Source organism: Lysinibacillus sp. FSL H8-0500, from assembly GCF_038051955.1.
Lineage (GTDB): Bacteria > Bacillota > Bacilli > Bacillales_A > Planococcaceae > Lysinibacillus > Lysinibacillus macroides.
In genome coordinates this window covers 2732031-2847373 of sequence record NZ_CP150292.1, presented here as the reverse complement: position 1 = coordinate 2847373, position 115343 = coordinate 2732031, and the positions used below count along the sequence as shown (strand labels likewise).

At 38.9% G+C, this 115343-nt stretch carries 108 protein-coding genes, 1 pseudogene and 2 riboswitches (2 of these 111 cut by a window edge); of the genes and pseudogenes, 79 read left to right on the top strand and 30 right to left on the bottom strand.

All coding sequences use genetic code 11. From position 1 onward, the window contains the following. From MHB44_RS13635 to MHB44_RS13625, 3 genes are all read left to right on the top strand, one after another. Positions 1-163, top strand: partial view of a SpoIVB peptidase S55 domain-containing protein gene (locus MHB44_RS13635; protein WP_341299598.1) — the 3' portion only. Its footprint begins 785 nt before the window's first position; 163 of the gene's 948 nt are visible here — the last part of the coding sequence; the start codon falls outside the window, past its left edge; its stop codon occupies positions 161-163. 397 nt (positions 164-560) lie between these two features. Beyond that, entirely contained in the window at positions 561-1352 is a 792-nt protein-coding gene (spo0A, locus tag MHB44_RS13630; protein WP_341299597.1) for a sporulation transcription factor Spo0A, read from the top strand. 502 nt (positions 1353-1854) lie between these two features. Then, positions 1855-2166 carry a hypothetical protein gene (locus tag MHB44_RS13625; RefSeq protein WP_341299596.1) on the top strand — a complete coding sequence of 104 codons (312 nt, stop codon included), beginning with the start codon at positions 1855-1857 and terminating at the stop codon, positions 2164-2166. A 396-nt stretch (positions 2167-2562) separates the two neighbouring features. On the opposite strand, the gene MHB44_RS13620 is transcribed toward MHB44_RS13625, so the two are convergent. Beyond that, complete coding sequence (locus tag MHB44_RS13620; RefSeq protein WP_341299595.1) at positions 2563-3450, bottom strand: glycine betaine ABC transporter substrate-binding protein; 888 nt, start codon at positions 3448-3450, stop codon at positions 2563-2565. Positions 3451-3731: 281 nt separating this feature from the next. Here MHB44_RS13620 and MHB44_RS13615 point away from each other — a divergent pair, with 281 nt between their 5' ends. The 3 genes from MHB44_RS13615 to MHB44_RS13605 all read left to right on the top strand — a co-directional run bounded on the left by MHB44_RS13615 (position 3732) and on the right by MHB44_RS13605 (position 6539). After that, positions 3732-3923 (top strand): hypothetical protein, encoded by a 192-nt coding sequence (locus MHB44_RS13615; protein ID WP_341299594.1) that lies wholly within the window; start codon positions 3732-3734, stop codon positions 3921-3923. A 323-nt stretch (positions 3924-4246) separates the two neighbouring features. Next, a complete protein-coding gene (locus MHB44_RS13610; RefSeq protein ID WP_341299593.1) occupies positions 4247-5818 on the top strand; it encodes a FapA family protein in 1572 nt (523 codons plus the stop codon). Then, entirely contained in the window at positions 5811-6539 is a 729-nt protein-coding gene (locus tag MHB44_RS13605; protein ID WP_341299592.1) for a glycerophosphodiester phosphodiesterase, read from the top strand. The genes MHB44_RS13610 and MHB44_RS13605 overlap by 8 nt, the downstream gene beginning before the upstream one ends. A gap of 47 nt (positions 6540-6586) precedes the next feature. On the opposite strand, the gene MHB44_RS13600 is transcribed toward MHB44_RS13605, so the two are convergent. Further along, complete coding sequence (locus MHB44_RS13600) at positions 6587-6823, bottom strand: DUF2627 family protein (protein WP_341299591.1); 237 nt, start codon at positions 6821-6823, stop codon at positions 6587-6589. A 384-nt stretch (positions 6824-7207) separates the two neighbouring features. On the opposite strand from MHB44_RS13600, the gene MHB44_RS13595 reads away from it, so the two are divergent. From MHB44_RS13595 to MHB44_RS13550, 10 genes are all read left to right on the top strand, one after another. Further along, on the top strand, positions 7208-8302 hold the full coding sequence (locus tag MHB44_RS13595) for a Glu/Leu/Phe/Val dehydrogenase (protein WP_341299590.1): 1095 nt from the start codon (positions 7208-7210) through the stop codon (positions 8300-8302). Between the two features lie 196 nt (positions 8303-8498). Then, complete coding sequence (lpdA, locus tag MHB44_RS13590) at positions 8499-9926, top strand: dihydrolipoyl dehydrogenase (RefSeq protein ID WP_341299589.1); 1428 nt, start codon at positions 8499-8501, stop codon at positions 9924-9926. Positions 9927-9973: 47 nt separating this feature from the next. Continuing rightward, on the top strand, positions 9974-10990 hold the full coding sequence (locus MHB44_RS13585) for a thiamine pyrophosphate-dependent dehydrogenase E1 component subunit alpha (RefSeq protein WP_341299588.1): 1017 nt from the start codon (positions 9974-9976) through the stop codon (positions 10988-10990). After that, on the top strand, positions 10990-11973 hold the full coding sequence (locus MHB44_RS13580) for an alpha-ketoacid dehydrogenase subunit beta (RefSeq protein ID WP_341299587.1): 984 nt from the start codon (positions 10990-10992) through the stop codon (positions 11971-11973). Before MHB44_RS13585 ends, MHB44_RS13580 begins: the two co-directional genes overlap by 1 nt. A gap of 104 nt (positions 11974-12077) precedes the next feature. Beyond that, positions 12078-13415, top strand: coding sequence for a dihydrolipoamide acetyltransferase family protein (locus MHB44_RS13575; protein ID WP_341299586.1), 1338 nt, complete (start codon positions 12078-12080; stop codon positions 13413-13415). A 121-nt stretch (positions 13416-13536) separates the two neighbouring features. After that, a complete protein-coding gene (locus MHB44_RS13570) occupies positions 13537-15240 on the top strand; it encodes a methylmalonyl-CoA mutase family protein (protein ID WP_341299585.1) in 1704 nt (567 codons plus the stop codon). Further along, entirely contained in the window at positions 15237-17390 is a 2154-nt protein-coding gene (gene scpA, locus MHB44_RS13565; RefSeq protein WP_341299584.1) for a methylmalonyl-CoA mutase, read from the top strand. The genes MHB44_RS13570 and scpA overlap by 4 nt, the downstream gene beginning before the upstream one ends. Continuing rightward, positions 17390-18487, top strand: coding sequence for a methylmalonyl Co-A mutase-associated GTPase MeaB (gene meaB, locus MHB44_RS13560; RefSeq protein ID WP_053994469.1), 1098 nt, complete (start codon positions 17390-17392; stop codon positions 18485-18487). The genes scpA and meaB overlap by 1 nt, the downstream gene beginning before the upstream one ends. 136 nt (positions 18488-18623) lie before the next feature. Then, positions 18624-19064 (top strand): BrxA/BrxB family bacilliredoxin, encoded by a 441-nt coding sequence (locus tag MHB44_RS13555; RefSeq protein ID WP_004231203.1) that lies wholly within the window; start codon positions 18624-18626, stop codon positions 19062-19064. A 173-nt stretch (positions 19065-19237) separates the two neighbouring features. Continuing rightward, on the top strand, positions 19238-20212 hold the full coding sequence (locus MHB44_RS13550; protein WP_053994470.1) for an aromatic acid exporter family protein: 975 nt from the start codon (positions 19238-19240) through the stop codon (positions 20210-20212). Positions 20213-20236: 24 nt separating this feature from the next. On the opposite strand, the gene prli42 is transcribed toward MHB44_RS13550, so the two are convergent. Then, complete coding sequence (prli42, locus tag MHB44_RS13545; protein ID WP_152927979.1) at positions 20237-20332, bottom strand: stressosome-associated protein Prli42; 96 nt, start codon at positions 20330-20332, stop codon at positions 20237-20239. Positions 20333-20457: 125 nt separating this feature from the next. On the opposite strand from prli42, the gene mce reads away from it, so the two are divergent. From mce to MHB44_RS13520, 5 genes are all read left to right on the top strand, one after another. Beyond that, complete coding sequence (gene mce, locus MHB44_RS13540) at positions 20458-20871, top strand: methylmalonyl-CoA epimerase (protein WP_341299583.1); 414 nt, start codon at positions 20458-20460, stop codon at positions 20869-20871. Positions 20872-20876: 5 nt separating this feature from the next. Then, a complete protein-coding gene (locus tag MHB44_RS13535; protein WP_053994472.1) occupies positions 20877-22424 on the top strand; it encodes an acyl-CoA carboxylase subunit beta in 1548 nt (515 codons plus the stop codon). A 134-nt stretch (positions 22425-22558) separates the two neighbouring features. Further along, positions 22559-23512, top strand: a complete 954-nt coding sequence (locus MHB44_RS13530) for a hypothetical protein (RefSeq protein ID WP_341299582.1) — start codon at positions 22559-22561, stop codon at positions 23510-23512. A 144-nt stretch (positions 23513-23656) separates the two neighbouring features. Further along, positions 23657-24772, top strand: a complete 1116-nt coding sequence (locus MHB44_RS13525; RefSeq protein ID WP_341299581.1) for a M20/M25/M40 family metallo-hydrolase — start codon at positions 23657-23659, stop codon at positions 24770-24772. 25 nt (positions 24773-24797) lie between these two features. Beyond that, the gene (locus tag MHB44_RS13520; RefSeq protein WP_341299580.1) at positions 24798-25280 is read left to right on the top strand and encodes a CheW domain-containing protein; all 483 of its coding nucleotides are present in this window, start codon (positions 24798-24800) and stop codon (positions 25278-25280) included. 55 nt (positions 25281-25335) lie between these two features. Here the strand turns inward: MHB44_RS13520 and catA are convergent. The 4 genes and pseudogenes from catA to MHB44_RS13500 form a co-directional block, all read right to left on the bottom strand. Then, positions 25336-25986: pseudogene (catA, locus tag MHB44_RS13515) on the bottom strand (type A chloramphenicol O-acetyltransferase). A 247-nt stretch (positions 25987-26233) separates the two neighbouring features. Beyond that, positions 26234-27373: a carboxynorspermidine decarboxylase gene (nspC, locus tag MHB44_RS13510; RefSeq protein ID WP_341299579.1), complete on the bottom strand. Its 1140-nt coding sequence runs from the start codon at positions 27371-27373 to the stop codon at positions 26234-26236. Continuing rightward, the gene (locus MHB44_RS13505; protein ID WP_341299578.1) at positions 27370-28599 is read right to left on the bottom strand and encodes a saccharopine dehydrogenase family protein; all 1230 of its coding nucleotides are present in this window, start codon (positions 28597-28599) and stop codon (positions 27370-27372) included. The genes nspC and MHB44_RS13505 overlap by 4 nt, the downstream gene beginning before the upstream one ends. A gap of 155 nt (positions 28600-28754) precedes the next feature. Beyond that, positions 28755-28952 (bottom strand): hypothetical protein, encoded by a 198-nt coding sequence (locus MHB44_RS13500; protein ID WP_053994479.1) that lies wholly within the window; start codon positions 28950-28952, stop codon positions 28755-28757. A 202-nt stretch (positions 28953-29154) separates the two neighbouring features. Here MHB44_RS13500 and MHB44_RS13495 point away from each other — a divergent pair, with 202 nt between their 5' ends. Next, on the top strand, positions 29155-30864 hold the full coding sequence (locus tag MHB44_RS13495; RefSeq protein WP_341299577.1) for a methyl-accepting chemotaxis protein: 1710 nt from the start codon (positions 29155-29157) through the stop codon (positions 30862-30864). Between the two features lie 87 nt (positions 30865-30951). Then, positions 30952-31692, top strand: a complete 741-nt coding sequence (locus MHB44_RS13490) for a hypothetical protein (RefSeq protein WP_235473375.1) — start codon at positions 30952-30954, stop codon at positions 31690-31692. Between the two features lie 93 nt (positions 31693-31785). On the opposite strand, the gene MHB44_RS13485 is transcribed toward MHB44_RS13490, so the two are convergent. From MHB44_RS13485 to MHB44_RS13470, 4 genes are all read right to left on the bottom strand, one after another. Next, positions 31786-32538, bottom strand: a complete 753-nt coding sequence (locus MHB44_RS13485; RefSeq protein WP_341299576.1) for a LytTR family DNA-binding domain-containing protein — start codon at positions 32536-32538, stop codon at positions 31786-31788. 12 nt (positions 32539-32550) lie between these two features. Then, positions 32551-33357 carry a GHKL domain-containing protein gene (locus tag MHB44_RS13480; protein WP_161804061.1) on the bottom strand — a complete coding sequence of 269 codons (807 nt, stop codon included), beginning with the start codon at positions 33355-33357 and terminating at the stop codon, positions 32551-32553. 459 nt (positions 33358-33816) lie between these two features. Then, the gene (locus MHB44_RS13475) at positions 33817-33966 is read right to left on the bottom strand and encodes a cyclic lactone autoinducer peptide (RefSeq protein WP_152927980.1); all 150 of its coding nucleotides are present in this window, start codon (positions 33964-33966) and stop codon (positions 33817-33819) included. 1 nt (position 33967) lies between these two features. Further along, complete coding sequence (locus MHB44_RS13470) at positions 33968-34531, bottom strand: accessory gene regulator B family protein (RefSeq protein ID WP_053994483.1); 564 nt, start codon at positions 34529-34531, stop codon at positions 33968-33970. Positions 34532-34831: 300 nt separating this feature from the next. Between MHB44_RS13470 and MHB44_RS13465 the strand changes: the two genes are divergently transcribed. The 5 genes from MHB44_RS13465 to MHB44_RS13445 all read left to right on the top strand — a co-directional run bounded on the left by MHB44_RS13465 (position 34832) and on the right by MHB44_RS13445 (position 38854). Next, positions 34832-35095: a PqqD family protein gene (locus tag MHB44_RS13465; RefSeq protein WP_341299575.1), complete on the top strand. Its 264-nt coding sequence runs from the start codon at positions 34832-34834 to the stop codon at positions 35093-35095. Next, positions 35088-35516 carry a lasso peptide biosynthesis B2 protein gene (locus MHB44_RS13460; RefSeq protein WP_053994485.1) on the top strand — a complete coding sequence of 143 codons (429 nt, stop codon included), beginning with the start codon at positions 35088-35090 and terminating at the stop codon, positions 35514-35516. Before MHB44_RS13465 ends, MHB44_RS13460 begins: the two co-directional genes overlap by 8 nt. Beyond that, a complete protein-coding gene (locus tag MHB44_RS13455; protein ID WP_341299574.1) occupies positions 35497-36012 on the top strand; it encodes a hypothetical protein in 516 nt (171 codons plus the stop codon). Before MHB44_RS13460 ends, MHB44_RS13455 begins: the two co-directional genes overlap by 20 nt. A gap of 109 nt (positions 36013-36121) precedes the next feature. Then, positions 36122-37450 (top strand): transposase, encoded by a 1329-nt coding sequence (locus MHB44_RS13450; RefSeq protein WP_053993626.1) that lies wholly within the window; start codon positions 36122-36124, stop codon positions 37448-37450. Positions 37451-37645: 195 nt separating this feature from the next. Then, positions 37646-38854: an asparagine synthase C-terminal domain-containing protein gene (locus tag MHB44_RS13445; protein WP_053994488.1), complete on the top strand. Its 1209-nt coding sequence runs from the start codon at positions 37646-37648 to the stop codon at positions 38852-38854. Between the two features lie 163 nt (positions 38855-39017). On the opposite strand, the gene MHB44_RS13440 is transcribed toward MHB44_RS13445, so the two are convergent. Then, positions 39018-40565 carry an ISL3 family transposase gene (locus MHB44_RS13440; RefSeq protein ID WP_053994489.1) on the bottom strand — a complete coding sequence of 516 codons (1548 nt, stop codon included), beginning with the start codon at positions 40563-40565 and terminating at the stop codon, positions 39018-39020. A gap of 516 nt (positions 40566-41081) precedes the next feature. Here MHB44_RS13440 and MHB44_RS13435 point away from each other — a divergent pair. The 8 genes from MHB44_RS13435 (at position 41082) to MHB44_RS13400 (ending at position 50084) form a co-directional block, all read left to right on the top strand. Then, the gene (locus tag MHB44_RS13435; protein ID WP_341299573.1) at positions 41082-42359 is read left to right on the top strand and encodes an IS110 family transposase; all 1278 of its coding nucleotides are present in this window, start codon (positions 41082-41084) and stop codon (positions 42357-42359) included. A 397-nt stretch (positions 42360-42756) separates the two neighbouring features. Next, positions 42757-42981, top strand: coding sequence for a hypothetical protein (locus MHB44_RS13430; protein ID WP_053994490.1), 225 nt, complete (start codon positions 42757-42759; stop codon positions 42979-42981). Between the two features lie 105 nt (positions 42982-43086). Beyond that, positions 43087-43536 carry a hypothetical protein gene (locus MHB44_RS13425; RefSeq protein WP_053994491.1) on the top strand — a complete coding sequence of 150 codons (450 nt, stop codon included), beginning with the start codon at positions 43087-43089 and terminating at the stop codon, positions 43534-43536. A gap of 432 nt (positions 43537-43968) precedes the next feature. Then, entirely contained in the window at positions 43969-44499 is a 531-nt protein-coding gene (locus tag MHB44_RS13420) for a MauE/DoxX family redox-associated membrane protein (RefSeq protein WP_053994493.1), read from the top strand. An 18-nt stretch (positions 44500-44517) separates the two neighbouring features. Beyond that, the gene (locus MHB44_RS13415) at positions 44518-45027 is read left to right on the top strand and encodes a hypothetical protein (RefSeq protein WP_053994494.1); all 510 of its coding nucleotides are present in this window, start codon (positions 44518-44520) and stop codon (positions 45025-45027) included. Beyond that, on the top strand, positions 45024-46865 hold the full coding sequence (locus MHB44_RS13410; protein WP_341299572.1) for an ABC transporter ATP-binding protein: 1842 nt from the start codon (positions 45024-45026) through the stop codon (positions 46863-46865). Before MHB44_RS13415 ends, MHB44_RS13410 begins: the two co-directional genes overlap by 4 nt. Then, the gene (locus MHB44_RS13405; RefSeq protein WP_053994496.1) at positions 46855-47619 is read left to right on the top strand and encodes an ABC transporter ATP-binding protein; all 765 of its coding nucleotides are present in this window, start codon (positions 46855-46857) and stop codon (positions 47617-47619) included. The genes MHB44_RS13410 and MHB44_RS13405 overlap by 11 nt, the downstream gene beginning before the upstream one ends. Then, entirely contained in the window at positions 47616-50084 is a 2469-nt protein-coding gene (locus MHB44_RS13400) for an FtsX-like permease family protein (RefSeq protein WP_053994497.1), read from the top strand. The genes MHB44_RS13405 and MHB44_RS13400 overlap by 4 nt, the downstream gene beginning before the upstream one ends. 285 nt (positions 50085-50369) lie before the next feature. Here MHB44_RS13400 and MHB44_RS13395 read toward each other — a convergent pair whose 3' ends face one another. Continuing rightward, positions 50370-50543: a hypothetical protein gene (locus tag MHB44_RS13395; protein ID WP_161804062.1), complete on the bottom strand. Its 174-nt coding sequence runs from the start codon at positions 50541-50543 to the stop codon at positions 50370-50372. Between the two features lie 943 nt (positions 50544-51486). Between MHB44_RS13395 and MHB44_RS13390 the strand changes: the two genes are divergently transcribed. Continuing rightward, entirely contained in the window at positions 51487-52119 is a 633-nt protein-coding gene (locus tag MHB44_RS13390) for a LysE family transporter (RefSeq protein WP_341299571.1), read from the top strand. Between the two features lie 66 nt (positions 52120-52185). Here the strand turns inward: MHB44_RS13390 and MHB44_RS13385 are convergent, their stop codons facing one another. Then, the gene (locus MHB44_RS13385) at positions 52186-53232 is read right to left on the bottom strand and encodes a Cj0069 family protein (RefSeq protein WP_341299570.1); all 1047 of its coding nucleotides are present in this window, start codon (positions 53230-53232) and stop codon (positions 52186-52188) included. Positions 53233-53367: 135 nt separating this feature from the next. Continuing rightward, on the bottom strand, positions 53368-54291 hold the full coding sequence (locus tag MHB44_RS13380) for a DMT family transporter (RefSeq protein ID WP_341299569.1): 924 nt from the start codon (positions 54289-54291) through the stop codon (positions 53368-53370). Positions 54292-54398: 107 nt separating this feature from the next. Between MHB44_RS13380 and MHB44_RS13375 the strand changes: the two genes are divergently transcribed. From MHB44_RS13375 to MHB44_RS13365, 3 genes are all read left to right on the top strand, one after another. After that, a complete protein-coding gene (locus MHB44_RS13375) occupies positions 54399-55274 on the top strand; it encodes an AraC family ligand binding domain-containing protein (protein WP_341299568.1) in 876 nt (291 codons plus the stop codon). A 162-nt stretch (positions 55275-55436) separates the two neighbouring features. Next, complete coding sequence (locus tag MHB44_RS13370) at positions 55437-57089, top strand: HD domain-containing phosphohydrolase (RefSeq protein WP_341299567.1); 1653 nt, start codon at positions 55437-55439, stop codon at positions 57087-57089. Beyond that, a complete protein-coding gene (locus MHB44_RS13365) occupies positions 57082-62202 on the top strand; it encodes an ATP-binding protein (RefSeq protein WP_341299566.1) in 5121 nt (1706 codons plus the stop codon). Before MHB44_RS13370 ends, MHB44_RS13365 begins: the two co-directional genes overlap by 8 nt. Before the next feature lie 12 nt (positions 62203-62214). On the opposite strand, the gene MHB44_RS13360 is transcribed toward MHB44_RS13365, so the two are convergent. The 3 genes from MHB44_RS13360 to MHB44_RS13350 form a co-directional block, all read right to left on the bottom strand. Further along, complete coding sequence (locus MHB44_RS13360; RefSeq protein ID WP_341299565.1) at positions 62215-62913, bottom strand: response regulator transcription factor; 699 nt, start codon at positions 62911-62913, stop codon at positions 62215-62217. Between the two features lie 60 nt (positions 62914-62973). Next, entirely contained in the window at positions 62974-63495 is a 522-nt protein-coding gene (locus MHB44_RS13355; RefSeq protein ID WP_341299564.1) for a hypothetical protein, read from the bottom strand. Between the two features lie 116 nt (positions 63496-63611). Further along, complete coding sequence (locus MHB44_RS13350) at positions 63612-64076, bottom strand: hypothetical protein (RefSeq protein ID WP_341299563.1); 465 nt, start codon at positions 64074-64076, stop codon at positions 63612-63614. Between the two features lie 285 nt (positions 64077-64361). Here MHB44_RS13350 and bioD point away from each other — a divergent pair, with 285 nt between their 5' ends. The 4 genes from bioD to bioB are packed head-to-tail and all read left to right on the top strand — an operon-like array spanning position 64362 to position 67998. Next, a complete protein-coding gene (bioD, locus tag MHB44_RS13345) occupies positions 64362-65063 on the top strand; it encodes a dethiobiotin synthase (protein WP_341299562.1) in 702 nt (233 codons plus the stop codon). Further along, a complete protein-coding gene (gene bioA / locus MHB44_RS13340; RefSeq protein ID WP_341299561.1) occupies positions 65044-66420 on the top strand; it encodes an adenosylmethionine--8-amino-7-oxononanoate transaminase in 1377 nt (458 codons plus the stop codon). Before bioD ends, bioA begins: the two co-directional genes overlap by 20 nt. After that, positions 66413-67006 (top strand): biotin transporter BioY, encoded by a 594-nt coding sequence (locus MHB44_RS13335; protein WP_341299560.1) that lies wholly within the window; start codon positions 66413-66415, stop codon positions 67004-67006. Before bioA ends, MHB44_RS13335 begins: the two co-directional genes overlap by 8 nt. Further along, positions 67003-67998 carry a biotin synthase BioB gene (gene bioB / locus MHB44_RS13330; protein WP_341299559.1) on the top strand — a complete coding sequence of 332 codons (996 nt, stop codon included), beginning with the start codon at positions 67003-67005 and terminating at the stop codon, positions 67996-67998. The genes MHB44_RS13335 and bioB overlap by 4 nt, the downstream gene beginning before the upstream one ends. Positions 67999-68129: 131 nt before the next feature. On the opposite strand, the gene MHB44_RS13325 is transcribed toward bioB, so the two are convergent. After that, positions 68130-68717, bottom strand: a complete 588-nt coding sequence (locus tag MHB44_RS13325; RefSeq protein ID WP_341299558.1) for a LysE family transporter — start codon at positions 68715-68717, stop codon at positions 68130-68132. A 113-nt stretch (positions 68718-68830) separates the two neighbouring features. Between MHB44_RS13325 and MHB44_RS13320 the strand changes: the two genes are divergently transcribed. Further along, positions 68831-69385 (top strand): helix-turn-helix domain-containing protein, encoded by a 555-nt coding sequence (locus MHB44_RS13320; protein WP_341299557.1) that lies wholly within the window; start codon positions 68831-68833, stop codon positions 69383-69385. Between the two features lie 43 nt (positions 69386-69428). Here MHB44_RS13320 and MHB44_RS13315 read toward each other — a convergent pair whose 3' ends face one another. After that, positions 69429-70592, bottom strand: coding sequence for a PLP-dependent aminotransferase family protein (locus MHB44_RS13315; RefSeq protein ID WP_341299556.1), 1164 nt, complete (start codon positions 70590-70592; stop codon positions 69429-69431). Between the two features lie 124 nt (positions 70593-70716). Here MHB44_RS13315 and MHB44_RS13310 point away from each other — a divergent pair, with 124 nt between their 5' ends. From MHB44_RS13310 to MHB44_RS13300, 3 genes are read left to right on the top strand one after another with little or no spacing between them, the layout of a single operon-like run. Beyond that, positions 70717-72114: a PLP-dependent aminotransferase family protein gene (locus MHB44_RS13310; RefSeq protein WP_341299555.1), complete on the top strand. Its 1398-nt coding sequence runs from the start codon at positions 70717-70719 to the stop codon at positions 72112-72114. A 48-nt stretch (positions 72115-72162) separates the two neighbouring features. After that, positions 72163-73401, top strand: coding sequence for a DNA polymerase IV (locus MHB44_RS13305; protein WP_341299554.1), 1239 nt, complete (start codon positions 72163-72165; stop codon positions 73399-73401). 18 nt (positions 73402-73419) lie between these two features. After that, positions 73420-74169 (top strand): alpha/beta hydrolase, encoded by a 750-nt coding sequence (locus MHB44_RS13300; RefSeq protein WP_341299553.1) that lies wholly within the window; start codon positions 73420-73422, stop codon positions 74167-74169. A gap of 17 nt (positions 74170-74186) precedes the next feature. Here the strand turns inward: MHB44_RS13300 and MHB44_RS13295 are convergent, their stop codons facing one another. The 3 genes from MHB44_RS13295 to MHB44_RS13285 are packed head-to-tail and all read right to left on the bottom strand — an operon-like array spanning position 74187 to position 76718. Next, entirely contained in the window at positions 74187-75056 is an 870-nt protein-coding gene (locus MHB44_RS13295; protein WP_341299552.1) for an SDR family oxidoreductase, read from the bottom strand. Next, positions 75053-76081 carry a polysaccharide biosynthesis protein gene (locus MHB44_RS13290; protein WP_341302974.1) on the bottom strand — a complete coding sequence of 343 codons (1029 nt, stop codon included), beginning with the start codon at positions 76079-76081 and terminating at the stop codon, positions 75053-75055. Before MHB44_RS13290 ends, MHB44_RS13295 begins: the two co-directional genes overlap by 4 nt. A gap of 37 nt (positions 76082-76118) precedes the next feature. After that, entirely contained in the window at positions 76119-76718 is a 600-nt protein-coding gene (locus MHB44_RS13285) for a glycosyltransferase family 2 protein (protein WP_341299551.1), read from the bottom strand. A 239-nt stretch (positions 76719-76957) separates the two neighbouring features. Between MHB44_RS13285 and MHB44_RS13280 the strand changes: the two genes are divergently transcribed. Together MHB44_RS13280 and MHB44_RS13275 are read left to right on the top strand one after the other, a co-directional pair. After that, positions 76958-78043 carry a glycosyltransferase family 4 protein gene (locus MHB44_RS13280; RefSeq protein WP_341299550.1) on the top strand — a complete coding sequence of 362 codons (1086 nt, stop codon included), beginning with the start codon at positions 76958-76960 and terminating at the stop codon, positions 78041-78043. 103 nt (positions 78044-78146) lie between these two features. Then, positions 78147-78587 carry a GNAT family N-acetyltransferase gene (locus tag MHB44_RS13275; RefSeq protein WP_341299549.1) on the top strand — a complete coding sequence of 147 codons (441 nt, stop codon included), beginning with the start codon at positions 78147-78149 and terminating at the stop codon, positions 78585-78587. Between the two features lie 109 nt (positions 78588-78696). On the opposite strand, the gene MHB44_RS13270 is transcribed toward MHB44_RS13275, so the two are convergent. The 5 genes from MHB44_RS13270 to MHB44_RS13250 all read right to left on the bottom strand — a co-directional run bounded on the left by MHB44_RS13270 (position 78697) and on the right by MHB44_RS13250 (position 85138). Further along, positions 78697-82263 carry a S8 family serine peptidase gene (locus tag MHB44_RS13270; RefSeq protein WP_341299548.1) on the bottom strand — a complete coding sequence of 1189 codons (3567 nt, stop codon included), beginning with the start codon at positions 82261-82263 and terminating at the stop codon, positions 78697-78699. A gap of 242 nt (positions 82264-82505) precedes the next feature. Beyond that, the gene (locus tag MHB44_RS13265) at positions 82506-83342 is read right to left on the bottom strand and encodes an ATP-binding cassette domain-containing protein (protein ID WP_341299547.1); all 837 of its coding nucleotides are present in this window, start codon (positions 83340-83342) and stop codon (positions 82506-82508) included. After that, on the bottom strand, positions 83339-84112 hold the full coding sequence (cbiQ, locus tag MHB44_RS13260) for a cobalt ECF transporter T component CbiQ (RefSeq protein ID WP_341299546.1): 774 nt from the start codon (positions 84110-84112) through the stop codon (positions 83339-83341). The genes MHB44_RS13265 and cbiQ overlap by 4 nt, the downstream gene beginning before the upstream one ends. 5 nt (positions 84113-84117) lie before the next feature. Further along, complete coding sequence (locus tag MHB44_RS13255; RefSeq protein ID WP_053994522.1) at positions 84118-84390, bottom strand: energy-coupling factor ABC transporter substrate-binding protein; 273 nt, start codon at positions 84388-84390, stop codon at positions 84118-84120. Between the two features lies 1 nt (position 84391). After that, positions 84392-85138, bottom strand: a complete 747-nt coding sequence (locus tag MHB44_RS13250) for an energy-coupling factor ABC transporter permease (protein WP_341299545.1) — start codon at positions 85136-85138, stop codon at positions 84392-84394. 226 nt (positions 85139-85364) lie between these two features. Next, positions 85365-85550, bottom strand: a riboswitch (cobalamin riboswitch). 204 nt (positions 85551-85754) lie between these two features. After that, positions 85755-85935: riboswitch (cobalamin riboswitch) on the top strand. Between the two features lie 141 nt (positions 85936-86076). Between MHB44_RS13250 and MHB44_RS13245 the strand changes: the two genes are divergently transcribed. The 25 genes from MHB44_RS13245 (at position 86077) to MHB44_RS13125 (ending at position 109018) form a co-directional block, all read left to right on the top strand. Continuing rightward, a complete protein-coding gene (locus MHB44_RS13245) occupies positions 86077-86448 on the top strand; it encodes a (2Fe-2S) ferredoxin domain-containing protein (RefSeq protein ID WP_341299544.1) in 372 nt (123 codons plus the stop codon). A gap of 4 nt (positions 86449-86452) precedes the next feature. Next, on the top strand, positions 86453-88120 hold the full coding sequence (gene cobJ, locus MHB44_RS13240; RefSeq protein WP_341299543.1) for a precorrin-3B C(17)-methyltransferase: 1668 nt from the start codon (positions 86453-86455) through the stop codon (positions 88118-88120). A 15-nt stretch (positions 88121-88135) separates the two neighbouring features. After that, a complete protein-coding gene (locus MHB44_RS13235; protein ID WP_341299542.1) occupies positions 88136-89017 on the top strand; it encodes a sirohydrochlorin chelatase in 882 nt (293 codons plus the stop codon). After that, the gene (gene cobK, locus MHB44_RS13230; protein WP_341299541.1) at positions 89014-89775 is read left to right on the top strand and encodes a precorrin-6A reductase; all 762 of its coding nucleotides are present in this window, start codon (positions 89014-89016) and stop codon (positions 89773-89775) included. Before MHB44_RS13235 ends, cobK begins: the two co-directional genes overlap by 4 nt. 12 nt (positions 89776-89787) lie before the next feature. Continuing rightward, positions 89788-90447, top strand: coding sequence for a precorrin-8X methylmutase (locus MHB44_RS13225; protein ID WP_053994528.1), 660 nt, complete (start codon positions 89788-89790; stop codon positions 90445-90447). Further along, positions 90447-91580 carry a cobalt-precorrin-5B (C(1))-methyltransferase gene (locus MHB44_RS13220; RefSeq protein ID WP_341299540.1) on the top strand — a complete coding sequence of 378 codons (1134 nt, stop codon included), beginning with the start codon at positions 90447-90449 and terminating at the stop codon, positions 91578-91580. The genes MHB44_RS13225 and MHB44_RS13220 overlap by 1 nt, the downstream gene beginning before the upstream one ends. Beyond that, positions 91555-92757: a precorrin-6y C5,15-methyltransferase (decarboxylating) subunit CbiE gene (gene cbiE / locus MHB44_RS13215; protein WP_341302973.1), complete on the top strand. Its 1203-nt coding sequence runs from the start codon at positions 91555-91557 to the stop codon at positions 92755-92757. The genes MHB44_RS13220 and cbiE overlap by 26 nt, the downstream gene beginning before the upstream one ends. Then, positions 92750-93457 carry a precorrin-2 C(20)-methyltransferase gene (cobI, locus tag MHB44_RS13210; RefSeq protein ID WP_341299539.1) on the top strand — a complete coding sequence of 236 codons (708 nt, stop codon included), beginning with the start codon at positions 92750-92752 and terminating at the stop codon, positions 93455-93457. Before cbiE ends, cobI begins: the two co-directional genes overlap by 8 nt. After that, the gene (cobM, locus tag MHB44_RS13205; protein WP_341299538.1) at positions 93457-94242 is read left to right on the top strand and encodes a precorrin-4 C(11)-methyltransferase; all 786 of its coding nucleotides are present in this window, start codon (positions 93457-93459) and stop codon (positions 94240-94242) included. The genes cobI and cobM overlap by 1 nt, the downstream gene beginning before the upstream one ends. After that, a complete protein-coding gene (locus tag MHB44_RS13200; protein ID WP_341299537.1) occupies positions 94235-95356 on the top strand; it encodes a cobalamin biosynthesis protein in 1122 nt (373 codons plus the stop codon). Before cobM ends, MHB44_RS13200 begins: the two co-directional genes overlap by 8 nt. An 11-nt stretch (positions 95357-95367) precedes the next feature. Continuing rightward, the gene (locus tag MHB44_RS13195; protein ID WP_341299536.1) at positions 95368-96735 is read left to right on the top strand and encodes a cobyrinate a,c-diamide synthase; all 1368 of its coding nucleotides are present in this window, start codon (positions 95368-95370) and stop codon (positions 96733-96735) included. Next, positions 96728-97366: an NAD(P)-dependent oxidoreductase gene (locus MHB44_RS13190; protein WP_341299535.1), complete on the top strand. Its 639-nt coding sequence runs from the start codon at positions 96728-96730 to the stop codon at positions 97364-97366. The genes MHB44_RS13195 and MHB44_RS13190 overlap by 8 nt, the downstream gene beginning before the upstream one ends. Next, positions 97363-98130: a uroporphyrinogen-III C-methyltransferase gene (gene cobA, locus MHB44_RS13185; protein ID WP_341299534.1), complete on the top strand. Its 768-nt coding sequence runs from the start codon at positions 97363-97365 to the stop codon at positions 98128-98130. Before MHB44_RS13190 ends, cobA begins: the two co-directional genes overlap by 4 nt. Before the next feature lie 19 nt (positions 98131-98149). Further along, the gene (locus tag MHB44_RS13180; protein WP_341299533.1) at positions 98150-98713 is read left to right on the top strand and encodes a nitroreductase; all 564 of its coding nucleotides are present in this window, start codon (positions 98150-98152) and stop codon (positions 98711-98713) included. A 13-nt stretch (positions 98714-98726) separates the two neighbouring features. Then, the gene (locus tag MHB44_RS13175) at positions 98727-99263 is read left to right on the top strand and encodes a cob(I)yrinic acid a,c-diamide adenosyltransferase (protein WP_341299532.1); all 537 of its coding nucleotides are present in this window, start codon (positions 98727-98729) and stop codon (positions 99261-99263) included. 65 nt (positions 99264-99328) lie between these two features. Further along, positions 99329-100828 carry a cobyric acid synthase gene (locus MHB44_RS13170; protein ID WP_341299531.1) on the top strand — a complete coding sequence of 500 codons (1500 nt, stop codon included), beginning with the start codon at positions 99329-99331 and terminating at the stop codon, positions 100826-100828. Beyond that, positions 100825-101658: a methyltransferase domain-containing protein gene (locus tag MHB44_RS13165; RefSeq protein WP_341299530.1), complete on the top strand. Its 834-nt coding sequence runs from the start codon at positions 100825-100827 to the stop codon at positions 101656-101658. The genes MHB44_RS13170 and MHB44_RS13165 overlap by 4 nt, the downstream gene beginning before the upstream one ends. A gap of 98 nt (positions 101659-101756) precedes the next feature. Beyond that, complete coding sequence (rnz, locus tag MHB44_RS13160; RefSeq protein WP_341299529.1) at positions 101757-102689, top strand: ribonuclease Z; 933 nt, start codon at positions 101757-101759, stop codon at positions 102687-102689. 292 nt (positions 102690-102981) lie between these two features. Next, the gene (locus MHB44_RS13155; RefSeq protein WP_341299528.1) at positions 102982-104976 is read left to right on the top strand and encodes a methyl-accepting chemotaxis protein; all 1995 of its coding nucleotides are present in this window, start codon (positions 102982-102984) and stop codon (positions 104974-104976) included. Between the two features lie 111 nt (positions 104977-105087). Further along, complete coding sequence (locus MHB44_RS13150; RefSeq protein WP_341299527.1) at positions 105088-105318, top strand: acyl-phosphate glycerol 3-phosphate acyltransferase; 231 nt, start codon at positions 105088-105090, stop codon at positions 105316-105318. Positions 105319-105444: 126 nt separating this feature from the next. Further along, on the top strand, positions 105445-106062 hold the full coding sequence (gene cdaS / locus MHB44_RS13145; protein ID WP_341299526.1) for a sporulation-specific diadenylate cyclase CdaS: 618 nt from the start codon (positions 105445-105447) through the stop codon (positions 106060-106062). Positions 106063-106159: 97 nt separating this feature from the next. Then, a complete protein-coding gene (locus MHB44_RS13140) occupies positions 106160-106603 on the top strand; it encodes a MarR family transcriptional regulator (RefSeq protein ID WP_341299525.1) in 444 nt (147 codons plus the stop codon). Positions 106604-106660: 57 nt separating this feature from the next. Next, complete coding sequence (locus tag MHB44_RS13135; RefSeq protein WP_341299524.1) at positions 106661-107602, top strand: ring-cleaving dioxygenase; 942 nt, start codon at positions 106661-106663, stop codon at positions 107600-107602. A gap of 15 nt (positions 107603-107617) precedes the next feature. Then, positions 107618-108673 carry an LLM class flavin-dependent oxidoreductase gene (locus tag MHB44_RS13130; RefSeq protein WP_341299523.1) on the top strand — a complete coding sequence of 352 codons (1056 nt, stop codon included), beginning with the start codon at positions 107618-107620 and terminating at the stop codon, positions 108671-108673. Between the two features lie 66 nt (positions 108674-108739). Continuing rightward, positions 108740-109018, top strand: a complete 279-nt coding sequence (locus MHB44_RS13125) for a DUF1450 domain-containing protein (protein WP_341299522.1) — start codon at positions 108740-108742, stop codon at positions 109016-109018. Between the two features lie 46 nt (positions 109019-109064). Here the strand turns inward: MHB44_RS13125 and namA are convergent, their stop codons facing one another. Further along, positions 109065-110075, bottom strand: coding sequence for an NADPH dehydrogenase NamA (namA, locus tag MHB44_RS13120; protein WP_341299521.1), 1011 nt, complete (start codon positions 110073-110075; stop codon positions 109065-109067). A gap of 49 nt (positions 110076-110124) precedes the next feature. Continuing rightward, positions 110125-110928 (bottom strand): pyrroline-5-carboxylate reductase, encoded by an 804-nt coding sequence (gene proC / locus MHB44_RS13115; RefSeq protein WP_341299520.1) that lies wholly within the window; start codon positions 110926-110928, stop codon positions 110125-110127. A 409-nt stretch (positions 110929-111337) separates the two neighbouring features. Between proC and MHB44_RS13110 the strand changes: the two genes are divergently transcribed. From MHB44_RS13110 to argH, 4 genes are all read left to right on the top strand, one after another. Beyond that, positions 111338-112327, top strand: coding sequence for an MBL fold metallo-hydrolase (locus MHB44_RS13110; RefSeq protein WP_341299519.1), 990 nt, complete (start codon positions 111338-111340; stop codon positions 112325-112327). Positions 112328-112335: 8 nt separating this feature from the next. Next, positions 112336-113085, top strand: a complete 750-nt coding sequence (locus MHB44_RS13105; RefSeq protein ID WP_341299518.1) for an SDR family NAD(P)-dependent oxidoreductase — start codon at positions 112336-112338, stop codon at positions 113083-113085. Between the two features lie 268 nt (positions 113086-113353). Next, positions 113354-114547 carry an argininosuccinate synthase gene (locus MHB44_RS13100; RefSeq protein ID WP_341299517.1) on the top strand — a complete coding sequence of 398 codons (1194 nt, stop codon included), beginning with the start codon at positions 113354-113356 and terminating at the stop codon, positions 114545-114547. A gap of 80 nt (positions 114548-114627) precedes the next feature. After that, positions 114628-115343, top strand: partial view of an argininosuccinate lyase gene (gene argH / locus MHB44_RS13095; RefSeq protein ID WP_341299516.1) — the 5' portion only. Its footprint extends 658 nt past the window's final position; only the first 716 of its 1374 coding nucleotides appear in the window; it begins with the start codon at positions 114628-114630; its stop codon lies beyond the right edge, outside the window.

Sequence of the window (115343 nt, the reverse complement as noted above, 5' to 3'; positions counted from 1 at the left end):
CGATAAGCTTATTGCAAAAACAGGTGGTATTTTGCAGGGAATGAGTGGTAGTCCTATTATACAAGATGGACGTTTTGTGGGTGCTGTGACACATATGTTTGTGGAGGAGCCTAAAAAAGGAGCAGCGCTAACTGTAGCAGAAATGTTACGCAAGTCCTCATAAGAGAGGATGCATGGCAAAAATCCGCTTTATGTTCTGTGGAGAAAATCGCATAATAGGCCCTTGATTTCTATCTTGCTTTTTTCCGCAGAAAACATCGCGGATTTTTGCCTTTATTCATTCTTTTACCAAATATATTCCAAGTTGACAGGATAATTAAAAAACTGTAGTTTTATTTTACTTTTTTATCTAAAATAAGGGATAGGGACATTCGACAAATTGCCATTCTTTAGCGTAACTTGTCGATATAAAAAGAAAGTATCAGACTACATACTCATTTTTGAAAATAGAAAAGGTTTTTAAAGCAAAAATGTCGAAAATTTCACAGTGTGCCAAAAAGGCATTAGGGGATAGTTATCGCTTTGAACGGTTCAAAGCAAGTCCAGAAGGAGGAATTGGGATGACAAAAATAAAAGTAGCGATTGCAGATGATAATCGTGAGTTATTAAAAACAATGGAACAATATTTTCAGGGACATTCAGAAATAGAAATTATAGCAACTGCTTCAAATGGAAAAGTTTGTCTTCAAATGCTGGAGGAATTTACGCCAGATATTTTGCTTCTCGACATTATAATGCCCCATCTCGATGGGTTAGCGGTATTAGAGGCCATGTACCAAAATGAAAAAATGGCAGCCATTCAAGTCATTATGCTAACTGCTTTTGGTCAGGAAGATGTCATGAAGCAGGCAGTCGAATTAGGAGCCTCCTACTTTATGCTAAAGCCATTTGAATTCGATCAATTGGTGCAAAAGATTTTACACTGTGCAGGACAAAAGGCGACACTTCCAAAGAAATCAAGCGTCTTACAGCCAGCAGCGCCTCAAAAATTAAACCAACATCAGTTAGACAGTACAATTACAGCAATTATTAAAGAAATTGGTGTACCTGCACATATTAAAGGGTACTCTTATTTGCGTGAAGCTATTCAAATGGTATTTGAGGATATTGAGCTACTCGGCTCTGTCACAAAAATTTTATATCCAGAAATCGCGAAAAAGTTCAACACCACACCATCACGAGTTGAACGTGCCATTCGTCATGCCATCGAGGTTGCCTGGAATCGAGGAAACTATGAATCGATCTCATCCATGTTTGGCTACACAGTCCACCATCTAAAGTCTAAGCCAACCAATTCCGAGTTCATCGCCATGATTGCTGATAAAATTCGCATTGATATGATGGCTAGTTAAGTGTATAAAGCATTCATATATAAGGGTTTGAAGTCTATTGGTAAGGCTTTTGTATAGAATTATATACCTTTAAATACTTAAAAAGGCTATAAATAACGAATGATATATGCGTAAATTCACACACTTCCCGTTTATCCGTTTATAAAACAGGCTGAATAGGAGGTGTGTTTTTTTACATGAAAAATAGATAATTGCATATTGGATGGGGCTGCCAAATAATTTTTGGAAAAGACATTAAAAAAGCTATGAGTGGATATTTATATAAATGTTGATCACTACGTTTGATAGAAGGGAAAAATTAAAAAAACTTCTTGGATACGACCATAGCCAATTATAAAGTATGCTTTCATTCCTGTGTCACAGCATATAAAATTATTGAGAAGGCTCTAGTTGTTTATTTTTTTATACAACTAGCGTTTAGACCCATAATACACATATAGTCCACTACAGCTTTATATGATATAATTTAACAACATAATTTTATGGTGGAGGAGGGATAAGGGTGGACAAGGGTGAGTTTCATACATTAGTTAACATGTTGAGCGAGATGCAAGAAGGCCTGAAGGAATTAAAGATTACAGTAGATAAGCTCGAGGTGAAAGTTGATAAGCTTGAGGCGAAAGTTGATAGCCAAGGCGAGAAGTTAGATAAGCTCGAGGCGAAGGTTAACAAGCTTGAAACGAAAGTTGATAGTCAAAGTGAGAAGTTAGATAAGCTTGAGGTGAAAGTTGATAGCCAAGGTGTAAAATTAGATAGACTTGAGGCAAAAGTTGATGTTATTATGCAGCAAACAGCAAAAAATACAGAAATGTAACCGCAGCTTATAGAAACAACGAAACTGGCAAAAAAAGTAATGTTTGAAGTTGAGTTATTAAAAAACTATTTGAATAATTAATCGATAATATCAAAAATCCATTAGATGTAGAGAGTGTGTGCTATAGGATAAACTTGGTTGATAATTATCAAGTAGTTCAATATCCTTTTATTAAAGGAAAGTCATCGTCTAAATTCCAGCTAATAAAATCTGACTTTATTGTTAGAAAGGCAAGCTGCGTACATAAATAAGAAATTTTCCTTATTTTGCTAAGTTTAAATGATAATATTGTATTGTTTTCTAAAAATAGGATGTACAATTTACTATTTTTTAAACAAAAATCCATATATGCTGAGTAAGTGTCAGCATATATGGATTTTTCTGTTTTAGCATGGTTTATTTTGCTTCAAGTTCTTCAATAGAATCAATATCTACATATGTTGGTACAGCTAAGCCAGAGCGTGCGCCTTCCATATTTGGTCCTAAGTCGATCACGTTGTCTTTGTGCTGCTCATAGAAGGTTTTATGTGTCATTGGTAGCCAAGGGGCAACCGTAACATCAGCAGAATCCATCGCAACTGCTTGGAACATGATAGCTGGATCGACTTCTGTTAGCTCGACGTTATAGCCTTGTTCGGTTAAGACATATTTGATGACATTGGACGAGGCTTGTTCAGATTCCCACGGGACAGAAACGACGCGAATGGTTTCGCCATCGACTTTTTCTGTGCCTGCTAGCCATTCATTGACCTTCTCCTGATTATTTGTGACCCAATTCTCAGCCGCTTCCTCAAATGAAGATTTTTCTGCCTCTGCCATCACAGCCTGCATGTCTTCTACATCCCACTGAAAAGCATCTAAAATTTTATAGGCATTTGGCATATCCTTATCAAGGCCAAGTCTTGCAAGGGTATGAATGTTTTCCGTTCCACCATAAACATTTTTAGGGTCATCTAAAAATTTTAAATCAAATTCTTCAAACATCCAGTGCGGTGTCCAGCCTGTCACGACAATTGGCTCCTCGTTCTTGATAGCCTCATCCAAAAGAATGAGCATCCCCGCTGTGGAACTTTCTTCAATATCCCAGCCTGCTAAATTCTCATATCCATCTAATACTCTATGTGTAGCATCTGTAATACCTGCACCCGGTTCAATGCCAGTCACTGTATAATTAACAGCCTCTCCTACACTATCAGAAACGACTTTTTCTTCTTTATTGCCACATCCCGTTAATAAAAGGGAAAGTGACAAAGTTGACAAAATACCAATCTTTTTTAAATTCATAACATCCTCCTAAAATAAAAATAGTTTTTATGATAAAAGCTCTCTTTTAAAGCTTGTGCTTCATCAAGAGCTTTACATATCTGGTTATTTATAAAGCGTAACATAGAATAAGTAAAGTGACAACTTGTGAATAAAAACAAGTTGTCACTTTAGGCAGAACTTTCATCTTAAATATAATTTTGTAACATCATTTGGATCTCAGATAATAAAAGGGTAGGATGTTGCTAAAGCTCGTATAATAGAGAGTAGCAAACATACTACTACCAAACAGGTGATAACATATGAAAACAGTAAATTTTCAATTAGATGGCATGAATTCTTTAGAATTAACGTATGTGGACAATGATCTATTTGAAGTACGTTTAGCAATAGATGGTCAAATCACTATTTACTATATGTCATATGAGCAAGTGAAGCAGCTTGGTGCTACATTTTACATAGGGACGGCTTTATCCGCATACTTTGACCAATAACGTAGGGATAATATAGTGTTTACATTAGATATAAAGACCTAATTTATTGTAGGGTGAATAATAAAAGGAGATTTTATAACAGGTCAATGATGAATGAGCTGCTTTCATTACCTGAATAGAATAAGTTTAAATTTAAAGTCTTTTTTATTAAAAAGTACAATTCACCTCTAATTAAATGTACCTAATGATAGTGAAAAAATAAAATATTGATAGAGAATTTAATGATTAACTAGTTCTATTTTCTTTCTTGGTAGTGACAATGGTCTCTAAACAAATGTAAGTAGATTGTATATACTTACATATAGAGGGAAGGAGGAGGTAGCTTGATTCTAGTTCGAAATGAAAACTTCGAAATTTCTGAAGAAAACGGCAAGGTATTTATGCTTACTTTTAAGATAGGTTTCCCATTAAAAGAATTTGACAGCATTCTACGTAGTCATCCGCGGCTAAAGTTATCTAATTTTTCAGTATTAAAGACTGTCCTATCCACAGTAAGCACAAGTGCCGTTGAAATTGGACGCTGGCTTCCAAACATAGAAGCTGAGATTGCACGTGATCAAATGTCAGCCTCTGTTGTTATATATGAAACGTATGAATATATTCAGAATCACAAAGAAAAATTAACACAGCAAATTTTAGAAAATATTGAAGAAAGAGGGATTGTTTATGGGATTTTAGATTTCGATATTTCGAAAGCTGAACCCGGAAAAGCATTTTTAATTGCTCAAGGAACGCCACCTATAGCAGGGATGGATGCGCAAATTACATACTTACCTAAACCCGAGAGAAAGCCAGTGATACGTGAAGATGGAAAAGCAGATTATTATGATATGAATTTTATATCAGAAATTTCAGAAGGCTCATGGCTAGGTGAAAAAATCCCTGCAACATTGGGGATGCCAGGCAAAAATGTGCTAGGCGGAGTGATCGCTGCTGTACCAGGACGAGATTTTCCTATCCGTTATGATACAAAATCGGCCTATGAAGTGGAAGAGGACGGAAAAATCGTGATTCGGTCTAAAATTGCGGGTGTTTTAGACGATGTCAAGGGAATGATTGGTGTAAACAGGCATCTCCCTATCCACGGTGATGTCGGCATTGAAACAGGGAATTTAGAATTCAATGGCTCTCTTAGTATTAAAGGAACGGTTACCACTGGCTACACGGTGATTGCCACTGGTGATATTTCCATTGATGGCGCAGAAGGTGTCAGTGGAGCCAAGCTAATTAAATCCATTGAGGGGGATGTTTACATTCGTGGAGGCATCTTTGGACTTGGCACAACGATTGTTGAGGCGGGTGGTAATATTTTTGTCAAGCATGTGAATGAAGCAAATTTATTTGCGGCTGATAGTATTCATATTGGTTTTTATGCCCTAGGCTCGCAACTTTCTGCACAATCTATTTTTGTGGACGAACGAAAAGGGAAAATTATTGGTGGACGTACAATAGCGAAAAATACGATTGTTACAGCTATATCAGGTAATCGATTAGAGCGACGAACAGATTTGATTATTGAAAGCGTCAATAAGCAGGAAGGTCATTTACTGGTGCAAGAAAAGGCAGCACAGCTTAAACAAGTGCAGGCAGAAATTTTAGTACATGAGGGAAAAATAAAAGGTATACTACCGATTCTCAATCAACTGTCAAAAGAACAGACGGCTACTTTTGAAGTGACCAAGCAGGCTTTGACAGCATTAAAGGCCGAAGCAGTAACATTGGATCGTGAAATTAAATTACAGATGGAGGAATTGCGTCTTGTGGGAAAAGAGGAGATTATTGTGACGAAGGAAGCACATCCTGGCACATATATTCAAATCGGAAGAAAATCATCCCTGTTAAGTAAAATGACCAATGGTAAATTCCTGGTAGAGTTTGGTGAGCTTAATGTCTAGTCTACCGGCTATTCCTGTCTTTGCACATCGTGGTGCCTCTGCCTATGCGCTGGAGAATACGTTGAAAGCTTTTGATAAGGCACTGGCGCTAGGAGCTGATGGGATTGAATTAGATATTCAATTTTCAAAGGATGGACTGCCCGTTGTGTACCATGATCCACAGTTATCGAGATTGGTAGGTACAAATAAGCTGGTCAGTGATTGCACGCTAGAGGAGCTGCTAGACTTTAAGCTAGGGAAGCCTTGGAGACGCCTTTTTTCATCCTATAAAATGCCCTCCTTTGAGACGGTCTTAGCATGGGCAACCTTGCACCAGATGCCTTTGAATATTGAGCTCAAATCCACTGGGCTTGATCAAACAAGTGCCCTGGTGCGTATGCTGGATGGTTTAGTATTACCAAATGGTAGTCATTTTTCATCTTTTCATTATGAATTGTTGGAAATTGTCAAAAAACAACGACCAAAATATGAAACAGCTCTTATTGCAACGAAAAAAATAAAGTGGGATTTATTGGCTGATTATCGTGCTGCTGATACTGTTCATATGCATAAAAGATATTATAAACCACGCTATTTAGAAGCTTGTGTGCTCAATGACAAAGCCTGTCGTTTTTATGCGATTGATGGCACAGAACAGTTCCTAACTAATCCACATCCTGCTGTGATTGGGTGGATTACAGATTATCCTGATAAAGTTTTAGCAGCACAACAGCGTGCATAAAAATAGCTATCCAGTAAGTCAATATGGACTTATTTGGATAGCTATTTTTATTTTTTTTGGAAGCGAGGCGCTACTTTTCCATTCTTTCTGTCCCGATGCAGTAAAAATCCTGCGAAAAAGCCAAAACCAACAACAAAGAAAATGACACCTACAACAAATTGTAGCCATAAAAATGGGAAAGGCGAGATGAGCTTACCAAATAATGTATCACGCATAAATTTAATGCCACCTGCAGCCATAAGACCTGGAATAAGCATTACAATAAATGCAGCTAAACGGGCCATAGATACCCCTCCTTATTCCTATTATTATTGTACCTGTGGATAGGGGAATGTCAAGGAAGGCCGAGAAGCGACTTCCTCCCTCTACATAAAGGAGTTTTTATAACTGAATATTTAGAAAATTGTTACTTAAACAAGATTATGTAATAATAGTTGCGAAATTGTGAATTTGTCAGTATTGTAAAAATAAGTGGAGCAATATTATCCATTACTAAACAATTTTTTCTACCTATATTGGGGTCTAAACACCTACTAAAAAAGAAAAATCAGCCTTATGATTTTTTATATGTAGCGAGCATGATGCCAGGGAGAAAATAAATTGTTCAATAAAACTTGATTAGGATGGGCATTTGGGGATGCACCTTCCAAAGCAAAGGGGCGAGTTTCATGGAAATCTTCAAGTATATGGAAAAGTATGATTATGAACAATTGGTATTTTGCCAAGATGAAGCATCAGGGTTAAAGGCGGTTATTGCTATCCATGATACAACACTTGGACCAGCACTTGGCGGCGCGCGTATGTGGACATATGCATCTGAGGAAAATGCTATTGAAGATGCTTTACGCTTAGCGCGAGGAATGACTTACAAAAATGCTGCAGCTGGTTTAAACCTTGGCGGCGGAAAAACAGTAATTATTGGTGATCCATTTAAAGATAAAAATGAAGAAATGTTTCGTGCATTAGGCCGTTTTATTCAAGGGCTAAATGGTCGTTATATTACAGCGGAAGATGTTGGAACAACGGTAACAGATATGGATTTAATCCATGAGGAAACAAACTATGTAACAGGTATTTCTCCTGCATTTGGTTCATCAGGCAATCCGTCTCCAGTAACAGCTTATGGCGTTTATCGTGGTATGAAAGCAGCCGCTAAGGAAGCATTCGGTTCAGATTCATTGGAAGGACGAAAAGTGTCTGTACAGGGCCTAGGAAATGTAGCCTACAAGCTTTGCGAGTATTTACATAATGAAGGAGCAAAACTTGTTGTCACAGATATTAATCAGGCAGCAATTGATCGAGTTGTCACTGACTTTGGGGCAATTGCAGTAGCACCTGATGAAATCTATGCACAGGAAGTTGATATCTTTTCTCCTTGTGCATTAGGGGCAATTTTAAATGATGAAACAATTCCACAGTTAAAGGCGAAGGTTGTTGCGGGATCAGCGAATAACCAATTAAAAGATTCACGTCATGGGGATGTTCTTCATGATTTAGGCATTGTTTATGCGCCAGACTATGTGATTAACGCTGGTGGGGTTATTAACGTTGCGGATGAACTATATGGCTATAATCGTGAGCGTGCAATGAAGCGTGTGGATGGGATTTATGATAGCATTGAGAAAATCTTTGCGATATCAAAGCGTGATGGTATCCCAACATATGTGGCAGCCAATCGTTTAGCGGAAGAGCGCATTGCTCGTGTAGCAAAATCTCGCAGCCAATTCTTACAAAATGAAAAAAATATTTTACATGGTCGTTAAAAGATGATGAAGTAAAAAGCACTGATCCAGTGTGATATTTGTCAAAAAATAAAGCGGATTTTTACCATTTATAACGAAATTTTTATGAAGAGCTTATATAAAAAAGCTCTTCATTTTTAACAGCACCATAAAGTGAAGCTAAAGCACAGATTAATAGATTGATACTTTAGCACTTTTCTCAAAAGGGGGAATCCATATGGCTCAAAATTATGATGTTGTCATTTTAGGTGGAGGTACAGGCGGTTATGTTGCAGCGATTCGTGCTGCACAGCTAGGGTTGAAAACAGCGATTGTGGAGCGTGAGCGTTTAGGTGGCACATGCTTGCATAAGGGTTGTATTCCAAGTAAAGCCTTACTTCGAAGTGCGGAAGTCTATCGTATGGCAAATAAAACAGCTAGTGAATATGGTGTCGATATTGAAGGTGTAACATTACAATTCGATAAAGTTCAGGCTCGTAAACAAGCCATTGTTGAGCAACTAAGTCAAGGTGTCAATGCACTGATGAAAAAGGGCAAAATAGATGTTTATCATGGCACAGGTCGAATTTTAGGACCATCTATTTTTTCACCGATGCCGGGAACTATATCTGTTGAAATGGCAAATGGCACAGAAAATGAAATGCTTGTGCCCACAAATGTCGTCATTGCAACAGGCTCAAAGCCAAGAGGAATGGCAGGCTTAACAGTTGACGGTCAATATGTATTGAACTCAGACCATGCCTTAGAGCTAGCGCAGCTACCAGCATCCCTATTGATTGTTGGCGGCGGTGTTATCGGCATTGAATGGGCGTCCATGCTTTGTGATTTTGGTGTGAATGTAACAGTTGTGGAATATGGACCAACTATTTTGCCAGCAGAGGATGCAGATATTGTCAAAGAAGTAACAAAGCAGCTGGAAAAACGAGGTGTTCGTATTGTGACCAATGCGAGACTTGATACAAATACGTTCAAAATTGGAAATGATAACGTTTTCATTGCTGCGAATGTGCATGAGCAGGAAGAAGTGTTTGCAGCAGAGAAGCTATTGCTATGCGTAGGACGTGAAGCAAATACACAAGGTATTGGCTTAGAAAATACGGAAATCGAAGTGGAAAATGGCTTTATTAAAGTGAATGATTGTTATCAAACGAAGGAAGCACATATGTATGCCATAGGGGATGTGATTGGCGGCTTACAATTAGCACATGTTGCTTCTCATGAAGGTTTATCAGCTATTGAACATATTGCAACAGGTAAAACAGAAGCAATCGATGCGTTGAAAGTACCAAAATGCGTCTATTCATATCCTGAGGTTGCTAGTATTGGCTTAACAGAAAATGCTGCAAAAGACCAAGGCCTGTCATTAAAAATTGGCAAATTCCCATTTAAGGCAATTGGTAAAGCGTTAGTAAATGGGGAAACAGAGGGCTTTGTTAAAATTATTGCTGATCAAGAAACAGATGATATTTTAGGTATTCATATGGTAGGACCACATGTAACTGATCTAATTGGAGAGGCGTCATTAGCGAAAGTGCTTGATGCAACACCATGGGAAATGAGTCAGGCGATTCATCCACATCCATCATTAAATGAGGTTTTGGCTGAATCTGCCTTAGCGGTGGATGCTCGTGCTATCCATTTTTAGTCAACTGTAGGGATATCGGTTGTTGGTAAAACGAAAGGGGTGCTCGTATGCAAGATGTTCAAATCAAGCATGAAGATTTAGGTTTATCAAATGAAGATGTACTGGCAATGTTCGAAACAATGTTAATGGCGAGAAGATTAGATGAACGTATGTGGTTATTAAACCGTTCTGGTAAAATTCCCTTTGTTATTTCGTGTCAGGGGCAGGAGGCAGCACAGGTTGGCGCAGCCTTTGCGCTTGATAAGCAAAAGGATTATATCGCACCATACTATCGTGATATGGGTGTTGTTTTACATTTTGGTATGACACCAAAGGAGTTAATGTTATCTGCCTTTGCTAAAGCGGAAGATCCAAACTCTGGTGGGCGTCAAATGCCAGGTCATTTTGGTCAAAAGAAAAATCGAATTTTAACAGGTTCATCTCCTGTCACGACACAGGTTCCTCATGCAGTCGGTGTAGCACTCGCAGGGAAAATCCAGCAGCAGGACTTTATTACGTTTGTAACGCTTGGGGAAGGTTCATCCAACCAAGGGGACTTCCATGAGGGTGCAAATTTTGCAGGTGTTCATAAGCTACCCGTTATTATTATGGTAGAAAACAATCAATACGCGATTTCAGTACCAGTGGAACGCCAATTAGGCTGTGCGAAAGTATCTGATCGCGGGATTGGCTACGGTATGCCAGGGGTAACGGTTGATGGTAAAAATCCGCTTGAAGTCTATAAGGTTGTCAAAGAGGCAGCGGATCGTGCAAGACATGGAGAAGGTCCAAGCTTGATTGAAACAGTGACATATCGTTTAACTGCCCATTCTTCAGATGATGATGACCGTCAATATCGTACAGCGGAGGATATTGCGGAAGGTAAGGCAAAAGACCCGATTTTATTATTTGAAAAATATTTAATGGATGCAGATGTGCTATCAGAAGAGGTGCGTGCTGAAATCGAAGAACGTGTGATGGCTGAAGTAAATGAAGCAACCGATTATGCAGAGGCTGCTCCCTATGCACAGCCAGAGCATGCACTAAAATATGTCTATGCACCAGTGGACGGAGGTGACGTGTAATGGCAGTGATGTCTTATATTGATGCGATTACATTAGCAATGAAAGAAGAGATGGAACGCGATGAGCGAGTTTTCATTTTAGGAGAGGACGTTGGTCGTAAGGGTGGCGTATTTAAAGCTACTACAGGTCTATACGATCAATTTGGTGAATATCGCGTGCTAGATACACCGCTGGCAGAAAGTGCGATAGCAGGGGTAGGTATTGGTGCTGCGATGTATGGAATGCGACCAATCGCTGAAATGCAATTTGCTGATTTTATTATGCCTGCGGTGAATCAAATTGTCTCTGAGGCAGCTAAAATTCGTTATCGTTCTAATAATGACTGGACTTGTCCAATGGTTATTCGTGCACCATTTGGCGGAGGCATTCACGGGGCGCTCTATCATTCACAATCCGTTGAAGCACTTTTTGCAGGGACACCAGGTTTAAAAATTGTTATTCCATCAACACCATATGATGCAAAAGGCTTATTGAAAGCAGCGATTCGTGACGAAGATCCGATATTATTTTTCGAGCATAAACGTGCCTATCGCTTAATTAAGGGTGAGGTACCACTAGATGACTACACATTGCCAATTGGTAAAGCAGATGTAAAACGTGAAGGGGATGATATCACAGTCATTACCTATGGTTTAGCTGTCCACTTTGCCCTCCAAGCAGCAGAGCGTCTTGCGGCAGATGGTATTTCTGCTCATATTCTTGACTTGCGTACGGTTTATCCTCTTGATAAGGAAGCCATTATCGAGGCAGCGAGTAAAACAGGAAAAGTGTTGCTGGTGACAGAAGATAATAAAGAAGGCAGTATTATGAGCGAAGTTGCAGCGATTATTGCCGAACATTGTTTATTTGAGCTTGATGCACCAATTCAACGCCTAGCAGGGCCTGATGTGCCAGCAATGCCATATGCACCAACAATGGAGAAATATTTTATGATTAATCCTGAAAAAGTTGAACGTGCAATGCGCAAGCTTGCAGCATTTTAATAATGTCAAATACCAAGCAGATGTTGGCATAAATCAACATCTGCTGAAGACCTATTGCATCAGGCGCAATGACGCTTAGGTTTAATTGATGGGAGGAATAAAGGATGGCAGTTCAAAATATTACAATGCCACAGCTTGGCGAAAGTGTCACAGAAGGTACAATTGAAAAATGGCTTGTTAAACCTGGCGATACGGTGAAAAAATATGATCCACTAGCAGAGGTTGTGACAGATAAAGTAAATGCAGAAATCCCATCATCGTTTGAAGGGGTTATTACAGAGCTTATTGCACAAGAAGGACAAACATTACCTGTTGGAGCAGTTGTATGCTCGATTGAAATCGCAGGAGATAATGACTTGCCTTCACCACCTCCAGAAAAAAAATCAGCCGTTAGTACAGCCATTTTAAATGCAGGTATCCAAAGAAAACAGGAGGTACAGCCGCCAGCATCGCCACCAGCTGCTGCACCAAAGGAAGCGCGTAAGGATAAAATACGCTATTCACCAGCCGTTTTACGACTTGCACAGGAGCATGATATTGCCTTAGAGCATGTCACTGGAACGGGGGAAGGTGGACGTATTACAAGAAAAGACTTATTAAAACTCATTGACAGTGGCAATATCCCAACTGCTCAAGAGGTAGCGTCTACACCAGCTCCTGCTCAACCAACAGCTGAGCCAGCATCACTAGTGCGTGAAACACAGCAACCACCAGCAGCCCCTGCTCAACCTATTCAAGCAGGTGATATTGAAATTCCTGTGACGAAGGTACGTCGTGCAATTGCCAATAATATGGTAAGAAGTGTACATGAGGTCCCGCATGCTTGGATGATGATGGAAGTGGATGTAACGGATTTAGTGGCTTATCGCGATAGCTTAAAGCATGAATTTAAGCATAAGGAAGGCTTTAACCTTACTTATTTCGCGTTCTTTGTAAAAGCGGTGGCGCAAGCCTTAAAGGAGTTCCCAATCATGAATTCCACATGGGCTGATGATAAAATTATTCAAAAGCATGATATTAATATTTCGATTGCTGTGGCAACGGATGATGCTCTATTTGTACCTGTCATTAAACATGCAGATGAAAAATCCATTAAAGGGATTGCCAAGGAAATTCATGAGCTTGCAGTCAAGGTTCGAGCAGGAAAATTAACGATGGATGATATTAAAGGTGGTACATTCACCGTTAACAATACAGGGGCATTTGGCTCTGTGCAATCGATGGGAATTATTAATTACCCGCAAGCAGCTATTCTTCAGGTGGAAAGTATTGTTAAGAAACCTGTTGTTTTACCTGGTGGCATGTTTGCTGCACGTGATATTGTGAATTTATGTTTATCTTTAGATCATCGTGTGCTTGATGGACTTGTATGTGGTAAATTCCTAAATAGAGTGAAAGAAATACTCGAAAATACAAATAAATCTTCAACGTCAGTCTACTGATGACTTGTCGGAAGCCTGTTGTCTAACGGTTTCCGATTTTTTTTATGCTTTTCGAGCGACAATTTGTCATGTAGAATAACAGTTAGAAAACACTAAGGGGGGAAGCTGATTAAGCGTCCGCATGTCAACTAACATGAAAAATATTGAATTTGAAAAGCCAGCCTATTCTGACTGGCAAGATGCAGCAATCAAAGCTTTAAAGGGAAAACCATTTGAATCTCTTTTTACAGCAACAAGTGAAGGTGTTACATTACAGCCTCTTTACACACAGGAAAGTTTACTAACGAAGCTTGGCGATGAGCTTGATCGACAGGTTGCTACTATCCGTTCCCTACAAAATAACGCAGTATTTCAAGTAGCACAGCAAGTTCATGCTGATACAAGTGAAGCCTTCTTCGCCCAGCTAGAGGATAGTCTAGCACGCGGCAATGAAGTCATGACAATTGATAGTCGTGTACAATTTGAATGGACAGAAGAGGTATTGGCAAAATTAGCACCATATTTCTCAGAATATTCATTTAAAATTACTGTTAACAATGCACAGGACCCATTATTAGCTGTATTTGACCACATTGCTATTGATCAACAACAAGCAGTGAAAGGTTTTATTGTTTCACAAGACCCTATCTCTTTAGAGGCATTTCCGAACGTGCGCTCAGTCAATGCAGACACAACGATTTATCATTATCAGGGCGCTAATGCTGTTCAGGAATTAGCCTATGCACTGGCCCTAGCTGCAAAATTTGCAGAGCAAGAAGAAAGCTTTGAAGCATTTTCAAAGAAATTCTTTGTCACATTTGCGATTGATACGCAATTCTTTGCAGAGATTGCCAAGCTTCGTGCCTTTAAAGTTCTATGGAAAGCGTTCTCATCTGCCTATGGTGTAACAGAAACCATCAAAATTCCAACTGTTGCTGAAACATCATTAAGAAGTTTTGCGAAATTAGATATCTATGTAAATTTACTACGCTCTTCAAATGAAGCGCTTTCTGCCTTAATTGGTGGAGCGGATGTCTTTACAGTGCATCCTCATGACGTATTAACAAAGCCTACAGAGCAGTCTGTTCGTATTGCTCGCAATGTATCATTAATTTTAAAAGAAGAAACAAATGTATTGAAGGTGACAGATCCAGCAGGGGGCTCTTACTTTATTGAGTCGTTAACAGCAGATTTTGTCAAGGAAGCATGGGCTTTATTTTTAACGATTGAGGCAGCAGGTGGTATTGATGCCTATACAGCATCTGGCAAGCTTGCAGAGGAAATTGAAACATCCTATTTATCTCGCATTAAAGCAGCCCAAACACGTAAACAATCATTAATCGGTACGAATATTTATGCAAATCCAGCAGATGTGCTTGAACATGATACAAATCCATTGTTTGCGCATATTAAACGTATTGCAGCGCCATTTGAGGAACTTCGTGCAGAGGTGACAGCAGCCGATGTGAAAACAGCTATTTTAGCACTAGGTACATTGAAAAGCTCTAAGCCACGCGCAGATTTTGTCGCTGGTTTCTTAAATACAGTTGGTCTTGTTCCAGAAAAAAGTGAACCAGTTGCGACTGCTGAAGAAGCAGTGGCTTGGTTGAAGGCAACAGATGCTACATATGTAGTGATTGCAGGTAGTGATGACGATACAAAAGCACTTGTAGCTGCTATTTTAGCTGAAAAACCAGCGCATGTTATTGTCGATGTAGCAGGTAAATTTAAAGATGAAGAACAGGCTTGGTTAGCAAATGGCTTAAACGGCTTTATTTTTGCAGGACAGAACATTATTGAAAAATTACAGTCCGTGTTCACAAGCATGAAGGAGGTCCAACGATGAGTAAGCCAAATTTTAGTGCAATCGAAATCGAAAAAGTGTTAACAGCCGAAGCTCCTCAAGCATCAGAGGAGACGTTTCTGACAAATGAAGGCATTGAAATTAAAGATATTTATACACAAGAAGATATTAAAGATGTGAAGCATTTAAACGATGTAGCAGGTATTGCGCCCAATACGCGTGGTCCATACCCTACAATGTATGTAGCTCGTCCTTGGACAGTTCGTCAATACGCAGGTTTCTCCACAGCGGAAGAATCCAATGCCTTTTATAAGCGAAACCTTGCAATGGGGCAAAAGGGTCTTTCGGTTGCGTTTGACTTAGCTACGCACCGTGGCTATGACTCAGACCATCCGCGTGTAACAGGGGATGTAGGGAAAGCAGGAGTTGCTATTGACTCTGTAGAGGATATGAAAATTCTGTTTGATCAAATTCCATTAGATCAAATGTCTGTTTCCATGACAATGAATGGTGCTGTTTTGCCAGTGCTGGCTTTCTATATTGTGGCAGCGGAGGAGCAAGGGGTAACGCCAGATAAATTAGCAGGGACAATTCAAAATGATATTTTGAAAGAATATATGGTGCGTAATACATATATTTACCCACCTGCAATGTCGATGAAAATTATTGCGGATATTTTTGAATATACAGCAAAATATATGCCGAAATTTAACTCGATTTCGATTTCGGGTTATCATATTCAGGAGGCGGGCGCTACAAATGATATTGAGCTTGCCTACACATTAGCAGATGGCTTGGAGTATGTACGCACAGGGCTAAAAGCGGGCATTGATATTGATGCATTTGCACCGCGTCTGTCATTCTTCTGGGCAATTGGTATGAACTACTATATGGAAGTTGCAAAAATGCGCGCAGCACGTCGTATTTGGGCACAAATGATGTCAACGTTTAATCCGAAAAATCCAAAAACATTAGCGTTGCGTACGCATTCACAAACATCTGGCTGGTCTCTAACAGAGCAAGATCCATTTAATAATGTGGCACGTACATTAATTGAAGCAAATGCGTCAGCAATGGGGCATACACAATCGCTTCATACAAATGCGTTGGATGAAGCGATTGCCTTACCAACAGATTTCTCGGCACGTATTGCACGAAATACACAGCTATTTTTACAGGAAGAAACAGCCATGACTAAAGTAATTGATCCATGGGGTGGTTCATACTATGTGGAGAAATTAACAGAAGAAATTACGAAATCTGCTTGGGCATTGATTGAAGAAATTGAAGAGCTAGGTGGAATGGCGAAAGCAATCGAAACAGGATTACCAAAAATGAAGGTCGAGGAAGCTGCGGCAAAACGTCAGGCGAAAATTGATTCGAAAACAGAAACAATTGTTGGTGTGAATAAATATCGCTTAACAAAAGAAGAGCCAATTGATATTTTAGATATTGATAATACAATTGTTCGACAAAAGCAAATTGAACGTTTAGAGGCGATGAAGGCTGCTCGTGATGAGGCAGAAGTTCAAAAGCATTTAGCTCGTTTAACAAGAGCGGCACAAGATGGCGAAGAAAACTTACTAGCAGTAGCGGTTGATGCAGCGCGCGCTCGTGCATCATTAGGTGAAATTTCAGATGCGATTGAGTCTGTGTCTGGTCGTCATAAGGCTGTGATCCGTTCCATCTCTGGCGTTTATTCTGCTAACTTCTCTGATGAGGAGCAAATTAGCGAAGTGAAACAAATGACAGAGGAATTCCTAGAAAATGAAGGACGTCGTCCACGTATTTTAGTGGCTAAAATGGGTCAAGATGGACATGATCGTGGCGCGAAAGTTGTCGCAACAGGCTATGCTGATTTAGGCTTCGATGTGGATATTTCTCCATTATTTATGACACCTGCTGAGGCAGCACAAATGGCTGTAGAAAACGATGTACATGTGATCGGTGTTTCTTCCCTAGCAGCGGGTCATAAAACATTAGTGCCTGAGTTAGTGGCGGAGCTAGAAAAGCTAGGACGTGAAGATATTATTATTATTGTGGGTGGTGTTATACCAGCACAAGATTATGAATTCCTTTATAATGCTGGCGCAGTAGCTATTTTTGGACCAGGTACAGTGATTCCTGTATCGGCACAAAAAATTATTGAAGAAATCTACAAACGTTTAGGCTATGAGGAAGTGTCTGAATAATGGACAAAAATAAAGAGGTAGAGGACAGTGCACTATTTGTGATGGATGGAATTGAGGCAACTCACGATGGGATGCAATACGGTACACCGAAAAAATTCCGCAAGAAAAAGACGGAGCATTTGAACATTCAAGCGCTTGCACAAGAGGTGCGTGCAGGATCTCGCACACATTTATCAAAGGCCATTACCTTAATTGAAAGTTCAAATAGCACACATAAAGTCCAAGCACAGGAGCTTCTACAGGAGCTACTGCCACACACAGGAAATAGTGTTCGCATTGGCATTACAGGTGTGCCTGGTGCAGGGAAAAGTTCGTTTATCGAGGCTTTTGGCACGATGCTGTGCGCTATGGGAAAACGGGTAGCCGTTCTAGCGATTGATCCAAGCTCATCTTTATCAGGTGGAAGTATTTTAGGTGATAAAACGCGCATGGAGGAGCTTGTCAAAAAGCCCAATGCATTTGTGCGACCTTCCCCATCAGCAGGTACCCTAGGGGGTGTTCATAAAAAGACACGTGAAACTATGCTTATTTGTGAGGCAGCTGGCTATGATGTGATTTTAATCGAAACCGTTGGTGTTGGCCAAAGTGAAACCTATGTCCGTGGTATGGTCGATTTCTTCCTACTGCTTGTTTTAACAGGAGCAGGTGATGAGCTACAAGGCATGAAAAAGGGCATTATGGAGCTAGCCGATGCCATTGTGGTGCATAAAGCAGATGGCGATAATAAGCGACTGGCGAAAAAAACAGTTTCAGAATATAAACAAATTTTGCATTTCCTACAGCCTGCCACACCTGGCTGGATGTCCACGGCTATGCCTGTTAGCTCCTTAGAAAAGCAAGGGCTTGATAAAGTTTGGCAGACCATTGAAGAATTTAAACAAGTTGTGGAGAGCAATAATTATTGGGCTACACGACGTCAAAATCAAACAAAAGAATGGTTCCAATCCATGATTACGGATCATTTAATTGATAGGTTTTATGGCAACCCGCAGCGTAAAGCACAGGTACAATTACTAGAACGTCAAATTTTAAATGGACAATTAACTGTTACACAGGGTGTCGATCATTTATTTAGCAATGAACAAGTAAAAAAGTAAATACCGATAGCCATGATTTGAGCAAGTAGGTGCACAAATTTGTTGCAAACTGCTATGATAAGAGATGTATAGGCGTCATATCTCTACTACAATAAATAGACGAAACTGACGCGAACTTGAAAGGAGCTATCGCTATATGAATATGGATTACGATTTATTTATGCAAGAAATTTTAAAAACGGCACGCGCTGAAATTGAGGCAGCTGGTTACGAACAGTTAACAACACCAGAGGCTGTGGAAGAGGCGTTTGCGCGTCCAGGCACAACATTAGTTATGGTGAACTCAGTATGTGGCTGTGCAGGTGGTATTGCTCGTCCAGCGGCAGCACAATGTGTGCATTATGATAAACGTCCAGACCATTTAGTAACAGTGTTTGCAGGACAAGATAAAGAAGCTACTGCAGCGGCACGTTATCATTTTGGTGAAGACCATTTACCTTCTTCTCCATCATTTGTGCTTCTAAAAGATGGACAAGTAGTGGCAGAGGTTGGACGCTATGAAATTGAAGGGCATGATCCAATGTCTGTTGTCACAAATCTACAAGCAAACTTTGAAGAATACTGTGATGAACTATAGTATAGTGCTTGCATAAAAAATTAAATAAGTAAAAGCCTCGTAGATAGCTACTATCTATAGAGGCTTACTACTTATGCCCATAGATAGCTCGCTGATTTTTCTATGTATATAAAATTTTCGTAATATTGGCTAAATAATAAGAAGAGCGTATTATAGGATAGGAGGCAGTCGGCTTGAAAAAATTTTCAATCGGCTATCGTACATTAAAAACAGCTATTGGAGCGGCAATCTCGATTGCCATTGCTCAATATTTTGATTTAGCCTCATATGCATCTGCTGGTATTTTGACAATATTATGTGTACAGCCAACGAAAAAGAGATCCATACAAGCGGCCTATACACGATTGGTTGCAAGTACAATTGGGATGGTTTTTGCATTTCTTAGCTTTGAGCTCTTTTCTTATCATCCACTAACATTAGCAGGTATGCTACTTGTGTTTATTCCAACAATTGTATCATTAAAGGTTACAGATGGATTTATTTCTAGTACCGTCATTATCATGCATATTTATGCGGCTGGAAACTTTTCGTCAGCACTTGTTTATAATGAATTAGCTTTAATGGCTATTGGTTATGGAACAGGTATAGCCATTAATATGTATATGCCAGATATTCAAAAGGAATTAAATTACTACCGGGTTAAAATTGAGGAACTATATAGCAAGATTTTTTTAGAAATTGCTAGCTATTTACGTCAAGGCGATACGCTATGGGATGGGCGAGAAATTATTGAGGCCGTTCGTATGTTAGAGAATGCAAAGTCATTGGCATTTAAAGATGTTGAAAATCATTTTATGAGACGCAAAAATGACTACTATGTCTATTTTGATATGCGCGAGCAGCAGCTAGAAATTATTGAAAGAGTGTTACCAAAAGTGACGACCTTACCTGTTATAGTACAAGAGGCAGAAATTGTGGCAGATTTTTTACAAGATCTTAGCGAACACGTACATTCAGGAAATACGGCAAGACATTACCGAGAGAAGCTAGATCAGGTGAAGCATGAATTTTCTCAGCTACCGCTGCCGCAAAATCATGAGCAATTTATCGCGCAGGCAGCCCTCTATCAATTTATGGAGGAAATGGACAGGTATTTAGAAATAAAGCAGTCGTTTAAGGGTTTAAAGGTCAAAAAAGAGCGCCCATAAAATTATGGACGCCTCTGTTTTGTCTTACACAAACATGGATAAGCCGAATGCTAAAGATGAAATTAGCATAATGATGACCATTGTATAGACGACAACTTTTTGAAACTTTTTATTACTCATATGCTCGTTCGCTCCTTCTTTTCTTATAAATAGTTTAGCAAATCTGAAAAATTTCTCAAGTAGTAGAGTTTTGACAAAAAAGTCTGTAAAATAGAATATGTACCATAACAGAAGGAGATGTGCCCATGGAGAAAGTAGACCATATTGGGATTGCGGTGCGCGATCTAGATGAACGCATTACATATTATACTGAAACTTTAGGTTTAAAGCTGATGAAAGTAGAAGAAGTAGAGTCACAGCAAGTTCGTGTCGCATTTATCGACGCAGGAAATGTAAAAATTGAGCTATTGGAGCCAATGAGTGAGAAAAGTGCGATTTATGGGTTTATTGAAAAACGTGGAGAAGGCATTCACCATGTTGCTTTCGGTGTAACAGGTATTCGCGAGCGCATGGCAGAGCTGCGTGAAAAAGGTGTACGTCTTCTATCTGAGGAACCAGGACCAGGAGCTGGCGGTGCGGAGGTTGCATTTATGCATCCTAAATCCTCATATGGGGTGTTATATGAATTATGTGATAAAAGTGGAAAAGGGGATAAGTGATCAGTATGGATATGTTCGATAAAATTAATGACTTGTATGACCGTAAGATAGTAATTGAGCTTGGTGGTGGCTATGAGCGCATCGATAAGCAGCATGAAAAGGGGAAATTAACAGCTCGTGAACGTATTGAATTATTGCTGGACGAAGGTACATTTTTCGAAATCAATCCATTTATTACACACCGTACAGTAGACTTTGGTATGGACAAGCTGGAAGGACCAGGGGACGGCGTTGTGACTGGTTTCGGTAAAATTAATGGACGTCCAGTCTACTTATTCTCTCAAGATTTCACAGTATTTGGTGGAGCGCTTGGTGAAATGCACGCGAAAAAAATGGCGACAGTTATGGATCTAGCAGCGAAAAATGGTACACCATTTATCGGTATCAATGATTCAGGTGGAGCGCGTATTCAAGAGGGTGTGCTATCACTTGATGGCTATGGTCATATTTTCTACCGTAACGCTATTTATTCAGGCGTTATTCCACAAATTTCGGTAATTATGGGACCATGTGCTGGTGGGGCAGTTTATTCGCCAGCGATTACAGACTTTATTTTAATGGTTGATAAAACATCTCAAATGTTTATTACAGGGCCAAAAGTTATTGAAACAGTAACAGGTGAAAAAATTTCTGCGGAGGATTTAGGTGGCTCGAAAGTAAATAATGCGGTAAGTGGGAATGCTCATTTCCGTGCACCATCTGAAGAAGCAGCGATTGATGAAATTAAGAAACTATTAAGCTATTTACCACAAAATAATAAAGAAAAGGCACCTCGTCAAGCTAGACCTGAAGGGGATGACTACCGTCCAGAAATCGTGGATACAGTGCCGATTGAAACAACACGTCCATACGATGTACGTAAAGTAGTGGAGCAGGTTGTAGATGAAGGTTCATTTATGGAAGTACATGCTGAGTTTGCGAAAAACGTAGTTGTGGGCTTTGCACGTATTGCTGGTGAATCAGTTGGACTTGTGTGTAACCAACCAAAAGTATTAGCAGGCGGCTTAGATATTGATTCTTCTGATAAGGCAGCTCGTTTTATCCGTACATGTGATGCTTATAATATCCCAATTATCACATTTGAAGACGTTTCTGGCTTCTTCCCAGGTGTTAAGCAAGAGCATGGTGGTATTATTCGTCATGGTGCGAAAATTCTTTATGCTTATTCAGAAGCGACTGTACCAAAAATTACAGTGATTCTTCGTAAAGCTTATGGAGGCGCTTACGTTGCCTTAAACTCTAAATCAATCGGTGCTGACCTTGTCTTTGCATGGCCAAATGCTGAGATTGCTGTTATGGGTGCTGCAGGAGCAGCAAACATCATTTTTGCTCGTGATATTGCGAAATCAGATGACCCAGAAGCAACACGTGCAGCAAAAATTGAAGAATATAAAGAAAAATTTGCAAACCCATATGTGGCAGCCTCTCGCGGTATGGTAGACGATGTTATCGATCCACGCGATACACGTATTAAGCTGATTCAAGGGCTTGATATGCTATCAAATAAACATGAAACACGTCCAGAGAAAAAACACGGAAATATTCCACTATAATATAAGGCCAAGCCTAGCAACTACCCTGTTGCTAGGTTTTTGATTTTTAGTAAAAATAAATGAAAGTTATTAACAAATAATTGAAACATTTTTCCTTTTGATTCGTACTGATATAGTAAGAGGAGTTGAGTTGAATGGAATGGAAGCAATTACAAAAAGAGCAGGAACAGATTTTTACACAGTTAAGAACTAGAACGAGGTTAAATGAACAAAGTTTGTTAATTGATAAGCAGATTGAACATGCACAGGAGGAAATAACGAAACATTCTACAGCACTTCAGCAACTTCGTACAAAGCTTGATAAATTAGATGGCTTCTCATTTATGAATATGATTCGTACATGGACAGGACAGCAGGATGAATTACGTGCAGAAAAAATTGATAAAGCAGCAGTGCTTGAATTAAAAATCAATGAAGCCAAGAAAATGCAAGCAGACTTAACAGCCGATCGGACACAAGTAACCCGTAAATTAGCACAAATAGACACACAGGCATTACAGCAAACACTACAGCATATTCATGCTAAAAAGAAAGGCTACTTACAAATTCATAATCCAGCACAGGCACAGAGGCTTGAACATCTAGCAGAGGAAGAGATGTACACGAAACAACTAATGCTTGAAATTCGAGAGGCTGAGGAAGCAGGAGAAGTAGCGCTTACAAAACTGGGTCAAGCAGCGGCCTCCCTGCATTCGGCGAGTGGTTATTCTACTTGGGATACGTTCTTTGGGGGTGGGCTTATTGCTACACATTTAAAGCATGATGCGCTGGATCAATCTGAGAATTATTTACATAATGCTCAAATTGCGTTACAACGTTTTCACAATGAATTATTAGATATTCATGAAATGTCCACAAAATCTCTACATGTGGAAACAGATGGCTTTGTGAAATTTGCTGATTACTTTTTTGATGATATTTTTTCAGCATGGTCTGTCCATTCGAAAATTTCAACAGCACGGGAACAGGTTTCACGTATTCAAGATGATGTACATAATACAATTTTACGCTTACAGGACAAACATACAAAAGCTATTGACTACTTACAAACACTAGAACAAGAAAAAGAGACTATTTTAAATGGATAAAGAAAGTCTGGGAAAAGAATGATCCTCTTTTCTCAGGCTTTTTCTAAAGGCTAGGTTGAATGATGTCAACTCCATGAACGTTGTGCTAAAATAATGAGTATACTATTACGTGGAAAACCACGCAAACTAAGGGAGTTTTGTAGCATGACAAGTCGTTTAGTAGAAGAGTTTTTTGAGCTTGTTCAAATTGATTCAGAAACAAAACATGAACAGGTAATTGCACCAATCCTTGTAGAGAAATTAACTGCACTTGGGTTGACAGTCATCCAAGATGATGCACATACGCGTAACGGACATGGAGCGGGCAATATTATTGCTACATTAAAAGGTACATTGAATGTAGAGCCAATCTACTTTACTGCTCATATGGATACAGTTGTACCAGGAAAAGGCATTAAACCATCCTTACGTGAAGACGGTTATATTGTATCCGATGGCACAACAATTTTAGGTGCAGATGATAAAGCCGGAGTTGCAGCACTATTGGAGATGGTAAAGCGCTTAAAAGAGCAGCAAATTGAGCACGGTGATATTGAATTAATTATTACAGCAGGTGAAGAAAGCGGTCTTGCTGGGGCGAAAGAGTTGGACCCAGCAAACATTACAGCAAAATACGGCTTTGCTGTGGATAGCGATGGCAAAGTAGGCGGTATTGTCACAGCAGCCCCATTCCAAGCGAAAATTTTTGCCAAAATTATTGGGAAAACTGCACATGCAGGCGTTGCACCTGAAAAAGGCGTTTCAGCCATTACAGTTGCCTCTAAATGCATCGCACAAATGAAGTTAGGTCGAATTGATGAAGAAACAACAGCGAATATTGGGCGCTTTGAAGGTGGGCAAGCGACAAATATCGTTTGTGATGAAGTAACTATTTTAGCGGAAGCCCGCTCAATCGACCAAGTAAAGCTAGATGCACAAACAAAGCATATGCAGGAAACATTTGAACAAATTTCGGCTTCCTTAGGAGCACGTGCTGAAGTAGAGGTAAAGCTAATGTATCCAGGTTTCCGTGTAACAGAATCAGATAAAGTGGTTCAAGTGGCAATGGCAGCAGCACGCAATATTGACCGTACGCCTGTCTTAGGTATTTCAGGTGGGGGCTCAGATGCGAATGTGATTGCAGGCTTCGGTATTCCAACGGTAAATCTATCTGTTGGCTATGAAGATATTCATACAACAAATGAAAAAATCCCTGTAGAAGAATTAGAAAAATTAGCAGATTTACTTGTTGAAATTGTGAAGGAATCCGCTAAGAAATAATAGCTGAATAGAAGGAAGTGAACGTATGGAGAGTGTAAAAGCAGTCGTTTTTGCGTGTGGTACAGAGGAATATGCAGTACCTGTGGAGCAAACCATTTCTATTGAAAAATTAGAGCGGGTAACACCTATTCCTCATTTACCGAACTATCTTCTAGGCTTTACAAGAATTCGAGGCGAGCTTGTGCCTGTGCTTGATTTTGAACGAATTTTGTACAATCGTTCATCCAACCCAGAAACGGCTCGTGTGATCGTTTTAAATACAGATGTTGTTAATTACGGCTTACTTGTCACAGAGGCGCGTGAGATTCTTGATTTCGATGATTCTATATTGCAGCAATTAGGTCTTGTTAATTATGCAAAAACGCGCTATTTTACAGCTGTAGCTAATCTTGAAAACCGTATGATTACGTATGTTGACCCGAAAATACTAGTCAATTCATTAGAGGGCATTCGTGAAATTATTGCTTATTTACATAAAATGCTTGAAAATGAAAAGGAAGAAGCATAAAGTGAAAACCCAAACCGTGCCAGAAATTTCTTGGTAGATGGTTTGGGTTTTTCTTTTATTTAAGCAATTCTTGTGGATGATTTGCGAGGGTCTGGAATTTATTCATAAACAGAGCTGCATGGTAGCCATCACAGACAGCATGGTGCACCTGTAAAGACAAAGGTAAATAAATTGTCTTATTGTTCTTAATAAATTCCCCCGCAGTAACAATTGGCAGAAGATAGTTGAGGCTGTTATTCACATTTAAGGTAAAACCAGTAAAGGAAGTCCAAGGAATCATAGAGATATTAATGATATTTTTAGGAAGGGTTATTTGCGGAAACATTTTCCCTGTGTTACTGTATTTTTCCGTATCAGCAATATAGTTAGCATAAAAGTTTTGAAAGCCTGTATCTGTATTTGTAGAAAGTGCAGAAAATAGGGTTGATGGCTTATCAAAGATTGTATACATAGGAACTACCTTCTCCCAGTAACCAAGCGCTCCTTCCCAATTGAAGCTCCTTCAAAAATGCTCATTTGAATTAGCTATATGAGTAATGAGAAAGATAAAGGCAGGATAGAATTTATAGCCCTTTTCTTTTGAGATATTATAGAGTTCAGTAATATCAATGTTCTTGGTGATGCTGAAGCTGGTTTGTTGGTTTAAGAAATGATGAAAAACTTCTTTACGCTCCCAGTGATTTATATCAATTTTATTGAATTTCATTTTTAAGTGCCTCCTAAAATTTGAATGTTCTATAATTTTAGAAGGCTAATTCATCCGCTTTTTTTCATGTGTATCATTTTCTTTACTTTACTTCGTATAAGATAATCATAACATATAGTGACGGATAGCATTGCAAAAACAGCGGATAGCAGGTACAAAAAGGCGGGATAGCAGTGCAAAAAGCAGGAGGGTCAAAGAAGATAAACTAAAGCCCCTCCGCACTAGATGGAGGGACTTTAGGAGCGGCTTAGGATAGTCGACCGCTATAGTCTTCAAATGTAAATTCGCGAATAACTTTTAAGCCTTCTTCATCATTATAAGAAATGATAGAAGGAAGGTTGACGCCGTTAAACATATGTGTTTTCACCATTGAGTAGTGTGCCATATCTGTAAAGATTAGACGGTCACCTGGCTTTAATGGTGTTTCAAATGAATAATCGCCAATCACATCGCCAGCAAGACATGTTAGCCCACCTAAACGATATGTATGTGCGAATTCATTAGCTTGTCCAGAGCCTATAATCATTGGACGATAGGGCATTTCAAGCACATCCGGCATATGACATGTTGCAGATGTGTCTAAAATAGCAAGATCCATACCATTTTTTTGGATATCCAGCACTGTTGCGACTAGATAGCCCGTATTAAGTGCTACGGCTTCACCTGGCTCGAGATAAACAAGCAGGTTATACTTTTCTTGTATATGGTTAATGATATTGACAAGCTTTTCTACATCATAGTCTTCACGCGTAATATGGTGACCGCCACCGAAGTTTAACCATTTCATTTGGTGCAAAGCGTCGCCAAACTTTTCTTCGACTACTTCAATAATGTGCTCCAATGTATCTGAGTTTTGCTCACACATTGCATGGAAGTGTAGGCCATCAAGACCATCGAGCTGTGACGCATCAAAATTCTCTAACGTAACACCGAAGCGAGAGTTTGGTGCGCAAGGGTCGTAAAGGGCTGTTTCAATCTCTGAGTATTCAGGATTAATGCGAAGACCACATTCAATCGCTTTCCCAGTCGATTTGACTTTATCCCTATACTTCGCCCATTGACCAAAGGAATTAAATACAATGTGATCGACATAGCTTAGCAGCTCGTCCATTTCATGCTCAACATAAGCAGGAGCATAGACATGGACTTCCTTACCCATTTTTTCATAGCCAAGGCGTGCCTCGAATAGCGAGCTTGCCGTAATGCCTGCTAAATGCTGCCCGACAAGCGGGAATGTAGCATGCATGGAGAAGCCTTTCAAAGCAAGTAAAATGCGACAGCCTGTACGATCTTGTATGGATTTTAACAGTTCTAAATTTTTCGTTAATAATCGCTCATCCACTACAAAGGAAGGGGATGGGACTTGTGAAAAATCAATTGGTTTCATCGGCTTAATTCCTTCTCGTCTAAATCCAGGTCAAGTAATTCTGGGTTATGGCTTTCTTGCCATGGTAGACCCCATTTATTTAGCGCATCCATAAATGGATCTGGATTGAAATCTTCTACATTCCATACACCTGGTTTACGCCATTCACCGTTCATGACAAGCATGGCACCGATCATAGCTGGCACGCCAGTTGTATAAGAGATAGCTTGTGAGCCGACCTCGTTATAGCATTCTTCATGATCGCATACATTGTATACATAATATGTTTTTTCCTTACCATCTTTTAGACCGCGAATGATACAACCGATGTTTGTTTTACCTTTTGTACGTGGTCCAAGTGAAGCTGGATCCGGTAATACCGCTTTAAGGAAGTGGATTGGTTGAATCATTTGCCCTTCAAATTCGATTGGTTCAATTGATGTCATACCTACGTTTTCTAATACTTTTAAATGTGTTAAGTATTTTTCAGAGAACGTCATCCAGAAGCGGATTTGTTTTAAGCCTTTGATATTTTTTGCAAGTGATTCCAGTTCTTCATGGTATAGAAGATAAATATCCTTTGGTCCGATTTCAGGCAGATTATACACTTCTTTTTTCTCAAGTGGTGCTGTTTCAATCCACTCACCTTCTTTCCAGTAACGACCATTCGCTGTAATTTCACGAATGTTGATTTCTGGGTTGAAGTTTGTTGCGAAATGATAACCATGATCTCCTGCATTGGCATCCACGATATCGATATAGTGGATTTCATCAAATTCATGTTTTTGTGCATGAGCTGTGAAAACGCCTGTTACACCTGGGTCAAAACCGCTACCAAGTAATGCAGTTAAGCCAGCTTTTTCAAACTTCTCTTTATAGGCCCATTGCCATTTATATTCAAATTTTGCCGTTTCAGGTGGCTCGTAGTTTGCAGTATCCACATAGTGTACACCTGTCGCTAAGCAAGCATCCATAATCGTTAAGTCCTGATAAGGTAGGGCAACGTTAATGACAACATCTGGTCCGAAAGATTTAATAAGCTCAATAACCTCTTCAGTATTATCTGCGTCTACCTGTGCAGTTTGAATCTTTGTTTTTCCGCCATCAAGTTTTTCTTTTAGAGCGTCACATTTTGAAACAGTTCTACTTGCGATACAAATTTCCTCAAATACGTCCGAATTTTGAACACACTTGTGTACCACAACACTGGCAACACCGCCAGCTCCGATAATCAATGCTTTACCCAATTGTCTACCCCCAAGTTCATAAAAAGTATTGTCAAACAAGCCGATTATACAGAAAATTGCTATACTACTCAATCATTGTTTTAAAATTTCTATAAAAAAATTTATTTTTCTACAATTGTACGATAGATTCACAGGAGAATATCATGAAAAGACCCTTACTTAATGGGATATTGCTGGTTTTCATCTCCCCATATATAAAAGAAGATAAGCAGTAAGGCACTTAAACAACCGATCACCAGAGCATATGTGCTGAGGGCTATTTGCACTTGACTTTGTAGGGCATAAATAAAAATAGCTCCAATTATGCATAAATTCCCTATAATAAGTGCTATCAAATGAAAACGTCTAGTCATAAACAAGCCCTCCTATAGATGTAATTGTCAGTCTGTTTAAAAGATATACTTTATCAATTATCTCATAATTCAGAATTTTTATCCAATACTTTCGCTTGCTAGAATTTTTAAAGATGCTTTTTTAGTACATCTTTTTGTAGTATGATGGGAACTAACAGAGAGTACTTATATGAGTATGACAGGAAAGGGGAGAGGATGAATCGTGAACTTACGCAATTCATTAACTTTTCAGCTTGGAACGATTATCGCTGGTATTTTAGTGGTGATGCTAGGGATTACATCGTTTGCTACATACATAACTGCTTACAATAAACTGTATGATGCTGCCGGTGTAGAGGCCTACGGATGTGCCAATATTACAACAGGGTTGATTAAACCAGAAGAACTAAGCAAGGCAATTCGTGGCGATAAAGAGGCACAGGCACGTATTGGTAATGATTTAAATTGGACAACGGACCATAAAGATATTTTTCAAACACAATATATTTTAGCGCTTGATGGCACAATATTGGCGCTTGATAATAATTTAGCAGAGAAGGGTTACGCACCTGGTGATTCATTCTATCTCGATAAAGAAGCTATGGATATGCTGCTGACACATGGACATCCAGCCTATTCACAGCCTTATGATTTTGCTGATATGGAGCGTTTATCTGGTTATGCACCAATTTATCAGGATCATGATCCAAGCAAAGAAATTATTGCTATCAGTGTCATTGATTTTGATGCCAATATTGTAAAAGAACGCACTTGGGATGTAGTGAGAAGTGGCATCTTAATTAGTATTTTCCCAATGCTTCTTGCATCTATTATTACGGGCTTTTTAATTCGTCGTAAAGTCAGACCTATTAGTGTTTTAATTCAGCAGGCAAAAGAGATTGCGAGCGGCAATTTAGCAGTGGCAGAAACAAAGGTAAACAGTAAGGACGAGGTGGGAGATTTAGCCAATACCCTGAATCAGATGACAGCTAGTTTACAAAATATGATTATGATGATGCGTTCAACCTCTGTAACATTAGTAACGAATGCAGATGAAACGGCTGCTACCTTGAACGATATGACAAATACAATTCAAGGTGTAGCCAATAATATTGAAGAAGCATCCAGCGCGGTAACAGCAGGAATGCATCATGCTGAAAATGCCACGGATGTTCTTACTTCATTAGCGAAGGACCTACAAGGAATTCAAAGTAATGCTACTAATAGTGCCCACAATGCGCAAGCAACAATGCAACTTGCAACAGAGGGTGAGCGACTGGCAAAGGATATTAGCCATGATATGACATTAATCCATAAAGGCTCAGATGAAGTAAAACAAACGGTCGAAAACCTAGTGACATCTGCAACAAAAATTCAAGCGATTACCACATCTATCGCAAGCATTGCCTCCCAAACGAATCTATTAGCGCTAAACGCTTCCATCGAGGCAGCTAGAGCAGGCGAGCATGGCAAGGGCTTTGCGGTTGTTGCGGAGGAGGTACGCAAGCTTGCGGAGCAGTCAAATCAAGAGGTTTTACAGGTTGAACAGCTTATTCAGGATATTATGAAGCATGTACAGCAAGTAATGGCATCAACAAATGATAATACGCAATATATTGAAAAAGGGACAGAAACCGTCCTTTTAACAGCGCAATCTTTGGGAGATATCTCTACTGCCGTTGCTACAACCGTAGAAGAAATGATTGCGATTTCCAATGCGTTGACGAAGGAAAATGAAAAATCAGATCGAATTGTGCAAATGATTCAACAACTCACTGAATCGATACGGGATATAGAAGAAACGATGAATATGATTACTGTAGCTGCGCAGCAAACAACAGCAAGCATTGATGAGGTAGCAAAAGGCTCTAATGAAACCACTCAGATGGCTCATACACTAGAGCAGCATGTAAAGGCCTTTCAATTAAAATAATTGTAGAAAGGCTACCTTTTGCTTCCCCTCTAAAGATGGTACACTGGCAATAAGATTTTTTGTTTGGCGAAGGTGAGGATTTTAAGCGTGGTAAAACAGATGGATGAGCAAGTTCAACAAGTCAATGATTTATTTGTGAGTGGGCAAGTAAAGGACAGCTATCAATTAGCAAAAGCCATACTAAGCCAAGATCCAGCGATAGCGGATGAGAGTCGTCAGCTCCTCCAACAGCATATTGCATTACTTGAGGCGAATGGTTATGCCAATATGCCTATTCCAACGAATGACAAGGTAAAGCAAAGTGTGGAACGAACAGATGGCTCGTACCCTGAACGAGATGTCCTCGCTGCCTATATAGGTAGTAAGGATCATGAACAGTTTGGCAACGTAGTCGATGAATTATTGGCAGGAGAGGTGGCAGCACAGGCAACCGCCTATTACACGATGGCAGAATACTATGTTCTGACAAAAGAGCATGATAAAGCGATGCTGCAATTTGCAGAGGCGATTAAGCTACAACCAAATAAGGCACTATACTGGGGCGCATTTGCTCAATTTTTAAACCGTACAGAGGGCAATCCGTACTTGGCATTACGCCTGATTGAAGAAGCGATTCATTTAGACGGGATGAACCCCCGCTGGCACTATATTCAGGGCAATATTTTTTTCCAACTAGTGGCGGCTACGAAAAATTTAAGCTATTTACCTGCTTTAGAGGAAGCGTGGACTAAGGCGAAAAAACGATGTTCAGCTAAACAGGTCACATTGAAAATGGATATTGCTAAGTTTGAGGATCTGTTAGTGCAGTGGAAAAAGCAAATGCTATAATAAGATTAGGCATTAAGTACAATATAAAAAGGATTTGGGAGCCATGTTCCAAATCCTTTTTTCATCCTCTTTGAGAATAATATCGTACTAGTACTATTCAAAGATAATAGTTGAGGTAGAAGAGAGTGCTTTCCTGAGTGCTTTTTTATAGCGCAGTGAATAGTAGCAAATAGAACTATTTTTCAATGTAATTGTGCGCATTGTTATGTCAATCTTTTGAATCTGCTGCAAATTGACAATATACCCTCGATGACAGCGGAAAAAGCGTTCATCCAGTTGCTGTTCAATATCCGTTAAATTATTGAAAAACTCATATACACCGCTTTTTTCCTGCATCTTAATTTTATGAGAGTTGGCCGATGTAGCAAAACAATAAATATCCTCAAAGGGAATGAGCTTCACATACTCACCTATCTTCATTTGAAAATGCTTGCCTATATTTTGGGTGTGTATGCTTTGATGTTTTTGATAGGCAATCTGTAAAGTTTTGATTAAGTTTTCGGCTAAATTAGGCTCATTTTTCACGATGAAATCCAATGCTGCAATTTTATAAGTAAAGGTTAACCTTAATTTATCAGCATAGGTTGTAATAAAGATAATAGTGGCTAAGGGGTCTTTTTCACGTATAACATTCGCTAGCTCTAAGCCGTTTATCTCATGCTGAAGCTCAATATCTAGTAAAAAACAATCCGCTCGATTGTCCTGTAAGTAGGTAAAGACCTCCGATGGATTGGAGGCAACTAATGCAATTTCAACATCCTCATATTGAAATAAAGAAGAGTGGATAATCGTTGATTGTAAAAATTTTCGTTGTCGTACATCATCCTCACAAATAACAATTTTCACAATAGATTCCCCCTAAAAAATTTGTAGTTCCTGAATAAAGTATTGTTTGTCAATACGCGTATTTAATGTAACATTCGGATAATTTTTTAAGATTTCTTCGACATTGACTAAACCAATACCGCGCCCTTCTCCTTTAGAGGAGGCGTGATAATCAAAGATAGTAGAAATATTTAAATTAGCATCTTGTAAGGGATTATCAATGATAATAACCACAGCTTGTTCGTGAGAGTGTAGAATAGCAACGTGTACGACAGAATTAGCGATCTCTACACTTGCTTCAATCGCGTTATCAATTAAAATGCCAAGTACCCTTGTTAAGTCAATAAGGTTCATCCTAACAGAGGATATCGTCTGCGGAATTTCTATGACAAGTTTTTGTTGTAAACGATTTGCAAATAATAGCTTTGAGGATAGCAAGCCTTTTAGCTCAACAACTTCTAAATTTTCCAATGTACCAATCATCTTACTTTGAAATAAAGTCTGCTGCTCCATTTGCATAATATCCGTATAAAAATAGTGCTGTAACCCCTGTAAATCCTTATTTTCTATATAATCTTGTAACGACATTAAAATATTTATATAATCATGGCGAAACTTTTGCATATCTGTATTCACTTGCTCCAACGCCTGCATATAATCAAAAAACTGCTGCTGTGCTATTTCCTTTTGTCGGATCATTTGCATTTGCTGAAGACCTTTAATAAATAAAGAAACAGCTAGTACAACTAATACAATATAGATAATTTGAATAAAGAAATTCGCTGTCGTTAATGCTTTATTATCCTGTACACCTAAAAAGAAGACATTTAGGTAGAACATAATAAGTGTTAGGCTCCCAATAAAAATTAGTAATAGTTGTATTTTGAAAGGAAGAAGCAGCAAATATAACCTCTTTTTTATAAAGATTTTATATAGGATGCTGAGTGATATAAAGCATAGTATAAACCAAAGTGTTTCAAATAAGACTGAATGAGTATTAAGTTGATTATTGATAAGCTGTGCTAAATTATCTGAAAAAACCATAAGCATTAGAACAACGATTACATCAAAAATGGTTATAACATTTTTTTTGAATGAGTAAAATAACCAACTAGCTGCAATGAATAAATAGCCGATAGCAATAAGTTGTGGAACATATATTAATAGTAAGCAAGATGGTATTACTACAAAGCTAACAGATTGCACAAGCATTGTTTTAGTTGGTCGGATAGTGAGCAGGTAGAACAATGCTCCAAACGCAAGTGTGAAATCTCTTACTATGAATAAAAGCATAATGAATTAACCTTGATGGAAGGGATGTTCTTTTTTTAAAGTATCAGGTAATTCTTCTTCATAAGCAAAGGCTCTACAAACATAAACCATATCCTTTTGAGTGATAGACATAATAAGATTTGACATTTTTTTAATAATTGTTTCAAGATAATTCATATTAAACAGTCTCCTTCTTCTGATTATAGATTTCTAATAAAAGCATGAAAAGCTCTAAAAAAATACCTAATGTAATGAATTTTAGTAAATTATTAGGAAATAGTAAATAGATACCGTATAAAATGATAGCACGTTGATAGATTTTCTTTTTCAAATAGTCTCTATGTGCAGCATTAAGAATAGAGTGTTTTTTAGTACCTCGGGGTGCTAAAACTACTATTAATAATAAGCTTAGGAATGTCACTATATACAAAAATAGTATATCTACCTCTATATATGTAGTCAGCTTACATAGGATAGGAAATAATAAAATACTTCCTATTAGACATTGTTTACTTGTTGGAAAATGATAGCCAAAGCATACTTGTCTTAATATATAAAAGGTTAGATGAGTAATAAGGACTTCTACTAAACACCCTATTAAAATGGTAATCATATAGACAACAAACAGTCTACTTGCCTCTGACACAATTACTTTAACACCATATTCAATTTTTAGCCTCTCCGTTTGGGTATGGGATTCAAACGTGAATAGATTGACTAAATGATTTTCTATATATTTCATAAATGCCCCCTTTACCTTCCTATTCTACATAAATTTTATAAAAAATGGGATAAAAATTCCTGAAATGCTGTTTTTTCTTCCTAATAATTCAGAATGTCGAAAAGTCTAGTGTTTAGGAAGAATAAGTTATTTTTAAGGGAAAAATAAGCTGTGTAATAAATTTTTTGTGTATTCTACATGTAAGATATGATTTAGCTAGCAAATTACATATCTAAGTTCAACGTTCTCAATAGTACTACTACAAAAATAATAAAATTTGAGCTATAACCAAAAAAAAAAATTAAATTAAGAGGTAGTTTTATGGAGATAAAAACCAATAAGAATATCATTACATATGAAGAAGAGGAAGAAATTATAATAATTAATATTGTAGAAAACAGCTTTTATGCACTAGATTATATTGGCTCTATTATATGGAGAGAAATATCTAAGCACCAAGAGTTAGAAGCCATTTTTAAAAGTTTAGTCAGGGTTTTTAATGTGGATAAAGACGAAATATATATAGATGTAACTGAATTTATCAATGAATTAGAGAAAGCAGGAGTGATAGAAATAAATGATTAGGAAAATACACCTTTTTCTATCCATACTCATACATTTGATTGTTTTTGATATTGAATTATCCTATAAAGGTTTCAATAAAACTTTTAAAAATTATTCTCAAAAATTTAATAATGTAAAAGAAATAATGGTTGTAAATAATGAAAGTGATAAGAATGCCATCGAGGAATATTTAGAAATGATGGATATTGTGTGTACTTGGTATCCGAGAAAAGCAGATTGTATCCAGAAGTCATTTTTAGGTTACAGATTACTCAGAAAAAAATATGCTATTCCAGTCGAAATAGCAATTGGAATAAGAAAATATCCATTCGCAGCACATGCTTGGCTTGTTTATAATGATATGAACTTTTTATATGATGAGGAAGATACAGCTCATTTCAAGATTATTATGAATACAAAATATGAAAGGGACGGTGGTTAAAATTAAATGGTTTTTAGCAACGGTAGGAGTACCGATTGAGAGGAAGACATATGAAGATATACTATCAACAGAATACAATGTGAGTGCTGCGAGTATATATGAAAAGATTGATGAGTTTTACTTTTGTTATACAGACCTTAATAAGGTAGCAAAAACTAAGATCAATTTTAAAAATATTCTTATTCTTGGAGATATATCGATACATAATAAAAGTGAGTTATTTGAAAAATATAGGATACATAAGAATATCGAAGACCAAGAAATTATATCTCATATGTATAACAAAAATGGGATAGATTGTGTAAAAGATTTAGTAGGGGAATTTTCATTTGTTTTGATCGATATAGTGAAATTCAAATTTTACATTGTTAGAGATCAAATTGGAGTAAAAACAATTTTTTGGTTAAGAAAAGATTATGGATATGTTATCGCTAGTGATATCTTCCTTCTACAACCTTATTTTAATTTTAATGATATAAGTGAGTTAATTTCATAATTCTAACCCCTTGTCTCCCAAGGGTTTCAAGACAATAAAAAACGGGCACCTCCCCATTTTGGTATAATTTAAGTGACCAAACCAAAATCAACCAAGAGGTGAATGCCCTATGACGATTGTAAAACAAATGAGCCTTTTTGACATCCATGAATTATTGAAAATGGAAAGTTCTCGTCGTTTTGATGCGATTTTAGCCACTTTCGATGTGCAGCCGATCTTTCAGCTATTTCGAAAGAAGACGATGCGTGGTGCTCCACGTGAATGTAATTACGGGGCGATGATTCAATCATTGATTATTCGCATTGTCGAGCGTATCCCAACCGTTAAAGATTTGGTCAATCGTTTAACGGTTGATTTTGTCTTTCGTTTAGATTGTGGCTTTTTAGTTTCGGACACCGTGCCATCTGAAGCCTCGTATTCACGTATGGTCGACGCGATTAGTCAATCAGATGTGTTAGATCGCATGCACGATGAACTGATTCAGACTGCTTTTACAGAAGGTTTTCTTGAAGAAGAACATCTTGGTTTTGACGCGACACATTTTGAAGCGAGAGATGCCGCAAAACCTTCTGAGAAAAAAGAAATCGCTCCGAAAAAACGGGGGCGTAAATCAAAGGAAGAACGTGCTGCCTGGCTCGCTGAACAAGCCGAAATCGAAGCGAATCAAACGACTTATGAAAAGAAGTTGGAAGTACAAATAACCATTCCATTGATGACTCTTTGGCAAGAAATTCCCATTGAACCAAAGTGGGGCATTAAGAAAAATAGCGATGGTAAAAACACATTCTGGTACGGCTTTAAAGGGCATTTAGCTGTTTCGACAAAAAGCCAGTATATCGTGGCGCGTCTGATGTCTTCCGGAAATCTGAGTGATAGTAAAGCGGCGATTCCGTTACTAAAAAAGGTGAATCACATCATGCCTAACCATTTCACAACGGCCATTTTCGATGCGGGCTATGATTATGAAGCGATTTATCGCCAAATATGGATACATGAGATGAAACCTGTGATTCCTTATGTGAAAAGACGCGAAGGCGAAATGGTTGGTTTTGATGAGCATTTCCGTCCAACCTGTGTGCGTGAACATAGCTACTGTTACGACAGCTTTGATGAAAAATATCAGACGCTTAAGTTCACGCGTCCAAAAGAATGCGCAACCTGTCCATTACGTGAGGATTCGCTCTGTCAAAAGGTATTTAAAATTAAATGTGAAACAGATCTCCGCAAATACACGTATCCAGCACGTGGCTCCGTAGTATGGAAAGCAATTTATAAGGAACGCACAGCTGTCGAACGAGTAAATGCCTATTTAAAGCAATTCTTTCAGTTAAACAACGTCCGCCACAGAACCGGTAGAAAAGCCAAACTGCACTTCAATCTCGTGACGTTTATTTATAATGCCTGCAAATTAGCAGTCGATCGTATGAATGTATTTTGACAGCTTCAAAACAACGCAACGTAATTTTAAAAAATTAAAAATCAGGCACAGGAGCAGTCTAAGCTCTTAAAAAAATCGAATTATGAAATTGATTCAAGTACAGAATATTTTAAAGAATACTTTTTAAGAAATGGCGTAATTGACACAGTTCTAACTCCATATAAAGAAGTAAATAGAATTCCAAGTGGCCATTATTTGAGTCTAAATTCAAATCATCAGAATTTGATTAAGTATTGGGATCTTACATCTATAAAAACGACATTACAGTATATCAGTGAGGAAGAGTATATTGAAGAGTTTTCTTCAATTTTAAGTCAGGCTGTAGAATCTAGAATAGCTAAAGGTCAAAAGAATTCTATTCTGCTGAGTGGAGGACTAGATTCTACTTCTATATATGCATTAGCAAAGAACATAGAAAAAAAAGAAACCGAAATTAAAGGTTTCAGTGCAGTTTTTGATGAATTAGAGGAGTGTGATGAGAGATATTATATCAATATATTGATGGATTTATATGACGACAAAACTAATAGTTTGAATTTTGACAATATTCTAATGTTTGATGATTTCCCGTATTCTGTACCTTTTACTTTTGAACCACATGTAAATACCATTACATTTAACTTCACATTTAATATTGTTTTAGAGGCGGCCAAAAAAGGTTTTAATAATATTCTTAGTGGTTATGCTGGTGATCATCTTTTAACTGGTTCATTATATGTAGCAAACGATCTTTTGAAAAGAGGAAGAATAAAGGAAGTTTTTTCATACGTAACAAACTATTCAATTGGTTCTAATACTTCTGCCTTAAATAATTTTTTAAAATTTGCCTTATTACCAAATGTTTTGAATGATAGTATCCAAATTAAAAATAGCAATTATTATTTTGAGATTAAGAGAAAAATGAAAGAAATTAAGCATTATCATCAAAAACAAATGTATTTCCAAATTTCGAATGCAAAGACACATTTATATACGGATAGGGTCATTGGTTCATTAACTAAATCAAGTCTTCATCATCCTTTCTTAGATAGAAGATTAATTGAATTCGTATATAAAATTCCTGGAAATTTAAAACTTAAGGATGGGCAAACGACTAAATACATTCTTCGTAAATCAATGGAACCTTATCTGCCTAAAGAAATTATTCATCGAAGAAACAAAACAACCCATTTAGTTTATACATACAAAGGAATTAGGAAAAATTGGGATTTGATTTACCGATCTATAGGGGACCCTTATATTGTAAATGAATTAAACTTGGTATCGAGGGAAGTTTGGAATGAAGAGTTAATAAAGTGGAGAAATGGTGTAGAAACACGCGAGGATTTTTGGACACTTTTTGCGATGGAAGTGTGGTTTATTCAGTATAAGAATAAAAGTAAGAATGCTCTTTCTATAACATAAAGAGTTTTCTTTAAAAAATATAGTTGACCAATTGAAATTAATCAAAAAATTATTGATTGGTCACTTCCTGTATAAATGTCCGTACGAGAAGGTTTTTACGCAAAGTTGGTGAAAACATTCAGACTTATGTATAACTACAATTCAAAGTTATTTCAGAATACAATCAAAACCGATATTGCATCCGTTTTTCCAGTAAATCTGGTTTTGCGCGACCATACATCATGCGTTTAATCCATTTTAATCGATTTACTTGTCCCTCCAATAAACCATTTGAATAGGGGGATGCAAAAGCATTTTTTACAGCCGCTAAATCTAAACGAAGTCCGGTACTATAACTATGAAAAGGTGAATTTTTATTCGCCAGTTGTGTGTGCATCCAATCGATTAAAGGCTCGATCGCTCTGTTCTCGAATATAGTTCGATATTCTTGTACTATTTTTTCGAGTGGTTCAAGAAATGAATATAGATGCTGGCACTTCTCCAACACTTGCTTCTGCTCATCATTCAATTGCTGAAAACCTCGCCAAATCCATTGTGAAATTTTTGCTCTTGAAATTTGTTGAATCAACGCTTGAGTAATTCCTTTCTTTTTGTTTGCACGATAAGGCTCTATAAAATGGCGAAGAGCAGAAAGACTGCCGTTGTAGCCTGCTAAACGGATTTTCTTGAGAATTTGATCGGTTGTAAGATGCTCGGTATCATACGCTACAATCAACTCATAATAGGGCTGTAGCTTTGCTTGTGCTGGCTTTGTTTTACGCTTTGTTTTCCGTGGAGGCGTGACTTGTTTTAAATATTTGTAAATGGTGCCACGACTTAATTCATATTTTTTAGCTAGGTACGAAATCCGTACACCTTCTTTGTAATCGTCTTGTACTTGCTGAATCAACTGCCAGCGTAGTTCATCTATAGGCTTTTCTTTAGGTAATTCAATTATTTGATTTGGTTCAATCGACCATTCAATTTGTGCAGGCAGTTTTTGATCAAGCCATTTAATTAACGCTTCTTTTGCATTTTTAATCAAATGCCAGCGATCACTTATTTGTTGGATTGCAACGTTTGCATTGGTGATGGCTTCTCGATACGTTTTAGAGCCGTCCCTACTAACGGTTTGAATATGTGGTCGCGCTACAAGCCAAGATTCAATGAGTTTGCTCGTTCTGCTAGGTAAAATGGCAAGGGGTTGATGTGTTTTTAAATCACAAATAAGCGTCCCATAATTATGACCTTTTCGAAAAGCGAAATCATCGATACCAATTGCGGTTGTCTGTGGTATTGCAATCATTGTTGAACGAATCAGCCTTAGAAAAGTATCGTGGCTGATTCTTCTTAAGTAGGATTGGGCTACTCGCTCGGCTTGTCGGCAGCTCATTGAAAAGGCTAATTTTCTTAAGAACTGTTGAAGTCGTTCCGTTCTCCTTGCGTACGGTAGAAGCCATGAAAAGCGTTCTGTAAAAATACGCTGTTGACAATAAATTTCTGTACAAAACCATTTTCTCGATTGTAAACGGATAAGAACATGTTGACTACCAACGGAGAGATCTTGTAGTTCACGTGTATAAAAACTGTGTTGGTGCTTACTTTGCGAGCCACACGATGGACAAAATGCATATGTTTTTGTCAGTTGTAAATAAAGGATAACAGCTGTTTCTGTTGTTTGAAGTGAATAAAGCGAAAGCTGTTTTTCAGGTGCCTGCCAAGGTATCAACATGAAAATCAGTCCTTTTTAATACTATACCCGAAAAACAAGTAGTCGTTGCTTTCACCAAAAGAGCGTAAGAACCACGAGAATGTACATTTTTGCTTGACTAAGCATGTACACTTTCGCTCAAAGTGTGTTTCTCTATACATGTGTATGAATAATTACAACTTGACCTGGAGACCTCTACTCGTATGATTCATTAACCAAAAGCCAGTTATTCCAAGAGCTGGCTGACCAAACAAGGCTATCATGCTCGCCTCTCCAAGTAAAATTGTAATAGACACTGGGAATCAAAAATGTACACGGTTAAACGAATGTTTTGTACATACTTAAAATGGTGTTTATACTTCCTGCAACAAAAATTAATATAAGAGAATTCTATTATTTGTACAAGGGAAAAACAAGGAGCATTCCTGTTAGAAGGATTTTCGGGGACTTGAATAAAAAGAGCCCTCTTGGTATGATGCGGGGTGTCAAATCATCGACGAATTGACCCCTAATTTGTTCACCAAGGAGGACTCCACTATGCATTCTAATACGAACCAAAAAATTAATCAAGTTTCTGAACAGACGTTAGTCATTGGCATCGACATCGCCAAACATAAACATTTCGCTTGTGCCATCGATGACCGAGGGCGTGTGCTCCAACAATCATTTCCAATTGCCCAATCACGCATTGGATTTGAAGGCTTTTATGAACGCTTGCTTGCCTTAAAAGCAGCGCATGGCAAACAAGAAATCCTCGTTGGTTTCGAACCAACAGGTCACTACTGGATGAACCTAGCAGCGTTTTTAACAAACTACGGGATTCCCTTTGTGATGGTGAATCCGATGCACGTCAATCGTTCGAAAGAATTAGATGACAACCTGCAAACGAAAAATGACCAAAAGGACGCGCTTGTCATCGCTCGTTTAATGCGAGATGGCCGCTTTAGTTATCCACGGATGTTAGTGGGGGTAGAAGCAGAACTCCGCAATGGGGCGACGTTACGTGCCAAGATACAAGCCGATTTAAATGCCCTTCAAAATCGCATCATTCGTTGGTTAGACCGCTTTTTCCCAGAGTTTACCCAAGTGTTTAAAAGCTTCGGAAAAATGGCGTATGCGGTGCTTGAAAAAACACCATTCCCAATGGATATTCAAGGGAAAACACTGGAAGAACTCCTCTTCCTGTATCGCCAAGTAGAAGGGATGAAAAGTCCCCAGCTACCAAAGGCTAAACAATTAGTCGCGCTAGCCCCTCATTCGATTGGACTAACGGAAGGACTTGTGATGGCCCGTGTTGAAATCGCCACACTTCTTGCGCAGTACCAGCTGATGCAGGCACAGCTTGACGAATTAACCGCTCAACTAGTCGAGTTAGCGAAACAAATGACGGATTATGAATACCTCGCATCGGTTCCTGGGATGGGCGATGTGACCATTGTCAATTTCCTGTCCGAAGTCGGTTCTTTGACCCAATACAATCACCCACGCCAATTAATCAAACTAGCGGGGTTAACTTTACGGGAGAACTCTTCCGGGCAACAGAAAGGACAAAAACGAATCTCGAAGCGAGGGAGACGTCAATTACGTGCGCTTCTGTTCCGCGTCATGATGCCCTTAATTTTGCATAATCCAGCGTTTAAAGCACTACACGAACATTACACCACACGCGCCATGAATCCGCTACGTAAAAAGCAGTCGATTGTCGTGCTGTGTGGCAAGTTACTGAAGATTTTACATGCCTTGTGCAAAAAGAAAACGGTGTTTAACGCCCAGCGAATGATGAACGATTTCACCCAGCTTCAAAGCGTAGCGTAAGCGGTACGAACAACAGTCAAAATCAAGAGGATGACACGGAGAAGCCGGCATTATTTATCCCATTCGACGATGCAAATAGCTAAGAGTCCCTAAAGGAGCATCGCCAGCCTCTGCCTTATGAAGAGACCGAACGAAGGAATGTACGCGCTAACCAAGACGCCTAGAGACATGGGAGGGTACGTCCTCATAAGCAACGCAGAGATCCAATGTGCATCATATAACGGAACGGAAAGTTAATGATTACCAATTAACGTTAGCGTAGCGTACCCACCAACTGTTAAACAATTGCATTAGTAGAAAATAACGAGAAAGAAGGACAAGAAAAAAATATTTTTTCAGTGATCAAATCGGGTCAAACCGTTGATATACCAATATTTATAGAGGGAGGTTATCAATAATGATGACGCAATATGTAAAGCCAACAATGATTAAACTAGGAAAAAGTGAAAAATTAATTCAAGGTGAATGTGGTTTCGGTGCAGAAAATTTGACATTAGATAAAACAGGTACTTACTGGACGACTAGAAAAAAGGAAGTTCACGTCGGATGGTTGCCTGGATTGGTTGCTGTCTATCAATGTAAGTGGACAAAAGCTTGTAGCAGTGAATCAAATAATTGTTAATTAATTTTGTTTAAGTACTAATATAAATAACAAACCCTTGTACAAATATCACAGTTCTTTAATAAATCTGAAAATCAATACTACTTAAATAAAGGTGAAAACAAAATGGAAATGAGTTTTGTAGACTTCATTCTTATATTTGTGTTTATTTTTAGCTATTTTTATACGTATTATTCGCTTGCTAATAATCATAAATTTCTAAAAAATATAGTAAAAAGTGATAAATACAATTTAGATCTTGAAGGATACGAGGGCTATATTATTGTAGGATCAAAAGAAACATACATAAATGATATAAGCCTTTTTAAAATAATCAACCAAAAATTAAGTTCAGAAAGAAGTTGTTTACTTCTTGATATCTCGCTTGCTGATAGAGATACAATGTTTGATTTGAATATTTTAGAAAAATTAAGTTTGAATACTATTCCCAGTATTCTCTATTTTCAAGATGGAAAAGTTACAGAAATTATTAATTTCGCTGAATTTGATGATGCTACATCACTTATAAAAAAAATCATAAATTTCCATGATAGAAAGGAAATAATGAATGGATAGTGCCGCAATATTAACCAAAGTAGTTAGTATTCCCCTAGGGTTACTTTTCTTGAAAAGTAGTATTTCTAAATTGAGGAAACCTTATCAACTTTATTTAGCTTTTGAAAGTTACAATTTTTTTAAAGAACAGAAGATATTAAGAATAGTAGTATCATTTTTTTTGAGCTTAGAAGTTATTCTTTCGTTAGGTCTATTATATCCAGTTAATTTAAAGATAATTTTATCTCTAGGTATATTTTTACAATCTATTTATTTGTTAATAATGATTATGAATATTAATAAAAGTTTTTCGAATAACTGTGGCTGCTTTCCTTTAAATGTTCCAAAGGAAGTATCGTTAAAAAATTTACTTACTAATTTATTTATTTTATTTATTTTTATTCTAATATTTGGATTAGAGAACAGAGGATAAAAAGGAGTCTTTTGATTATTATGATCTTTAGCATGTCTGTTGGTTTTCTATTATTACTTTCGGGAGTTATGAAAATGTTAACCCCTAACTCTGCAGCAAACTTATTTGTTGAATTAGGGCTCAATTCTTTCCAGCTATCAAAACTTTTAGGTATCTTATTCTCTATTGTAGAAATTTTTTTAGCCATTTCTCTTTTTTTAGTAAGTGAAAGTTTACTAGTTAATATTATTTCAGTAATAATTTTTTCAATATTTTTACTAGTGAATATTAAATCTTTAACGAATAAAGAGAAGAAAAGTTGTTCTTGTTTCGGGAAGTTGTTAAAAACAGAGTTAGGTTATGGAGGTATAGTTCAGTCTCTTATTATGTTGATTATTGTATTTTTAAATATAGGAACTGAAAAGCCAGGATTTCTTATGCTTGTTAATAACAAAATAATTTTGCATGAGCTAATACTAGTTGTAATAGTTTCAGTTCTCGGAACAATCACATTAATTTTCATCAGATCAACAATCGACACAATAAATAATAATTTACTGGGTAAACTATAGGCTGGAGGAACTTAACAAATGTCTATTGTAACAACAGCTACATATTGTTTAATAATGATAACTATAGTTTTAATGGGACTTTTATATCTTGTTCTAAAAAAAATAAGCATTAGCGATAAAGTAGGTTTAGAAAAAAATTTATCTATCCCCTCAAGCTTATTAATCGAAGATTTGGAAGGGAATAATGTAAGTCTATTTGAGAATAAAAAAAAGATCATTTATTTACTATTAGATATAGATTGTGGGGAATGTAAGAAAATTTTAAAAAAATTAGATTTGTTAAATGATAGATACTTTGAAAATATACGATTACTTATAGTAAAAAATAATAATAACACTAAAGAAATTAAAAAATCTTCTCATAAAAATAGAACCTTTTTGATTGATGAGAGATTATTAGAACAATTTGAGATAAAAGGTTTTCCTTTATATATAAAAGTTGATCCTAGCAAAAAGCTTATATCAAAAGGATTAATAAATGTAAGCAATATACTTAATCTTGTAGAATTAGAGGATTCTATTTTATGATTTTAAAAGCAAATAAAAATAAATTTTTAGTATTTTATGAAAGTCAAAAGTATTTTTTTAAGCATATTTATAAAGAACATCCAATAAGCTTTATTTCCTTCTTTGTATTATCTATGTTAAGTGCGGGTATTCCAGCAATATTAATTTTACTAAATAAAAATACGATTGACACTATTACCAAACTCGGAACAGATTCAAGTTATTACAAATATGCTCTTTCCCTTCTATTATTAAACTTTGTTCTACAGTATTGTGAAGCCTTTATTAGAACTATAGAAAAATATCTTCTAAGTAGGATGGCACAAACAGTAAATTTTGTTTTAAAAAAGATGATGCTATCTAAACTAATATATATGCCATTAGAGGAGTATGAAAATAACAGATTTTTTGACCGTATAAATTTAGCTAATTCAGCTATAAGTGGAAATGGTATTAAAGTAATAGGATCTATAATTGGGGTATTAAGAAATTTAATATCTTTAATTAGTGTTTTTGTTATTTTGTTAACTATTCATTGGACCATGCCTATAGCTTTATTTCTATCCACTCTTCCAGGGATCATATTAATCTTTATAGTTAAATTGAAGAATTATAAAATGGCAGTTTCTACATCAGCCGTATCAAGAGAATTAGAATTTACGGATAGCCTATTTATCAACAAGAGTTCAATTAAAGAATTGAAATTATTTGGTTTAGGACCCTATTTAATTGGAAGGTGGTCTATTTTATATAAACAAATTCAAAAGAAAAATTTAGATGTTGAATTTTGGGAAGCTAAAACACAGGTACTAGCTGTGCTTTTTTTACAGCTAGCTAGTTTGGGCGTATCAGTTTTGCTGGTGATACAAATTACACAGAATAACTTAACAATTGGTGATTATGTCGCTCTTTTAGGATCAGTTGTTACTGTACAGGCAATTTTTTCTTCAATTGGTGGTAACCTGGGTTCTATATTTGAAACTGCTATTTTCAATGAAGCTTTAATAGAGATATTAAATTATCAAGAAAAGGGTCATGCTGATAAAAAGGCTTTAACCTATGAAATTGAAAAAATTCAAAAAATTGAACTAAAAAACATATCTTTTTCCTATCCCTCAAATAAACAGAAAGTTCTTGATGACTTATCACTTACATTTAATAAAGGTGAAAAAGTTTCAATAGTAGGGTATAACGGATCTGGGAAAACCACACTAATTAAATGTTTGTCAGGTTTATATGAAGTAACTGATGGTTCTATATACGTTAATGGGATAGATACACGTTCAATTAAAAAGGAGAATTATTTTTCTTTTATCTCCGCCATATTCCAGGATTTTTTCAAATATAAATTTAGTATTAGGGATAACATTGGATTTGGAGATCTTAAGAAACGAGAAGATGATAGTCATATATACAGATTACTTAAACATGTAAATTTATATGATAAAGTTAATTCTTTGGACCATTTATTAGAAACTTATTTGACCCGTGAGATGCCAGACGGTGAAGATCTGTCAGGGGGAGAGTGGCAGAAGATAGCTATTGCAAGAGGCTTTATGAAAGATGCGGATTTAATTATTTTAGATGAACCTACCGCTGCTATGGACCCAGTATCCGAATTAGAGATATTTAGAATATTCAACGAGTTATCTAAAGATAAGACAAGTATTACTATCTCACATAGATTAGGTCCTACCAAATACGCAGATAGAATTGTTGTGATGGATAAAGGGAAAATTGTAGAAGAAGGTAATTATGAAGAGTTAATGTTACGTAAGGGTTTATATTATGAGATGTATATTTCTCAATTAAGTTGGTATCAAGATACGAATATTGATGAGGTGACATATGGTAAATAGTCAGATAGTGTTGTCTGTTGAAAAAATATCAAAGATATATGAAAGTGCAGAATCAAATGTACATGCACTCAAAAATATATGTTTTCAGCTGCGTAAGGGTGAAATGCTTGCAATTATGGGTACAAGTGGATCTGGGAAAAGTACATTACTGAATATTCTCGGAGCACTTGATCAACCCAGTTCGGGAAAAATAAAACTAAATGGTATAGACTCCAATGATATTTTTGATGAACCTAGAGCTACGGATTATCGCCGTGAGAATATAGGGTTTATTTTCCAAAATTTCAATTTATTAAAGGATTTATCTGTTGCTGAAAATATTACTCTTCCACTTATCTTACAAAAATACAATAGCAAAGAGATTGAACAAAAAGTGAATGAAATGATAGAGTTGATGGGGTTAACAAAATGGAAGAATCACCGCCCTGTAGAGCTATCAGGAGGTCAACAACAGCGTGTAGCTATTGGAAGAGCAATCATTACAACACCACCTATCATTCTAGCAGATGAACTAACAGGTAATTTGGATTTTAATACATCTACTGAGGTGCTGAAAGTGCTTGTCGATATGAAAAAACAATTTACGCAAAGCATTTTATTAGTCACACATGACCCTCTAGTTGCTACCTATGCAGATCGTGTACTATTTTTTCATGATGGTCAAATTATTGATGAATATCATTGTAGTGGAACAGGAGATATTGAGGAGATTATGGGTAAGTTTCAGAATATATTAGGGAAGAAAAGTGTATGAAAACAATATATGGGGTAGCTTTACGTTTATTTAAAACAAATAAATTTATCGTGTTTTCCTCAGTTTTTGGTATTGCAGTTGCTGTTTGTCTTTTCATTACAATTGTTTTGTATGCAGAAAGTGCGAAAAAGACTGTTAGCCAAGAGATTAAAGACCTTTATGGTGAAATGGATTTATATGTGGAATATACGCAAGAAACAGAATCAACTTTTTATCGTTTTCTCGAAAAGACCCCGGAAATAGAAGAAATATCTAAGGTGATTGTTACACAGGCTCAGGTAGATTCCTTACAAGCGGATATTTACACAGTAGGCGTTGAAAATGATTCACTAGCTAAAAGTCGTTATAAGTTTAACCGAGACTTGAATAATAAATCTGTTGTCATGAATGAAAGCTTAGCAGAAGCACTTAATCTAAAAGTGGGAGAACAAGTCAAGATTGAGCAGAAAACATTCATTTTGACAGATATTATCAGTGATTTAAAAGAAACTGGAATAGCACCAGATCGAATGATTTTTTCAAGAGAAAGTGTACTTTCATTTATCCACGAACAGAAGGAATATGATACGCCTCCTACTTACATTGTGATGATAAAAACATTACAAAACATAGATTTTATGGCGTTGTCTAATAAAATCATTGAAAATAATTCTGATGTGAAAGTTACGATTGTAGAAGAAGATGAATTTCTTAAATCTAATATCAACTCTTTGACGATTTTTGTAAAGATATTATCCATTATTGTTTTATGTGTCACTTCGCTTTTAATTGTATCTAATTTTGATTTACTTCTTTATAAAAATAAGAACCAGTTAGCTATTTTACGGTCAATAGGAGCTACAGCAAAACAACTAGTCGTTATTATTTTTGTCCAAAGCAGTTTAATAAATCTGACTGGGGTTTTATTTGGCTTTTTATTGTCATGGGGGAGTCAGCAATTTATGCATGGCTGGCTAGAAAAACTATTTTCTTTTACGACTTCTTCGGTTATGTTTGACATAAAGGCAGCCCTTTTTATAGTTGCTGCTAGTGCGATTATTATTCAATTGTTTTTAATGATTCCGTTATTTAAGGTGGTAAAAATTTTACCTCTTAAAGTTATTCAGGAGAATGAAAGTTTGGATTTTAGTTATAAAAAAAATCGGAAAAAAATGGGGAAATTGATAGGCATCATCAGTATTTTACTACTGATAGCTGGAGCAGTTGTTCCAGATGACGGAAAGAGTGTTGGTGTTATACTCGGGGCTTCACTACTTTTGCTAATCAGTATTTTTACTTTATTTCCCATTTATCTTCCGGAAATCCTAAAAAGAGTTCTGCCTTTTTTACAAAGGATACTTGGAAAAGAATCATATATTGCTATTAAAAACTTATTGCCTCAAGTACGAAAAAACACATTTATCATTTTAACAATTAGTATGCTGATAATGATTGCTGTTTTTGGTTCGGTTATACTTAAAACGATTCAGCAAAATGAACTGAATCAGCTAAAAAGGGACTACCCCACTTCTATTGTAGTGAGTAGTCGTCTGATGTATGAATCATCTATTAATCCTGAGGAATTGTTACAAAAGATAACCGAGCTTCCAAACATTTCAGCAGCCAGTACAGTAAGTACCATGTTTGAAGCTGAGTTTTTAAATGAAGAAAAACCGTTACCATTTAGTTATGCATTAGCAGATTTAGAAGGGTTAGAAAAACAGGGGATTATTTCTTCTATTGAGAGAAATAATAGGGATATTATTGTTATATCTAATGATTTAGCAGAACGTTTTGAATTAAAAATTGGAGATCATATGAATCTTGGACTTTACTCAGAGGAGCAACAAAGAATCTTACCTATAAACGATTTTGTCGTTGGCGGAATAAGTCAGATTCATAGAGGGGATGCTTATTTAGACTGGTCGAATCAAGCATTTAGGAACGAATTCACTACATTCCATAAACTATTTGTTACACCGACTCACTCTGCAAGTACTTTAGCTGCCCTGAATGATTTAAAGAAGCAGTATCCTGAACTGCAGGTAAACAGCTATAGAGAAACAGTAGAACAAGCTACTGAAATGTTTTATCAGAGGTGGTCAATTTTTATAGTTATTCTCGCATCAATATTTATTTTAGTTTTAGCAGGTACTTTTAGCACTCTGATCAATAACATCTATTCTAAAAGAAAAGAATTTGCCGTATTAAGGGTGATGGGTGTGCATCCTATAGGAATCATGAAAGTAATTATGACACAAATTATAACATATGTATTAATTGGTCTATGCCTGGGAACTTTAGCCGGTTTAATTTTGACTTTTTCAGTCTTAGTTATTGACCAAACTCCACTTGCGATTAACTATACTCTCATTTTTCTAGTTGGAGGAGGTATGCTTCTGATGAGTGTTATCTTGTCAATTCCAGTTTCTATAAAGTTAAGCAGGCAATCAGTATCAGAAGAACTAACAAAAGACAATAAATAATAAAGCTCCAATAGACGTATTCAGCTAAAGTGAATATGTCTATTTTCTATAACAAAATTAAAGTTTGGTAGTTCAGAGAAGGGAGTTTAATTGATGGATGTGGAGGAAATGTATCAAGTATATTTTCATGATGTGTATTTATAATATGAAATCATTGATGACAGATAAGCATATCGCAGAGGAAATCACACAGGAAACTTTTTAAGTCACTGAAATCCATTCATCAGTTTGATGGAAAAAAGGATGTGCATGCATGTCTGTTTACGATTGCAAAAAATCCATACTTTACACATTATAAAAAGCAACAACGTTATACACAACAGATAGAGAACCCCGTATTATAAATTCGATTGGTGGAGCATTTAATGGATGAAGAAGCGGCTTTTGCTGTGCATCATTACCTGCATACAATGGATGATCAGTATAAAGTGAACCTTCAATCAGTGGGGTTTTCCTCATCCTCCACTGATTGAACGTTTCACCAAATGGGTTTTTACAGCCTGTTTGAACCCTCACTTAATTATTTTGTTTTCATTAACTATTTTAAAGTAGGGGTCTTACAGCCTGTTAATACGGGTTAAAGAGGTCTCTACTTTATGTGTTTTTGGCGAGCGGCCCTTTGACAAAATCGGTTTACTTTTTGGGAAAAATGATAGCTGGCAAGGTGACATTTTATCGGGTAAAAAGAAAATTATGGCGTATATGAAGGGAAGCAACATGAACAAGATTAAATGTACAATCATTCAAGATATTTTGCCATTGTATGTAGATGATGTGGTGAGTGAGGAGTCAGCATCTAGCCAAATGTCCAACTTGTCAAAAGGAATATGAACGGCTCATACAAACATTAACGATGCCTGTAAAAAATAAAGTGAGATTGCTAGAAAAGGTGAAAAAAGATGATTGTGTAAAAGGTTAGGCTTGTTAATGTTGCTGTTTTCATAACAGCTTTTCTATTATTAGTAGCTTTTCATATTATTTATCACTATGAAACAGTGACTCCATACTCATAGGATTTAATATCGATTGATGAGCAGAGCGATGGAGCGTTGGTTGTCCATTATGATGGCAAAAGTTATCAGGGTGTTTCTATGACACATCCGATGTCCATTAAAATAGATGGTGTACAGAAAAATGTGAGTATGATTTGTTTTATAAAGACAATGGTGAATTCACCTAAAAAGTAATCTACTAAAGCCTGAGAAGCAAGATGAATCCTACTAACTAATGGATGCAGTCTATTATGGGAATTTGAGATGAATATAGAAAAGGGAAACGTGGAGAAGAAAACTGGCTCCAATAAGAATTGTTAATAATTATTTCAATTTCGGTATATTTATGCTATATTAAGCAAATAAACGGACGTATGAAGCTTATCGATAAGATGAAAGAAGTTGTTTGTTTGAGTTTATATGTAGCATATGTATTAGTAGGACTTGCGATTGCGATGCCTGTAGGGGCTATTACAGTGGAAATGACCAAGCAAGGGCTCAAAAATGGTTTTATGCATGGCTGGGCTGTAGGGCTTGGGGGTATGACCATTGATGTTGTGTTGGTGTTTGCCCTGTATATGGGACTAGCCTCCATTTTAGCGATGCCTATGATTCAGTTGCCAATGTGGCTGATCGGTGCAGGCTTTTTATTCTTATTGGGCTATGATTCCATTAAGAATGCAGATCAGGATATTACATTGGCAGGAGAAAAAGTCACAAAATCTATTTTTGCCTCTTATTTTAATGGTCTATTGGTCGCTATCTCGCCTGGTAATCTTGTGTTTTGGGTCAATGTATTTGGCGTAGTGCTGGCAAAATCTTATAGTCAAGGACAGCCAACAAACTTTTTAATTATTGCTGCGGGTGTGTTAAGTGGGATCTTACTTCATGATATTGGTTTACTAGCGATTGTCTCAATGACACGTAAAGCTATGAACCGTAAGATGATTAAAACACTGACGATGCTAGCAGGCTTTTTATTGATTGGCTTTGCAGGATATTTTATTTACGAATTTATACAAGCAATAAAGGTCTATAGATGAATATAACAAATAAAAATCCACGTGTATGTGGATTTTTATTATGTTAACGTGATGGAGGTTTGTAGGTTATGAAATCACTTTGGTACTTTCATGGATATAAGCTAAAATTTCCTCTGCCACTTGATGGGCAAGTGATAATTCTGAAGTAAAGCCGACACAGGAGCAATTCATTTCGCCTAAAATATAGCAGTCTTCACCAGCTTCATTCGTATCTAGCATAAAATCTGCTGTCCAAATAAGCGGTAAGTCATAATTGCCTAATAAGCTGGTTACTTGAGGCAGCTGTGCTAAAAAGTTTTGCACCAGCTCTGCCCAATCCTCAGGCGTGTCATAGCGATATTGTGCCCCTGAGAACAGTGTCGCACTAAAAGCATCTTCCGTGTCTGCGGGCTTTTTATGTACCACATGGACAGGATGATGGCGCAGCATTAATAAGCGGATTTCACCCTCTGTAATACGTGGCAGGAAGCGCATGTCAATTAGCATACCGTTTGTCCCTGTAATATACTGCTCACAGAAAGTCATAAAATCGCCAAGCTGCCAATACTCTACATGGTTGTCCTTCGCTTCTGTGCATTTAATTTTTGCATCAAGTGGGACTTCCATAGCGCCCTCCGCTAGCGGTTCAGCTAATTTTACACGCCAAATACCTTCTCCTGTTGAACCACGATTTTGCTTGAGTACCCGTTCTGTTAAAGCTAAGGAAGCAGGGAATTGTGCTTTAAACGCTTCAATTGTGTAGTAGGCAAATGTATCATCAGGCACTAAATTTGTAGTAGTAAGCTTCGATAAGACATCCTTCGAGCCATAGCTAATCATCGCATCTGGATGTGGCATTCCAATAATTCCTGTTTGGCATAGCTCTCGTAACATGGCGAAATATTCTTCTTCATGCTGTAAGTTGCCAGGATTAATACGTGATACATAGGCAATAGCATGTTCCTTCACATAATCAAAAATTTGCTGCTTTTTCGTCACATCAAAGAAAATCACCTCTGCTTCTTGCCCACGCTGCTTTAATGCATCCACCATTGGCATTGTATCAGGACGATAGCCATCAGGCCCTTTATCTGTGCCACCCTCAACCTCAAAGAAAATCACCTTTTTATCCATAAAAATACCTCCCTTTATCCATTATTACATTTAGTATAATCGTGGAATAAGGAAAAAAGATATATGAAATATGTAAATTTTATGTATAATTTTATAGTTTCCTACATCTTTTTAGGAGGTATTCACTATGGATAACTATCTTTCTCGTTGTTTCTTCTGAAAGACAGTGAGATATAAAATCATGAGTAAAATCAGCAATGTGCCCATAAATTGATAACCACCAAAGGAAATTTTTAGCCACCATACACTTGTAATAACGGCTGTTAATGGTTCGAGGCTACCTAATAAGCTGGCCTCCTTTGGTGATAAATAACGTAAACTCGCAATATAAAACCAAAAGGCAAGCATCGTGCCAAAAATAATAATAAAAAGATAATAAAGCACTGTGGAAAATGTCCAAGTGGAGAGATCAATAACCCATGGCTGATGAAAAAGGCTCATAACCGTTCCACCAATCAGCATGGACCAGCCGACCACAAGCAATGAATGAAATTGCTGTAAAAGTGGAACAGCATAGATTGAATAAAAGGCGAGCGATAGCCCTGATAATATTCCCCAAAACACGGCCATAAAGGGAACAGACAGTGTGGAGAAGGAGCCATTTGTTAACAATAAAAATGTCCCAACAAGTGTTAGTGTTACGGCAATGCCATCCTGCCTTGTCAATGCGCTGTGCCTTGTAAGCAAATAATATGCCATAATAAATAGCGGTGCTAGATATTGTAGCAGTGTTGCTACTGCGGAATTCCCAATCGCAATCGACATCATATATGTATATTGAACAGCTAGCATACCAAGTAAACTAAATAAAATTTGTCGAAAGGCTGTTTGCTTCGTGCGCCATATGACAAATATGGATGCTTGACGGTGGGTTATTTTATAGAGTGCGATCAGTAAGATACCCGCTAACAATAAACGGCTAGATACAAGCCATTCTACAGCGATATTGTCCTGCTGAAACAGCCGTTGTGCTACTGTTCCACCAATTCCCCAAAAGCTCGCTCCTAAAATAACGAATAGCAAGCCAAGTGTACGTTTTTTCTCGATAATTTGCTTCACATGATCACATCTCCTAAACTATCAATATAAGATAATTATAAAAGGTTTCAATCGAAATAAATATCGAATTATAGGGTTAAAAATTTCAATATATTGAGGTGATCTAAATGCCCTTAACCCATATTAAAATCGCCAGAGATTTACAGGAGCTGACATTATATGGTTCAAAGGAATTTCCAGTTGCCTTGTATGAAACCACTCTACGTTTAGCAAGTATGGATGTTCTCCCTCTGCATTGGCATAAGGAAATACAATTTGTCTATATCAAAAGCGGCTGTGTACAGTATCGAATAGAGGCGGATGTAGTGGTGCTTGAAACAGGGGAAGGGTTATTTATTAATACATCAAGGCTCCATGAAGCAAAGCCATATCACGTTGAGCAGGCTGTTACCTATTGTGTGAATATAGACCCTCTGCTTATAGGAGGACGTGAGGACAGCATTATAATGGCAAAGTACATTCAGCCATATATAACAAATAATCGACTATCTTATAGAAAACTAACAGATGAATTATCCCAAAAAGTGAAGCACATGGCTAATTTATTGCAAGAGCAAGCCCCATTTTTCGAGCTGAAGGTTTGGGGAGAGCTGCTAGGGATATGGGAATCTATGCTCGCACAATCCATGCTAACAGAGGATATCATGGCACCCTCTACAATTGTGCAGCACGAACGGCCAAAGGCTATGTTGGATTTTTTACATACGCATTACCACCAAAAAATCACATTGGCAGATTTAGCCGCACATGTTTATGTAAGCCCAGCAGAATGCAGCTGCTTTTTTAAAAAGATCGTTGGGCTGACACCCTTTACCTATCTATCTCCTACACTATCGACTTCGCACAAGCATGGAGCTATTGAAGGATCAAGAGCACGCCATTACCACAATTGCGGCGATGATGGGCTAGGCTACTATATTGAAAAGTTTAAAGAATATACAGGCTACTCCCCACATGTATATCGAAAAAAATTTTTACAATAAGCGCCTTCAACAATTTCTAAGGAATGCTTCCATCATTCGTTGACTGGCGAAGTAGCAAATACTCTCTATTTTATCGTTTCGAAAAAATTTCAATAGTTTAACCCAATTTTAACCTTCGTTTTTTATAGTAGTAGATAGACAGAAGTAGGAGAGGTGTTCAATGTGAGAGTCGTGCCAACAAAAATAGCTGATCTACAAGAAGGCTCTGTACTAGGCAAGGATTTATATGTTGAAAATCGTTTGTTAATGAAAAAGGGAAGTGTATTAACAAAACGTATTATTACCCTTTTAAAAAATCGCTATGTCTATTCTGTAGATATTGAAGCATCTATTGAACAAGCGTCCCCAATCGAGGTGCTGCAAGCCTATTCAGTCGATGATACTCCTAATTTTTTCGAAACATTGGCAGAGCTGAGTACGGAAAGACGCTATGGCCATGCTTTAAAAAATATGAATGATATTTTATTTGTACGGGATTTATTTGAGCAGTATATGCAAAATAGTCATTACCGAAGATTGCTGCAAGTTTTACAACAATATGATACCTATGATTACCAACATGCCGTTGATGTTTTTACACTTTGTACGTTATTTGCAAAAAAAGAAGGCATCCCAAGGATAGAGCAGGATGCACTTGGTTTTTTATTTCATGATATTGGTAAATTAAACATACCACTAACGATGTTAAATAAAAAGGGCAAGCTTTCTTTACATGAATTTACACGTATGAAACAGCATACACAGCTTGGCTATGAAATATTAAAGGAGAGAGGGCTAGACGCCATTGCTTATTTGGCAAAATCACATCATGAGCGAATAGATGGCTCTGGTTATCCAGAGGGGTTAGAGGGTAGGCATATTCCAAAAGAGGTACGGTTCTTACAACTTATCGATATGTATTCAGCCCTTACGATGACTCCCTCCTATCGGCAGAAATTAGAAGCGGCAGAGGCCATCATGATTATGTATAAAGAACGCCATTTACTCGATCACAAGCTTTTAGCTCGATTTGTTGATTTTCTTGGTATTTATCCAGAAAATGCGATTGTCCTATTATCAGATGGTACACATGCTTTTGTGGAGCAGGTAAATCATCAGCATCCCCTTCTTCCAATGGTTCGAAGGTTAGAAACAAACGATACTATTAGTCTACCTATTAATTTTCAATTGAAAATCGAGAAACTTATTACGTATCAAATAGAAACACCTGAGCAATTATTTTATAAATTTTCAGATTATTTGCTGAAAGGCGAAGAGCATTTAATGGAAAAATACTATAATAGGCTGAAGGATCAATATACGTATGCAGAATGCTTTACAAAGATTTATCTGCCGATTTATCAAATTGTCAAGGTAATGGATCAGCAATTGGTTTTAGAAGATAGACGTTTAAAACTAAGAGGATTATTAAATAAGGCTTTGCTGCAATTACGGCAGGAATCAAAAAAGGGAAGTGCTATTATTTTTTGGATCGACCAAGAATTCAGATCTAGTATTCCATTGTTGTTAATAGAAGGAATCTTTTATTCAAAAGGGCTATATCCAATGATTTTGGAGAATACAACACCAAGGGATGAATTAGTTAAAATAGCAGATTATTGTGAGGCAAAAGCTATATTTGTTTTTAGTAAAGACAAGAAGCTAATAGATATGCCTTATCAAAAATGGAAGCTATACCATATGACTGCGGAGAAATTAGAGCAATTTGTTTTTAGTTTTGCTGGTTTATCAGAGCAGAATATAAATATTAGGCAAGCAATAGAAACCTATCAAACAGGGACAACTATCATGGAAGGAGGCCTTGCTGATGAATGATTGTACTCTTTTACAGTCTACACAAGATTGGCATTTGCAGAGAATGTATATGCAAAAATACAATAGCTTGGTCCTTGTCAAAAGCATTTACCACAACTCTGCTGAAAAAAGAGCAAAGCTGCAGTATGAATTTTCTTTATTTGCGCATGAACAAAACCCTTGGCTGTTAAAGCCGATTGCCATCGATTATATTGATAATCAATATGCAATTATTTATGAAAATTTTAATGGCGTGCCCTTAAAGCAATTGACCTATCATCATATTTCTGTACATCAATTTTTACAAATAGCAATTGAATTAGCTAATATTTGTATAAAAATGCAGCAAAGTGAATTGCTTTATTTGCATCTAAATCCACAGCAAATCTTAATCAATCCACATTCATTAAAGATAAGGCTATTAAGCTCAACGTATAGTGCAAAATATGATGCTGAGTCGCCAGTGGTTATAGAAAATCCCTATGAGCAAATTGAGCAATTGCCTTATTATGCGCCAGAGCAAACAGGAAGATTGAATGTAGCTGTAGATTACCGTTCTGATTTATATGCGCTTGGTATTATTTTTTATGAAATAGTAAAGGGGCACTTACCTTTTCAAGCGAAGGATGCTGTTGATCTTATTTATGAAATTATCACAAAAAATCCAGATGCATTGGTAAGTGCTCAAAGTAGCTTTCCACCTATGCTTTGGAAGGTTATCGATAAGCTGCTAGCAAAAAATCCAGATTTACGTTATCAAAGTGCCATTGGGCTAAAGGAGGATTTGCTTTATATTCAGAAAAAGTTGTTGGCAGATGAGCCGCTTGAGAACTTTCCCCTAGGTGAGCAGGATGTGCATTTAAGTATAGGGCTATCAACGAAGCTCTATGGTAGAGAGCAGCAATGTGCAGAGCTTTCTTCAATCTTCCAGCAGGTGGCAAGGGGCGATAAAAAGCTAGTGACGATTTTAGGTGAGGCTGGCTATGGCAAATCGAGGCTTGTGTATGAGCTAAAGGGAGAAATTGCAGCAGCGAAAGGATATTTTATTACAACAAAGTATGAGCAGTTACAGCTAGAAAGTGACTATACAATTGATGCACATCCATTACGGAACTTATTGAAGCAAATTTATATGGAGGGCGAAAAGTCTGTTCAGTTATGGCAAAAGTTATTTCAGGATGTAAAGCTTGTAATAACCGATGAGTTAGTCCATTTGCTGCCTGAGCTCAAATGGTTTATCAATAAAGAAACGGAGATTCAACAGGAGGTTCGTGAAAATACTAAACAGCTTCATTCTTATATGCTGCTGTCGATTCAAAAAATATTATTAACCTTTGCGCTGCAAAAAAAGCCAGTTGTATGGTTTGTGGATGATTTACATTGGGCAACTAGCAGTACGATGGATATTATGTCACAAATTTTTGAGCAGCATCGAGCTGGATATTTTATGATTATTGGCACATTTCGATCGAATGAGATGAACATGTCAAAAGGACTGCCTATTGTTTCTGGGGATCGCATTCATTTACCACCTTTGAAGAAAGAGGCTGTACAGCAATGGTTGGAAGCATCCTTTCATGCGAAGCCAGAGACGATCCAGTTGATTTCGCAGCAATTATTTCATGTAACAAAAGGGAATCCATTATTTATTAAAGAAGCTGTTCGTTCATTGCAGCAAAATAACACCATCTATTTTCATGCTGAGCGAAAGGAGTGGCAGTTTAGTCTTCAAAAATTCAATCAATTATTTTTAAACAAGGAGCTCCTAGCCTTTATTGAAAATAGAATGTCTACATTAACGATAGACGCTCATCATCTATTGCGGATGATCGCCTGTTTTGGTCGCCAGTTTGAGCTAAGTGCTGTTTTAAAGCTTGTGGCTATCTCCGCACAGGAATTACTAAGGTTTATGGATATCCTGATGGAAAACGGCTTCATTATACCATTGGATGCTCATTTTAAATGGGCTAGTAAGTTTGAGCATGAGGGAATCTTGCACACGATTCCGCTGAAGTTTCAATTTGTCCATGATCGAATTCAGCAGGTAGCCTATCATGATTTACCAGTGCAGGAGCGTATGAAGCTACATTATCAAATTGGTAAGCTATTAACAGAGGACGAGACAAATATGGGAGATTATTATCGCTTAAATGACATTGTTAAGCATTATAATTATGCCCAGGAATTATTAAATAGGGAGGAAAAGCAGCGATTAGTGAGCTGGAATTATAAACTAGGGCTTGAGGCGAAGCGAATGGGGCTTTTTGACAATGCACTTTATTATTTTAGAATGAGTAAGGAGCTATTGCCGCCGAATCATTGGACAGCTCTCAGAGAACAGTCTGTTAAACTATATGCCAACTTAGGAGAGTGTGAGTATATAGCAGGGTACTATGACCTCTCAGAAATCCATTTAACAGAAGCTTTACAACATTCCGAAACCGTGCTAGAGAAGCTATTGGTTAATAGTTTAAAAACTGTACTATATATTGAGTCTGATAATCCTACGATTGGTTTGGAGGCGGGGCTAGCAGGTTTACAAGTCGCTCGTATAAACATTACAAAACATCCAAAAAAATCACAGCTTTTAAAGGAATTTTTATTGCTAAAATTGGCTTTACGACAGATGTCTGATCAGGATTTATTGCAGCATCCAGCAACAGATAATAAGGAAATTGATGTATTAATTCATTTAATTATTAATATGACAGCAAGTGCCTTTTTACTAAATCCTAACTTAACAGGCATTCTTTTAATGAAAGGACTACGTCTGCAATTAAAGTATGGTATAACATCGAAAAGTGGCATGGTATTCATTAACTATGCTCTGCTGTTAAATGCAGGCTTTAACAATATCAACGAAGCCACTCGTTTTGGCAAGCTTGCTATCACAGTTGCTGACAGGCAGGAGAGTATATATATTAAAGGCCATACGTATTATGTATATGGTGTATTTATTAGCCACTGGACAGAGCCCTATGAGACCAGTATTCAATACATTAGTACGGCGCAACAAAAAAGCCAGGAAATTGGTTTATCTCATTTAGTGTCCTCTGCCTCTTGTTTTATTGTTGTAATAAGATTAATTCAAGGCACAACCATTCAAGATTTACAGCAGGAAATTAGACATCAGCAACAGGAATTTTCCAGCCAAGCAAGCACATTATCCATAGACTTTTTAGCTGAAATGGGAAGATGGATGAAGATCCTTCGCTATCCCTACCATCCTGTTCATTGGGCCTATCCCTTTAGAATACAGGATCAGCCCGCTATTAAAATTACCCATTATGCAGTACGTTTACAAATGTCTTTTTTATTAGGCGATGAACAGCAGGGAAAGGCCATCTTAAAGGAATTAAAGAAACTAAGTAAGGAAACGTATACATTGCCGACTACTACTATCTATTATTTTTATCGGGCCATGTGGCAATTGTCTTGGCTTTTTCAGCAAAAATGTAGTAAGTGGGAAAGAAGGCTGTATTACGCTGACATTCACCAAAGCATTAAAAAATTTAAAAAATGGTCACGGTATGCTGCTGAGAATTATGAGCACCTTTATGCTTTATTAATGGCTGAATATTATCGTTTGAAAGAGATGGATAAGGATGCTGAGCTTTATTATGACAGGGCTATTCAATTAGCCAATATGCATCATTTTGTCCAGGATGCAGCTCTTGCCTACGAACGTGCAGCCAATTATTATGATGCCAAGCAGCAGTATAAAACAGCAAAGCATTATATCGTTAATGCGATTCAAAGTATGCAAGCATGGGGAGCGGAAGCCATTGCAAGGAGATGGGAGAATGCTTATCAGGTGCAGCATATACCAGAAAGTCAAAGTAACCAAGCTCTTACCGTTGATATGATGACGGTTTTTGAAACGACACAATCCTTTGCTACGGCTATACGAATGGAGGATTTACTGCATAAAAGCTTGTTTTCATTATTAAAGCATATTGGGGCAGATGTTGGCTATTTTATCCATAAACAGCAGCAACAATTTATGGTATTAGCAAAAGCAGAAGCACTAGCCACAACATTTACGATGTATGAGGATAAAAAAATAGAGGATGTTAGTGCTACGATGCAGTCCATATTACGTTATGTGCTGAAAAGTAAAGAGCATATCATTATTCAAAATGGGCAGGCATATCATCAGTTATTGACGTACTCCTCTGCTAAATCCATTCTATGTCTACCGATTGTTCATAAAAATGAAGTTATGGCAATTTTATATTTCGAGAATACATTAATGACCAATGCGTTTCATCCGTCCCATATTCATTTGCTGCAAGTAATTGCTGCACAAATTGCTGTATCCATTGAAAATGCTAAAATATATGGCGAATTAGAACAGCGTGTGCAGCTGCGTACAAAGGAATTAGATGAAACCAATCGGGACTTAAAAACAGTGAATGAGCGCTTAGAAAAAAATGAATTAGAGCGCAAAAAGCTATTGCATAGTATTTCCCACGAATTGCGCTCACCATTAACCTCTACTTTAGGATATATCGAATTAATGCTAGAGGGTGTAATTGAAGACGAGGCAGCAAGAGAGAAGTATTTAATTAGAAGTAAGGAAAGGCTATTATCCCTAAATCGTCTGATTCAAGATTTGTTTGATTTAGCCAATTTAGAGGCAGGAAGAGCAGAATTTACTTTTACAGAAATGACAGCTAAGGAATACTTTCAACGATTTGCCTACCGCTACGAGGATGATGTAAAGCAATTAGGTTTAAGCTACAGTGCGCACTTTGATGGCTATCCAGAGGCACGGTTATTGATGGATGAGATGCGGATCACGCAAGTAATTGAAAATTTAATGAACAATGCGATGAAATATACAACAGACGGCAGTATTCAATTTTCTATCCATGTAGAGGAGATGCATGTACGCTGTTCGATAACGGATAGTGGCATTGGTATAGCTAAGAGTGATTTGCCCTTTATTTTTGATAGCTACTATCGGGCTTCCACGATGAATCAAGCAACTTCACATGGTATTGGCTTGGCTATTTGTAAGCAAATTATTACACAGCATACTGGAGAGATTACTGCTGTAAGTTTGGAAGAGAAAGGAACGATCTTTAGCTTTACATTACCACTGGTCACAGCAATGGTTTATAGAGAGTGATGCGGGCTCTAGTTAGGGCTCATCACTCTCTTTTTGATAGACAAATTGGTAGCCAAACCCTCTCACCGTTTGAATATATTTTGGCTTAGCGGGTGTGTTCTCAATTTTACGACGAAGGGTACTTATATGAACAGAAAGAGTTTTTGAATCGGCTACACCATCGTATCCCCATACATGGTTAATTAATTGCTCGATTGTAACGACTTGATTGACATGCTCAATCAAAAAGAATAACAATAGCTTTTCCTTTGTAAATAAACTTAAAAGTTTACCATCTTTATAAACATTTTTTTCGTCCAGATGAATCGATAAATTATCAATATGTATAATATTGCTTTTTCTTGATAATGATTTTCTTTTTAAATTCGCTTGTACACGTGCCAGTAATTCCTTTGGGATAAATGGCTTTGTAATATAGTCATCTGCACCAACTTCAAAGCCTTCAAGTTTTTGGTCAATGAAATGATTGACCGTGACAAAAATAATAATAGCATCTGATTGATCACGAACTTTTTTTGCCAGCTCAAAGCCTGTGCCATCTGGCAAATTTACATCTAATAAAATTAAATCGGGCTGTTCAGTAATAGCCAGATGCCAGCCTTGCGCAATGGATGTTGCTTTTAGTACAGTATAGTTTGCCTTCCCAACTGTTAGAGAAAGCACCTCCATAATATCAATATCATCTTCTACTATTAAAATTTTCTCGTTCATTCTCGTGATGTAGCTCCTTCCATTGTAACCATACAAATGTCAATGCAGAGTAGAGGGACATTATTTTCGACTTGGGAAAATGACATACGACAAACTAATAATGGCATCAATCACTAAAACAATGCCCCAGACTTTCATTATTTGCAGTAAGGGAGATGTATCGGTAGCTGTACCAGCAAATCGGCTCATTCCATATAAGCAACCAGCACCGATGGCAAATGCACTAATATGACGCACAAGCATTTTCATATCATATAGGCCTTTTGCCTTGCCAGTGAGCGGTATTTTTTTCGGCTTTTTGAAAAACCATTGCTGGAATTTTTCATCAGCCCAGGCAATCATGGTTTTCCCATATGCGATGGACACACCGATATAAATCGCCGCAATGCCATGAGAAGTGGAAGCAGGTGTCCCTCTTTTTAAATCAATGGTTGTCAGGATAATTAGCAGTAAATCAATAACAGGTGTTAACGCAAAGAAGAAAATGCTTAACTTTGGCATTTTCAATACATAACGACTAATTAGCCCTATGATAATGACAATCCAAAAGGCAATTTCCGCCGCTATAATCCAAGGTATCATAATGGGTTCCTCTCAATTCTAGTAAAGTAATAAATAGATTGATAAAAGTATGGAAAATATTTAGCGCATCCTTAAAATGGTGCCAAGTAGTTTAGGAGCTGTTAGATCTTTGTCAATCAGTCGAGATGGGCAACCGCGTCGAGAAGGTCTTCACGGACAGCCTCCCAAAATTGCTGCTGGACTGTATCACAATAGGTGTACAGCTCTTTCTGCTGAATATGCTCGTATAAGGCAGCAATTGTTTCCTTGTGAAAGTGTAGCCGATGGTTGAGTCCCTCACGTTCCTCCTCTATACAAAACATTTTATAAATATCAGCTAAACGCTCCAGCTTGGCTAATTTTTGTGTGATGCTATTATATTGTACTTGATGAAAGCGACCAACCGCAGAGGTCATTGAAATTTTTGCTCGATGTGCTGCCTGTAATGTTCGCAATTCCTCCTGGCGAATAGCAACACGATACCAAAATTCATAGCGTGAAGGCAATTCTCTTAAATCGTATGTAAGAAAAGATTTTAAGATTGTCTGCATTTGTTCGTATGTATCCATGACCTTCTCTGTTTCCTTAAAAATACCAAACATTCACACCACCCCCATGTCATTGTAATACTACAAAAATGATGAAAAATCCTTTAAATCACCGTTATTTTCATAGAAATAAGCCTTTTGAACAACATTCTACACTAGGATGCCAGTTGATAGGCGTAGTACTAAGAAGCTTTGTTATAAAAATATGGAAAAAAATGTAATAAAATCATACGTTATGGTGAAAAACTAAGAAAATGCAAAATAGCCATTTACAAAATAAAAATAAATGTGTTAACTTATTTGTTGTAATAAGTTAACTTAAATAGGGGGAGGTTAACCATGCATTTTTGGGTTGTAGGGACCGATACGGATGTTGGGAAAACGGTTGTCACAACATTATTAATGCGTCAACTGCAACAAGAGCATTTACAGGTTATACCATATAAGCCTGTGCAAACAGGGGAGATTTACGTAAATGGACATAGCTATTATGAGGATACCGCCATGTATCAAAAGTATTCCTTACAAAAATTAAAGGAAGCGCACTTAAATAGCTATTCCTTGAAGGCGGCGGCATCACCGCATTTTGCTGCACAGCTGGAGAGCCAGCAAATTGAGGTAGATAAGCTGTTACAGCATATCGAAGAACTCCAACAATCCTATGATGTTGTGATATGCGAGGGAGCTGGTGGACTTTTTGTACCCTTAGATAGTGAAAAGCAACTCACACTGCTCGATGTAATTGTACATAGTCAGTTACCCGTTGTCGTTGTAACAAGAACATCTCTTGGTACCATTAACCACACATTATTGACAATGGAGGCATTGCAAGCTCGACAAATTGAGGTGCTTGGTATGGCCTTTAATGGCTATACAGGGAGCAGGCTAGAGCAGGATAATATCAAAACTATTTTGACATATCATTCTATACCCTATGCCATCATTCCACCACTGCAGGAGCATACACAATTAGTAGCACATTCCATTAAAGCAACATCATTATTTGAAAGGCTTTATGTATATGAATCAACCATTCACTGATTTACAGACAAGAGATTTGCAGTATGTTTGGCATCCATGCTCACAGATGAAGGATTATGAAACATTTCCACCGATTGTTATTACAAAAGGGCAAGGTGTATGGCTTTATGATGAGCAAGGACAGCGTTATTTAGATGCTGTATCGTCTTGGTGGGTCAATCTTTTTGGACATGCCAATCCGCGCATTAGTCAGGCATTGAGTGAGCAGGCCTTTACATTGGAGCATACGATTTTTGCTAATTTTACACATGAGCCTGCCATTCGCTTAGCTGAAAAACTAGTAGCTTTAACACCGATAGGGCTACAGAAGGTGTTTTTTGCCGATAATGGCTCATCTGCAATTGAGGTAGCTTTAAAAATGAGCTTTCAATACCATATGCAAACAGGGAAATCAGCAAAGAAACGTTTTCTGGCGTTAACAGATGCCTATCATGGCGAAACAATTGGCGCTTTATCTGTAGGAGGTGTTGGACTTTACAATGATATATATCAGTCATTGCTATTAGATACAGTACGTGCCAAAGGTCCAGATTGCTTCCGTTGTCCATTCCAAAAAGAACCAGCAAGCTGTCATGCCCCGTGCAGTCAGTTTATAGAGGAGCAGCTAAAAGCGCACCATCAGGAAATTACGGCTGTGATTATTGAGCCGCTGATTCAAGCAGCAGCAGGCATGAAAATGTATCCTCCTGTCTACTTAAAACGTTTACGAGCATTATGCACGCAATATGATGTACATCTGATTGCGGATGAAATTGCAGTTGGGTTTGGGCGTACAGGTACATTATTTGCCTGTGAGCAGGCGGATATTACACCTGATTTTATGTGTTTATCAAAGGGCTTAACAGGTGGCTATTTACCATTATCTGTTGTGGTAACAACGAATGAAATTTATAGCGCTTTTTATGATGACTATGGCACAATGAAAGCATTTTTACATTCACATAGCTATTCAGGCAATACATTAGCCTGTCGTGTTGCCCTTGAAGTATTAACGATATTTGAAGAAGAGCCAGTAATTGAGATGATTCAACGCAAAGGGCAATGGATGCAAGCGCTAGCAATGACAGCCTTTAACGAGATGCCCTATGTGGGTGAATATCGACAAATGGGCTTGGTTGGGGCGATTGAGCTTGTGGCGAATCGTGCTACAAAGGAGCCGTTTGCAAGCGAGGCACGAATAGGCTATCAAATTTATCAGCATGCCTTAGCGAAGGGCTTATTATTACGTCCACTTGGCAATGTTTTGTATTTTATGCCACCTTATATTATTTCAGAAGAGGACATGCGTCTGATGATTGTTACTGCAAAAGAAGCCATCGAACAATTTTTCCAGGAGCGAGGGGAGTATATTGATTAAACGACAATCTACATTGGCACTTGTAATGATTGCGATGTTTGCGGCTTTAACAGCTATTGGCGCATTTATTAAAATTCCATTACCGGTCGTACCCTTTACATTACAAATTGTATTTGTATTTTTAGCGGGCTGTTTGCTTGGAAGCCGCAATGCTTTATCTAGTCAGCTTGTTTATATAGGGGTTGGCTTAGTGGGACTGCCTGTATTTACACAAGGGGGCGGCATCACCTATGTGTTACAGCCAACATTCGGCTATTTAATTGGCTTTGCGCTTGCTGCCTATTGTATTGGCTGGCTGATTGAAAGAGTACAGACACCTACGAAAAAGCATTTTATTGGGGCAACCATTGTAGGGCTTATCATTATTTATGCGGTAGCAGTGCCGTATTTATATATGGCCTTGAATTTTTGGTTAGATATGAAAACAAGCTGGTCACATGTGTTCGCTCTCGGCTTTTTAGGCAGTATTGTCGCTGATTTTTGCTTAGCTGTTACATCCGCGTTATTAGCGGAACGATTGTATAAAGTATTTCAATCAGCAAGAACATTGAAAATTTCACAGGTGGAAAGGGAGAAAATGATATGAATTATTTACAGTTAGCACAAGAGGTAATCGCTGGTAAGGTGATTAGCAATGAGGAGGCACTTGCTATTTTAAATAGTGAGGATAATGAGCTACTACAGCTAATGGATGGTGCTTTTGCTATTCGTCGGCATTATTTTGGCAAAAAGGTCAAGCTCAATATGATTATGAATGCGAAAAGCGGCTACTGTCCTGAGGATTGCGGCTATTGCTCCCAATCTTCTCGCTCAACTGCACCGATTGAAAAATATCCCTTTATTACTAAGGAGGAAATTTTAGCAGGTGCAAAGCAGGCATTTGACAATAAAATTGGGACCTATTGCATTGTGGCAAGTGGGCGTGGGCCAACACGTAAGGATGTTCATGTTGTGAGCGAGGCTGTGGCTGAAATTAAGGAGAAGTATGGCTTAAAGGTTTGTGCCTGCCTTGGCTTATTGAAAGAGGAGCAAGCACAGCAATTAAAGGAAGCAGGCGTGGATCGCTACAATCATAACTTAAATACATCGGAGCGCCATCATTCATTTATTACAACCTCCCATACATATGAGGATCGTGTGAATACTGTTGAAATTGTGAAAAAGCATGGCATTTCCCCTTGCTCAGGTGCAATTATTGGGATGAAGGAAACGAAGGAGGATGTTATCCATATTGCACGTGCGCTTTATCAGGTGGATGCAGATTCGATACCAGTGAATTTTTTAAATGCCATTGACGGTACAAAGCTGGAGGGAACAAAGGACTTAAATCCACGCTATTGCTTAAAGGTGCTGGCACTATTCCGTTATATCAATCCTACAAAGGAAATTCGGATTGCTGGTGGCCGTGAAATTAATCTTGGCACACTACAGCCACTCGGTCTTTACGCAGCCAATAGTATTTTTGTAGGAGATTACTTAACAACGACAGGGCAAGAGGAGAATAGTGATTATCGTATGTTAGAGGACTTAGGCTTTGACATTGAATTAACAGAGAAGCAAGAGGAAGTGTTTTGCTAGGAAATTGGACAGTGGGCGGATAGAAAGCTAAATGTGATGGATAGAACTTGAAAACTGATGGATAACGCATCAAAAGCCTAGGCTCACTCAATATAAATTGAAAACCTAGGCTTTGTGTTGTTATGCCATATTTAATGAGCAACAATCGAAAAAGCACTATACATTAAGAGAAGAGCCATAATAATGTTAAATGGTTGCTGATATTGCCGTAGTATTTTTTGAAACACTGAGCCGCATAACGCCCAGCTAAATGTACTTATTCCCCCTACTAGCGCTAACAATAAGGCGAACAGTAAATAACTAAGGTAGGATGAGTAGTACGGAAGGATATAAGTGGCAACAACTGTAATACCAAATAAAATACCTTTTGGATTGATAAATTGTACGACTGCCCCTGCCAAAAATAAATTTCGTTTTTCTTTCTCATCACTGTGAGCCTTTTGTTCCTTGCTTGTTAAAATTTTATACGCTAAGTACAGCATATAGCCTACACCAAAAATGGTTAAGGGGTATTTAATAGCAGGCAGGATGTTTAACATAACCGTGTTAAAAAAGCTACTTAAACCAATAATCATGAAAAAGCCAATCCCTACGCCTAAACAGAATGGCAACGTTTTTGATAAGCCATATTGTTTGGCAAAAACCATAGCCATAAAATTGTTAGGGCCAGGCGTAAAGCTTGTAATAATAATAAATAATAAAAAGGGAAATACAGGCAAACAAAACACCTCTTTCAATTAGTATGCTATAATGTCTGAAATAGACACTATAACGCCTATCGCTTTATTATACAAAATGTGCGTTATATTGTACATAGTAGGAGGGCTTGTGTATGGAAGAAATTCATCTAGTATTTGCTCGGAATTTAAAGGCAATTCGAGAAAGAGAGAAATTAAGCTTAGAGAAGGTTTCACAGCTTAGTGGTGTGAGTAAAACGATGATTGGTCAAATTGAAAGAGGTGAGTCGAGTCCAACATTGACAACGATTTGGAAAATTGCCAATGGATTAAAGGTTTCATTTACAGAGCTTATTCATCAGCCACAACCAGAAACGGAGGTTATGTTAGGTGAGCATATTCAAGCATTGATGGAGGATGATGGCCGCTATATTGTCTACCCCCATTTTCCGTTTCAAAAGGATGGTCGTTTTGAAATTTATACAATAGAAATTAAGCAACATGGAATGCTAAACGCTGAGGCACATAAAGAAGGGACAGAGGAATATATAACCGTTTTTGAGGGTGAGGTAATCATTCGTGTACAAAATAAAGATTATCCATTAACAAAAGGTGATGCCATACGATTTAAGGCTGATCGCCCACACACATATATCAATCCAAGTAGTACAGTAACCCGGCTCAGTATGACCATTTACTATCCCCATTAAAAAGCCGTATAAGCGCTGTAAAAAGCGTTTATACGGCCTTTTTTTATAAAATACTTGCTAAACGTTGAATGCCTTCACGGATAACTTCAGGTGTGGCATTTGTATAGTTAAGACGCATTGTATTGACATTTGTTTTATTGGTATAGAATGGATCACCTGGGACGAAGGCAACCTTTTGCTCCATTGCCTTAGCGAATACATCAAGAGCTGATGTGCCGTCCTTCATCGTTGCCCAAATAAACATACCTCCCTCAGGTCGTGTATATTCTACATGTGCAGGGAAGAACTCCTGCATCGCATCCAGCATGGCATATGCCTGATTTTTGTAAAGGGCAATAATTTTTTGTACATGCGCCATATAATCATTATTCGCTAAGTAATCATAGATAATGTATTGTGAGAAAATATTTGTATGCAGATCAGAGGCTTGCTTCGCTGTTTCAACATGCTGTAACAGCTCTTTATTTTTCGTAATCATAAAGCCAAGTCGCATACCAGGCGTCACTGTTTTAGAGAAAGAGCCTAGTAAAATACTATTTTCTAATTTTCCAGCACCGATATAAGGCAGTGTTTCGCCCTCGAATCGTAGCTCCCCATATGGATCATCCTCGATTAAAGCAACATCGTATTTGGCTACGATTTCACAAATTTGCTGACGTTTTTCCTCTGAGTATGTAAGACCTGTAGGATTTTGGAAATTTGGTACAGTATAAAGGATTTTAACATTTGGCTGTTGCAGCGCTTTTTCTAACTCCTCTAAATTAAGCCCATCATGTTCAAGCGTAACACCGTGGAAAGTTGGCTCACATAATGTAAAAGCTTGAATAGCCCCTAAATAGCCTGGCTCCTCGATGACAATGCCATCCCCCTTATTAATCAGCACCTTGCTAATCAATTCCAATGCCTGCTGCGAGCCTGTTGTGATTAATACATCGTCAGCATGTACGTCCAGACCATGTACACGTTGATATTTGGCAGCAATGTATTCACGCAACGGTGCATAGCCCTGTGTAGAAGAATACTGGAACAAGCGGCTACCGTTTGTTGTAATCGCATGATCTACAGATGCTTTTAGTGCATCCACTGGGAAAGAAATTGGGTTTGGAAGCCCACCTGCAAAGGAAATGACATCCTCTGCCTCTGTTACTTTCAAAATATTTCGAATAAATGAGGATGGTGTTTTTAGGATTCTTTCTGAGTATTGCATAATGATCATTCCCTTTTTCTGATTTTTTAAAATTATATCATTGTCATCGTGTGCATACAATATTATCATTGTATGCAAGACAATTAAAGATTGTATGCACATCAAACAAGAAGGAGCTTACCATATGCCGATTAATTCATTTGCTGAATACCCAATGAGCTGGCAGCCTGATATTCGTGATAGCTCAGCACCATTATATATAGCAATTGCCCAACAGCTTGAGCAGGATATCAAGGATGGCAAGCTGCTACCCGGAACAAAACTACCTCCGCAACGTGAATTGGCTGATTTTTTAGATGTCAATTTAAGTACTATTACACGAGCCTTTAAGCTATGTGGACAAAAGGGATTAATTTATGCCTCAATTGGTAGTGGTACATTTGTGTCAACGGATGCAGCGAGCAATAAAATACTATTACCAGCAAATCATACAACACCTATGATTGAAATGGGCTCTGTGCTGCCTGATAATTTTGCTAATGAGGATATTACACGCTTTATGAAGAAAATGTTAAATGAGCCTAATGTAAGCAAGCTCTTTCAATATGGACGTCCCGAGAGCAATGCTTGGCAGCAGGAGGCGGTGATGAAGCTCTTTGAATGGATTCATTTCCAACCAAATCAGCCAATTTTACTTGGGGCAGGCGGACAAAATGCCATTGTGGGGACACTGGCAGCATTATTTCAGCCAGGCGACCGCATTGGCACAGACCCGATCACCTATGCAGGCATTAAAACGGCTGCCAATATGCTTGGTATTCAGCTTGTTGCTATCCAGCAAAGCCAAGGTGAAATGACAAGGGAGGGGCTATTGTATGCATGTAAAAATGAGCATATCAAGGGCATCTATGTGATTCCTGATTTTCATAATCCAACAACCCATACCATGTCTGTGGCGACAAGACAAATGATTGCAGAGGTAGCAAGGCAGAAGGATTTAATTGTGATTGAGGATGCTATTTATAGCTTTTTAAAGGAGCAGGCACTTGCACCAATTGCCTCCTATGCACCAGAAAGAGTCATTTATATTGCAAGTTTATCAAAAACGATTTCGCCAGGCTTACGCTTGTCCTTTATTGTGACACCACCAGTCTATCGTAAAAAAATTATGGAAACCCTTTATAATATTAATATTTCGGTTTCTCCGCTTATGCTTGAGCTTGCAGCAAGAATGATTCATGAAGGGGTGGCACAAACGATTTTAGAGAAACACCGTACCTATACAAAGCAGCAAAATGCGCTCGTCAATCAATATCTAGGAGAATATCATATTTTAGGTGATGAGGAATGTATTTTTAGATGGTTACTATTGCCTGAGCAATTTACAGGTGTGCAATTTGAATTACTGGCTGCTAAGGCAGGTGTACAGGTATATGCAGCAGAGCGCTTTGCTGTTGGCAATACCAAGCCTGTCAATGCCGTTCGCTTAGCGATTACCGCGCCCGAGCATCAGCTTGAGCAAGCATTGATAATCTTAAAGGATATACTTGAAAGCAATGGGGATTATGTGTTTGTTGATTAATAGCAGACCAGCGTATAATAAAAATATAGAAGAAAAGAGGTGAAGCAAATGGCTCATAAAGGGCGCGTTATTTTTCATGTGGATATGAATAGTTTTTATGCCTCTGTGGAGCAGGCACATAATCCTAGTTTAAAGGGTAAGCCACTTGCAATAGCAGGTAATCCAAAGGAGCGGCGTGGCATTTTAGTTACCTGCTCATATGAAGCAAGAGCGCTTGGGATTTATACCACAATGACCGTTCATGAGGCACTGCGTAAATGCCCTGAGCTGTTGCTATTGCCACCTGATTTTCCAAAGTATCGTGCTGCCTCGAAAGAAATATTCACCATTCTTCGGAGCTATACAGATTTAGTAGAGCCTGTGTCAATTGATGAGGGCTATATGGATGTGACGGCATTAAGCAAGGAAAGACATGCACTCAATATTGCCCAGGAAATACAGCAGCGTATTTTAACAGAGCTTGATTTACCTTGCTCCATAGGAATTGCTCCCAATAAATTTTTAGCGAAAACAGCTTCTGATCGCAAGAAGCCGATGGGCATTACCATTTTGCGTATACGTGATATGGAACAGCTGCTGTGGCCAGATGAAGTGGTGAAAATGCATGGTATTGGTGCAAGCACAGCGAAAAAATTAAATGCACATGGTATATTTACAATTGGTGATTTAGCGAAAACAGATGAGTATACTATCAAGCAAATACTGGGAAAAAATGGTGTGCGCCTTCGTGCAAGAGCGAATGGTATGGATGACCGTGCAGTAGACCCAGAGGCGATTTTTGATACAAAAAGTGTTGGCAATTCAACAACATTACCTGAAGATCTCATCGATATTCGGACATTGCATAAAACGATTGAAGGGCTATGTAAAAAAGTGGCAGAACGACTGGATGCGAAGCGTTTAGCAGGCTCTACTGTGAGTATTCAAATACGGGATACGAATTGGCATAATCATACACGCTCAAAAACAGTGTCTAATGTGCTTTATCGCTTTGAGGATATTTTTCCTATTGCTTGTGCATTATTTGATAAGCATTGGGATGAAACGCCTGTTAGATTACTTGGTGTTACCGTTTCCAATGTTGTTGATCGCAAAGATTATTCACAGCAATTATCCATTTTTAATTTTCAAGAGCATGTCAAGGATGAGCCAATTTTAAAAATTGTGGATGAAATAGAGGAGCGCTTTGGTAAGGGTATGATTCAGCGAGGCGTCGATCTTGGAAAACGTTCATCCTATCAATCTCAAACAAGCTTTAGTAAAGATTTTTTAGATGATCATCACTAAAAGGGAGATGAGGAGTTTATGCAATATAGGGAATATGGCAATAGCAGCAAGCCATTGATGATGTTTATTCATGGAGGTGGAGTGGGAGGATGGATGTGGGACGAGCAAGTGCAGCATTTTTCCAACTATCACTGTATTGTACCAGAGCTTTTATCAGTATCTCCATTTTCCATTGAGCATTGTGCCAACAAGATTTTACAGTTAATTGAAGAAAAGGCAAATGGCAAAACGGTTATTGTAATTGGCTTTTCATTAGGTGCGCAAATTGCTATTCAAATGCTTAGTATAAAGCCGGATGTCAGTGATTTTACGATAATTAATAGTGCTCTTGTGATTCCTTCACCTACTATGACAGGGCTTATGCAACCATTGATTCGACTAACATTTCCACTTGTTAAAAAGAAAACATTTGCTAAGCTGCAAGCGAAAACCTTATATATTGATGACCATTATTTTGAACGCTATTATCATGAGAGCTCTACAATGCATATAGAGGTATTGCTGCAAATCCTCCAAGAGAATATGTCGTTTTCTATTCCGCCCAATTTTCATAAAGCACAGGGGAAAATTTTAATTACGGTTGGCGAGAAAGAAAAAAGCGTTATGAAAAAATCTGCCAAAGCACTGCTTCAACATCATCCCAATTGTTATGGTGTGCTATTGGGGAATATTGGTCATGGTGTGTCGCTAGCGAAGCCTGCCTTTTTCAATGATTTTGTTGAACATTGGATTAAGGATGGGCAATTACCTAAGGAGACGGTGATTTAATCGGTAAAACGCCACGATTAGTACATATCATGGCGTTCAGGATAATGAGGATATAAATTTTTATGCTGTAGCATCCAATCTTTCATTTCCACAATCATAGCTTTATAGCTAGGCACAACAAAGGAGAAATCATGTCTTGTATTGATTAATGTTTTATCGACATGGACAAGCGGATCAGGAAGAATGTTGATGGTATTGTTTCTAAAATATTGATTTAATAACTGCAAAAGGTCATATTTTGAGATAGTCGTCGTATTGACTAAGTGATAGAGTCCTGTTAAACCTTCTTGGGCAGCCTGTTCAATCGCTTTAGCTAGGGTTAGCGTGGTGACACCCGTCCAGCGCACACCTGTATAGCCATAAATGGACCCATGTTGCTGCATAAACCAATTGAACAGTCCAATGCCATCCTTTTGTAGGTCAGGGCCAATAATAGAGTTGCGGAATGTTAAATGCTTGTTGTCATCAATTTCCCCTAAGCCCTTTGTACGATCATAAAAGGTTTCACCGTCCCGTCTACTTTTTTCATGATAGGGGGCAGCTTTCCCTGAAAAGACGCAATCGGTACTAAGATGAATCAGCCTTGTTTGACGATCTTTTAGATGAGCAGCAATGGCATGGGGTAAATAGCTATTTAAAAAAATACTTTTATCAGGATATTGATCGCAGGCATTGTTTAACATACCAATACAATTAATGACAATATCAACATCCGTAGTTGTTAAAAGTGTTTGTAAAAATTGGGGATTTGTAATATCACCAACAATATTGTTGCCGTAGGGAAAGGCTGTTCTGGAGTAGGTGGTGACATGATGCCCTTGCTCAGATAAATACATAGCAATCATATGACCAGCCATGCCCGTAGCGCCAAGCACTAAAAATTTCATGGTTTTCTTCCCTTCCAGTGAAGGAGCTCTTGTTGAATAAGTGGCAGCTTTATTAATTTTTCTTTTAGCTCCGCGATGCTTAATAGTTGCGTATTATTAGAATTATATTCATCTGTTAACGATATTTTAGGAGAGCCTTCATCAAGGTATTTGCCATAATGTAAATCTCGATTATCTGCGGGAATTCGATAAAAATTACCTACATCAATCGCTTTTGCGGCTTCCTCCTTTGTACATAATACTTCATACATTTTTTCCCCATGCCGTGTGCCAATAATTTGAATCGCATTAGGCGCCTGAAAAATTTCGAGTAAAGCTTGTGCTAAATCTTGCACGGTAGCGGCAGGAGATTTTTGTACCATAATATCGCCATGTTGGGCATGGGTAAAGGCATATAAAACCAATTCGACTGCTTCCTCGAGACTCATGATAAAGCGTGTCATTTGAGGGTCTGTAATGGTTAAGGGCTGACCAGCTTTGATTTGTTCGATAAACAACGGAATAACAGAGCCACGTGAAGCCATCACATTGCCGTATCTTGTGCCACAAATTAAGGTTTGCTTAGGGTCCACCATTCTTGATTTTGCAATAAATGTTTTTTCCATCATTGCTTTGGAGATCCCCATAGCATTTACAGGATAGGCAGCCTTATCAGTAGAGAGACAAATAATTTTTTGAACGCCAGCCTGAATAGCGGCTGTTAAGACATTTTCTGTTCCTAAAATATTTGTTTTAACGGCTTCCAAAGGGAAGAACTCACAGGAGGGAACTTGCTTTAGGGCTGCCGCATGGAATACAAAATCGACCTGGTACATAGCATGGTGAATGCTTTCTATATCACGCACATCGCCAATATAAAACTTTATCTTAGGATGCTGGTAAAGCTTTCGCATATCATCTTGCTTCTTTTCATCTCTCGAGAAGATTCGAATTTCCTTGATAGCGGTATTTAAAAATCGTTGTAGGACCGCATTACCAAAAGAGCCAGTACCGCCAGTAATCAGTAAAATTTTATCTGTAAACATCGTATGATGGATGACACCTCCCACATGCATGATTCAATTATTTCAACCCTCTTTGATGTAAATCGCATTCTGAGTTTTCTCTTGGATAGTTGTACCAATAAGCAAATTCGTTTGTATATTTACAGGTTGGATTTTTATCCATCAGGGCACGATTAAAATCCCAATCCCCAGCAATATCCTTACGTATTGTAAATGTAGCGTCCCCGATAAAGCTTCTGCGAATAATTTTAAATTGCCCAGGCAATGAGTAGCGATTTGATTCATCTTTAATAAATGCATAGCCGTTTTTAATAATCATATTATAGTAGTAAATATCAAACTCACCATCTACCTGTGCTACTACATTGCGAATAGCAGGTAAATAGTGGTCGTCACTATCAATAATTGCTATATAATCACCTGTCGCCTCTGCAATGCATCGATTATAAGCAACACTCGCGCCTAAATTGGTTGGATGGACAATGATTTTTAAAGCTGTACAATTTTTCTGATAGTCTTGTAAAAGGGCTAATGTATTGTCTGTAGAGCCATCATCCACCACAATAATTTCATAGGCATATTCTTTTGGAATACTATCTAGCATGGTGACAATCCATTGCTCGCTATTAAATGCAGGTGATAAAAAACTAATCTTCATGTGATCCCTCCATTCCTAATAGATTCGTAGCATTTTTCTAGTTCATATTGGCAGAGTAGATTCTTTATTACAGTATGCATGGCTGATGTGCTCTTGTAGGCAATGGCTTGTTTGCGTAAGCTTTTAAGAGAGCTATTTACGAGAAAGTGTGGATGTAGAGGAATAAAAAATGCTAGGTTATACACATTTAACAGCTGTGATCATACACTAGTAGAACGCTTTTTAGAAAGAGGGAGACAATGTCAAAAAGGATTGCCTTTATTTGTAGTGTAGAATCCTATAAGCTTTCCGATGCACATATTTTTAAAGATCTTTGCCTTGTACCGATTTTATTGGGAGAGCATTTAGGGTATGATGTAAGCATTCTCACAGCGGAAATCAATGAAGCCCTTCTTCAACAAACCTTTCCTGCTGTAAAGTTTGAGCGGATACCATTTGAAGGTGACTATATCGCTAATATGAACACTTATTTAGCAGGGCATGCGAAGGATATTGATGTTGTCTTTGCTATAGGTCCCTATCCATCTTATTTACCAATTTTAAAAGCTTATAAGCACCATCATCCTCAAGGGAAAATTTATATGAAGCTAGATGTGAATCGTTATTGGCTTGAACGTTTAAAAACCTATCCTTATTTTTTAGAGCTGTTGCAACTCTGTGATGTTCTTTCTTCTGAATGTGTAGCCATTCAAACGGCTATTCAAGAATTTTCGCAATTAACGATTCAGCATATCCCAAATGGCTTTTATGAGCATTTTCCAACAGCCCCTGTATTGTTTAGCGAGAAAGAAAATCGAATAGTGATGGTAGGTCGTTTAGATGCACCAGAGAAGCAAACATTATTGGCGGTCAAAGCATTTCTAGCAGCACAGCTTACCGATTGGGAGCTGCGTTTAGTTGGACCAATGTCTGAGTCATTTTATCAGGAGCTTATGGCATTACTGGATGGTCATCCATTTGCTGCTCAGGTGATCATCGTAGGGTCAATTCAAGATAAGGTGCAATTGGAGGAAGAATATCGAAAGGCTAAAATTTTTTGCTTAACATCCTTAGTAGAATGCTATGCCCATGTATTTGCAGAGGCTGCTAAAAATGGCTGTTATATTGTAGCAACAGATGTGGATGGGGTTATGGATATTACCCAGCAGCAGCGCTTTGGAACGATTCATCCAAAGCATGATTGGCACAGCATTAGTAAGACATTTCAGCATGTAACACAGCAGGAGGCATTGCTAGCTACTACCTGTGAGCAGCTACAAGCCTTTGCACGTCAAACCTTAAATTGGCGTGATATTGTCACAAAGATTGCTCGTTACTTAGTGTAAATATTTTCTTGTTTTTAGGGGGTTTCCTTTTCTTTATCCACTTATTTTCTATATAATCGATATTAGATCTAACAATCATGGGTAGACATAAGGGGAGAAATGAATGAAGATATTTCAAGCAACAATGAATGAACTAGAGGAATTAACGGTGCTATTTGATGAATATCGCCAGTTTTATGGGATCGAGTCAGATACCAGCAATGCTAAGGCATTTTTACAATTACGCTTGGCTTTAAAAGAGTCAGTGATTTTTATAGCGGTCAAGGATGGCAAGGCGGTTGGCTTTACACAATTATATCCAACGTTTTCCTCGATCGCCTTACAGCGTGCTTATATTTTAAATGATATGTATGTGATAGACGATGTGAGAGGTGAGGGGGTCGGTACGGCATTGATGGAGAAGGTGTTTCAATATTGTGAGCAGCAATATGCCCGCTATGTAACATTGCAAACAGCCGCGGATAATATTAATGCACGAAGACTGTACGAAAAGCTACATATGCAGCAAGATGAATTTTGTAATTATGTGAAATATTTTGACTAACTAGCAGTCGTAAGCATCTTTTCTTAGTGGGAAGATGCTTTTTTATGTTGGGCAGCTATAAGCATAAAAATATCCCTAGGCCTTGTAGTAAGCCTAGGGAATAGATGATTTATTGGATTTCTAGTGTATATGGCTGTGTACTTGCCTTGCCATAAGCTTCGCTAACCTCGATATAGTATGTGCCTGCATCCAGCTCAACGGTACCGATTTCTGCATCTTCAGCCCCATATAAATCTAAGGTTGAGACTGTTTTACCATTTGCATTGATGATACGAATTACACCGTCCAATGCTTTTTCGGTTTGAAGGGAGAAGAACACCTCACGTTTTTGGTCATTTGTAAATTCAAAGTAATCCTTATCCCCAAACGGAATCCCTGTATTGAAATAGTGAGAGGCAACCCATTTACCCTCTTTTTTCGTAAGCGCAAGTGGCTTTGTTGGTATACCATTCACTAAGGTAGAATCTGCATCCTCATCCACTCGACGATGATCAAATAATGTTAATGCATATGGCTGAACCGATACTTGACCAAAGTTTATGCTGCTGACCAGGATAAAATAGCCTCGATCCTTTTTCGCCTGAAACGATGTATTGACGTCTGCTGCTCCCATCACACCAAGCAGCAATTCAAGAATATTTTCACCAATGCCAAATGGCACCTCTGTCGCCAATTCCTTTGGATCGATTTTCATATTGCCATTTGTATCTTCAATAATAGATCCTGCAAATTTTAGATCTTGCTGAAGTTCTTTTGGTAATTGCTTCAATTCTTCATCTGTAAAAGGAATAGTGGAAAGCAGTAGACTCATCACTTCATCATTACCCTGTTGCTTATAGTAGTAATAATCGATGTCATCTTGATAAATTAGATGATCTTTATAGGTTGTACCTAATTGAAGTGGCTGAGCTTTGCCTTCCTTCTGATTATCTGGATTATAAGTTGCTGGAATATCACCGATTTTACGTGTTTTTAATGTATAAGGATCAACGGAGCGTTCCCCCATATTCATAACTGCGACTACATAGGTTTTATCCTTTTTCAGTGGTACGACCTTTGCATCATCTTCATTATTGGTTGCTCCTGACAGTAATGCAAGGATGTTTAGACTATCTGTGAGGGAAGCGACAGGTAATAATTCTTTGGCTTCCTCATCATATTCAAAGATTGTGCCAGATGGCATTTGACCTGTGCCTTTGTTAAATCGGAAGCTATAAAGGGCATCCCCAGGTGATTTCAATAAAAAGTAATCTTCATCATAATCTGATTGGAAGTAGGCTGTTTGATCCTCCCCAATATTAAAGCGAAGTGCTTTTTCCATAATTGGCTCAACATCTTCCAATTTTTCTCCACTAAAGGCATTTGTCAGCATACTTAGCATGGTATCCATGTCATCACGCTTTTTGATGGCACTTGGTGCAATGGATGATGGCTCCTCGATCGCAGGTTCTTCTAATGAGATACCATCTGCTGGTAGATCATCCTCATCCTTTGGCAGCGTCACAGCAGTAGCTTTTAATGTGTAAGGAAGAATGGATTCACTTACCTTTTCTTCTTTTTCAACACCGCCACTAAAGAACATTCCCATCGAAAAATCCATACTATTGTCATTGGATACACGCAAGACATATTCTTGCTCAGGCATAGCATCAACAATGAGGCTGATATTTTCACCTTTCGCTGTGCCGTAGGCCATTTGCATTGGATAAGCTTCCATTTCGTCTTCATCTTCCTGTGCTGGCTCAGACTCTTTAGCTGGTAGCTCCTGTACGCCTGCTGGTTGTGTAAGCTCCTCGGCTTGTGGTGGCATAAAGTCTTCTTTTAAATAAAGCTCCATTGATGTAGTTACGCCAGGAATTCCTGATAAATCAAATTTTAATGTTGTTGGTTTTTTAACAGAAAACGTAAAGTAGTCCCGATCTTTTTGCTGATCTGTCGAAAGCAGGGTATAGTCTTTACCTGCTGTACTAAATGGGAATTTTTTAATTTCTTCCATATTCGTTTGATCTAGGGCATCCACTGGTAGATCTTTGGTAGTTTGAGCGGTAAAGGTATAGGTTGATTTACCCTTTAGACTATAGCTGCCATTATGATCTTTGACACCGATTAATAGCGTACCCTCTTGCTCAGCTTTAAATAGATAGCCTTCCTTTTTGCCTATGCGCACATCATTAACATGGATAGGCTCAACCTCACCAAAATGACTAGTGGGATAGAAGTATAGATCAAAGGCATAATCATATTTATCTGCACCTTTTAATGTGAACTGTGCATATTCCTCAGCCTCTAAATCGACCTTGTACCATTTCTTTTCATCAGGCTGTTCAAACACACCCTGTTCCGTATTCACTGTATTTTTAGTCAATACTTTGGCATTTGTAAGACGTTCTTCCACTGTTTCTGAATAATGCTTAGGCAACTTCTGAAGATCGAATTGTAGGGCTTTAATAGGATCAACAAGCCCATGCCCATACGTAAGATCATAGCCTTTCTCACCTAAATCTTGTGCAGACATTTCAAGAATGGCTTCTATTTCATAGGGCTTTAAATGTGGATATTTTGATTTAAGCAAGGATGCAATTCCTGCCACAACAGGTGATGCCATGGATGTACCACTAAATTTAATAAAGGACGATCCCTTTTTCGTGTCATAAACGGTACTATATACATCTTCACCTGGTGCCACAATATCAACAGATGGCCCATAATTGGAATAGCTGGATAGCTTATTTTTGTTATTTGTTGAGCCAACACTAATGACACCTTCAAAGGAAGCAGGGAAGGAGTATTCATCTGTCGCCTCATTGCCTGCAGCAGCTACAATGGTAATGCCGCTATCAATCGCTTTTTGGACAGCCTCTTGCATAAGTGGAGACTCTCCATAGCCGCCAAGGCTCATATTAATAATATCAGCGCCTTGTTCAATGGCGTATAGAATACCTTGTGCGATTGTGAAATCATCGGCGCCCTCCTTGCCATTAAATACATCAATGGGTAGAAGCTTAGCTTTTGGATGAATGCCATGTCCGCCAATACCATTATCTTTTGCAGCAGCAATAATTCCTGCTACATGTGTACCATGATCGGCTGTATAAGTTGTATTAGCTGGTGCGGCTGCGTTATAGGGCGGTAGTACTTGAGCTTTTAAATCGGGATGCTTAAAGTCCACGCCCGAATCAATCACAGCCACCGTTACTTCATGATCACCTGCTAATTTAAGTGCCCTATCTATTTGTAGCAGGCTTAAATGATACATTTCTTCTTTCTTGGGATCGGTGTCCGTGGCAAATGTATGGTATATATAGCTAGGGGATACGCTTGTAATGCCATCCTGCTGTAAATAGTAAGAGACAGCTTTTTCAAGCGAGACGTCCTTGTTTAACTGAATAACATCATATCCTAATGAAGGAATGGAGCGGAGGACCTTAGCACCAATTTTTTTATGTACATTTTGATCAAGCCCTACATGCTTAATAACAATTGTATTTTTGCTGATCCATTTTTCGCTATTCTGTGAATTTTGTCCTGTTCGTGTTTGATTACTTGCAAGCATAAGTTGTTCAAGCTTGCCATTCTTTGTAGCAGGCTGTGGGGTCTCCGCAAAGGCAGAGACAGCAGGGACCATTAGTGCAGCAGATGCTACCACAGTGACGGATTTCTTCAACCAATTTCTCAATAACTTTCTCTCCTTCATATGTTAAGTTTGGCCTCCCAATAAACATAAATTTTCAAACCCTTACTTCCGTTCTATTCTAAAGATAGAAGAGTTTTTGCTATCTTCTTACTTAGATGGAAATCATAGTTCTTATTTTTGCCTATTGAACGCCTTGACTATATTTATACGATTAACTAATAGAAAAGTTTCGTAAATGAGGAAAAATTTTCACTGCTGCTTAAATTAGCCCCTGGTCAAACTGTTTAAAGCTGTTGAATAAGTCTGTGTAAATCATCCCTAGAACGAGGTATTGGCTCCTTGCTCGTTAAGATCTTTTTTTCTTGTAATAGCATGGCCATCGCAAAGACCCATGGGCGTTCAAGATGGGCACGTTTTAATAGTTCTTCGTTATAGAATAGAGTGATGGGATCACCATTATAAATGATTGACCCTGCCTCCATCACAATAATTTGCTCTGCCCATTCATAGGCGAGTTGAATATCATGTGTTGCTAATAGAATGGTTCTTTCCCCATCCTCTAATTTTGCTAGGTATTGTAAAACTTGTGTAGCATAATAATGATCCAGACCTGCTGTTGGTTCATCTAATAAGAGAACAGATGGCTCCATTGCTAAAACACCAGCCATCGCCACACGTTTTTTTTGTCCAACACTTAAGAAATGAATCGGCTTATCTAGTAAATTCTCTACCTCTGTTTGTGCAACCGCCCAGGCGATCTTTTCCTCAATTTTTTCAGTAGACCAGCCCAAATTAAGCGGTCCATACGCTATATCTTGCTTGACTGTGCCTGAAAAAAGCTGGTGGTCTGCATCTTGAAAGACAATACCAACCTGTTGACGAAGGGTCTTTAAAGCTTTGCTGCTGTACTGAAGCTTGTTACCCTGAAAAGAAATAGTGCCTGTAGTAGGCTTTAATATCCCGTTAAGATGCTGAAATAATGTTGATTTTCCTGCACCGTTATGTCCAAGGATCGCAATTTTTTTCCCCCTTGGAATTTGCAATGAAATATCTGTGAGCGCTGTTGTGCCATCTGCGTAAATATGGGACAGATGATGAAGTTCAAAATAATAGGCTGTCATGCGAAAAAACCTCCATATACGATAAAGAGTAGAAAAATAAGTGCCATGCCTAGCCAATTTTTCTTGTTATAAGAGCTTGCTTTCTGCCAATAGACAGCCTCGCCACCACGTGACTGCATCGCATTGTTAAGCGCTCGACTCCGCTGAAACATCTCCACAAATAATGCTGCTATCAGCATGGATAGTGAACGTAGCCATTGGATAGGTGAATAATAGCCGAGACGTGCTTGCTGGGCGAGGTAAATTTTTTGCATACTAGCTAAAAAAAGAAAAATAAAACGATAGGTTAGCTCTACTAATTCAACTAATAACACTGGAAATCGCCATTGTCGTAAAACATAGCAAATTCCTTGAACTGAGGTTGTTAGGATTAAAAAATATAAGCAACTGATACTACCAAGCACAATAAAAAATAATTGCTGTGCTGCTGTCATACTGGCCTGCCCAATAAAAATCGTCCAATTGCTAAAGGTGAAAGACCAAATGTGAGGAGGTAGCACATGTGTAGATGGTGCAATTGAGATTAAAATGGATACAAGACTAGTGAATAAAAAAAAGGCTGGTAATAGCAATAGTTTTACATAATAGCTTAATGGGATTTTTGCGCCGAAAATGATAAAAGCACTCATTACAAAAAATGTAATGAGTGAAAGCTGTTCATCTCTTAAAATTAGGGATAATAACAATAGTCCTAAGGAAAAGATCATTTTTTCTAGTGGATGAACGTGCGCTAGTTTATTAAGGTAAGCATACTTATCGATTAATAGCATCGTATTTAGCCTTCTTTATGCTTGCCGCGCATATAGCCGATAAAGTAGCCAATAAAGCCTGCGCCAATCGCAGCCTGTAGTACAAATAGTAAGCTTTCAATTTCACCACTAGGCGGCTCCCATAAACTTTCAAACCATGGTTCATAATCCTTATTAATTTCGCCAATGGCTGCTTCGGCCTCACCATCAGCACCACCGAACTCTGCACCCTTTTGAATAAACAGGGGGATAATGGCTAACAGGACAACAATGGCTAATAGTAATAAAGTACGTTTCATCTTAGTGTGCCTCCTTTGCTGAGAAAACACGTAATGCCTTTAATTCGCTAATATTATATTTTTTCAAGAAGTTCATCACAATTACTGTTAAAATCCCCTCACTAATGGCTAATGGAATTTGTGTTAAAGCAAAAATACCTGCGAATTTTGTGAAGGATGCGGCGAAGCCACCCACCTCAGAAGGGAAGGCAAGTGCTAGCTGTACAGAAGTCACAACATATGTGCCTAAGTCGCCAAGCATGGCAGCGAAGAACACAGCTAATGAAAACGACAAACCTATTTTTTGTGCCCCTTTAAAGACAAAATACACGATAAAAGGACCTACGATCGCCATTGAAAAGGCATTTGCTCCTAACGTTGTAAGGCCCCCATGTGCTAAAAGTAAGGATTGGAATAATAAAACAACCGTTCCAATTACACTCATTGCCAATGGACCAAATAACACTGTACCAAGCCCAACACCTGTAGGATGCGAGCAGCTCCCTGTAACAGACGGGATTTTTAAGGCAGATAGGACAAATGCAAAGGCTCCTGAAAGACCTAATATCATTTTTGTTTCAGGGTTTGCTTCGACTGTTTTTCGAATGGAGCGCAATCCTAGTACAATAAAGGGAATAGAGATAACCCACCAAAAAATCGCCCATTCAATTGGTAAAAAACCTTCCATGATATGCATGGCAAAAGCTTGTTTTGGCACCATTAAATATGCCACTAAAAAATAACTAAATTTCCACCAAGAAAGCTTCAATATTTTTCCTCCTCATTCTGAATAAATTGTAAAAATATTACGTGCGGAGAAATTCTTCTTTGCGTATTTAGACTTTCGCATGAGTCCATAAGCATCCTGTTGCTCGCTAAACAGGCTATTTGGCCACGTCCATACAAAAAGCACTTCTCCGCTACAGGAAAAGTGCATACTAAGAGAGCAAAAACATGCGTATCTGCTAAGTTGCACACCTATCCTCGTAGGCTGAAACGGTCACGTATTTTTCGGCAGGTCTCCTGGCTCTAGTTCACTATTTTATAGGCCTTCCCATCCGTTGGACAGTGGCATTTTCTATAAAACTCCCTATTACAGTGGCGGGACCGCGTCGGACTTACACCGACTTCCCTTTTAAGTAAAATAACAAGCATTTTACACCGAAAAAAATATAGAATTGTGAGATTTCACGACAAATTGTAACATGCATTTCCATAAATATGCTATACTTTTTATAAAATTTTTTTGAATTGGGCGTCAATGTCGAAAATTCTGATAACCAAAACTGATAAATTTATCACAAATTGTTAAAGAAATATTGAAATTTTAAAATAATAAGCTATGATAGAGACAGTTTTCTATTCATGGATAACGATAATAATTTCATATAAAAACATCAATAAGTGCTCAAATTTTCGAGATAATAGGGAAATTGGTGAAAATCCAATACAGCCCCCGCTACTGTAATAGCTGATGAAATCACAAAGCCACTTGTGCAAACTGGGAAGGCGTGAAAGTAAGATGAAGCTTAAGTCAGGAAACCTGCTTAATTGATTGTGCATGCAAACTTTTCGGAGGGAGAAGTTGGAGCAAGAGCGGGTACCAGCATTTTATTCGTTTTTATTAAGCTTCTATAAAACCTTTACTCTCAAGCGAAGAGTAAAGGTTTTTTCTTTTCCAAAAAAGCAAATGAAGGGAGCGATTAGATGACAACATGGAATTTAGAGGGGATGCAAACACATCTCTTTATTTGCAACGGCAGTAGCTGTATGAAAAAGGATGCGGAGGATATTACACAAGCCATTCGAGATGAAATACAGCGGCAGGCACTTGATCAAGAAATACATACGACAAGAACACGCTGTAATGGACGGTGTAAGGATGCTTGCGTTGTCATTGCCTATCCGCAGGGCAATTGGTATCGTGTGCCATCAACAGAGCATGCGAGAGCACTTGTACAAGACTTACATCATGAATCTTTACACAAGGAGCATGTCTTTACATTGCGTGAAGGTACATTACAGCGTACAGCACAAACAACGGCTATTAAAGGGATCGAAAAGGTGAAAGAGAGGTAGCAAAATGGCACAAAAAGGGAAAATTTTCGTAGTGGGCTTTGGACCTGGAGATTTTAAGCATATTACGACACGTGCTGTAGAGGCATTGCAACAAAGTGATATGATTATTGGCTACAAAACCTATGTAGAGCTTATTCAAGATTTAGTCAATGCCAAATCAATTGTTAGTACGGGTATGACAGAGGAGGTTTCACGTGCACAGGAAGCCGTGCGTCAAGCAGAGGCTGGCAGTATTGTTTCTGTAATTTCCAGTGGAGATGCGGGCGTCTACGGGATGGCTGGCTTAGTGTATGAAGTGTTAATTGAGCTGGGCTGGACAGAGGCAACGGGCATTGAAGTTGAAATTGTTCCAGGTATTTCAGCGATTAATTCATGTGCTAGTTTACTAGGAGCCCCGATTATGCATGATGCTTGTACTATCAGCTTAAGCGACCATTTAACACCTTGGAACTTAATTGCCAAGCGTGTAGAGGCAGCAGCGATGGCGGATTTTGTCATTGCGCTCTACAATCCTAAAAGTGGTCGTCGTACAAGACAAATTGTGGAGGCACAGCGCATTCTTTTAGAATACCGTTCACCTGATACACCTGTTGGACTTGTGAAAAGTGCCTATCGTGAGCGTCAAGAAGTTACGATGACAACATTAGCCGAAATGCTAGAGCACGATATTGGTATGCTTACAACGGTGATTATTGGGAATTCATCGACATTTTTCTATGATAATAAAATGATTACACCACGTGGCTATCAACGAAAATATACACTTGGTGAAGAGAAGCAGCCATTACGTCCACATCAACGCTTACGCGAGGAAAACGAGCCATGGGCAATGAATCAGGAGACAGGAGAGGCTCGTGGTGACTTTGCGGCAGACCCCAATGCAGGGCGCAATCATAAACCCAGTGTAGCCGCTACGCCAAAGCCGAAAAACACAGCATTGGAAATGGCTACAGCGGCGCTTGCAATGGTTAAAGGAACAAGTGCAGTACAGGTAACACCCAAGCTTGTACAGCAAAAAATTGAATCTATTTTTGAGCTAGCCGTCAGCCCAGGGGTTGCCAATAAATTTTTCACACCACAGCAAATGACGACATTAGCAGAGGTCGTTGGCGAGCATGGTACGATGGAATATACACCTGAGCATCAAATTCATTTGAAAATCCCAACAACTGAGCCAAATCGCATTACTGAAAGGCTACAGGCAGTAGGCTTTTTATTAGCGCCTATCGGTGATGTTGCCACACTAAAGGCTTGCGATTTTTGCTATGGCGAAAAGGCAGATTCGATTCCCTATGCAGAAGAAATTCAGGAAAAGCTAGGAGGCATGTCCTTGCCGAAAACATTAAATATTGGTTTTAATGGCTGTGGTATGGCCTGTTATCGTGCCGTGTTTGATGATATCGGCATTGTGTATCGCAAAAGCAAGTTTGATGTTTTTATAGGGGCAAAGCCAGTGGGTCGTACAGCCCATGCAGCACAGCCTGTTGTAGAAGGATTGGAGCCCGACCAGCTAGTGCCATTGCTTACGGATATTATTGAAGAATACAAAGCGAATGCTCATCCAAATGAGCGCCTATTCAAATATTTTAAACGTGTGAAAAAGATACTGCATTTTACCTATCAAGATATGTCTTCCAAAATAAAAGTAGAGCCCGCTCCATGTGGCGAGTAGTGAGGAGTAATAGAGATGAAAGCAATTTTATTTGTCGGCCATGGTAGCCGTTTAGCAGCAGGAAATGAGGAGGTACGCACATTTATTGAGGAAATGACACCGCGTATTGACCCCCAATTTTTAGTGGAAACCTGTTTTCTTGAATTTGCCTCGCCAAATATTGAAGAGGGCATTACAAACTGTGTGAAGAAGGGAGCAACAGAGGTTCATGTTATCCCAATTATTTTACTCCATGCAGGTCACTCTAAGCTTCATATTCCAGCAGAAATTGAGCATGCACGTGAACATTATCCAAACATCACCTTCACGTATGGACAAACAATCGGTATTCATGAGGAGATATTTGGTATTTTACAGGATCGTCTAGCAGACATTGGGTTTAATACAGAAGAGCAGCAGCAGGATACTGCGATTTTATTAATTGCACGTGGTGGCAGTGATCCAGAGGCAAATGGTGATTTTTATAAAATAACACGTCTCTTATGGGAAAAGCTACCTGTGAAATATGTGGAAAGCGCTTTTATGGGGGTAACAGATCCACTTGTTGAAGAAGGAATGGAGCGCTGTGTCAAATTAGGTGCTAAAAAGATTATTATGCTACCGTACTTTTTATTCACAGGCATTTTAATGGAACGTATGAATGGCATGTGTGAAAAGTTCAATAAGCAATATCCAGATTGTGCTATTCAAATTGCTGATTATTTTGGCTACCATGAACGTCTGCAAAATGTGTTATTAGAGCGTATTGAACAGGCAGTGAATGGTACATCAACAGGCATGCAAGATTTAGAGAATTACCGTGCTTATGCGGCAGTACATGGACATGCACATCACCACCACCATCATGACCATGACCATCATCACGACCATGATCATATAGAGGAGTCTGTAAAATGATTTTTATGTTAGCAGGAACGAGTGATGCCAGAAACCTCGCCCTCAACTTGCAGCAGGCAGGTTATCAGGTCACAGCTACGGTCGTTACCGAATCAGCGGCTGCTAGTCTTGCTGACGCTGGCTTGCCGCATTTAATCGGTCGACTGACAGCTGACGAAATGGCAGCGATTATGACAGAGCAGGGCTATCAATTAGTAGTAGATGCCTCCCATCCCTTTGCGGAGGAGGCCTCTAAAAATGCGATGGCTGCTGCTGAGCAGGCACAAATTCCCTATATTCGCTATGAGCGCGCGCACGAGCATTATGCCCATCCATTGATTACCGTTGTGAAGGATTACGAGGAGGCAGCCCAGCTAGCGGCACAAAAGCGTGGGGTTATTATGCTGACAACAGGCAGTAAAACACTTGCGACCTTTACAAAGGTGTTACAAGGTTTAGAAAATACACGAGTGATTGCACGTATGCTTCCGCGACTGGACAATATGGAAAAATGTGAGGCACTTGGCGTGGCACAGCGAGATATTGTAGCGATACAGGGTCCATTTACAAAGGAGTTAAATGAAGCGCTATTTCGTCAATATGGCGTCACATTAATGATTACCAAGGAAAGCGGTAAAGTTGGCTCAGTGGATGAGAAGCTAGAGGCAGCGCTTGCTTGTGATATTGAAACGATTTTAATTGCAAGACCAAATATTCAATATGGCCAACAATATTCAACCTTTGAAGACGTTTTACAGGCTGTACAAAAAACACTTTAGGAGGCATTTTTCATGGATTTTAAAACAGATTTCAAACCACTAACAGTAGACCCAGATAAAATTTACGATTATAGCTTTTCAATTATTGCAGAGGAAATGGGCGAGCATGACTTTTCGGAAGACGAGTGGAAGGTTGTGCGCCGTATTATCCATGCATCGGCAGATTTTGAGCTAGGTCGTAGCGTCATCATTACACCAGGCGCGATTGAAGCGGGCATTAAATCCATTCTTGCAGGGCGACATGTTATTGCAGATGTGCAAATGATTGAAAGTGGCTCTGGTAAGAAGCGCTTCCAAAAGCATGGAGGAGATTTACATTGTTATATTGCAGATGAAGATGTGTCGATTGAAGCGAAAAAACAAAATACAACGCGTGCCATTATTTCAATGCAAAAGGCAGCGAAGCTCCATGAAGGTGGTATTTATGCAATCGGTAATGCCCCAACAGCATTGCTTGAATTAATTCGTTTAATAAAAGAAGGTCTAGCAAAGCCTGATTTAATTATTGGCATGCCTGTTGGTTTTGTATCAGCGGCTGAATCAAAGGAAGAGCTACTGAAATTAGAAGGGATTCCATATATTACGAATGTTGGTCGTAAAGGCGGCAGTACAGTGACGGTAGCCGCTTTAAACGCTGTTTCACTTTTAGCGGATGAACAGGCCAAAAAATAATGGAGCGCAAGCCTAAAAAGGACCCTAAGGACATGCGTCACGGTTACACAACAGGGGCCTGTGCAACTGCGGTAACAAAGGCTGCATTGCTTGCCTTAATTACCAAGGAAGAGCAAGAAACAAGCACGATCCATTTACCAATTGGGCGAGATGCAACCTTTACCATTGAAAAATGCATATTTGAACAAAATGCAGTTAGCTGTGAAACGATTAAAGATGCAGGCGATGATCCTGATGCCACACATCAGGCACTCATTGTTAGCACGGTGAGCTGGGCAGATACACCTGGTATTCATTTAGACGGAGGGATTGGTGTCGGACGTGTCACAAAGCCTGGCTTACCAGTGCCTGTTGGCGAGGCTGCTATTAATCCTGTCCCACGCAAGATGATTACGAGCACTGTTCAAGGAGTGCTCGATGAATTTCAAATTCAACAGGGCGTAAATGTGGTTATTTCTGTACCTAAGGGTGAGGAAATTGCTAAAAAAACGTTAAATGGGCGGCTTGGTATACTTGGAGGCATCTCGATTTTAGGCACAAGGGGAACCGTCGTGCCTTTTTCAAGTTCTGCTTATATGGCAAGTATTGTGCAGGCGATTAGTGTAGCAAAAGAGGCTGGCTGTGATCATTTAGTTGTCACAACGGGTGGACGCAGTGAAAAATTTGCGATGCAGCAATATCCAAATTTACCCGAGGAAGCCTTTATTGAAATGGGCGATTTTGTTGGCTTTACCTTAAAGCATTGCAAACGACTAGGCATGAAGCAGGTGTCGCTTGTTGGTATGATGGGCAAGTTTTCGAAAGTTGCGCAAGGGGTAATGATGGTGCATTCCAAAAGTGCACCAATTGATTTTCCTTTTTTAGCACAGCTAGCAGCAGATAGTGGCGCAGATGAAGCAACCATCGCTGAAGTACGTGAGGCAAACACTGCGTCACAGGTAGGAGACATTATGATGAACAAGGGCTATCATGCGTTCTTCCATCATTTATGTGAGGCTTGCTGCTATTCCTCCTTACATCATATAAAGGGTGGTCTAACACTTTCCACATCGATCTATTCGATGCAGGGACAATTACTAGGAAGGGCTGATAATATTGCATCGATCGATGAAGTTAATTGGGATCGGGGATAACGGATTAGCAAGCTTACTCCCACAATACCTCCAATGGATTGAGGAGAGTGAGGTGCTTGTTGGTGGTGAACGAGTTCTCGATTTTTTTCCAGCTTATACAGGTGAAAAGATTGTTATTAAAGGCGGTCTTTCGGCGCTTGTTGAACGCTTAGCAATTGAAACAAAAAAAACAGTCATTTTAGCATCAGGTGATCCATTATTTTATGGGCTTGGTGGCTATTTAGCGAAAAAGCTCAAGGTAGAGGTGTATCCGTATATAAGCTCTGTCCAGCTTGCCTTTGCGAAGATGGGTGAAAGCTGGCAGGATGCTTATGTGACAAGCATTCATGGCCGTTCCATGAAGGGCTTGGCACAGCGCATCGATGGTAAAAAGAAAGTAGCACTGTTAACAGATGCCGATAATAGCCCAAATGCGCTTGCTCGTTATTTAAAGCATTTTGGACTAACAGAGTACCGCGCATTTGTAGCAGAAAATTTACAGGGTGAAAACGAAAAAGTTGGCTGGTATTCGCTTGACGAATTGGAAATGGCTGTGTTTTCTCCGTTAAATGTTGTGATTTTACAGCAAACCTTTGAGCCAAAGCGTTATACACTTGGTATTGCTGATGAAGAGTTTTCCCAGCGTAAGCCAGATAAAGGGCTGATTACGAAAAAAGAAATTCGCGTGTTAAGTTTGCAAGCCATGCAGCTTCAACAGGATAGCATTATTTGGGATATTGGTACATGCACAGGCTCGATGGCAATTGAGGCAGGTAAGCTTGCACCTGAAGGACAAGTATTTGCAGTGGAGAAAAATGCACCTGATTTAGAGAACTGTCTCCAGAATCAACAGAAATTCCGAGTTGATATTACAGCGATTCATAGTAAAGCACCAGAAGGACTAGACAACTTCCCAGATCCTGATGCTATTTTCATCGGGGGCACAGGGGGTGAAATGGTTGAGTTGCTACAATTATGCTGCCAACGTTTGAAGTCTACTGGTCGCATTGTCTTAAATGCTGCAACCATTGAAAATTTATATAAGGCTGTGGAGGCATTTAAAGCCTGTGGTTTTGCTGTTGATATTTTACAGGCACAGCTTGCGCGTAGTAAACCAATTTTAGATATGACACGCTTTGTCCCATTAAATCCAATCTATATTATTTCGGCTTATCGAAAGGAAGAAAATCATGACTAATTTAGGTGTTTTATATGGCTTGGGCGTTGGTCCTGGCGATCCAGAATTAATTACAGTAAAGGCATTCCGCGTGATTCAAGAGTCGCCTGTTATTGCCTATCCAAAAAAACTAAAAGGCAGTAAAAGCTACGCCCATCGTATTGTTGATGTCTATATTAATCCAGCGGAAAAGGATATGCTGGGGCTTGTCTTCCCGATGACAAAGGATGAGGCTGTTCTTGAGCGTGAATGGACAAAATCAGTGGAGCTTGTCTATGAAAAATTACAGCAGGGTAAGGATGTTGCCTTTGTGACAGAGGGTGATCCGCTATTATATAGTACGTTTATCCATATGATGAAGCTGATGCAGGAAAAGCATCCAGAGGTAGAAATTCGCACAGTTCCGGGCATTTCTTCATTCAACGGCTCCGCCTCACGCTTAGGCATTGCATTGGCAGATGGTGATGACCGTGTTGCGATTATTCCTGCACATGATAATTATAAGGCAATGCGTGAAGCGATTGAAAGTCATGATGCCGTGGTCTTTATTAAAGTGGCAAAAGTCATTGATTTAATGCTTGAAGTGCTACGTGATTTAGATTTACTGGATAAAGCATCTGTCGTGACAAAGGTAACATCTGATGAAGAAATCATTTGGGATGTACGTGAGCTAGATGGTGTTGATTTAGAATATTTAACATTAATGGTGGTGCGTAAATAGTGAAGAAAATCTATATTGTTGGTGCGGGTCCTGGTGATCCAGATTTAATTACTGTCAAAGGCTTACATATGCTGCAAACAGCGGATGTTGTCATGTATACAGATTCATTAGTAAGTGAAGACCTCATTGCTAAAGCAAGACCAGATGCGGAGGTGATTCGCACGGCTGGTATGCATTTAGAGGAAATGGTTGCTGTAATGGTAGACCGTGTGAATGCAGGAAAAACAGTTGCACGTATGCATACAGGTGACCCTGCGATGTATGGGGCAATTATGGAGCAGGTAGCACTCTTAAAAAAGGAAGGCATTGGCTATGAGGTTATTCCAGGCGTGAGCTCTGTCTTTGCATCAGCAGCGGCAATTGGCGCGGAGCTAACAATTCCAGATTTAACGCAAACCCTTATTTTAACACGTGCCGAAGGGCGTACACCTGTGCCAGAATTTGAAAAGCTACATGATTTAGCGAGCCATCATTGTACAATCGCCTTATTTCTAAGTGCAACGCTTACCAAAAAAATTGTCAAGGAGCTACAAAGTGCTGGCTGGGCAGATGAGACACCTGTAGCGGTTATTCAACGTGCTTCATGGCCAGATCAAAAAATTGTTCGTACCACATTAATCGAGTTAGATGAGGCAATGCGTGTTAATGGGATTCGTAAGCATGCGATGATTTTAGCAGGCTGGGCATTAGACCCAACCATCCATGATAAGGACCAATATCGCTCGAAGTTGTATGATGCAAGCTTTACACACGGCTTTAGAAAAGGTGTGAAAACAAGTGATTGAATTACAAGAGGGCATCTACCCAGAGGTTGAGCAACGCAATCCATATGCGGTTGTTGCCATTACCAAGCACGGTGTGCAAATTGGTCGTCGCCTACAGCAAACCTTTGCAGCAAGCGATTTATATTATATGAGCAAATTTGAGCAGGGCGATGAAGCAGAAAAGCATATTCAACTATTTACAGGCACAGTGCGTCTGCTATTGCCAACGCTTTTTCAACAATATAAAGGGCTAATTTTAATTATTTCACTAGGCGCAGTAGTACGCATGATCGCGCCTATTTTAAAGGATAAAAAAACCGATCCTGGTGTTGTCGTGATAGATGATCGAGGCGAAAATGTTATTAGTGTTTTGTCAGGGCATCTTGGTGGAGCAAATGAGCTGACACATGAGGTAGCAGCGGCACTTGATGCTAACCCGATTATTACAACAGCTTCTGATGTGCAAAAGACCATTCCTGTTGATTTGTTTGGCGCACGCTTTGGCTGGGTCTGGGATAGTGCCGATAAATTAACGCCTGTTAGTGCCTCTGTTGTCAATGAGGAGCACGTTGCTATTGTGCAGGAAGCGGGTGAGCGTGATTGGTGGATGCGTGATACGCCAATGCCAGAGCAAATTAAAATCTATCCATCGACACAGGCAGCGATAGAGGCGAAACCACATGCCACGTTATTCATTACAGATCGGATTATTGAGCCAGCGGAAGAAGTGCTATTGGAAAATGGTGTGATTTATCGACCTAAATCAATTGTTTTAGGGATGGGCTGTAATCGTGGAACCTCTGTAGAGGAAGTTGAGCAAGTCATTGATGAAACATTGGCGGAGCTTAAGCTTTCGAAAAAAAGTGTGAAAGCCTTATGTACAATTGATCTAAAGAAGGATGAGCAATGCTTTTTAGAGATTACCAAGAAATATGATTGGGAATTTATCACATATACACCTGCTGAATTAAATGAAATCGACTTTCCATCTCCTTCTGAAACGGTCTTTAAATATACAGGTGCATATGGTGTAAGCGAACCCGCGGCTATGCGCTATGCTAGGGTCGATTCGCTACTATTAGAAAAGAAAAAATCAGGCAATGCTACGATTTCTGTTGCTAGATTGCAATTTTAAGGAGGACACCCATGCAAACAAATCGTTTTGTGCTAGCTGGTACAGGCAGTGGTGTAGGGAAAACAACCTTTACAATTGGACTGATGAAGGCGCTACAAAATAAAGGTAAAATTGTTCAAGGCTTTAAATGCGGTCCTGATTATATCGACCCTACCTATCATACGGCTGTAACGGGAAGGATATCACGCAATATTGATAGCTGGATGTTTTCACATGAAGCTGTACGCGATATTGTAGCACGCGCCAGTAAGGATGCGGATGTGACAATTATTGAAGGGGTTATGGGCTTTTATGATGGTAAAAGTCCGTTATCAGATGCTGGCTCTGCTGCAGATATTAGTGTTGTCACAGAGAGCCCTGTGATTTTAATTGTCAATTGTGCAAGTATGGCTAGAAGCGTTGCAGCAGTTGTCAAGGGCTTCCAATTACTATCCGATAAGCCCAATATCGTTGGGGTAATTGCTAATCAGGTCGGCAGCGTTGGGCATTATGAGATCGCAAAGGCAGCTATTGAGCAAGAATGTGGCATTCCTGTTATTGGCTATTTAAAGCGTGAGGAGGGCATTGATATCCCGAGCCGTCATTTAGGCTTAGTGCCAGCGATTGAACGCGGAGAGCTAGATTCATTTTTTGATAAACTAGGTGACCTCATGACAGAAACCATTGATTTGGATCAATTGCTTGCGCTAACAAAGGCTCCTCTATTACAGGAATCAGGGCAGCTATTTGCAGCAAAGCCACCTCAAAATATTGTCATTGCTGTGGCAAGAGATGCTGCCTTTAATTTTTATTACGAGGAAAACTTGGCTTTATTACGTGCAAAGGGTGCAACATTGCAATTTTTCTCACCGCTTGCTAATGAGCCTGTGCCAGCGGAGGCAGATGGCTTATATATTGGGGGTGGCTTCCCAGAGGAATTTGCGGCAACACTTGCCAACAACACAGTGGCGAAAGATTCGATACGTCAAGCGCTTGCCAAGGGACTGCCAACATTAGCGGAATGCGGTGGCTTTATGTATTTAACAGAGGCAATTACCAATAGCGAAGGTGAACGTTACGATATGGTAGGCGTGATCCCTGGTGAGGTAGCGATGCAAACGAAACTAGCAGCACTTGGCTATCGTGAAATTTTCGGTACAATAGGTAATTTTTTAATCGGTGCAGAGGAGCAAGCGAAGGGCCATGAATTCCACTATTCTAAATATAGTGGCGCTCATAACACACCGGCATATGAAACAATTGGGCGCTTTGGCAAAAAGCAAGAAGGCTATCAAGCAAAAAGCTTGGTGGCAGGCTATACACATTTTCATTTTGTATCAAACCCAAAGCTCGTTGACAATTGGTTGACAGCTTGTAAGAAGGTGAAGAAGCATGACTAATTATTTTCCAATTCATATCAATCTTGACTATAAAACAGTTGTTATTGTTGGCGGTGGTCACGTCGCAACACAGAAGGTAGCATCCCTATTGCCAACAAAGGCACATATCGTGATTGTTAGCCCAACACTACATGACACTTTACAGCCGCTTGCTGATTCAGGGCAAATTACATGGCAGCAAAAAGAATTTGAAGCAAGTGATTTAGATGATGCCATCCTTATTATTGCGGCAACAAATGTGACGGCTGTAAATGAAGCTGTTCAAGAGGCAGCCCAGCATTGGCAGCTTGTGAATCGAACAGATGCACAAAGTGAAAGCGATTTTATTACGCCAGCTACTGTGCGACGTGGTCCTTTTGTATTAACGGTTTCGACATCAGGCGCAAGCCCAGGGTTAGCCCGCAAAGTAAAAGCAGAGTTAGCCGAGCAATTTGATGAGGCATATGATGACTATGTATGCTTTTTACAACAGGCACGTTTAATGATTGCCGCAAAGTACGATAAAGGTCCACAAAGACGTGCAGCATTACAAGCATTGCTAGAGCCCAGCATTCTTGAATGGACAAGAAATGGTGAAACGCAAAAGCGCGAAGCCTATTTACAACAATTATTGATAGGAGAACAGCAATGAAGGATGGAATCGTCTATATCGTTGGGGCAGGCCCTGGAGACCCAAAGCTTATTACTGTATATGGCCTAGAATGCATTCAAAAGGCTGATGTCATTGCCTATGATCGACTGGTCAATCCTGCATTGCTGGATTATAAGAAAAAGGATGCGGAACTTGTTTATTGTGGTAAATTACCTGGGAAGCATCATCTGATTCAGGATGAAATTCATGCATTACTCGTAGAGAAGGCACAGCAGGGCAAAGTCGTTACACGTCTGAAAGGTGGCGACCCATTTGTGTTTGGACGCGGTGCTGAAGAAGCAGAGATTTTAAAAAATCATGGTATTGCTTATGAAATTATTCCTGGCATTACAGCAGGTATTGCAGCTCCTGCTTATGCAGGTATTCCTGTGACACATCGAGATTTTGCCACAAGCTTTGCGATTGTTACAGGGCATGGGCGTGAGGAAAAAGGACAAGATTTTTTAAATTGGCCAGCGCTGGCAACAGGTATTGACACGGTGGCTTTTTATATGAGTGTTGGCAATATTGCCTATATCACTCGAAAATTAATCGAACATGGACGCAAGGCAACAACGCCTGTCGCAGTTATTGAGTGGGGAACAACTGCACAACAGCGTACGATCACAGGCAGATTAGATGAAATTGCCAGCATTATTGAACGGGAAGGGTATCATAATCCTTCAATGATTGTTGTGGGTGAGGTCGTCAATGTACGTGAAAAAATCCAATGGTTTGAAGAGCAAGGACTTGCTTTTTCGTAAAGCAGAAGGAGGAGGAAGCATGACAACCGTAATTGAAGCGTTACAAAAACGTCGAGCTATTCGCAATTACACAGCACAGCCCGTCGAAAAAGAAAAAATTGAACAAATCTTACAGGCTGCAACCTATGCACCAAATGACCGTATGCGCGAGCCTTGGCATTTTTATGTGATTCAAGGTGAAGCGATGCAGCGTTATGAGGACATGGCGACTAGCTATTTACAGGAGCGTTTCCCAACAAAGCCTCATCTAGTGGAAAGTTCTTTAAAGGTTGTACAAACAACACCTGTTGCGATTGTTGTGACAGCTGCGATGGTAGAAGGTGATGCTGATGCGACACAGGATAATATTTTTGCTGTCTGTAGTGCAATTATGTCCATGTGGCTAGCAGCAGAGGAGCTAGAGCTTGGCTTTGTTTGGCGTACACGTGGTGTTGGGCTTGTGCATGATCCACGTATGCATGCATTTATCGGTGCTAGCGATACGGAAAAAGTAGTTGGAACAATTTTTATTGGCTATCCAGAGGAGCAGGAGCTTGGCGCTAAGAAGCGCACATCCTTTGAAGAAAAAACAACTTGGCTGTAAGGAGGCTAAACACATGGCTAGAAAAGGCTTGTTTTTAGTTTATACAGGCGAAGGAAAAGGTAAAACAACAGCATCTCTTGGCGTGACATTACGGGCGGTTGGCCGTGGTTTACGTGTACGCTATATGCAATTTATCAAATCACCAGAGCGTACGTATGGCGAGCAAATTGCCCTACGTAAGCTTGGCGTGGACATGGAGCAAATGGGCATTGGCTTTACATGGACAAAGACGCCTGAGGAGCATCGTGCTGCATTAGCAAAGGCATGGAAAAAAACAAAGGCTGCCTTGCAGGATGACAGCATTGATTTATTAGTGCTGGATGAGTTAAACAATGCGCTTGCCATTACAAAGTTTCCTATTGATGATGTCCTTCCACTGGCAGAGGTGATCGACGCCATTAAGCAACGTCCAGCAACCATGCATTTAGTGGTGACAGGTAGAAGTGCGAACCCTGCGCTGCTGGCGATGGCTGATTTAGTGTCAACTATTGATGCCACCAAGCATTATTACGATGAAGGTATTCCAGCAGTAAAAGGGCTTGAATTTTAACGTAAGCCGTCTGCTAAGAGAAAAAATACCTGCGTTACATCAATCACGATGGAGGAAAAAGAATAATGCCAGCTAAATCAATTATGATTCAAGGAACAGCCTCTGATGTTGGAAAAAGTATGATTTGTACAGCATTATGTCGTATCTTTTCAGATGATGGCTTTCAGGTAGTGCCGTTTAAATCGCAAAACATGGCACTTAATTCATTTGTTACACAGGATGGCGGAGAAATTGGTCGTGCACAGGGTGTACAGGCAGAGGCAGCCCGTGTTGTCGCAACAACGGATATGAACCCTATTTTGCTGAAGCCAAAGCAAGATATGATGTCTGAGGTCATTGTGCATGGCAAGCATTTTTTAAATATGGATGCCAAAAGCTATCGCAATAACTTTGTGCAGGAGGCGATGCCGATTGTTGAAAAATCAGTGCGTACACTCCAACATACATATGATGTGATGGTCCTAGAGGGTGCAGGAAGCCCAGCGGAAATTAATTTAAAGGACCGTGATATTGCCAATATGCGAATGGCCCATTTAGCAGATGCTGCAGTCGTACTTGTTGCCGATATTGATCGTGGTGGTGTCTTTGCCTCCATTATTGGCACATTGGCTTTGCTGGATGAGGCGGAGCGAGCACGTGTCAAAGGGCTGATTATTAATAAGTTTCGAGGTATGCGAGAATTATTGGACGATGGTCTCGAATGGGTAGAGCGTGAAACTGGCATCCCCGTACTTGGTGTTATTCCCTATTTAGATGTCCAGATCGAAGCGGAGGATTCGCTTGCTTTATCCTCCCTGCGCTTTAAAAAGCCAAAGCCAGGTGAGTTTGCCGTAGACGTGGCCATGATTCGTTTACCACGTATTTCAAATTTTACAGATATTGATCCATTTTTTGATGAGCCAGAGGTTGGTGTACGATTAATTGGCAATGTGCAGGAGCTTGGCACACCAGATTTACTAATATTGCCAGGAACAAAAAGTACCATGGATGATTTAGCATGGCTAAGGGCACAGGGCTTTGATCAGGCGATTACAAATTTACGTCAGCGTGGTACAAAAATTATTGGTATTTGTGGCGGCTTCCAAATGCTTGGCGAAACATTATTGGACCCAGATGCAGTGGAAGGAAATGGCGAATCCGCTGAAGGTCTTGGATTATTGCCAATAGAAACAATTTTTGTTGGGGATAAAAAGACTGTGCAAATGACAGGTACAAGAGGACAGGATATATTGACAGGCTATGAAATCCATCTAGGGCGTACAAAAATTTTACGTGATGAAGTATCGCCATTTCTTTACCTTGAGGATGGACGCATAGATGGTGCGATAAGTCACGATGAGCAAGTGATTGGCACGTATTTCCATGGATTATTCCATAATCGTACCTTTACCCGCCAGCTTGTCAATGAAATCCGATTAAAAAAGGGATTAGTCGCTTTGCCAAGTGATGTAAAAAGCGATGCACAGCGCAGAGAGGATGCCTATAATATGCTAGCTAGCCATGTGCGTGCCAATCTTGATATGAAAAAAATATATGAAATTTTATCGTTAGAGGTATCTGTATGACAAGAAAAGGACCATTAGCCATTAATTATGAGGCGTTATGGCAGGAGGGCATGAAGGATTGGCATGGCCATATGCCTGCGCGTATGGTCGACGATCAGCTTGAAGAGCAATTTTGGACACAATCCGTAGCTCGTAAAAAAATGGGGCAAACTGATCCTTATGCGGCAAAAATTTTTCAGGAGCTTCAAAAATATATCGAGCCTCAGCATTCCGTAATAGAAATTGGTCCTGGATGGGGGAATTACACACTTCCATTAGCGGAGCGAGTAGACAAGCTGACATGCGTAGATAGCTCCGAAAGCATATTGCAATACTTACAGCAATGTATCTCAAGTCAGTATGTCTCGTACGTGCATGCAAAGTGGGAACAGCTAGCCGAGGATGATATCGAGCCACATGATATTGTTTTAGGCATCAATTGCTTTTATCGGATGTATGAAATTAAAAACGCCTTATACCATATGAATCGTCTGGCAAAAAAGCGTGCGATTATTGGTATGACAACGGGGCCGATTCAACCGCATTATGAGCACTTATATGAAAGGTATGGCTATGCTATTAAATTCCCGCGTAGAGATTATATTGAATTTTTGAATTTACTGTATGAAATGGATATTTATGCAGATTGCCAAATCATTCCGTTAGAGCGTGTCTATGAATATAATAGCTATGAGCAACTTGTGACAACGCAAAGCAAAAAAATCCTAAGTACAGACTTCCAGCAAGCACATGTGGAGGAGTCTCTTGTACCTTTTATTGAAGAAAAAAATGGACGTTATTATTATCGTCATGATTTTCATGCGGCACTTGTATCATGGCAACCAAAATAATAGACAAACCTTTGGGGAAAGCTATTTTTCCAAAGGTTTTTCTTATTGGTATAGATAGGGTACAATAAAACGATAGAACAGGAAATGAGGTGGCAGATATGCAGCTACATTTTTTAGGAACAGGCGCAGGGATGCCTTCAAAAGATCGTAATACAAGTGCTTTAATGGTAAAGCTACTTGATGAAATAGGAGAACTATGGCTATTTGACTGTGGAGAGGCGACACAGCACCAAATTTTACATACCTCATTAAAGCCAAGGAAAGTCACTAAAATTTTTATTACCCATTTACATGGTGATCATATTTTTGGCTTACCAGGCTTTTTAAGCTCACGTTCCTTTCAAGGGGGCAATGACCCCTTAACAGTTTTTGGTCCTGCAGGTCTACAGCACTGGGTGGAGCAAACATTGGCATTATCCAATACTCATTTAACATATCCTCTACATTTTGTCGAAGTACAGGAGGGCGTAATGTTGGAGGATGAGCATTTTACAGTTTACGCAAAGGCGCTGCGACATGTGATACCATGCTATGGCTATCGCATTGAGCAAAAGCCTTTACCTGGTGAATTGCTGATTGAAAAGGCACGAGCTCTTGGTGTTCCAAAAGGACCATTGCTGGGACAATTGAAAAAGGGACAGGATATTGTGCTGGACAATGGTGCGCTGATTCAAGCAAAGGATGTCACTGCTCCTCCGAAAAAAGGCTTTACTCTGACGATTTTAGGGGATACGAAATATTGTCAAGAGGCTGTTCAATTAGCAATGAAGGCTGATATTGTTGTGCATGAGGCCACTTTTGATGGCACAACACCAGACCTAGCAGCAAGCTATGGGCATACGACAAATGTGGAGGCAGCAAAAGTTGCACAGCAGGCAGGGGCAAATTATTTATTATTAAATCATTTAAGCGCCCGCTTCCTTTCGCAGGATTTACCGCAATTTTTGGCTGAAGCACAGCATATTTTCCCACAAACATTGCTAGCAGCCGATCAAACCATCTTTACGTGGCACAACCATCAATTATTTTAATATACTTTTTGTGAAAATACCCTATTTGTTGTGAGGACTCTCAATGAATAGGGTATTTTTTAAATAGTGCTAACTATCTACTAAAAAAATAGGCTCTATTTACTTTATCATTGCTCAAATGCATATGCCATTTATCCTAATTCTATTTATTACAGAATTTTTACAATTTAACGACAATTTCATATTCCTCTTTAATTTATTATAGTTTTTTCATAAAAATGAATGAAATATATGGAAGTACTATTGTATGATAAAACGGAAAGGCGGTATATTTTTTAGGGGGATAGGAATAATGAGAAATTCAATGAGATGGAAAATGTTGCTAGAAATTATGATAACTGTTGTGTTAATTATTGGTGCATTTTCTATTTATGTCTACCAGGCTACGTATAAAACTGAAAAAAACAATGGAGAGGCACTCGCTAGTTCCATTGTGATGGGAATGGAAGCAGCTATTCAATCACGAGAAAAAGCAGAAGAGATAATGGAAAAAGAAATGATTGCCGAATCAGTGATGGCTTCTTACATTCTCGATCAAGGGGCAACATATGAAGATTTAAAAGCTATCACTGAACGAGCTGGGATCGATGAAATTTGGAGTACAGATGATAAAGGTGATACAACCGTGACATCTGTCGCACCATCCGTTGATTTTAATTTTGGCGCAGATCCTAATGGGCAGGCGGCAGAATATATGCAGCTCCTGGATGGCGATGTAAAGGAGGTTGTTCAAAAAGCACAAGTTCGTGATATTGACAATGAATTCTTTAAATTTGTAGGGGTAGGTAGCTGGAATCCCGCAACACCTCAAATTGTACAAGTAGCACGGAATGGACAGCAGCTATTAGATTTAGAAGCGAGTATCGGTGGTGAATCCTATATCAATGAGCTTCATCAATACTTATCATCCGCAGTGTTATATGCGGCAATTGTAGACGAAGCAGGTCAAGTTATTTCGGCTACAAGTGATAGAAATTTAGCAGATATAGGCTTTTTACCGGCTCATTTTTCAGCACAACAGGCTACGGAGTTTTCAGGACATTATGATGGAACACGTGTGACACAATATGTAAAGCCCTTATCCAATGGTACATCTTTAGCTATTATTGTTTCCAATAAAATTCTATCACATATCTTAATTGGAACTATTGTAGCGTCATTAATTGTTGTCTGTGTAATTTTCTTTATTACTGGAATATCTGTTTCCAAACAGGTTTCTCGTATCAACAATGTACGGAACTCTTTAGAGGAAATTAGTAAAGGTGAGGCGGATTTAACGAAGCGCATTCCGATCAAGGCGCAGGATGAGATTGGGCGATTAGTTGGTTCCTTTAATGGGATGATGGAAAATTTCCAAATGATTATGCGGGAATTAAAACAAGATGCGAATCAGATTAAAGAAGCCACCTATACCATTCAAGAAAATGCTCATGACACATTTGATTCCGCAGCTATTATTCAGGGGGAATCAAGTCAGGTGGCACAGGCCTCCTTTGCTCAACAGAAAAATACAGAAGATAGTGCCCATTCAATGGAGGAATTAGCACGAGGTATTCAGCATATCTCAGAATCTATTGCCGAAATCTCCACAATTTCTCGTAATACCGAGGAAAATGCTGAGAATGGTTTACAAATTATGCGTACACTTCAGCAGCAATTAGTAACCATTCATGAAAAAACAAATCATGCAGTTATGGGCACACAGGAATTAGAAAAATTATCAGCCATGATTGGGGAATTTACGAGTGTCATTACAGGAATTTCCGATCAAACAAATTTGCTAGCATTAAATGCCTCTATTGAAGCAGCACGAGCTGGAGAAGCGGGGAAAGGCTTTGCAGTGGTGGCAGAGGAAGTTCGTAAATTAGCAGAGGATTCTAAGGGTGCAGCAGATAGAATTACACAGGTCGTAGTAAATGTGCAAAAAGAAACAACCAATATGGTCACAACCATTCAATCCACGGCAGATGTTTTACATGCGGGACGTTCAATTGTACAAGAAGCACAGCACTCCTTTGAGGGCATTCATAATGATGTACAAGTGCTAGCAACACAGGTGGACTTAGTATCCAGCTCAACAGAAGAAATTGCTGCCAGTACGGAGGAAGTAACAGCGACAATGGAGGATGTATCATTACTAGCAAAACAAACATCGCAAAGTGTTGAGGAGGTTGCTCAAAAAGCAAAGCAGCAGGCAGAAAGTATGGAGGGCATGACTAAATTTATCGGCCAATTGAATGCAACAGCAGAAAGCCTCCAACAATCCGCAGGCAAATATAAAGTGTAAAAATAAGCGCAATAAAGGAACCTTCATGACAAGCGATGCTGATAGATTAAAGAAATATAGTGCGATAAATGGTATCGTTCCCGTATAATTGAAAAAGGGGTGTGATTTTAGATGAATCAACAAAAGATACCACCAGCACTATTACGCTTAATCGTTATTTTTCCAAATGTGCTGAGTTACTTTTTATTATTCGGTCTTATTGTCTTTGTGATGACAAACTATGAAACCTTGAAAGCAAACAATAATTTAACCGTTTGGCTTATTTTCATCGTCGTGTTGGCACCGGCTGCTTTCTATACGACCTTTAGTATTGTGAAAAAAATTCGCGCGGGGCATATGTAAGGCGAAATAGAACGGCTTCCTACTTTATTCTAGTAGGGAGCCGTTTTGTTTATGATAAAGGGGCATAAAAAAGAGGTATGGAGAAACACTATTACACATAAGGATCAAACAAAGAGAGGTGTTTGAATGGACATCAACTGTGATTTTGCACCAATGAAGGAAACACTAAAGGAAGAGCTTCTCAACGTCATTCTATCCTTACAACAAAGCGTGAAGGAAATGGATACAGATGCGAACTGTCTTCTTGGTAATTTTGAAAAGATTAAAGAACAATTTATGGCGATTGAGATGAAGGCAGCTACATTTTATTTGAATTGTTATCTTTCCCCCTTTACTGAAAAGTATCCAGAACTATCGTATAGTGTGCAAAATATGTCCACAAGAAAACATGGGGGCTTAATTGTTATTCAACGGGAAGATTCTTTAGAGTGTTTGATTCAGCCAGGTGTTCATATTGGTGCAGAGGTAACTCATTCCTTAGTAGAATCTATTTTCTTCCCTGGTAATCCGCTACATGATGGTGCTGTACTCATAAATCACAATGTTATTGAGTCAGCAGCAAATGTACTACCATTATCAGAGCGTTCTATGGGTGACAAGAAATTAGGTACAAGGCATCGTGCTGCATTAGGATTAAGTGAGGTGAGTGATGCTCTCATTATGATTGTGTCAGAGGAAACAGGTAGAATTTCTTTTGCATTTCGGGGCAATTTATATCCGATTACACCTCATGGTATTATATAGGGGCATCTCCCTATAAATAAATATCTTGAATTCGAGATATTTTTCTTGCCTTCCTATCACTTGCATGGTAAAGTGATAATAGAAAGGGGATAGGGTAATGAAAAATCATACACTAGGAACATTGACGTGGATTCGTATGATGCGCTTTACTGCGCAAAGCAATCAGCTCTCCAACGAATTTTTAAAGCGCTTTGATTTAACGACTGCACAATTCGATGTTCTCATACAAATAAAGACCTATGCACCCATTACACAATCCCAATTAGCTGAGAGGGTAACTGTGACACAGGGGGGCATGTCCCGTATGCTTGCTCGTCTCGAAAAAGAGGGACTTATTGCACGGCAACAAAATTGGAAAACGAAAACCATTTCGCTAACGGCAAAAGGAGAGCACGTACTAGCTACTTCGACACCAAGTCAGCTTCATTTCCAGTCCTCATTTTTTGAAGATGTATTAACAGAAGAGGAAATAAAATCTTTATATACGGCGATGACAAAACTTGAAAAACATAGTCGCGCAAAGAAATTGCCACCAGTGTAAATTTTTTTACACTTTCACTTGCTTAGTCAAGTGAAAATAATGGGAGGATCATCTATTATGAATAAATTAAGTGGACATCATCATATATCGATGCTAACGAAAAATGGACAACAAAATAATAATTTTTATACAAAAATTTTAGGGCTACGCCGTGTGAAAAAAACCGTCAATCAAGATTCGCCATCTATGTATCATTTATTTTATGGCGATTTAACAGGGGCAGCTGGCACAGAGTTGACCTTTTTTGAAATGCCTGTTGCAGGACGAACAGTAAGGGGAACAAATGCCATTACACGTATTGGCTTACTTGTACCAAGCTATGCTAGCCTGTGCTATTGGCAAGAACGCTTTCAACAACACGGGGTTGAACATAGTGCTATCACAACCTATGCAGGAAAAGATGCCTTATTTTTTGAGGATCATGAAGGTTTACGGATGGTGCTATTAAATCATCATGAGCAAGATACGCCTGCACATTGGCAATCATGGGATGGCACTGATATTCCAGCAGCACATCGCATTTTAGGTATGGGGACAGTGGAAATAACGGTTCGCTATTTACAGCGCACAGTGCATGTCCTGCAAGACCTATTCCAATATACTGTTGTCACAGAAGGGGAAAAAGAAACAGTTCTGCAATCATTAGAAGGGGAGGTATTTGGAGAGCTTGTTGTCAAAGAATTAGAAGGACCAAGTGAAAAGCCGGGCAAAGGTAGTATTCACCATTTAGCATTGCGTGTAGAGAGCGTGGAAAAGCTACAAGCGTGGGCTGCGAAAATTAAAGAGCGAGGCTTTGATAGCTCAGGTGTTGTGGATCGTTATTATTTCCAAAGTCTTTACTTTAGAGACCGTAACGGCATTTTATTTGAACTGGCAACAGATGGACCAGGATTTACCGTAGATTCTGCTGTGGAAGACCTTGGCAAAGAGTTAGACCTCCCACCATTTTTAGAAGAAAAACGTGCAGACATTGAAGCCATTTTAGAACCACTCGATTAAGGAGAGAGCATACACATGGAAAAATATCGTATCAACCAATCACAGGGTCTTGAATTTGGGCTATATTCTTTGGGAGATCATATTCCTAACCCACTAACGGGCAAACGCATTTCTGCCCAGCAACGTTTACAAGAGCTAGTAGAGGCGAGCCAATTAGCAGAGCAGGCAGGAATTGATGTATTCGCCATTGGTGAAAGTCATCAAACGTACTTTACAACACAGGCACATACCGTTGTGTTAGGGGCGATTGCACAAGCCACATCAAGCATTAAATTAGCAAGCTCTGCTACGGTGCTAAGTGTGTCAGACCCTGTGCGTGTTTATGAGGATTTTGCTACGATTGATTTATTATCAGATGGACGTGCAGAAATTGTGGCAGGACGTGGTTCGCGCATAGGTGCCTATCAATTACTTGGTGTTGATGTACAAAACTATGAGGAAATTTTTGAGGAGAAATTAGCGCTACTTATGAAAATTAATGAGGAGGAATCTGTGACATGGGAGGGCCAATTCCGTGCACCACTGCACCATGCTCAAATTTTACCGCAGCCTAAAAATGGCTCCTTACCGATTTGGCGAGCGGTTGGTGGACCACCTGCCAGTGCCATCAAAGCAGGCTATATGGGGATTCCGATGATGCTAACAACATTAGGTGGACCTGCTAGTCATTTCAAGCCATCCGTTGATGCATACCGAGAGGCGGCAGAGCGCAGTGGCTTTGAGCCGAATGAGCTACCAATTGCAACGACAAGCTTATTTTATGTGGCAGACACAACGAAAGAGGCGCTTGAAGGAATGTACCCACATTTAAACGGTGGCTTCCAAGCGATTCGTGGCAGCGGCTATCCACAGCAACAATTTGCTGAAGCGCCAGATGTGCATGATGCCTTAATGGTCGGCAGCAAGGAACAAATTATTGAAAAATTATTGTATCAATACGAGCTATTCGGTATGCAGCGTTTTATGGCGCAAATTGATTTTGGTGGCGTACCCTTCCAGAAAATCATGAAAAATATTGAAATCATCGGCAACGATATAATCCCTGCTATGAAAAAATATACAGCGCAATAAAGAAGGTTATCTTTCTTGCAATCTATGTCGCCTTCACAGCATAATCAATAGTAGGGGGCGTTGATAATGGTATTTTCGCTATTTAAAAAGAAAAAAGAACCACAGCTTATGAAAAATAGAGTGGAGTTTTGCATTACGAATCTATCACTAGGTGCAGCAGATGCCTATGATGTATTGATAGAACGTAATGATGTCGAGGTGGAGGAATTGGGTTGTACATCGCATTGTGAAGTTTGTGAGCAAGGTTTGTTTGCTATTGTGAACGGGGAAGTGGTCACAGCAGATGATGCACAAGCCCTAGTACAGGCGATTGAAGAAGAACTAACGCAAAACCCTCTTTTATAAGCAAAAAAACAGCTTGCATCGAGACAAGCTGTTTTTTCATGTTTTATTACCAGCCCCGCACATATTGCACAGGAGGTTGAATATCCTCGCCCAGCGCTTTTGCAGCATGGAGTGGCCAATAAGGCTCTCGTAGTAAAACACGTGCTAGAAAAATTAAATCGGCACGGTTGTTTTGTAAAATTTCCTCTGCTTGAATAGCTGTTGTAATAAGACCAACTGCGCCAGTTGGAATATTAGCCCCATGCTTAATTTCCTCTGCATGTGGTACCTGATAGCCTGGAAACGCATGAATAGCTGCTGGCACAACACCACCTGTTGATACATCGACTAAATCCACACCCTGTGATTTCATCCAGCGACTAAAGACGATAAAGTCCTCCATTGTTGTGCCATTCTCTGCATAGTCCTCCGCAGAAACACGGACAAGCAAAGGACCTTCCCATACACTGCGCACAGCATCAATCACTTGACGCAGTATACGATAGCGATTTTCCTGTGAGCCACCATATTGGTCCTGACGTTTATTCGTTGCAGGCGATAAAAATTCACTGATTAAATAACCGTGCGCCCCATGTATTTCAAGCACATCGAAGCCTGCCTTTACTGCGCGGATAGCAGCTTGCTTAAAGGCTTCAATGACATTAAGAATATCCTCCTCTGTCATTGCCGTTGGCGTTTTATAATCGTCACTAAAGGCAATAGCGGATGGGGCAAAGATTTCGCCATCTACCGTTGCTTTACGCCCTGCATGTGCAAGCTGTATCCCTGCTTTCGCACCATAGGCTTTCATGCCCTCCACCAATTGACATAAACCTTCGATATGGGCATCATCCCAAATGCCTAAATCCTTATTGGAGATACGACCTTCAGGTACAACACCTGTTGCTTCCACAATAATAAGCCCTACTTGACCTGCTGCACGTGTTGCGTAGTGTACGAGATGAAAGGGTGCAACAAGCCCATCCTCCTGTGCTGAATACATACACATTGGCGCCATCACAACACGATTTTTTAAAGTGATGGATTGTAGTTGATAAGGTTCGAATAATTTACTCAAAATAAAGCCTCCCTAATTCCTAGTGATACACTTTATTTTGCACCTGTTGCTAGCCATTTGCAAGTGAACGAGATCGCGCCTCCGCTTCTTTGATACATGCTTCAATGGCTTCATGGAAATGATGTTGCTCTAATGCTTGAATACCAGCCTCTGTTGTGCCTCCTGGGCTTGTGACCTTTTTGCGTAAAACATCAGGCTCATCTGTGGATTGCTTGAGCATTTCAGCACTGCCAGCAAGCGTTTGCGTCATAAGAAGCCGTACTGTATCTTTAGATAGCCCAACCTTTGTACCGACTCGTTCAAATGCCTCCATTAAATAATAAATATAAGCAGGACCGCTACCTGAAAGAGCTGTTACCGCATGTAATTGATCTTCATTAACCTCAATAACGGAGCCAATCGCCTCTAGCAATTCAAGAAACATTGATCGTTGTGTGGCAGACACTTTGTGATTAAAGGCGATACCACTTGCGGACATACCGATTGTCGCAGAGGTATTTGGCATCACACGTGCAATAGGGCGCTCCCCTAAAAATTGTGTAATCGTAGCGATGGAAACACCTGCTAGCACAGATACCACAGCTGATTGAGCTGTAATTTTCGACTTTAATTCACGCATTGCCATAATAGCATCCTTTGGCTTCATTGCTAAAATAATAACATCTGCTTGCTGATAAATAGCAGGGTCCTCCACCTTATTCACCCCGTATGCTTCATGTAAAAATTGTAAACGTTCCTTATCAGAACGATTGGTAATATAAATTTCCTGTGCAGCTAGCACATTTTGCTTGATCCAGCCCTGCATTAACGCCTCAGCCATTGAGCCTGCACCAATAAATACTATTTTTTTCATGACCAACACCTCCAGTTCAAAATCTGTGATAGCCGCTGGGGCTTTATTTTGGTTCAACAGGCGTTTAAATGTCCGTGAAACCAAAATAAAAAGCGCTCTCGTCCTTCTTACAAGGACGAAAACGCTGTCGTTTCCGCGGTACCACCTTTGTTTGCCAATTTGGCACAACTTTTAGCCCTTTTATCGCAAGGGAAACGGTTATGTTTGCATAACTGCTCAGAAGTAGGTTCAGCAATGGGAGCGGGCGATGTTACTTTCAGCAAAGCGTAACACTCTCTAACACCTTCACCAATCACTTACTTGGCTTCATCAACGCATATTAAGTAATTTGATTATTCAAAATTATAGTGATGAATAGGCAACGTGTCAACAGGAGGATGACGAAAAGAGAAAAAAATTGTAAAATAGAATGAATTCGCATTCACTAGTGCGTGAAAAGGGGGAGCCAACTTTGTCTATTTACAAAATAGAAATACCAACACCCTATGCAGTAGGAGATGTTAATGCATTTATTGTCAAAGGGGATGCACTGAGCATTTTTGATGTTGGGCCAAAAACAGTAGAAGCCTATGATGCGCTAAAATGGGGGATTCGAGCAGCCGGCTTTGAGATGCGCGATATTGAGCAAGTTGTCTTAACCCATCATCATCCAGATCATGCTGGATGGGTCGATGCTTTTCCACATGCAGAAATTTTGGGGCATGCCTATAATGATAAATGGCTGCGTCATGATGAAGACTTTTTACGCTATCATGAGCAATTTTACAGTGAGCGTTTATTGGAGCACGGTGTACCACAAGAATATATTTCGACAAGTGTCCATGTTCGTCGTGAATTGGAGCTGGTCGGGGAACGGCCATTAACGCAGATTTTAATGGATGGAGATGAAGTACCTGGTCATCCGGGGTTAAAGGCCATTGAAACGTTAGGTCATGCACAAAGCCATTTTATTTTCTGGGATGAAAAAACATATCATGTTATTGGTGGGGATTTATTGCTGGAAAAAATCACACCCAACCCATTAATCGAGCCACCATTGGATCGTACAGTGGGACGTACAAAATCTTTACTGCAATACAATGCATCACTTGAAATTTTACGCCAATTACCTGTAAAAATGATGCATACAGGACATGGAGCAGAGCTGGAGGATATTCCGTCTTTAATTGATCAACGACTTGAACGCCAGCATCAGCAATCGATGAAGGTGTATGAGTTAATGGGCGATGATGAATTAACGGTGGTACAAGTAACACAGCGTCTATATCCTGCGATTTTCCAGCGTCAACTTGGCTTAACATTATCTAAAACACTTGGGCATTTAGATTATTTAGAGGCTAATCATTTAGTGACATCGACAAAAACAGCAGAGGGCATTTATTTATTTACAAGAAAGTAGGCTGATTGATGAAGAACAAGACCATCTTTGTTACAGGTGCAACAAGCGGGGTAGGCTTGAAAATTACAGAATTATTAGTCGCACAGGGCTATACTGTTTATGCCACGGGTCGCAATGCCGTTGCACTAAAGGTACTAGAACGTTTAGGTGCTCAAGTGATCCAAGCTGATTTAACCAATTTACATACACTTGATGATGTTTGTGCCCAGCTACCACCGATTGATGTAGCAATTCTTTCAGCAGGTGTAGGAAAGTTTGCAGTAGCCCCTGCTTTACAGGATAAGGATATTGCGGAAATGATCGAATTGAATGTTAGTGTACCCATCTATCTTGCTAAACGTTTAGCCTCTCAGATGGTGGAGCGCAAACAGGGCCAGTTGATATTCATTGGTTCACAGGCAGGGAAGGTGGCAACACCAAAAGCAAGTGTCTATGCTGCAACCAAGCATGCAATTGTAGGATTTACGAATGGGCTGCGAATGGAGTTGGCTCCGTACAATGTCAACGTGACAGCCATCCATCCAGGTCCAATTGATACACCATTTTTAGATAAAGCCAATGATGCAGGTGGCTACAGAGAGTCCTTAGGAAAATTTTTATTATCTGCAGAAGAAGTGGCACAAGCAACGGTGAAAACCATTGATCGTCCAGTGCGTGAGGTCAATTTACCAAAAATAATGGGCTTGTCCAGCAAGCTATATGCATTAGCCCCTGCCACCATTGAATTTTTAGGTAAATCATTTTTCCATAAAAAATAAATCAAACTGTAAACGTTCGCTATCAATGAAGAATGTTTACAGTTTTTTTATAAAATATAATGGATAGCTAAAAAACGAAAAATATTCATCGTCTATAATATGTCCTTAAGTATTGATATAGCTTCTTTTTTACGCTAAAGAGGAAAGTCTCTAAATTTATAAAAATACACTTGTTTTTATTTTTATAACATGGTATTATGCATGTATAAACTTTTAAACAAATGTATAAACATACATATTGATATGAGCAATTGGAGGCGCATTTTTCATGGCAAATAAAAAAGTAGTATTAGCATATTCAGGCGGACTGGATACTTCAGTCGCAATTCCGTGGTTAAAGGAGCAAGGCTGGGACGTCATTGCAGTATGTCTTGACGTTGGTGAAGGAAAAGACCTTGAATTTATTAAAAATAAAGCATTGCAAGTTGGTGCAATTGAATCTTATATGGTAGATGCAAAGGATGAATTTGCTGAGGAATATGCTTTGATTTCATTACAGGCACATACATGGTATGAGCAAAAATATCCGTTAGTATCAGCACTTTCTCGTCCACTAATTTCGAAAAAGTTAGTAGAGATTGCGAACCAAGTAGGCGCAGATGCTGTAGCACATGGTTGCACAGGGAAAGGCAATGACCAAGTTCGTTTTGAGGTTTCCATTAAAGCATTAAATCCTGAGCTAGAGGTTTTAGCACCTGTACGTGAATGGGGCTGGAGCCGTGATGAGGAAATCGAATATGCTATCAAGCATAACGTACCAGTTCCTGCAACATTGGATTCACCGTTCTCCATCGACCAAAACCTATGGGGGCGTGCTAATGAAGCAGGGATTATGGAAGATCCTTGGGTGTCTCCACCAGAGGAAGCTTACGGCTTAACGGTTTCTGTTGAAAATGCACCGAATGAAGCTGAATATGTGGAAATCGAGTTTGTAGCTGGTAAACCAGTAGCATTAAACGGAAAAGAAATGAAGCTTGCTGATTTAATTCAAGAATTAAACGCAGTAGCAGGTGCACATGGTGTAGGGCGTATTGACCACGTGGAAAATCGTCTAGTTGGTATTAAATCTCGTGAGGTTTATGAAATTCCAGGTGCAAAAGTGCTGTTAACAGCACATAAAGAGCTTGAGGATTTAACGCTTGTAAAAGAATTAGCACACTTCAAGCCAGTAATTGAGAAAAAACTTTCTGAATTAATTTACGACGGTCTATGGTTCTCACCATTACGTGATGCTCTTGAAGCATTCCTTGCCCAATCACAGCAATATGTGAATGGTACAGTCCGTGTGAAACTATTCAAGGGACATGCGATTGTTGAGGGACGTAAATCACCAAATTCACTATACAATGAAAAACTTGCAACATATTCGAAGGAAGATCAATTCAACCATGCTTCCGCAGTAGGCTTTATTGAACTATGGGGTCTACCGACTGTGGTCAATGCATCTGTCAATAAAAAATAAGCTTGATAAGCAAGGTGTAGGGCAGCATTTGTGCTTAAACTACACCTTTTGATAAGCAATGAAAGAAAAGGTGAGCTGTGATGACAAAACTTTGGGGTGGACGTTTCCAAAAATCAGCAGAGGCATGGGTAGATGAGTTTGGCGCATCCATAGGCTTTGACCAAGAGCTTGTACTAGAAGACCTTGAAGGTAGTGTTGCCCATGTCACAATGCTTGGTGCAACGGGCATTTTACCAGCAGCTGACGTTGAGGCTATCTTAGATGGTCTTGCCCAATTAAAAGATAAGGCAATCGCTGGTGAGCTTGAATTTAGCGTTGCTAATGAAGATATCCACTTAAATTTAGAAAAAATGTTAATTGATTTAATTGGTCCTGTTGGGGGCAAATTGCATACAGGTCGTAGCCGTAATGACCAAGTAGCGACAGATATGCATCTTTTCTTGAAAAAGCGTGTGCAGGAAACGATTGATTTAATCGTAGCATTCCAGAAAACGTTGGTAGAGAAGGCACAGGAGCATATTGAAACGATTGCACCGGGCTATACACATTTACAGCGTGCCCAGCCGATCTCCTTTGCGCATCATTTAATGGCCTATTTTTGGATGCTAGAGCGTGATAAACAGCGCTTTACAGAATCCATTAAACGCATTGATATTTTGCCATTAGGTGCAGGTGCAATGGCAGGAACAACTTTTCCAATCGATCGCTTACAGTCAGCGGAGCTACTTGGCTTTAGTAAGGTTTATGCAAACTCGATGGATGCAGTCAGTGACCGTGATTTTATCGTTGAATTTTT

What these genes read in the sequence shown, in the direction of transcription:
- cobK (WP_341299541.1), top strand. Translation starts at nt 89,014, where the DNA reads ATGATTTTTATGTTAGCAGGAACGAGTGATGCCAGAAACCTCGCCCTC.
- MHB44_RS13450 (WP_053993626.1), top strand. Translation starts at nt 36,122, where the DNA reads ATGACGATTGTAAAACAAATGAGCCTTTTTGACATCCATGAATTATTG.
- MHB44_RS13110 (WP_341299519.1), top strand. Translation starts at nt 111,338, where the DNA reads ATGAATTCGCATTCACTAGTGCGTGAAAAGGGGGAGCCAACTTTGTCT.
- MHB44_RS13235 (WP_341299542.1), top strand. Translation starts at nt 88,136, where the DNA reads ATGAAAGCAATTTTATTTGTCGGCCATGGTAGCCGTTTAGCAGCAGGA.
- scpA (WP_341299584.1), top strand. Translation starts at nt 15,237, where the DNA reads ATGAGTAAGCCAAATTTTAGTGCAATCGAAATCGAAAAAGTGTTAACA.
- MHB44_RS13585 (WP_341299588.1), top strand. Translation starts at nt 9,974, where the DNA reads ATGCAAGATGTTCAAATCAAGCATGAAGATTTAGGTTTATCAAATGAA.
- MHB44_RS13600 (WP_341299591.1), bottom strand. Translation starts at nt 6,823, where the DNA reads ATGGCCCGTTTAGCTGCATTTATTGTAATGCTTATTCCAGGTCTTATG.
- MHB44_RS13535 (WP_053994472.1), top strand. Translation starts at nt 20,877, where the DNA reads ATGGATATGTTCGATAAAATTAATGACTTGTATGACCGTAAGATAGTA.
- MHB44_RS13125 (WP_341299522.1), top strand. Translation starts at nt 108,740, where the DNA reads ATGGTATTTTCGCTATTTAAAAAGAAAAAAGAACCACAGCTTATGAAA.
- MHB44_RS13175 (WP_341299532.1), top strand. Translation starts at nt 98,727, where the DNA reads ATGGCTAGAAAAGGCTTGTTTTTAGTTTATACAGGCGAAGGAAAAGGT.
- MHB44_RS13500 (WP_053994479.1), bottom strand. Translation starts at nt 28,952, where the DNA reads ATGACTAGACGTTTTCATTTGATAGCACTTATTATAGGGAATTTATGC.
- MHB44_RS13420 (WP_053994493.1), top strand. Translation starts at nt 43,969, where the DNA reads ATGATCTTTAGCATGTCTGTTGGTTTTCTATTATTACTTTCGGGAGTT.
- MHB44_RS13425 (WP_053994491.1), top strand. Translation starts at nt 43,087, where the DNA reads ATGGAAATGAGTTTTGTAGACTTCATTCTTATATTTGTGTTTATTTTT.
- MHB44_RS13150 (WP_341299527.1), top strand. Translation starts at nt 105,088, where the DNA reads ATGAATCAACAAAAGATACCACCAGCACTATTACGCTTAATCGTTATT.
- cbiE (WP_341302973.1), top strand. Translation starts at nt 91,555, where the DNA reads ATGAAGTTAATTGGGATCGGGGATAACGGATTAGCAAGCTTACTCCCA.
- MHB44_RS13310 (WP_341299555.1), top strand. Translation starts at nt 70,717, where the DNA reads ATGCCGATTAATTCATTTGCTGAATACCCAATGAGCTGGCAGCCTGAT.
- MHB44_RS13295 (WP_341299552.1), bottom strand. Translation starts at nt 75,056, where the DNA reads ATGAAATTTTTAGTGCTTGGCGCTACGGGCATGGCTGGTCATATGATT.
- MHB44_RS13525 (WP_341299581.1), top strand. Translation starts at nt 23,657, where the DNA reads ATGACAAGTCGTTTAGTAGAAGAGTTTTTTGAGCTTGTTCAAATTGAT.
- MHB44_RS13405 (WP_053994496.1), top strand. Translation starts at nt 46,855, where the DNA reads ATGGTAAATAGTCAGATAGTGTTGTCTGTTGAAAAAATATCAAAGATA.
- MHB44_RS13305 (WP_341299554.1), top strand. Translation starts at nt 72,163, where the DNA reads ATGGCTCATAAAGGGCGCGTTATTTTTCATGTGGATATGAATAGTTTT.
- MHB44_RS13480 (WP_161804061.1), bottom strand. Translation starts at nt 33,357, where the DNA reads ATGTTCTACCTAAATGTCTTCTTTTTAGGTGTACAGGATAATAAAGCA.
- MHB44_RS13520 (WP_341299580.1), top strand. Translation starts at nt 24,798, where the DNA reads ATGGAGAGTGTAAAAGCAGTCGTTTTTGCGTGTGGTACAGAGGAATAT.
- MHB44_RS13220 (WP_341299540.1), top strand. Translation starts at nt 90,447, where the DNA reads ATGGAGCGCAAGCCTAAAAAGGACCCTAAGGACATGCGTCACGGTTAC.
- prli42 (WP_152927979.1), bottom strand. Translation starts at nt 20,332, where the DNA reads ATGAGTAATAAAAAGTTTCAAAAAGTTGTCGTCTATACAATGGTCATC.
- cdaS (WP_341299526.1), top strand. Translation starts at nt 105,445, where the DNA reads ATGGACATCAACTGTGATTTTGCACCAATGAAGGAAACACTAAAGGAA.
- bioB (WP_341299559.1), top strand. Translation starts at nt 67,003, where the DNA reads ATGAATTATTTACAGTTAGCACAAGAGGTAATCGCTGGTAAGGTGATT.
- MHB44_RS13580 (WP_341299587.1), top strand. Translation starts at nt 10,990, where the DNA reads ATGGCAGTGATGTCTTATATTGATGCGATTACATTAGCAATGAAAGAA.
- MHB44_RS13285 (WP_341299551.1), bottom strand. Translation starts at nt 76,718, where the DNA reads ATGAAGATTAGTTTTTTATCACCTGCATTTAATAGCGAGCAATGGATT.
- MHB44_RS13195 (WP_341299536.1), top strand. Translation starts at nt 95,368, where the DNA reads ATGCAAACAAATCGTTTTGTGCTAGCTGGTACAGGCAGTGGTGTAGGG.
- MHB44_RS13190 (WP_341299535.1), top strand. Translation starts at nt 96,728, where the DNA reads ATGACTAATTATTTTCCAATTCATATCAATCTTGACTATAAAACAGTT.
- rnz (WP_341299529.1), top strand. Translation starts at nt 101,757, where the DNA reads ATGCAGCTACATTTTTTAGGAACAGGCGCAGGGATGCCTTCAAAAGAT.
- MHB44_RS13465 (WP_341299575.1), top strand. Translation starts at nt 34,832, where the DNA reads ATGGAGATAAAAACCAATAAGAATATCATTACATATGAAGAAGAGGAA.
- MHB44_RS13395 (WP_161804062.1), bottom strand. Translation starts at nt 50,543, where the DNA reads ATGAGGAAAACCCCACTGATTGAAGGTTCACTTTATACTGATCATCCA.
- meaB (WP_053994469.1), top strand. Translation starts at nt 17,390, where the DNA reads ATGGACAAAAATAAAGAGGTAGAGGACAGTGCACTATTTGTGATGGAT.
- MHB44_RS13165 (WP_341299530.1), top strand. Translation starts at nt 100,825, where the DNA reads ATGACAAGAAAAGGACCATTAGCCATTAATTATGAGGCGTTATGGCAG.
- MHB44_RS13365 (WP_341299566.1), top strand. Translation starts at nt 57,082, where the DNA reads ATGAATGATTGTACTCTTTTACAGTCTACACAAGATTGGCATTTGCAG.
- proC (WP_341299520.1), bottom strand. Translation starts at nt 110,928, where the DNA reads ATGAAAAAAATAGTATTTATTGGTGCAGGCTCAATGGCTGAGGCGTTA.
- MHB44_RS13605 (WP_341299592.1), top strand. Translation starts at nt 5,811, where the DNA reads ATGTCTAGTCTACCGGCTATTCCTGTCTTTGCACATCGTGGTGCCTCT.
- MHB44_RS13435 (WP_341299573.1), top strand. Translation starts at nt 41,082, where the DNA reads ATGCATTCTAATACGAACCAAAAAATTAATCAAGTTTCTGAACAGACG.
- MHB44_RS13440 (WP_053994489.1), bottom strand. Translation starts at nt 40,565, where the DNA reads ATGTTGATACCTTGGCAGGCACCTGAAAAACAGCTTTCGCTTTATTCA.
- MHB44_RS13375 (WP_341299568.1), top strand. Translation starts at nt 54,399, where the DNA reads ATGCCCTTAACCCATATTAAAATCGCCAGAGATTTACAGGAGCTGACA.
- MHB44_RS13460 (WP_053994485.1), top strand. Translation starts at nt 35,088, where the DNA reads ATGATTAGGAAAATACACCTTTTTCTATCCATACTCATACATTTGATT.
- MHB44_RS13350 (WP_341299563.1), bottom strand. Translation starts at nt 64,076, where the DNA reads ATGTTTGGTATTTTTAAGGAAACAGAGAAGGTCATGGATACATACGAA.
- MHB44_RS13170 (WP_341299531.1), top strand. Translation starts at nt 99,329, where the DNA reads ATGCCAGCTAAATCAATTATGATTCAAGGAACAGCCTCTGATGTTGGA.
- MHB44_RS13620 (WP_341299595.1), bottom strand. Translation starts at nt 3,450, where the DNA reads ATGAATTTAAAAAAGATTGGTATTTTGTCAACTTTGTCACTTTCCCTT.
- MHB44_RS13410 (WP_341299572.1), top strand. Translation starts at nt 45,024, where the DNA reads ATGATTTTAAAAGCAAATAAAAATAAATTTTTAGTATTTTATGAAAGT.
- MHB44_RS13245 (WP_341299544.1), top strand. Translation starts at nt 86,077, where the DNA reads ATGACAACATGGAATTTAGAGGGGATGCAAACACATCTCTTTATTTGC.
- MHB44_RS13430 (WP_053994490.1), top strand. Translation starts at nt 42,757, where the DNA reads ATGATGACGCAATATGTAAAGCCAACAATGATTAAACTAGGAAAAAGT.
- MHB44_RS13355 (WP_341299564.1), bottom strand. Translation starts at nt 63,495, where the DNA reads ATGATACCTTGGATTATAGCGGCGGAAATTGCCTTTTGGATTGTCATT.
- cobJ (WP_341299543.1), top strand. Translation starts at nt 86,453, where the DNA reads ATGGCACAAAAAGGGAAAATTTTCGTAGTGGGCTTTGGACCTGGAGAT.
- MHB44_RS13140 (WP_341299525.1), top strand. Translation starts at nt 106,160, where the DNA reads ATGAAAAATCATACACTAGGAACATTGACGTGGATTCGTATGATGCGC.
- lpdA (WP_341299589.1), top strand. Translation starts at nt 8,499, where the DNA reads ATGGCTCAAAATTATGATGTTGTCATTTTAGGTGGAGGTACAGGCGGT.
- MHB44_RS13615 (WP_341299594.1), top strand. Translation starts at nt 3,732, where the DNA reads ATGAAAACAGTAAATTTTCAATTAGATGGCATGAATTCTTTAGAATTA.
- MHB44_RS13455 (WP_341299574.1), top strand. Translation starts at nt 35,497, where the DNA reads ATGAAAGGGACGGTGGTTAAAATTAAATGGTTTTTAGCAACGGTAGGA.
- MHB44_RS13135 (WP_341299524.1), top strand. Translation starts at nt 106,661, where the DNA reads ATGAATAAATTAAGTGGACATCATCATATATCGATGCTAACGAAAAAT.
- MHB44_RS13180 (WP_341299533.1), top strand. Translation starts at nt 98,150, where the DNA reads ATGACAACCGTAATTGAAGCGTTACAAAAACGTCGAGCTATTCGCAAT.
- MHB44_RS13105 (WP_341299518.1), top strand. Translation starts at nt 112,336, where the DNA reads ATGAAGAACAAGACCATCTTTGTTACAGGTGCAACAAGCGGGGTAGGC.
- MHB44_RS13360 (WP_341299565.1), bottom strand. Translation starts at nt 62,913, where the DNA reads ATGAACGAGAAAATTTTAATAGTAGAAGATGATATTGATATTATGGAG.
- MHB44_RS13255 (WP_053994522.1), bottom strand. Translation starts at nt 84,390, where the DNA reads ATGAAACGTACTTTATTACTATTAGCCATTGTTGTCCTGTTAGCCATT.
- MHB44_RS13225 (WP_053994528.1), top strand. Translation starts at nt 89,788, where the DNA reads ATGGATTTTAAAACAGATTTCAAACCACTAACAGTAGACCCAGATAAA.
- MHB44_RS13280 (WP_341299550.1), top strand. Translation starts at nt 76,958, where the DNA reads ATGTCAAAAAGGATTGCCTTTATTTGTAGTGTAGAATCCTATAAGCTT.
- MHB44_RS13300 (WP_341299553.1), top strand. Translation starts at nt 73,420, where the DNA reads ATGCAATATAGGGAATATGGCAATAGCAGCAAGCCATTGATGATGTTT.
- MHB44_RS13385 (WP_341299570.1), bottom strand. Translation starts at nt 53,232, where the DNA reads ATGGATAAAAAGGTGATTTTCTTTGAGGTTGAGGGTGGCACAGATAAA.
- bioA (WP_341299561.1), top strand. Translation starts at nt 65,044, where the DNA reads ATGAATCAACCATTCACTGATTTACAGACAAGAGATTTGCAGTATGTT.
- cobA (WP_341299534.1), top strand. Translation starts at nt 97,363, where the DNA reads ATGAAGGATGGAATCGTCTATATCGTTGGGGCAGGCCCTGGAGACCCA.
- MHB44_RS13290 (WP_341302974.1), bottom strand. Translation starts at nt 76,081, where the DNA reads ATGTTTACAGATAAAATTTTACTGATTACTGGCGGTACTGGCTCTTTT.
- MHB44_RS13400 (WP_053994497.1), top strand. Translation starts at nt 47,616, where the DNA reads ATGAAAACAATATATGGGGTAGCTTTACGTTTATTTAAAACAAATAAA.
- MHB44_RS13155 (WP_341299528.1), top strand. Translation starts at nt 102,982, where the DNA reads ATGAGAAATTCAATGAGATGGAAAATGTTGCTAGAAATTATGATAACT.
- cbiQ (WP_341299546.1), bottom strand. Translation starts at nt 84,112, where the DNA reads ATGCTATTAATCGATAAGTATGCTTACCTTAATAAACTAGCGCACGTT.
- MHB44_RS13530 (WP_341299582.1), top strand. Translation starts at nt 22,559, where the DNA reads ATGGAATGGAAGCAATTACAAAAAGAGCAGGAACAGATTTTTACACAG.
- nspC (WP_341299579.1), bottom strand. Translation starts at nt 27,373, where the DNA reads ATGAAACCAATTGATTTTTCACAAGTCCCATCCCCTTCCTTTGTAGTG.
- bioD (WP_341299562.1), top strand. Translation starts at nt 64,362, where the DNA reads ATGCATTTTTGGGTTGTAGGGACCGATACGGATGTTGGGAAAACGGTT.
- MHB44_RS13130 (WP_341299523.1), top strand. Translation starts at nt 107,618, where the DNA reads ATGGAAAAATATCGTATCAACCAATCACAGGGTCTTGAATTTGGGCTA.
- MHB44_RS13265 (WP_341299547.1), bottom strand. Translation starts at nt 83,342, where the DNA reads ATGACAGCCTATTATTTTGAACTTCATCATCTGTCCCATATTTACGCA.
- cobI (WP_341299539.1), top strand. Translation starts at nt 92,750, where the DNA reads ATGACTAATTTAGGTGTTTTATATGGCTTGGGCGTTGGTCCTGGCGAT.
- MHB44_RS13555 (WP_004231203.1), top strand. Translation starts at nt 18,624, where the DNA reads ATGAATATGGATTACGATTTATTTATGCAAGAAATTTTAAAAACGGCA.
- MHB44_RS13475 (WP_152927980.1), bottom strand. Translation starts at nt 33,966, where the DNA reads ATGAATTATCTTGAAACAATTATTAAAAAAATGTCAAATCTTATTATG.
- MHB44_RS13575 (WP_341299586.1), top strand. Translation starts at nt 12,078, where the DNA reads ATGGCAGTTCAAAATATTACAATGCCACAGCTTGGCGAAAGTGTCACA.
- MHB44_RS13315 (WP_341299556.1), bottom strand. Translation starts at nt 70,592, where the DNA reads ATGCAATACTCAGAAAGAATCCTAAAAACACCATCCTCATTTATTCGA.
- spo0A (WP_341299597.1), top strand. Translation starts at nt 561, where the DNA reads ATGACAAAAATAAAAGTAGCGATTGCAGATGATAATCGTGAGTTATTA.
- mce (WP_341299583.1), top strand. Translation starts at nt 20,458, where the DNA reads ATGGAGAAAGTAGACCATATTGGGATTGCGGTGCGCGATCTAGATGAA.
- MHB44_RS13570 (WP_341299585.1), top strand. Translation starts at nt 13,537, where the DNA reads ATGTCAACTAACATGAAAAATATTGAATTTGAAAAGCCAGCCTATTCT.
- MHB44_RS13470 (WP_053994483.1), bottom strand. Translation starts at nt 34,531, where the DNA reads ATGAAATATATAGAAAATCATTTAGTCAATCTATTCACGTTTGAATCC.
- MHB44_RS13275 (WP_341299549.1), top strand. Translation starts at nt 78,147, where the DNA reads ATGAAGATATTTCAAGCAACAATGAATGAACTAGAGGAATTAACGGTG.
- MHB44_RS13320 (WP_341299557.1), top strand. Translation starts at nt 68,831, where the DNA reads ATGGAAGAAATTCATCTAGTATTTGCTCGGAATTTAAAGGCAATTCGA.
- MHB44_RS13100 (WP_341299517.1), top strand. Translation starts at nt 113,354, where the DNA reads ATGGCAAATAAAAAAGTAGTATTAGCATATTCAGGCGGACTGGATACT.
- MHB44_RS13415 (WP_053994494.1), top strand. Translation starts at nt 44,518, where the DNA reads ATGTCTATTGTAACAACAGCTACATATTGTTTAATAATGATAACTATA.
- MHB44_RS13595 (WP_341299590.1), top strand. Translation starts at nt 7,208, where the DNA reads ATGGAAATCTTCAAGTATATGGAAAAGTATGATTATGAACAATTGGTA.